Source organism: Paraburkholderia tagetis (assembly GCF_022213065.1).
Classification (GTDB): domain Bacteria; phylum Pseudomonadota; class Gammaproteobacteria; order Burkholderiales; family Burkholderiaceae; genus Paraburkholderia; species Paraburkholderia tagetis.
In genome coordinates, this window is the sequence record NZ_JAKLJA010000024.1 from 5,336 (window position 1) to 116,037 (window position 110,702).

The 110,702-nt window shown below is 63.3% G+C and carries 117 protein-coding genes, 1 tRNA gene, 2 pseudogenes and 1 riboswitch (1 of these 121 cut by a window edge); of the genes and pseudogenes, 100 read left to right on the forward strand and 20 right to left on the reverse strand.

All coding sequences use genetic code 11. The features are described from left to right. Window positions 1–71 precede the first annotated feature (71 nt). The 32 genes and pseudogenes from L5014_RS23955 to dsbD form a co-directional block, all read left to right on the forward strand. Window positions 72–752: pseudogene (locus L5014_RS23955) on the forward strand (EF-Tu C-terminal domain-related protein); the annotation flags it as partial. A 136-nt stretch (window positions 753–888) separates the two neighbouring features. Beyond that, window positions 889–1,200 (forward strand): 30S ribosomal protein S10, encoded by a 312-nt coding sequence (gene rpsJ, locus L5014_RS23960; RefSeq protein ID WP_017777154.1) that lies wholly within the window; start codon window positions 889–891, stop codon window positions 1,198–1,200. Between the two features lie 200 nt (window positions 1,201–1,400). After that, window positions 1,401–2,060 carry a 50S ribosomal protein L3 gene (rplC, locus tag L5014_RS23965; RefSeq protein WP_052406167.1) on the forward strand — a complete coding sequence of 220 codons (660 nt, stop codon included), beginning with the start codon at window positions 1,401–1,403 and terminating at the stop codon, window positions 2,058–2,060. Beyond that, window positions 2,060–2,680: a 50S ribosomal protein L4 gene (rplD, locus tag L5014_RS23970; protein WP_028213350.1), complete on the forward strand. Its 621-nt coding sequence runs from the start codon at window positions 2,060–2,062 to the stop codon at window positions 2,678–2,680. Before rplC ends, rplD begins: the two co-directional genes overlap by 1 nt. Then, window positions 2,677–2,991 carry a 50S ribosomal protein L23 gene (gene rplW, locus L5014_RS23975; RefSeq protein WP_028206513.1) on the forward strand — a complete coding sequence of 105 codons (315 nt, stop codon included), beginning with the start codon at window positions 2,677–2,679 and terminating at the stop codon, window positions 2,989–2,991. The genes rplD and rplW overlap by 4 nt, the downstream gene beginning before the upstream one ends. A 2-nt stretch (window positions 2,992–2,993) precedes the next feature. Then, on the forward strand, window positions 2,994–3,821 hold the full coding sequence (gene rplB / locus L5014_RS23980) for a 50S ribosomal protein L2 (RefSeq protein ID WP_238466284.1): 828 nt from the start codon (window positions 2,994–2,996) through the stop codon (window positions 3,819–3,821). Window positions 3,822–3,831: 10 nt separating this feature from the next. After that, window positions 3,832–4,107 carry a 30S ribosomal protein S19 gene (gene rpsS, locus L5014_RS23985; protein WP_027797286.1) on the forward strand — a complete coding sequence of 92 codons (276 nt, stop codon included), beginning with the start codon at window positions 3,832–3,834 and terminating at the stop codon, window positions 4,105–4,107. 12 nt (window positions 4,108–4,119) lie between these two features. Then, window positions 4,120–4,449: a 50S ribosomal protein L22 gene (gene rplV, locus L5014_RS23990; protein ID WP_004199272.1), complete on the forward strand. Its 330-nt coding sequence runs from the start codon at window positions 4,120–4,122 to the stop codon at window positions 4,447–4,449. An 11-nt stretch (window positions 4,450–4,460) separates the two neighbouring features. After that, on the forward strand, window positions 4,461–5,255 hold the full coding sequence (rpsC, locus tag L5014_RS23995; protein WP_028213348.1) for a 30S ribosomal protein S3: 795 nt from the start codon (window positions 4,461–4,463) through the stop codon (window positions 5,253–5,255). Window positions 5,256–5,257: 2 nt separating this feature from the next. After that, entirely contained in the window at window positions 5,258–5,674 is a 417-nt protein-coding gene (gene rplP / locus L5014_RS24000; RefSeq protein WP_103706962.1) for a 50S ribosomal protein L16, read from the forward strand. A gap of 10 nt (window positions 5,675–5,684) precedes the next feature. After that, entirely contained in the window at window positions 5,685–5,879 is a 195-nt protein-coding gene (gene rpmC, locus L5014_RS24005; RefSeq protein ID WP_027819350.1) for a 50S ribosomal protein L29, read from the forward strand. Beyond that, a complete protein-coding gene (gene rpsQ, locus L5014_RS24010; protein ID WP_238466286.1) occupies window positions 5,876–6,148 on the forward strand; it encodes a 30S ribosomal protein S17 in 273 nt (90 codons plus the stop codon). The genes rpmC and rpsQ overlap by 4 nt, the downstream gene beginning before the upstream one ends. A gap of 361 nt (window positions 6,149–6,509) precedes the next feature. Further along, the gene (gene rplN, locus L5014_RS24015) at window positions 6,510–6,878 is read left to right on the forward strand and encodes a 50S ribosomal protein L14 (protein ID WP_028213345.1); all 369 of its coding nucleotides are present in this window, start codon (window positions 6,510–6,512) and stop codon (window positions 6,876–6,878) included. Window positions 6,879–6,887: 9 nt separating this feature from the next. Further along, window positions 6,888–7,196: a 50S ribosomal protein L24 gene (gene rplX, locus L5014_RS24020; RefSeq protein WP_158951569.1), complete on the forward strand. Its 309-nt coding sequence runs from the start codon at window positions 6,888–6,890 to the stop codon at window positions 7,194–7,196. Between the two features lie 16 nt (window positions 7,197–7,212). Then, window positions 7,213–7,752 carry a 50S ribosomal protein L5 gene (gene rplE, locus L5014_RS24025; protein WP_238466287.1) on the forward strand — a complete coding sequence of 180 codons (540 nt, stop codon included), beginning with the start codon at window positions 7,213–7,215 and terminating at the stop codon, window positions 7,750–7,752. A gap of 7 nt (window positions 7,753–7,759) precedes the next feature. Next, the gene (rpsN, locus tag L5014_RS24030; RefSeq protein ID WP_035531713.1) at window positions 7,760–8,065 is read left to right on the forward strand and encodes a 30S ribosomal protein S14; all 306 of its coding nucleotides are present in this window, start codon (window positions 7,760–7,762) and stop codon (window positions 8,063–8,065) included. Between the two features lie 14 nt (window positions 8,066–8,079). Next, entirely contained in the window at window positions 8,080–8,475 is a 396-nt protein-coding gene (rpsH, locus tag L5014_RS24035) for a 30S ribosomal protein S8 (RefSeq protein ID WP_027819345.1), read from the forward strand. 18 nt (window positions 8,476–8,493) lie between these two features. Beyond that, a complete protein-coding gene (rplF, locus tag L5014_RS24040) occupies window positions 8,494–9,024 on the forward strand; it encodes a 50S ribosomal protein L6 (RefSeq protein WP_158758790.1) in 531 nt (176 codons plus the stop codon). Between the two features lie 12 nt (window positions 9,025–9,036). After that, window positions 9,037–9,402 (forward strand): 50S ribosomal protein L18, encoded by a 366-nt coding sequence (gene rplR / locus L5014_RS24045; protein ID WP_027819343.1) that lies wholly within the window; start codon window positions 9,037–9,039, stop codon window positions 9,400–9,402. A gap of 14 nt (window positions 9,403–9,416) precedes the next feature. Further along, entirely contained in the window at window positions 9,417–9,935 is a 519-nt protein-coding gene (gene rpsE / locus L5014_RS24050; RefSeq protein ID WP_028206522.1) for a 30S ribosomal protein S5, read from the forward strand. A gap of 11 nt (window positions 9,936–9,946) precedes the next feature. Next, window positions 9,947–10,129 carry a 50S ribosomal protein L30 gene (gene rpmD / locus L5014_RS24055; RefSeq protein ID WP_028199571.1) on the forward strand — a complete coding sequence of 61 codons (183 nt, stop codon included), beginning with the start codon at window positions 9,947–9,949 and terminating at the stop codon, window positions 10,127–10,129. A 30-nt stretch (window positions 10,130–10,159) separates the two neighbouring features. Further along, window positions 10,160–10,594: a 50S ribosomal protein L15 gene (gene rplO, locus L5014_RS24060; RefSeq protein WP_238466288.1), complete on the forward strand. Its 435-nt coding sequence runs from the start codon at window positions 10,160–10,162 to the stop codon at window positions 10,592–10,594. 59 nt (window positions 10,595–10,653) lie between these two features. Further along, entirely contained in the window at window positions 10,654–12,000 is a 1,347-nt protein-coding gene (gene secY / locus L5014_RS24065; protein WP_238466290.1) for a preprotein translocase subunit SecY, read from the forward strand. A gap of 6 nt (window positions 12,001–12,006) precedes the next feature. Further along, a complete protein-coding gene (gene infA / locus L5014_RS24070; RefSeq protein ID WP_004521905.1) occupies window positions 12,007–12,225 on the forward strand; it encodes a translation initiation factor IF-1 in 219 nt (72 codons plus the stop codon). 21 nt (window positions 12,226–12,246) lie between these two features. Next, window positions 12,247–12,363 (forward strand): 50S ribosomal protein L36, encoded by a 117-nt coding sequence (gene rpmJ / locus L5014_RS24075; RefSeq protein ID WP_027819338.1) that lies wholly within the window; start codon window positions 12,247–12,249, stop codon window positions 12,361–12,363. Window positions 12,364–12,398: 35 nt separating this feature from the next. Continuing rightward, window positions 12,399–12,764: a 30S ribosomal protein S13 gene (rpsM, locus tag L5014_RS24080; protein WP_027797301.1), complete on the forward strand. Its 366-nt coding sequence runs from the start codon at window positions 12,399–12,401 to the stop codon at window positions 12,762–12,764. A 28-nt stretch (window positions 12,765–12,792) separates the two neighbouring features. Next, entirely contained in the window at window positions 12,793–13,197 is a 405-nt protein-coding gene (rpsK, locus tag L5014_RS24085) for a 30S ribosomal protein S11 (protein WP_006052224.1), read from the forward strand. 153 nt (window positions 13,198–13,350) lie between these two features. Then, complete coding sequence (rpsD, locus tag L5014_RS24090) at window positions 13,351–13,974, forward strand: 30S ribosomal protein S4 (RefSeq protein WP_238466292.1); 624 nt, start codon at window positions 13,351–13,353, stop codon at window positions 13,972–13,974. Between the two features lie 125 nt (window positions 13,975–14,099). Further along, window positions 14,100–15,077 (forward strand): DNA-directed RNA polymerase subunit alpha, encoded by a 978-nt coding sequence (locus tag L5014_RS24095; RefSeq protein ID WP_028222614.1) that lies wholly within the window; start codon window positions 14,100–14,102, stop codon window positions 15,075–15,077. 151 nt (window positions 15,078–15,228) lie between these two features. Continuing rightward, window positions 15,229–15,621: a 50S ribosomal protein L17 gene (gene rplQ / locus L5014_RS24100; RefSeq protein ID WP_027797304.1), complete on the forward strand. Its 393-nt coding sequence runs from the start codon at window positions 15,229–15,231 to the stop codon at window positions 15,619–15,621. A 303-nt stretch (window positions 15,622–15,924) separates the two neighbouring features. After that, window positions 15,925–16,257 (forward strand): divalent-cation tolerance protein CutA, encoded by a 333-nt coding sequence (gene cutA / locus L5014_RS24105; RefSeq protein WP_238466294.1) that lies wholly within the window; start codon window positions 15,925–15,927, stop codon window positions 16,255–16,257. Further along, window positions 16,250–18,250: a protein-disulfide reductase DsbD gene (gene dsbD / locus L5014_RS24110; RefSeq protein ID WP_238466295.1), complete on the forward strand. Its 2,001-nt coding sequence runs from the start codon at window positions 16,250–16,252 to the stop codon at window positions 18,248–18,250. The genes cutA and dsbD overlap by 8 nt, the downstream gene beginning before the upstream one ends. Before the next feature lie 149 nt (window positions 18,251–18,399). Here the strand turns inward: dsbD and hemB are convergent, their stop codons facing one another. Together hemB and yihA are read right to left on the reverse strand one after the other, a co-directional pair. Then, window positions 18,400–19,398, reverse strand: a complete 999-nt coding sequence (hemB, locus tag L5014_RS24115) for a porphobilinogen synthase (protein WP_238466297.1) — start codon at window positions 19,396–19,398, stop codon at window positions 18,400–18,402. A gap of 407 nt (window positions 19,399–19,805) precedes the next feature. Beyond that, window positions 19,806–20,450, reverse strand: coding sequence for a ribosome biogenesis GTP-binding protein YihA/YsxC (yihA, locus tag L5014_RS24120; RefSeq protein ID WP_238466299.1), 645 nt, complete (start codon window positions 20,448–20,450; stop codon window positions 19,806–19,808). A gap of 233 nt (window positions 20,451–20,683) precedes the next feature. Here yihA and L5014_RS24125 point away from each other — a divergent pair, with 233 nt between their 5' ends. The 5 genes from L5014_RS24125 (at window position 20,684) to msrQ (ending at window position 27,033) form a co-directional block, all read left to right on the forward strand. Further along, complete coding sequence (locus L5014_RS24125) at window positions 20,684–21,355, forward strand: c-type cytochrome (protein WP_238466300.1); 672 nt, start codon at window positions 20,684–20,686, stop codon at window positions 21,353–21,355. A 162-nt stretch (window positions 21,356–21,517) separates the two neighbouring features. Then, a complete protein-coding gene (locus tag L5014_RS24130; RefSeq protein WP_238466302.1) occupies window positions 21,518–23,725 on the forward strand; it encodes a cytochrome c biogenesis protein ResB in 2,208 nt (735 codons plus the stop codon). A 72-nt stretch (window positions 23,726–23,797) separates the two neighbouring features. Further along, on the forward strand, window positions 23,798–25,033 hold the full coding sequence (gene ccsB, locus L5014_RS24135) for a c-type cytochrome biogenesis protein CcsB (protein ID WP_238466303.1): 1,236 nt from the start codon (window positions 23,798–23,800) through the stop codon (window positions 25,031–25,033). Between the two features lie 264 nt (window positions 25,034–25,297). Beyond that, window positions 25,298–26,299: a protein-methionine-sulfoxide reductase catalytic subunit MsrP gene (gene msrP, locus L5014_RS24140; protein ID WP_238466305.1), complete on the forward strand. Its 1,002-nt coding sequence runs from the start codon at window positions 25,298–25,300 to the stop codon at window positions 26,297–26,299. Window positions 26,300–26,325: 26 nt separating this feature from the next. Beyond that, window positions 26,326–27,033 carry a protein-methionine-sulfoxide reductase heme-binding subunit MsrQ gene (gene msrQ / locus L5014_RS24145; protein ID WP_420800126.1) on the forward strand — a complete coding sequence of 236 codons (708 nt, stop codon included), beginning with the start codon at window positions 26,326–26,328 and terminating at the stop codon, window positions 27,031–27,033. Window positions 27,034–27,165: 132 nt separating this feature from the next. On the opposite strand, the gene lysA is transcribed toward msrQ, so the two are convergent. Continuing rightward, window positions 27,166–28,449 (reverse strand): diaminopimelate decarboxylase, encoded by a 1,284-nt coding sequence (gene lysA, locus L5014_RS24150; RefSeq protein WP_238466309.1) that lies wholly within the window; start codon window positions 28,447–28,449, stop codon window positions 27,166–27,168. A 57-nt stretch (window positions 28,450–28,506) separates the two neighbouring features. Continuing rightward, window positions 28,507–28,896 (reverse strand): LPS translocon maturation chaperone LptM, encoded by a 390-nt coding sequence (gene lptM, locus L5014_RS24155; RefSeq protein WP_238466311.1) that lies wholly within the window; start codon window positions 28,894–28,896, stop codon window positions 28,507–28,509. A 35-nt stretch (window positions 28,897–28,931) separates the two neighbouring features. Between lptM and cyaY the strand changes: the two genes are divergently transcribed. Beyond that, entirely contained in the window at window positions 28,932–29,249 is a 318-nt protein-coding gene (gene cyaY, locus L5014_RS24160) for an iron donor protein CyaY (RefSeq protein ID WP_238466313.1), read from the forward strand. Window positions 29,250–29,366: 117 nt separating this feature from the next. Here the strand turns inward: cyaY and L5014_RS24165 are convergent, their stop codons facing one another. Then, window positions 29,367–31,799, reverse strand: coding sequence for a penicillin-binding protein 1A (locus L5014_RS24165; RefSeq protein WP_238466314.1), 2,433 nt, complete (start codon window positions 31,797–31,799; stop codon window positions 29,367–29,369). Between the two features lie 367 nt (window positions 31,800–32,166). Between L5014_RS24165 and pilM the strand changes: the two genes are divergently transcribed. The 8 genes from pilM to ugpQ all read left to right on the forward strand — a co-directional run bounded on the left by pilM (window position 32,167) and on the right by ugpQ (window position 40,808). Further along, on the forward strand, window positions 32,167–33,216 hold the full coding sequence (gene pilM, locus L5014_RS24170; RefSeq protein WP_238466315.1) for a type IV pilus biogenesis protein PilM: 1,050 nt from the start codon (window positions 32,167–32,169) through the stop codon (window positions 33,214–33,216). Next, window positions 33,213–33,926 (forward strand): hypothetical protein, encoded by a 714-nt coding sequence (locus tag L5014_RS24175; RefSeq protein ID WP_238466317.1) that lies wholly within the window; start codon window positions 33,213–33,215, stop codon window positions 33,924–33,926. The genes pilM and L5014_RS24175 overlap by 4 nt, the downstream gene beginning before the upstream one ends. Continuing rightward, on the forward strand, window positions 33,923–34,813 hold the full coding sequence (locus L5014_RS24180; RefSeq protein WP_238466319.1) for a hypothetical protein: 891 nt from the start codon (window positions 33,923–33,925) through the stop codon (window positions 34,811–34,813). The genes L5014_RS24175 and L5014_RS24180 overlap by 4 nt, the downstream gene beginning before the upstream one ends. A gap of 86 nt (window positions 34,814–34,899) precedes the next feature. Beyond that, a complete protein-coding gene (locus L5014_RS24185; RefSeq protein ID WP_238466437.1) occupies window positions 34,900–36,516 on the forward strand; it encodes a type IV pilus secretin PilQ in 1,617 nt (538 codons plus the stop codon). A 163-nt stretch (window positions 36,517–36,679) separates the two neighbouring features. Continuing rightward, window positions 36,680–37,234: a shikimate kinase gene (locus L5014_RS24190; RefSeq protein ID WP_238466439.1), complete on the forward strand. Its 555-nt coding sequence runs from the start codon at window positions 36,680–36,682 to the stop codon at window positions 37,232–37,234. Window positions 37,235–37,276: 42 nt separating this feature from the next. After that, the gene (gene aroB, locus L5014_RS24195; RefSeq protein ID WP_420800127.1) at window positions 37,277–38,359 is read left to right on the forward strand and encodes a 3-dehydroquinate synthase; all 1,083 of its coding nucleotides are present in this window, start codon (window positions 37,277–37,279) and stop codon (window positions 38,357–38,359) included. Between the two features lie 420 nt (window positions 38,360–38,779). Next, a complete protein-coding gene (locus L5014_RS24200) occupies window positions 38,780–39,919 on the forward strand; it encodes a deoxyguanosinetriphosphate triphosphohydrolase (RefSeq protein ID WP_238466440.1) in 1,140 nt (379 codons plus the stop codon). Window positions 39,920–40,049: 130 nt separating this feature from the next. Next, complete coding sequence (gene ugpQ, locus L5014_RS24205; protein ID WP_238466322.1) at window positions 40,050–40,808, forward strand: glycerophosphodiester phosphodiesterase; 759 nt, start codon at window positions 40,050–40,052, stop codon at window positions 40,806–40,808. A 134-nt stretch (window positions 40,809–40,942) separates the two neighbouring features. Here the strand turns inward: ugpQ and L5014_RS24210 are convergent, their stop codons facing one another. Next, window positions 40,943–41,320, reverse strand: coding sequence for an ElaB/YgaM/YqjD family protein (locus L5014_RS24210; protein WP_238466324.1), 378 nt, complete (start codon window positions 41,318–41,320; stop codon window positions 40,943–40,945). Window positions 41,321–41,736: 416 nt separating this feature from the next. Next, window positions 41,737–42,456, reverse strand: a complete 720-nt coding sequence (locus L5014_RS24215) for an OmpW/AlkL family protein (RefSeq protein ID WP_238466326.1) — start codon at window positions 42,454–42,456, stop codon at window positions 41,737–41,739. Window positions 42,457–42,644: 188 nt separating this feature from the next. Between L5014_RS24215 and L5014_RS24220 the strand changes: the two are divergent. From L5014_RS24220 to thpR, 4 genes and pseudogenes are all read left to right on the forward strand, one after another. Next, a pseudogene (locus tag L5014_RS24220) lies at window positions 42,645–43,334 on the forward strand (transposase); the annotation flags it as partial. A gap of 631 nt (window positions 43,335–43,965) precedes the next feature. Then, window positions 43,966–48,666 (forward strand): glutamate synthase-related protein, encoded by a 4,701-nt coding sequence (locus L5014_RS24225; RefSeq protein WP_238466328.1) that lies wholly within the window; start codon window positions 43,966–43,968, stop codon window positions 48,664–48,666. 105 nt (window positions 48,667–48,771) lie between these two features. Then, complete coding sequence (locus tag L5014_RS24230) at window positions 48,772–50,238, forward strand: glutamate synthase subunit beta (protein ID WP_238466329.1); 1,467 nt, start codon at window positions 48,772–48,774, stop codon at window positions 50,236–50,238. Between the two features lie 284 nt (window positions 50,239–50,522). Then, a complete protein-coding gene (thpR, locus tag L5014_RS24235; RefSeq protein WP_238466331.1) occupies window positions 50,523–51,068 on the forward strand; it encodes an RNA 2',3'-cyclic phosphodiesterase in 546 nt (181 codons plus the stop codon). 106 nt (window positions 51,069–51,174) lie between these two features. Here the strand turns inward: thpR and L5014_RS24240 are convergent, their stop codons facing one another. Together L5014_RS24240 and L5014_RS24245 are read right to left on the reverse strand one after the other, a co-directional pair. Further along, window positions 51,175–52,551, reverse strand: coding sequence for a D-amino acid dehydrogenase (locus L5014_RS24240; RefSeq protein ID WP_238466332.1), 1,377 nt, complete (start codon window positions 52,549–52,551; stop codon window positions 51,175–51,177). 606 nt (window positions 52,552–53,157) lie between these two features. Further along, window positions 53,158–54,915 carry an ABC transporter ATP-binding protein/permease gene (locus tag L5014_RS24245; protein ID WP_238466334.1) on the reverse strand — a complete coding sequence of 586 codons (1,758 nt, stop codon included), beginning with the start codon at window positions 54,913–54,915 and terminating at the stop codon, window positions 53,158–53,160. 313 nt (window positions 54,916–55,228) lie between these two features. Further along, window positions 55,229–55,335: riboswitch (TPP riboswitch) on the forward strand. A gap of 280 nt (window positions 55,336–55,615) precedes the next feature. Here L5014_RS24245 and L5014_RS24250 point away from each other — a divergent pair. The 28 genes from L5014_RS24250 to tatC all read left to right on the forward strand — a co-directional run bounded on the left by L5014_RS24250 (window position 55,616) and on the right by tatC (window position 77,848). Further along, window positions 55,616–56,761 (forward strand): FAD-dependent oxidoreductase, encoded by a 1,146-nt coding sequence (locus L5014_RS24250; RefSeq protein WP_238466335.1) that lies wholly within the window; start codon window positions 55,616–55,618, stop codon window positions 56,759–56,761. Between the two features lie 160 nt (window positions 56,762–56,921). After that, complete coding sequence (thiS, locus tag L5014_RS24255; RefSeq protein WP_238466337.1) at window positions 56,922–57,119, forward strand: sulfur carrier protein ThiS; 198 nt, start codon at window positions 56,922–56,924, stop codon at window positions 57,117–57,119. Window positions 57,120–57,195: 76 nt separating this feature from the next. Beyond that, window positions 57,196–58,008: a thiazole synthase gene (locus tag L5014_RS24260; RefSeq protein WP_238466339.1), complete on the forward strand. Its 813-nt coding sequence runs from the start codon at window positions 57,196–57,198 to the stop codon at window positions 58,006–58,008. Further along, window positions 58,008–59,117, forward strand: a complete 1,110-nt coding sequence (gene thiE, locus L5014_RS24265; protein WP_238466340.1) for a thiamine phosphate synthase — start codon at window positions 58,008–58,010, stop codon at window positions 59,115–59,117. The genes L5014_RS24260 and thiE overlap by 1 nt, the downstream gene beginning before the upstream one ends. Window positions 59,118–59,297: 180 nt before the next feature. Then, window positions 59,298–60,119, forward strand: a complete 822-nt coding sequence (locus tag L5014_RS24270; RefSeq protein WP_238466341.1) for an ABC transporter ATP-binding protein — start codon at window positions 59,298–59,300, stop codon at window positions 60,117–60,119. Continuing rightward, the gene (mlaE, locus tag L5014_RS24275) at window positions 60,116–60,892 is read left to right on the forward strand and encodes a lipid asymmetry maintenance ABC transporter permease subunit MlaE (protein WP_238466343.1); all 777 of its coding nucleotides are present in this window, start codon (window positions 60,116–60,118) and stop codon (window positions 60,890–60,892) included. Before L5014_RS24270 ends, mlaE begins: the two co-directional genes overlap by 4 nt. A 111-nt stretch (window positions 60,893–61,003) precedes the next feature. Then, window positions 61,004–61,582: an outer membrane lipid asymmetry maintenance protein MlaD gene (gene mlaD / locus L5014_RS24280; protein WP_238466345.1), complete on the forward strand. Its 579-nt coding sequence runs from the start codon at window positions 61,004–61,006 to the stop codon at window positions 61,580–61,582. An 11-nt stretch (window positions 61,583–61,593) separates the two neighbouring features. Then, the gene (locus L5014_RS24285; protein WP_238466347.1) at window positions 61,594–62,673 is read left to right on the forward strand and encodes an MlaA family lipoprotein; all 1,080 of its coding nucleotides are present in this window, start codon (window positions 61,594–61,596) and stop codon (window positions 62,671–62,673) included. A gap of 177 nt (window positions 62,674–62,850) precedes the next feature. Further along, a complete protein-coding gene (locus tag L5014_RS24290) occupies window positions 62,851–63,483 on the forward strand; it encodes an MlaC/ttg2D family ABC transporter substrate-binding protein (RefSeq protein WP_238466349.1) in 633 nt (210 codons plus the stop codon). Beyond that, on the forward strand, window positions 63,480–63,752 hold the full coding sequence (locus L5014_RS24295) for an STAS domain-containing protein (RefSeq protein WP_238466350.1): 273 nt from the start codon (window positions 63,480–63,482) through the stop codon (window positions 63,750–63,752). Before L5014_RS24290 ends, L5014_RS24295 begins: the two co-directional genes overlap by 4 nt. 260 nt (window positions 63,753–64,012) lie before the next feature. Further along, the gene (locus L5014_RS24300) at window positions 64,013–64,948 is read left to right on the forward strand and encodes an ABC transporter ATP-binding protein (protein WP_238466352.1); all 936 of its coding nucleotides are present in this window, start codon (window positions 64,013–64,015) and stop codon (window positions 64,946–64,948) included. Next, window positions 64,945–65,700 carry an ABC transporter permease gene (locus L5014_RS24305; protein WP_238466353.1) on the forward strand — a complete coding sequence of 252 codons (756 nt, stop codon included), beginning with the start codon at window positions 64,945–64,947 and terminating at the stop codon, window positions 65,698–65,700. Before L5014_RS24300 ends, L5014_RS24305 begins: the two co-directional genes overlap by 4 nt. A 27-nt stretch (window positions 65,701–65,727) precedes the next feature. After that, window positions 65,728–65,967 (forward strand): BolA family protein, encoded by a 240-nt coding sequence (locus L5014_RS24310; RefSeq protein WP_238466355.1) that lies wholly within the window; start codon window positions 65,728–65,730, stop codon window positions 65,965–65,967. Between the two features lie 108 nt (window positions 65,968–66,075). Further along, complete coding sequence (gene murA / locus L5014_RS24315) at window positions 66,076–67,338, forward strand: UDP-N-acetylglucosamine 1-carboxyvinyltransferase (protein WP_238466357.1); 1,263 nt, start codon at window positions 66,076–66,078, stop codon at window positions 67,336–67,338. Further along, window positions 67,335–68,036 carry an ATP phosphoribosyltransferase gene (gene hisG / locus L5014_RS24320; protein ID WP_238466358.1) on the forward strand — a complete coding sequence of 234 codons (702 nt, stop codon included), beginning with the start codon at window positions 67,335–67,337 and terminating at the stop codon, window positions 68,034–68,036. The genes murA and hisG overlap by 4 nt, the downstream gene beginning before the upstream one ends. A gap of 99 nt (window positions 68,037–68,135) precedes the next feature. Beyond that, window positions 68,136–69,455 carry a histidinol dehydrogenase gene (gene hisD / locus L5014_RS24325; protein WP_238466360.1) on the forward strand — a complete coding sequence of 440 codons (1,320 nt, stop codon included), beginning with the start codon at window positions 68,136–68,138 and terminating at the stop codon, window positions 69,453–69,455. Between the two features lie 263 nt (window positions 69,456–69,718). Continuing rightward, on the forward strand, window positions 69,719–70,795 hold the full coding sequence (hisC, locus tag L5014_RS24330) for a histidinol-phosphate transaminase (RefSeq protein ID WP_238466362.1): 1,077 nt from the start codon (window positions 69,719–69,721) through the stop codon (window positions 70,793–70,795). An 86-nt stretch (window positions 70,796–70,881) separates the two neighbouring features. Next, window positions 70,882–71,469, forward strand: coding sequence for an imidazoleglycerol-phosphate dehydratase HisB (hisB, locus tag L5014_RS24335; protein WP_213299128.1), 588 nt, complete (start codon window positions 70,882–70,884; stop codon window positions 71,467–71,469). Between the two features lie 66 nt (window positions 71,470–71,535). After that, window positions 71,536–72,177, forward strand: coding sequence for an imidazole glycerol phosphate synthase subunit HisH (gene hisH / locus L5014_RS24340; protein WP_238466363.1), 642 nt, complete (start codon window positions 71,536–71,538; stop codon window positions 72,175–72,177). A 175-nt stretch (window positions 72,178–72,352) separates the two neighbouring features. Beyond that, window positions 72,353–73,105 carry a 1-(5-phosphoribosyl)-5-[(5-phosphoribosylamino)methylideneamino]imidazole-4-carboxamide isomerase gene (gene hisA, locus L5014_RS24345; protein WP_238466365.1) on the forward strand — a complete coding sequence of 251 codons (753 nt, stop codon included), beginning with the start codon at window positions 72,353–72,355 and terminating at the stop codon, window positions 73,103–73,105. A 215-nt stretch (window positions 73,106–73,320) separates the two neighbouring features. After that, the gene (gene hisF / locus L5014_RS24350) at window positions 73,321–74,103 is read left to right on the forward strand and encodes an imidazole glycerol phosphate synthase subunit HisF (RefSeq protein WP_238466367.1); all 783 of its coding nucleotides are present in this window, start codon (window positions 73,321–73,323) and stop codon (window positions 74,101–74,103) included. Between the two features lie 4 nt (window positions 74,104–74,107). Further along, complete coding sequence (gene hisI, locus L5014_RS24355) at window positions 74,108–74,548, forward strand: phosphoribosyl-AMP cyclohydrolase (RefSeq protein WP_238466368.1); 441 nt, start codon at window positions 74,108–74,110, stop codon at window positions 74,546–74,548. Next, complete coding sequence (locus tag L5014_RS24360; RefSeq protein WP_035531634.1) at window positions 74,545–74,913, forward strand: phosphoribosyl-ATP diphosphatase; 369 nt, start codon at window positions 74,545–74,547, stop codon at window positions 74,911–74,913. The genes hisI and L5014_RS24360 overlap by 4 nt, the downstream gene beginning before the upstream one ends. Before the next feature lie 154 nt (window positions 74,914–75,067). Next, the gene (locus L5014_RS24365) at window positions 75,068–75,463 is read left to right on the forward strand and encodes a DUF4870 family protein (protein ID WP_238466370.1); all 396 of its coding nucleotides are present in this window, start codon (window positions 75,068–75,070) and stop codon (window positions 75,461–75,463) included. Window positions 75,464–75,553: 90 nt separating this feature from the next. Beyond that, on the forward strand, window positions 75,554–75,922 hold the full coding sequence (locus L5014_RS24370) for a histidine triad nucleotide-binding protein (protein ID WP_238466372.1): 369 nt from the start codon (window positions 75,554–75,556) through the stop codon (window positions 75,920–75,922). A 242-nt stretch (window positions 75,923–76,164) separates the two neighbouring features. Further along, window positions 76,165–76,407, forward strand: a complete 243-nt coding sequence (tatA, locus tag L5014_RS24375; RefSeq protein ID WP_238466374.1) for a Sec-independent protein translocase subunit TatA — start codon at window positions 76,165–76,167, stop codon at window positions 76,405–76,407. Window positions 76,408–76,456: 49 nt separating this feature from the next. After that, window positions 76,457–77,008, forward strand: a complete 552-nt coding sequence (gene tatB, locus L5014_RS24380; RefSeq protein WP_238466375.1) for a Sec-independent protein translocase protein TatB — start codon at window positions 76,457–76,459, stop codon at window positions 77,006–77,008. A gap of 57 nt (window positions 77,009–77,065) precedes the next feature. Then, complete coding sequence (tatC, locus tag L5014_RS24385; RefSeq protein WP_238466377.1) at window positions 77,066–77,848, forward strand: twin-arginine translocase subunit TatC; 783 nt, start codon at window positions 77,066–77,068, stop codon at window positions 77,846–77,848. A 189-nt stretch (window positions 77,849–78,037) separates the two neighbouring features. On the opposite strand, the gene L5014_RS24390 is transcribed toward tatC, so the two are convergent. Then, window positions 78,038–79,249 carry a Do family serine endopeptidase gene (locus L5014_RS24390; protein WP_238466378.1) on the reverse strand — a complete coding sequence of 404 codons (1,212 nt, stop codon included), beginning with the start codon at window positions 79,247–79,249 and terminating at the stop codon, window positions 78,038–78,040. 19 nt (window positions 79,250–79,268) lie between these two features. Here L5014_RS24390 and L5014_RS24395 point away from each other — a divergent pair, with 19 nt between their 5' ends. From L5014_RS24395 to L5014_RS24475, 17 genes are all read left to right on the forward strand, one after another. Next, window positions 79,269–80,015, forward strand: coding sequence for a Nif3-like dinuclear metal center hexameric protein (locus tag L5014_RS24395; protein ID WP_238466380.1), 747 nt, complete (start codon window positions 79,269–79,271; stop codon window positions 80,013–80,015). Window positions 80,016–80,295: 280 nt separating this feature from the next. Beyond that, complete coding sequence (petA, locus tag L5014_RS24400) at window positions 80,296–80,916, forward strand: ubiquinol-cytochrome c reductase iron-sulfur subunit (protein WP_238466381.1); 621 nt, start codon at window positions 80,296–80,298, stop codon at window positions 80,914–80,916. Continuing rightward, window positions 80,916–82,313, forward strand: coding sequence for a cytochrome b (locus L5014_RS24405; protein WP_238466383.1), 1,398 nt, complete (start codon window positions 80,916–80,918; stop codon window positions 82,311–82,313). Before petA ends, L5014_RS24405 begins: the two co-directional genes overlap by 1 nt. Before the next feature lie 24 nt (window positions 82,314–82,337). Beyond that, a complete protein-coding gene (locus L5014_RS24410) occupies window positions 82,338–83,120 on the forward strand; it encodes a cytochrome c1 (protein WP_238466441.1) in 783 nt (260 codons plus the stop codon). A gap of 114 nt (window positions 83,121–83,234) precedes the next feature. Next, complete coding sequence (locus tag L5014_RS24415) at window positions 83,235–83,846, forward strand: glutathione S-transferase N-terminal domain-containing protein (protein ID WP_027797364.1); 612 nt, start codon at window positions 83,235–83,237, stop codon at window positions 83,844–83,846. Between the two features lie 67 nt (window positions 83,847–83,913). Next, the gene (locus tag L5014_RS24420; RefSeq protein WP_238466384.1) at window positions 83,914–84,408 is read left to right on the forward strand and encodes a ClpXP protease specificity-enhancing factor; all 495 of its coding nucleotides are present in this window, start codon (window positions 83,914–83,916) and stop codon (window positions 84,406–84,408) included. Window positions 84,409–84,426: 18 nt separating this feature from the next. Then, a tRNA-Thr gene (locus L5014_RS24425) sits at window positions 84,427–84,502 on the forward strand. 191 nt (window positions 84,503–84,693) lie between these two features. Then, complete coding sequence (locus tag L5014_RS24430) at window positions 84,694–85,905, forward strand: tyrosine-type recombinase/integrase (RefSeq protein ID WP_238466386.1); 1,212 nt, start codon at window positions 84,694–84,696, stop codon at window positions 85,903–85,905. 95 nt (window positions 85,906–86,000) lie between these two features. Further along, entirely contained in the window at window positions 86,001–87,041 is a 1,041-nt protein-coding gene (locus L5014_RS24435) for a hypothetical protein (protein ID WP_238466387.1), read from the forward strand. A 182-nt stretch (window positions 87,042–87,223) separates the two neighbouring features. After that, window positions 87,224–87,502, forward strand: coding sequence for a helix-turn-helix transcriptional regulator (locus tag L5014_RS24440; protein WP_082759372.1), 279 nt, complete (start codon window positions 87,224–87,226; stop codon window positions 87,500–87,502). Window positions 87,503–87,512: 10 nt separating this feature from the next. Then, window positions 87,513–89,306, forward strand: a complete 1,794-nt coding sequence (locus L5014_RS24445) for a DUF3987 domain-containing protein (RefSeq protein ID WP_238466389.1) — start codon at window positions 87,513–87,515, stop codon at window positions 89,304–89,306. Between the two features lie 157 nt (window positions 89,307–89,463). Then, window positions 89,464–90,528, forward strand: coding sequence for a hypothetical protein (locus tag L5014_RS24450; protein ID WP_238466391.1), 1,065 nt, complete (start codon window positions 89,464–89,466; stop codon window positions 90,526–90,528). 11 nt (window positions 90,529–90,539) lie between these two features. Then, window positions 90,540–91,754, forward strand: a complete 1,215-nt coding sequence (locus L5014_RS24455) for a YagK/YfjJ domain-containing protein (protein ID WP_238466394.1) — start codon at window positions 90,540–90,542, stop codon at window positions 91,752–91,754. 874 nt (window positions 91,755–92,628) lie between these two features. After that, complete coding sequence (locus L5014_RS24460; protein ID WP_238466396.1) at window positions 92,629–93,813, forward strand: inovirus-type Gp2 protein; 1,185 nt, start codon at window positions 92,629–92,631, stop codon at window positions 93,811–93,813. A 231-nt stretch (window positions 93,814–94,044) separates the two neighbouring features. After that, window positions 94,045–95,331 (forward strand): SIR2 family protein, encoded by a 1,287-nt coding sequence (locus L5014_RS24465; protein ID WP_238466398.1) that lies wholly within the window; start codon window positions 94,045–94,047, stop codon window positions 95,329–95,331. A 191-nt stretch (window positions 95,332–95,522) separates the two neighbouring features. Next, window positions 95,523–97,190: an Eco57I restriction-modification methylase domain-containing protein gene (locus tag L5014_RS24470; protein ID WP_238466399.1), complete on the forward strand. Its 1,668-nt coding sequence runs from the start codon at window positions 95,523–95,525 to the stop codon at window positions 97,188–97,190. Continuing rightward, window positions 97,180–98,208, forward strand: coding sequence for a hypothetical protein (locus L5014_RS24475; RefSeq protein WP_238466401.1), 1,029 nt, complete (start codon window positions 97,180–97,182; stop codon window positions 98,206–98,208). The genes L5014_RS24470 and L5014_RS24475 overlap by 11 nt, the downstream gene beginning before the upstream one ends. 107 nt (window positions 98,209–98,315) lie before the next feature. Here L5014_RS24475 and L5014_RS24480 read toward each other — a convergent pair whose 3' ends face one another. Together L5014_RS24480 and L5014_RS24485 are read right to left on the reverse strand one after the other, a co-directional pair. Beyond that, entirely contained in the window at window positions 98,316–98,786 is a 471-nt protein-coding gene (locus L5014_RS24480; protein WP_238466403.1) for a hypothetical protein, read from the reverse strand. A 119-nt stretch (window positions 98,787–98,905) separates the two neighbouring features. Further along, window positions 98,906–99,670, reverse strand: a complete 765-nt coding sequence (locus tag L5014_RS24485) for an HNH endonuclease (protein WP_238466405.1) — start codon at window positions 99,668–99,670, stop codon at window positions 98,906–98,908. A gap of 263 nt (window positions 99,671–99,933) precedes the next feature. On the opposite strand from L5014_RS24485, the gene L5014_RS24490 reads away from it, so the two are divergent. After that, the gene (locus tag L5014_RS24490) at window positions 99,934–101,109 is read left to right on the forward strand and encodes a restriction endonuclease (RefSeq protein WP_238466406.1); all 1,176 of its coding nucleotides are present in this window, start codon (window positions 99,934–99,936) and stop codon (window positions 101,107–101,109) included. 187 nt (window positions 101,110–101,296) lie between these two features. Here the strand turns inward: L5014_RS24490 and L5014_RS24495 are convergent, their stop codons facing one another. Further along, window positions 101,297–102,391: a toxin-antitoxin system YwqK family antitoxin gene (locus tag L5014_RS24495; RefSeq protein WP_238466408.1), complete on the reverse strand. Its 1,095-nt coding sequence runs from the start codon at window positions 102,389–102,391 to the stop codon at window positions 101,297–101,299. Window positions 102,392–102,730: 339 nt separating this feature from the next. On the opposite strand from L5014_RS24495, the gene L5014_RS24500 reads away from it, so the two are divergent. Then, window positions 102,731–103,072 carry a helix-turn-helix transcriptional regulator gene (locus L5014_RS24500; RefSeq protein ID WP_238466442.1) on the forward strand — a complete coding sequence of 114 codons (342 nt, stop codon included), beginning with the start codon at window positions 102,731–102,733 and terminating at the stop codon, window positions 103,070–103,072. A 79-nt stretch (window positions 103,073–103,151) separates the two neighbouring features. Here the strand turns inward: L5014_RS24500 and L5014_RS24505 are convergent, their stop codons facing one another. The 7 genes from L5014_RS24505 to L5014_RS24535 form a co-directional block, all read right to left on the reverse strand. Continuing rightward, window positions 103,152–103,457 carry a hypothetical protein gene (locus L5014_RS24505; RefSeq protein WP_238466410.1) on the reverse strand — a complete coding sequence of 102 codons (306 nt, stop codon included), beginning with the start codon at window positions 103,455–103,457 and terminating at the stop codon, window positions 103,152–103,154. A 98-nt stretch (window positions 103,458–103,555) separates the two neighbouring features. Next, a complete protein-coding gene (locus tag L5014_RS24510; protein ID WP_238466411.1) occupies window positions 103,556–104,494 on the reverse strand; it encodes a hypothetical protein in 939 nt (312 codons plus the stop codon). Then, window positions 104,491–105,414: a recombination directionality factor gene (locus L5014_RS24515; RefSeq protein ID WP_238466413.1), complete on the reverse strand. Its 924-nt coding sequence runs from the start codon at window positions 105,412–105,414 to the stop codon at window positions 104,491–104,493. The genes L5014_RS24510 and L5014_RS24515 overlap by 4 nt, the downstream gene beginning before the upstream one ends. A 69-nt stretch (window positions 105,415–105,483) precedes the next feature. Continuing rightward, window positions 105,484–106,479 (reverse strand): YqaJ viral recombinase family nuclease, encoded by a 996-nt coding sequence (locus L5014_RS24520; RefSeq protein WP_238466415.1) that lies wholly within the window; start codon window positions 106,477–106,479, stop codon window positions 105,484–105,486. A gap of 72 nt (window positions 106,480–106,551) precedes the next feature. Continuing rightward, window positions 106,552–107,526, reverse strand: a complete 975-nt coding sequence (locus tag L5014_RS24525) for a DUF932 domain-containing protein (protein WP_238466417.1) — start codon at window positions 107,524–107,526, stop codon at window positions 106,552–106,554. A 101-nt stretch (window positions 107,527–107,627) separates the two neighbouring features. Continuing rightward, on the reverse strand, window positions 107,628–108,098 hold the full coding sequence (locus L5014_RS24530; protein ID WP_238466419.1) for a hypothetical protein: 471 nt from the start codon (window positions 108,096–108,098) through the stop codon (window positions 107,628–107,630). Beyond that, complete coding sequence (locus tag L5014_RS24535; protein ID WP_238466421.1) at window positions 108,091–108,240, reverse strand: hypothetical protein; 150 nt, start codon at window positions 108,238–108,240, stop codon at window positions 108,091–108,093. Before L5014_RS24535 ends, L5014_RS24530 begins: the two co-directional genes overlap by 8 nt. A 290-nt stretch (window positions 108,241–108,530) precedes the next feature. Here L5014_RS24535 and L5014_RS24540 point away from each other — a divergent pair, with 290 nt between their 5' ends. From L5014_RS24540 to L5014_RS24550, 3 genes are all read left to right on the forward strand, one after another. After that, window positions 108,531–109,127, forward strand: a complete 597-nt coding sequence (locus L5014_RS24540) for a hypothetical protein (RefSeq protein WP_238466423.1) — start codon at window positions 108,531–108,533, stop codon at window positions 109,125–109,127. Further along, on the forward strand, window positions 109,124–110,266 hold the full coding sequence (locus tag L5014_RS24545; RefSeq protein ID WP_238466425.1) for a helix-turn-helix domain-containing protein: 1,143 nt from the start codon (window positions 109,124–109,126) through the stop codon (window positions 110,264–110,266). Before L5014_RS24540 ends, L5014_RS24545 begins: the two co-directional genes overlap by 4 nt. Window positions 110,267–110,397: 131 nt before the next feature. Then, window positions 110,398–110,702, forward strand: the 5' portion of a protein-coding gene (locus tag L5014_RS24550) for an ATP-dependent nuclease (RefSeq protein WP_238466427.1). 1,651 nt of this gene lie beyond the right edge of the window; 305 of the gene's 1,956 nt are visible here — the first part of the coding sequence; it begins with the start codon at window positions 110,398–110,400; its stop codon lies off the right edge, out of view.

Here is a 110,702-nt window from a genome sequence, read left to right on the forward strand (position 1 = left end):
GTCCAAGTACTAGCGGTGAAGCGGGTCGAGCGGGCACAGCGGAAGGTCGCGGTCGAACCGGCTTGGGAACTGTCAAGGGTTCGGCCAAGCTGGCGCTGGAAGGCGACACGGGCGAGCTGGGCGAAGTGGCGATCATGAACCTGGCCGACGCACTCGACACGTACATCCCGACGCCGGAGCGTGCAGTTGACGGCGCGTTCCTGATGCCGGTGGAAGACGTGTTCTCGATCTCGGGTCGTGGCACGGTGGTGACGGGTCGCGTCGAGCGCGGCATCGTCAAGGTCGGCGAGGAAATCGAAATCGTCGGTATCAAGCCGACGGTGAAGACGACCTGCACGGGCGTGGAAATGTTCCGCAAGCTGCTCGACCAGGGTCAGGCTGGCGACAACGTGGGTATCCTGCTGCGCGGCACGAAGCGTGAAGACGTGGAGCGTGGCCAGGTTCTGGCGAAGCCGGGTTCGATCACGCCGCACACGCACTTCACGGCTGAAGTGTACGTGCTGAGCAAGGACGAAGGCGGCCGTCACACGCCGTTCTTCAACAACTACCGTCCGCAGTTCTACTTCCGTACGACGGACGTGACGGGCTCGATCGAGCTGCCGAAGGACAAGGAAATGGTGATGCCGGGCGACAACGTGTCGATCACGGTGAAGCTGATCGCTCCGATCGCGATGGAAGAAGGTCTGCGCTTCGCAATCCGCGAAGGTGGCCGTACCGTCGGCGCCGGTGTCGTCGCCAAGATCATCGAGTAATCGAGTAGAATACTCGGCTTGCTGTAGAAGTTGATGTACCTTGGGACCATCCCGCGACGCCCTGTCGCGGGATGGTCCTGCGCTCTTTATATCGTCTGGCGGCGCAAGTCCGCCTCGCTCTTTTCAAGGAATTGTCATGCAGAACCAAAAAATCCGTATCCGCCTGAAGGCTTTCGACTATCGCCTGATCGACCAGTCGGCTGCTGAAATCGTCGATACGGCGAAGCGCACGGGCGCCATCGTCCGCGGTCCGGTGCCGCTGCCGACGCGCATCCAGCGTTTCGACATTCTGCGTTCGCCGCACGTCAACAAGACCTCGCGCGACCAGCTCGAAATCCGCACCCACCTGCGCCTGATGGACATCGTCGACCCGACGGACAAGACCGTCGACGCACTGATGAAGCTGGACCTCCCGGCTGGCGTGGACGTCGAAATCAAGCTGCAGTAAGAGCCTCGAGCGCTGTCTGATTTGTCCGACAGCGCTAAGTCTTTGATTGCTTGCGAAAAACGAGAGAGGACGTTATACTTGACGTCTTTTCGCGCGTTTGCGCAAAAAATCGGTGTGTTCCTTTCGGGCCTTTACCCTGAAAACATGCCGGTACTTTGTAAATTAGCCCCGACCAATCGCAGTCGGGAATGGAGAAAACGATGAGCCTTGGACTCGTAGGTCGCAAGGTTGGCATGACCCGTATCTTCACGGCCGAAGGGGATTCGATTCCCGTGACCGTGCTGGACGTGTCCGACAACCGCGTGACGCAGATCAAGACTGTTGAAACCGACGGCTACACGGCCGTTCAGGTTGCGTTCGGTACGCGCCGTGCATCGCGCGTGACGAAGCCGCTCGCAGGTCATCTCGCCAAAGCTGGCGTTCAAGCCGGTGAAATCCTCAAGGAATTCCAGATCGACGCCGCCAAGGCTGCCGAACTGTCCGCTGGCGCTGTGATCGGTGTGGAACTCTTCGAAGAAGGCCAGAAAATCGACGTGCAAGGCACCTCGATCGGTAAGGGCTACGCCGGTACCATCAAGCGTTACAACTTCGCTTCGGGTCGTGCTTCGCACGGTAACTCGCGCTCGCACAATGTGCCGGGCTCGATCGGTATGGCGCAGGATCCGGGTCGCGTGTTCCCGGGTAAGCGCATGACCGGTCACATGGGTGACGAAACCGTGACGGTGCAGAACCTCGAAATCGCCCGTATCGACGCAGAGCGCAAGCTGCTGCTGGTCAAGGGTGCCGTGCCGGGTGCAAAGGGCGGCAAGGTTTTCGTGACGCCCGCCGTCAAGGCGCGCGCCAAGAAAGGAGCGCAATAATGGAACTGAAGCTCCTGAATGCTAATGGTCAGGAAGGCGCAGCAGTTAACGCGTCGGACGTCGTGTTCGGCCGTGACTACAACGAAGCGCTGATCCACCAGATCGTTGTCGCCTACCAGGCGAACGCGCGCAGCGGCAACCGCGCGCAGAAGGACCGCGAGCAGGTCAAGCACACCACCAAGAAGCCGTGGCGTCAGAAGGGTACGGGCCGCGCTCGTGCCGGTATGTCGTCGAGCCCGTTGTGGCGTGGCGGTGGTCGCATCTTCCCGAATTCGCCGGAAGAAAACTTCTCGCACAAGGTCAACAAGAAGATGCATCGCGCAGGCCTCTGCTCGATCTTCTCGCAGCTGGCCCGCGAAGGCCGCATCTCGGTCGTCGAAGAGCTCTCGCTCGAAGCGCCCAAGACGAAGCTGCTGGCCGAAAAATTCAAGGCCATGGGTCTCGAATCCGTGCTGGTCATCACCGACACGGTCGACGAGAACCTGTATCTCGCGTCGCGCAACCTGCCCCACGTGGCAGTCGTTGAGCCGCGTTTTGCCGACCCGCTCTCGCTGATCTATTTCAAGAAGATCCTGATCACGAAGGCAGCGGTCGCCCAGATCGAGGAGTTGCTGTCATGAGCGAGATTCGCAAGAACGATCATCGTTTGATGCAGGTCCTGCTCGCACCGGTGATCTCCGAAAAGGCGACGCTGGTTGCGGAGAAGAACGAACAAGTCGTCTTCGAAGTCGCGCCGGACGCGAACAAGCAGGAAGTCAAGGCTGCTGTCGAGCTGCTGTTCAAGGTGGAAGTCGAGTCCGTCAACGTGCTGGTCCAGAAGGGCAAAGCCAAGCGCTTTGGCCGCTTCAACGGCAAGCGCAAGGACGTGAAGAAGGCGTACGTCTGCCTGAAGCCCGGCCAGGAAATCAACTTTGAAGCGGAGGCCAAGTAATCATGGCAATCGTGAAAGTTAAGCCGACCTCGCCGGGTCGCCGCGCGATGGTGAAGATCGTCAACAAGGATCTGCACAAGGGCGCGCCGTACGCACCGCTGCTCGAAAAGCAATCCGTGAAGGCGGGCCGTAATAACAACGGCCACATCACCACGCGTCACCAGGGTGGCGGTCACAAGCAGCACTACCGTGTGATCGATTTCCGTCGTACGAAGGATGGCATCCCCGCGAAGGTGGAGCGTCTCGAGTATGACCCGAACCGCAGCGCGAACATCGCGCTGGTTCTGTACGCAGACGGCGAGCGCCGCTACATCATCGCGCCGAAGGGCGTGACGGTTGGCACGCAGCTGATGTCGGGTTCGGAAGCGCCGATCCGCGCGGGCAACACCCTGCCGATCCGCAACATTCCGGTCGGTACGACGATCCACTGCATCGAAATGCTGCCGGGCAAGGGCGCGCAGATCGCACGTTCGGCTGGTACGTCGGCGATGCTGCTGGCCCGTGAAGGCGTCTACGCGCAGGTTCGTCTGCGTTCGGGCGAAATCCGCCGCGTGCACGTCGAATGCCGTGCAACGATCGGTGAAGTTGGCAACGAAGAGCACAGCCTCCGTCAAATCGGTAAGGCTGGCGCGAACCGCTGGCGCGGTATCCGCCCGACGGTACGTGGCGTTGCAATGAACCCGGTCGACCACCCGCACGGTGGTGGCGAAGGCAAGACTGCGGCTGGTCGCGACCCGGTGAGCCCGTGGGGCACGCCGACGAAGGGCTATCGCACCCGCAGCAACAAGCGCACGACGAGCATGATCGTCCAGCGCCGTCACAAGCGTTAAGGAGTAGGCAATGGCACGTTCTATTAAGAAAGGTCCGTTCTGCGACGCCCATTTGCTGAAGAAGGTTGAGGCGGCTGCAGCTACGCGCGACAAGAAACCGATCAAGACCTGGTCGCGTCGTTCGACGATCCTGCCGGACTTCATCGGCCTGACGATCGCCGTTCACAACGGCCGTCAACACGTTCCGGTGTATGTCACGGAAAACATGGTCGGCCACAAGCTTGGCGAGTTCGCACTGACCCGTACGTTCAAGGGTCACGCGGCCGACAAGAAGGCCAAGAAATAAGGGGCAATCAAGATGGAAGTGAAGGCAATTCATCGCGGTGCCCGCATCTCGGCGCAGAAGACGCGTCTTGTGGCTGACCAGATCCGCGGTCTGCCGGTCGACAAGGCGCTGAACGTCCTGACGTTCTCGCCGAAGAAAGCGGCTGGCATCGTGAAAAAGGTTGTGCTCTCGGCGATCGCAAACGCGGAACACAACGAAGGTGCTGACATCGACGAGCTCAAGATCAAGAGCATCTACGTCGACAAGGCGGCTTCGCTGAAGCGTTTCACCGCACGCGCAAAGGGTCGCGGTAACCGCATCGAGAAGCAATCCTGTCACATCACTGTGACGGTCGGGAATTAAGGAGCCATACGATGGGACAGAAAATTCATCCGACTGGCTTCCGCTTGGCCGTCAGCCGCAATTGGGCTTCGCGTTGGTACGCGAACAACAACAATTTCGCGGCGATGTTGAAGGAAGACATCGGTGTTCGTGAATACCTGAAGAAGAAGCTGAAGAACGCTTCGGTGGGCCGTGTTGTGATCGAGCGTCCGGCAAAGAACGCTCGCATCACGATTTACAGCTCGCGTCCGGGTGTGGTGATCGGCAAGAAGGGCGAGGACATCGAACTCCTCAAGGCCGAACTGCAGAAGCGCATGGGCGTTCCGGTTCACGTGAACATCGAAGAAATTCGCAAGCCGGAAACCGACGCGCAGCTGATCGCCGACTCGATCACGCAGCAGCTCGAGCGCCGCATCATGTTCCGTCGCGCAATGAAGCGCGCGATGCAGAACGCAATGCGTCTGGGTGCCCAGGGCATCAAGATCATGAGCGCCGGCCGTCTGAACGGTATCGAAATCGCACGTACCGAGTGGTACCGCGAAGGTCGAGTGCCGCTTCACACGCTGCGTGCTGACATCGACTACGCAACCTCGGAAGCGAAGACGACGTACGGCATCATCGGCGTGAAGGTTTGGGTCTACAAGGGCGACACGCTCGGCCGCAACGACGCACCGGTGGTGGAAGAAGTCGCCGAAGAAAAGCGTCCGCGCCGCAACGCGCGCCCGGGCGATCGTCGTCCGCGCCGTGATGGCGAAGGCGCACCGGGCGCACGTCGTGGCGCACCGCGCCGTGGCGCTGCCGGCGGTGACGGCAAGAGTGGAGAATAACGATGCTGCAACCGAAACGCAGGAAGTATCGCAAAGAGCAGAAGGGTCGTAACACCGGCGTCGCAACGCGCGGCAACGCAGTTTCGTTCGGTGAATACGGTCTGAAGGCTATCGGTCGTGGTCGCCTGACCGCACGTCAGATTGAATCGGCGCGTCGTGCAATGACGCGTCACATCAAGCGCGGCGGCCGCATCTGGATCCGTATCTTCCCGGACAAGCCGATCTCGCAAAAGCCGGCGGAAGTGCGTATGGGTAACGGTAAGGGTAACCCTGAGTACTACGTCGCCGAGATTCAGCCGGGCAAGATGCTGTATGAAATGGATGGTGTGTCCGAAGAACTGGCCCGTGAAGCCTTCCGTCTGGCTGCAGCCAAGCTGCCGCTGAAGACGGTCTTCATGGTTCGCCAGCTCGGCGCCTAAGGAGTGATTGATGAAGGCATCTGAACTTCTTCAGAAAGACAAGGCCGCGCTCGACCAAGAGCTGTCGGACCTCTTGAAGGCGCAATTCGGCCTGCGCATGCAACTCGCGACCCAGCAGCTCACGAACACGAGCCAGCTGAAGAAGGTTCGTCGCGACATCGCGCGTGTGCGGACCGTTCTGACTCAGAAGGCGAACCAGAAATGAACGATAGCGTGAAAACCTCGCTTAAGCGGACGCTGGTCGGCAAGGTCGTCAGCAACAAGATGGACAAGACGGTCACCGTCCTGGTCGAGCGCCGCGTCAAGCACCCGATCTACGGCAAGTACGTCGTGCAGTCGAAGAAGTATCACGCGCACGACGAGTCGAACACGTACAACGAGGGTGATCTCGTTGAAATCCAGGAAACCCGTCCGATTTCGAAGACGAAGGCCTGGACCGTGTCGAAGCTGATCGAAGCAGCACGCGTCATCTAAGTTCAGATGATGCAACGCCCCGGGGCCGCAGTTCTCAAAGCCACCGGGGTGGAGAAGTTGTTGAAATCGCTGAAGATTTCGCTTGCGAGACCAAGATTATCGAGTTATAGTCTTGGTCTTCCCTCTTTATGGGTCTGCTGTTGGCAAAGCGGCAGGCGAAAGTAGGTGGGGGAAGCAAAACCCGGGCGCCAGTCCGGGTTAGCAAGATTCACCGGAATGCGATGGCCGGTTTCGTTTGCCGTCGCTGCTGTTCTTACCCAAGCAGCTGAGCGGTCGTTCTAGTGGCGGCGCGGCTGACGGGACCAAGACTGACCGGATGTGCCATGGTGGCGCGACCGGATTAAGTTGGGAAAGATAAACCATGATCCAGACCGAAACTCGGCTTGAAGTAGCCGACAACACGGGTGCGCGTGAAGTCATGTGCATCAAGGTGCTCGGCGGCTCGAAGCGTCGTTATGCCAGCATTGGCGACATCATCAAGGTGAGCGTCAAGGAAGCAACGCCGCGTGGGCGCGTGAAAAAGGGCGAAATCTACAACGCTGTTGTGGTTCGCACTGCGAAGGGCGTGCGCCGTCAAGACGGCTCGCTGATCAAGTTCGATGGCAACGCCGCCGTGCTTTTGAATACCAAGCTTGAGCCGATCGGCACCCGTATTTTCGGGCCCGTCACGCGTGAGCTGCGTAGCGAACGATTCATGAAGATCGTTTCGCTTGCGCCGGAAGTGCTGTAAGGAGTCGCGATGAACAAGATTCGCAAGGGTGACGAAGTTATCGTCGTCACGGGCAAAGACAAGGGCAAGCGCGGCGTCGTGCTGGCCGTGGGCGAAGAGCGCGTCACCGTCGAAGGCATCAACATCGCGAAGAAGCATGTGAAGCCGAACCCCATGAAGGGTACGACGGGCGGTGTGGAAGCCAAGGCAATGCCGCTGGCCATCTCGAACGTCGCACTGGTCGACGCGAACGGTAAGCCGTCGCGCGTGGGCATCAAGGTCGAAGGGGACAAGAAGGTCCGTTTCCTGAAGACGACCGGTGCTGTTCTGAGCGCCTGACGCTGCGGAGTAAAAAATGGCACGTTTGCAAGAATTTTATAAAGAGAAGGTCGTTCCTGGCCTGATCGAGAAGTTCGGTTACAAGTCGGTCATGGAAGTGCCGCGCCTCACCAAGATCACCCTGAACATGGGTGTCGGTGAAGCCGTCGCTGACAAGAAGGTCCTCGAGCACGCCGTTGGCGACCTCACGAAGATCGCCGGCCAGAAGCCCGTCGTGACGAAGTCGCGTAAGGCAATCGCCGGTTTCAAGATCCGCGAAGGTTATCCGATCGGCACGATGGTCACGCTGCGTGGCCAGGCTATGTACGAATTCCTCGACCGTTTCGTGACGGTTGCGCTGCCCCGCGTGCGCGACTTCCGCGGTGTGTCGGGCAAGGCGTTCGACGGCCGTGGTAACTACAACATCGGTGTGAAAGAGCAGATCATTTTCCCCGAAATCGACTACGACAAGATCGACGCGCTGCGTGGGCTGAACATCAGCATCACGACGACTGCGAAGACCGACGAAGAAGCCAAGGCACTGCTCGCCAGCTTCAAGTTCCCGTTCAGAAACTGAGGTTACCGTGGCTAAACTGGCACTGATCGAACGTGAAAAGAAGCGCGCTCGTCTGGCAGCGAAATTTGCGCCGAAGCGCGCAGCGCTGAAGGCGATCATCGACGACCAAAGCAAGTCGGAAGAAGAGCGTTACGCAGCTCGCCTCGAACTGCAACAACTGCCGCGCAACTCGAACCCGACCCGCAAGCGTAACCGCTGCGCGATCACGGGTCGTCCGCGTGGTACGTTCCGCAAATTCGGTCTCGCACGTAACAAGATTCGTGAAATCGCGTTCCGTGGTGAGATCCCTGGCATCACCAAGGCGAGCTGGTAATAGGAGAAACATAAATGAGCATGAGTGATCCTATCGCCGATATGCTGACTCGCATCCGCAATGCGCAGATGGTCGAGAAGGTTTCGGTTGCTATGCCCTCGTCGAAAGTGAAGATTGCGATTGCGCAGGTTCTGAAGGACGAAGGTTATATCGACGACTTCGCGGTGAAGACCGAAGGTGCGAAGTCGGAATTGAACATCGCGTTGAAGTACTACGCTGGCCGTCCCGTTATCGAGCGCATCGAACGCGTCTCGAAGCCGGGTCTGCGCGTGTACCGCGGCCGCAACGACATCCCGCAGGTCATGAATGGCCTGGGCGTTGCGATCGTGTCGACGCCGAAGGGTGTGATGACGGACCGCAAGGCGCGCGCTACTGGCGTCGGCGGCGAAGTTATCTGCTACGTCGCTTAAAGCCTAGGGAGAAGAAACATGTCTCGAGTAGGTAAGAGCCCGATCGCGCTGCAAGGCGCAGAAGCGACGCTCAGCGACGAGAAGATTACCGTCAAGGGCCCGCTGGGTACGATTTCGCAAGCTTCGAACCGCCTCGTGAAGGTGGTGAACGACAACGGTACGCTCAAGTTCGAGCCGACCGATGAAAGCCGCGAAGCCAATGCGATGTCGGGCACGATGCGCGCGATCGTCGCGAACATGGTGCAAGGCGTGACGAAGGGTTTCGAGCGCAAGCTGACGCTGGTTGGCGTCGGTTACCGTGCTCAAGCGCAAGGCGACAAGCTGAACCTGTCGCTGGGTTTCTCGCACCCCGTGGTGCACCAGATGCCCGAAGGCGTCAAGGCTGAAACCCCGTCGCAAACGGAAATCGTGATCAAGGGGATCGACAAGCAAAAAGTCGGCCAAACCGCTGCCGAAGTGCGCGGTTATCGCCCGCCTGAGCCCTATAAGGGCAAGGGTGTGCGTTACGCCGACGAGGTTGTGATCCTCAAAGAAACGAAGAAGAAGTAAGGGTGCGCAATCATGGATAAGACTCAATCTCGCCTGCGCCGCGCTCGTCAGACGCGTCTCAAGATCGCTGAGCTGCAGGTCGCGCGTCTGGCCGTGCATCGCACGAACACGCACATCTATGCGCAAGTGTTCTCGCCCTGCGGCACCAAGGTGCTGGCCAGCGCGTCGACGCTTGAAGCCGAAGTGCGTGCGCAACTGGCTGACCAGTCGGGCAAGGGCGGCAACGTCGCCGCTGCCTCGTTGATCGGCAAGCGTATTGCAGAAAAGGCTAAGGCCGCCGGCATCGAATCCGTCGCCTTTGACCGCTCGGGTTTCCGCTACCACGGTCGCGTCAAGGCGCTGGCTGATGCTGCGCGCGAAGCCGGGCTCAAGTTCTAAGGAAGGAATTCGTCATGGCAAAGATGCAAGCGAAAGTTCAGGCTGACGAGCGCGACGACGGCCTTCGCGAAAAAATGATTTCGGTCAACCGCGTGACCAAGGTCGTGAAGGGTGGCCGTATTCTCGGCTTCGCCGCACTGACCGTGGTTGGCGACGGTGATGGCCGCGTCGGTATGGGCAAGGGCAAGTCGAAGGAAGTGCCGGTTGCTGTCCAGAAGGCGATGGAACAAGCTCGCCGCAACATGTTCAAGGTGCCCCTGAAGAACGGCACCCTGCAACACGAAGTGCATGGCAAGCACGGCGCATCGGTCGTCCTCCTCGCTCCGGCGAAGGCAGGTACGGGCGTGATCGCCGGCGGCCCGATGCGCGCAGTGTTCGACGTGATGGGCGTGCAGAACGTCGTGGCAAAGAGCCACGGTTCGACGAATCCGTACAACCTCGTCCGTGCGACGCTGGACGGTCTGCGCAAGCAGTCGACCCCGGCAGACATCGCGGCGAAGCGCGGCAAGTCCGTCGAAGACATTCTGGGCTAAGGGTGGGCACCATGTCTGATAAAACTGTCAAGGTTCAGCTCGTCAAGAGCCTGATTGGGACCCGCGAAACGCACCGTGCCACCGTGCGCGGTCTCGGCCTGCGTCGCCTGAACTCGGTTTCCGAGCTGCAGGACACGCCGGCTGTGCGCGGCATGATCAACAAGGTCTCGTACCTCGTCAAGGTCATCGGCTAAGCGGTCGACCAAGGACTCCAGGAGTTTGAAATGGAATTGAATAACCTGAAGCCGGCAGAAGGCGCGAAGCACGCAAAGCGTCGCGTCGGTCGCGGCATCGGCTCCGGCCTCGGCAAGACCGCTGGCCGTGGTCACAAGGGTCAAAAATCGCGTTCGGGCGGCTTCCACAAAGTCGGCTTCGAAGGCGGTCAGATGCCTCTGCAGCGTCGTCTGCCCAAGCGTGGCTTCACCTCGCTGACGAAGGAATTCGTTGGTGAAGTGCGCCTCGCCGATATCGAGAAGCTGTCGGTCGACGAAATCGATCTGTTGGCTCTCAAGCAGGCAGGCCTCGTTGGCGAAATGACCAGGAGCGCGAAGATCATCGCCACCGGCGAAATCAAGCGCAAGGTCGTGGTCAAGGGTCTGGGTGCGACGAAGAATGCGCGTGCTGCGATCGAAGCAGCAGGCGGTTCTTTTGCCGAGTGATTGTGAGTGGTGCGTGCGGGCTTGCCCGCCGTCACTAGCATCTGCATCGGAGAAGCTACTTGGCTAATAGCCCGAGTCTCGCAAAAACCGGTCGCAGCGCTCCGAAGTTCGGCGACCTGCGCCGGCGTGCAGTGTTCCTGCTGCTGGCGCTGGTCGTTTATCGCATCGGTGCGCATATTCCGGTGCCGGGCATCGACCCGGACCAACTGGCGAAGCTCTTCCAGAGCCAGTCGGGCGGTATCCTTGGCATGTTCAACATGTTCTCGGGTGGCGCACTGTCTCGCTTCACGATCTTCGCGCTGGGTGTGATGCCGTATATCTCGGCGTCGATCATCTTGCAGCTCATGGCGATCGTCTCGCCGCAGCTCGAGGCGCTGAAGAAGGAAGGGCAGGCTGGACAACGCAAGATCACGCAGTACACGCGAATCTTCACGGTGGTGCTGGCAACCTTTCAGGCTTTCGGCATCGCGGTCGCGCTGGAAAACCAGCCCGGCCTCGTGATCGATCCGGGCATGGTGTTTCGCCTGACGACGGTCATGACGCTCGTGACCGGCACGATGTTCCTGATGTGGCTCGGTGAGCAAATCACGGAACGCGGGCTTGGCAACGGCATTTCGATCATCATCTTCGGCGGGATCGCAGCGGGTTTCCCGAATGCGATCGGCGGTCTGTTCGAACTGGTTCGCACCGGCTCGATGGGCCCCGTCTCGGCGATCATCATCGTGGTGCTGATCGCGGCCGTGACGTATCTGGTGGTGTTCATCGAACGCGGCCAGCGCAAGATCCTCGTGAACTATGCGAAGCGTCAGGTTGGCAACAAGATTTACGGTGGGCAGTCGTCGCACCTGCCGCTCAAGCTGAACATGTCGGGCGTGATTCCGCCGATCTTCGCATCGTCGATCATCCTGTTCCCGGCAACTATCCTGAACTGGTTCAGTTCGGGATCGCGATCCGGTTGGTTCGCAGACACGCTGCACAACGTGGCCGAAGCCCTCAAGCCTGGCCAGCCTGTGTACGTGTTGCTGTACGCGTTGGCGATCGTCTTCTTCTGCTTCTTCTACACCGCTCTGGTGTTCAACAGCAGGGAAACGGCTGACAACCTGAAGAAGAGTGGCGCGTTCGTACCTGGCATCCGCCCGGGCGATCAGACGGCTCGCTATATCGACCGCATCCTCACGCGTCTGACGCTGGCCGGTGCGATCTATATCGTGTTCGTCTGCCTGCTGCCCGAGTTTCTGGTGCTGCGCTGGAACGTGCCGTTTTATTTTGGTGGAACGTCGCTGCTGATCATTGTCGTCGTCACAATGGACTTCATGGCGCAGGTGCAGTCGTACGTAATGTCGCAACAATATGAATCGCTGCTCAAGAAGGCCAACTTCAAGGGCGGCGGAGTCCCGATGCGGTAAGAACCTATGGCCAAAGACGATGTAATCCAGATGCAGGGTGAGGTCATCGAAAACCTCCCCAACGCAACCTTCCGGGTGAAGCTGGAAAACGGCCATGTCGTTCTGGGACATATTTCCGGAAAAATGCGGATGCACTACATCCGCATTCTCCCGGGCGACAAGGTGACGGTAGAGTTGACGCCTTACGATCTGTCGCGTGCGCGGATCGTGTTCCGGGCGAAGTGATTTAGGAAAAAGGGTAATATCATGAAAGTGATGGCATCGGTAAAGCGCATTTGCCGCAACTGCAAAATCATCAAGCGCAACGGCGTCGTTCGCGTGATCTGCAGCTCGGACCCGCGCCACAAGCAGCGTCAAGGCTGATTAGCGCGCTTGCGCTTTTTGTTTGAGGAAAAACAATGGCTCGTATTGCAGGGGTTAACATCCCGAACCACCAGCACACTGAAATCGGCCTCACGGCAATTTTCGGTGTTGGCCGCACGCGTTCGCGCAACATCTGCGTTGCCGCGGGTGTGCCGTTTGACAAGAAGGTCAAGGACCTGAACGACGCGGATCTCGAAAAGCTGCGTGAGGAAGTGGGCAAGTTTGTCGTCGAAGGCGATCTGCGCCGTGAAGTGACGATGAACATCAAGCGCCTGATGGACCTCGGCTGCTACCGCGGCGTGCGCCATCGCAAGGGCCTGCCCCTGCGTGGCCAGCGTACGCGTACCAACGCGCGCACGCGTAAGGGTCCGCGCCGCGCAGCACAGTCGCTGAAGAAGTAAGCGGAACTGAAAGTTACAGGAAAACGTAATGGCTAAGGCTTCGAACAACTCCGCGGCGCAACGCGTTCGCAAGAAGGTTAAGAAGAACGTCGCCGAGGGCGTGGTTCACGTTCACGCGTCGTTCAACAACACCATCATCACGATCACCGATCGCCAGGGCAACGCGCTTGCCTGGGCAACGTCGGGCGGTCAGGGCTTCAAGGGTTCGCGTAAGTCGACCCCCTTCGCAGCTCAGGTCGCAGCCGAGTCGGCTGGCCGTGTCGCGATGGAATACGGCGTCAAGAACCTCGAAGTGCGTATCAAGGGCCCCGGCCCTGGCCGCGAATCGGCGGTGCGCGCGCTGCATGGTCTTGGCATCAAGATCACCGCGATCTCCGACGTGACGCCGGTCCCGCACAACGGCTGCCGTCCGCCGAAGCGCCGCCGCATCTAAGGCGTCGCGTATTGCCGATCGCCTGAGCCGCCGGTTACGGCGTCCCAGGCTCTCGGCGTTATTGAATTGACTAAGCCCACCGTTCGGTTCAAAGAGCCGGACTAGCGCGAAGGCCGCAAGCCCTCGCGTGATCAATTATCGAAGGAAAGCAACGTGGCACGTTATATCGGCCCGAAGGCCAAGCTGTCCCGCCGTGAAGGCACCGACCTCTTCCTGAAGAGCGCACGCCGCTCGCTCGCCGACAAGTGCAAGCTCGACAGCAAGCCGGGTCAGCACGGCCGCACCTCGGGCGCCCGCACCTCCGACTACGGCACGCAGCTTCGCGAAAAGCAAAAAGTGAAGCGCATCTACGGCGTGCTCGAGCGCCAGTTCCGCCGCTACTTCGCGGAAGCGGACCGTCGCAAGGGCAACACCGGCGAAAACCTGCTGCAACTGCTCGAATCGCGTCTCGACAACGTCGTGTACCGCATGGGCTTTGCATCGACCCGCGCTGAAGCGCGTCAGCTCGTGAGCCACAAGGCTCTCACGCTGAACGGCGTCGTTGCGAACGTCCCGTCGATGCAAGTGAAGGCAGGCGACGTCGTCGCGATTCGCGAAAAGGCGAAGAAGCAGGCGCGTATCGTCGAAGCGCTGTCGCTGGCTGAGCAAGGCGGCATGCCGGGTTGGGTTGCGGTCGATGCGAAGAAGTTCGAAGGCACGTTCAAGGGCATGCCGGAGCGCAGCGACATCGCTGGCGACATCAACGAAAGCCTGATCGTCGAATTGTATTCGCGTTAATCGGATTGACGGCCGGGGTAACCTCTGTGCTTCGCGCAGGAGGTGGCCTCGGCTGTTTTTTTCAGGTTGTTGCCATTCTCAGCCTTATCGGTGTAACGAGCCGAGGGTATTGAAAAGGAAAACCTATGCAAACCAGTTTGTTGAAACCCAAGATCATCGCTGTGGAATCTCTCGGCGAGAACCACGCGAAAGTGGTCATGGAGCCGTTCGAACGCGGTTATGGCCACACCTTGGGTAACGCGCTCCGGCGCGTGCTGCTGTCGTCGATGGTGGGCTATGCGCCGACCGAAGTGACGATCGCAGGCGTCGTGCACGAGTACTCGACGCTCGATGGTGTGCAAGAGGACGTGGTCAACCTGCTGCTGAACCTGAAGGGCGTGGTGTTCAAGCTGCATAACCGTGACGAAGTAACGGTTACGCTGCGCAAGGAAGGCGAAGGTGTTGTCACCGCTGGCGACATCGAACTCTCGCACGACTGCGAAGTCATCAACCCGGAACACGTGGTTGCGCATCTGACGAAGGGCGGCAAGCTCGACGTGCAGATCAAGATCGAGAAGGGCCGTGGCTATGTGCCGGGCAACGTGCGCCGCTATGGCGACGAGTCGGCCAAGATCATCGGCCGTATCGTGCTGGACGCGTCGTTCTCGCCGGTTCGCCGCGTGAGCTACGCCGTCGAAAGCGCGCGTGTCGAGCAGCGTACCGACCTCGACAAGCTCGTGATGAACATCGAAACCAACGGCGTGATCTCGCCTGAGGAAGCGATCCGCCAGTCGGCGCGCATCCTCGTGGATCAGCTGTCGGTGTTCGCTGCACTGGAAGGCACGGAAACGGCCGCGGAAGCGCCGTCGCGCGCACCGCAGATCGATCCGATCCTGCTGCGTCCGGTGGACGATCTCGAACTCACGGTTCGCTCGGCGAACTGCCTGAAGGCCGAGAACATCTACTACATCGGCGACCTCATCCAGCGCACCGAGAACGAGCTGCTCAAGACCCCGAACCTGGGTCGCAAGTCGCTCAACGAGATCAAGGAAGTGCTCGCTTCGCGCGGTCTCACGCTCGGCATGAAGCTCGAAAACTGGCCGCCGGCCGGGTTGGACAAATAAGTCGACAAGTAAGTAATGTGGCACGGACGCGGATTTTCCTTTAAAATCCGCGTCTTGCCTTTTTCACGTACCGGCCCGTGCTTCGGCGAGGTGTCAAACCTGACGAAGCGATAGAAGAGCTGGACCAAAACTTTGTTTCAAGGAAATTGAAATGCGTCACCGTCATGGTCTGCGGAAACTGAACCGCACGAGCAGCCACCGTCTGGCAATGCTCCGTAACATGTCCAACTCGCTGATCGAGCACGAAGTCATCAAGACCACGCTGCCGAAGGCGAAGGAACTCCGTAAGGTTGTCGAGCCCCTCATCACGCTGGGCAAGAAGCCGTCGCTCGCAAACCGTCGTCTGGCGTTCAACCGCCTGCGCGATCGTGACTCGGTCACGAAGCTGTTCGACGTGCTCGGCCCGCGCTTCGCGAACCGTCCGGGTGGCTACCTGCGCATCCTGAAGTTCGGTTTCCGTGTTGGCGACAACGCACCGATGGCACTGGTCGAACTGCTCGATCGTCCGGAAGTCGCGGAAGAGAACGTCCAGGAAGCGGAATAAGCTTTCAGTTGCCCGGCGCAGTGGTCATTGCGCACTGGGCGGCACGCAAAAAAGCCAGGCCTAGCCTGGCTTTTTTGTTTTCGGTGACGGATTAAACGACGCGCGTATGCGTTTGCTGTCTGTCGCCGCTGCATTGTCGTGATGGCGTCCGCGGTGTCATCGCTGTGTCGTCCGCTGTGTCGTCGTTACGCACGCCGATGGCGTATGAACGAAGTCAATCGACGCCGGTGGTACGATAACGTTCTGCCTCAGGCGCCCTCGGCTCTCGCGCCGCGGGTGCGGGGCGCCATGACGGAGTTTGTCGTGACCCTCAATGTAACCCTGATGTTGACCACGGTGCCCGACGAGGACGCCGCCGAAAAGCTGTCGTCGACTGCGCTCGAAGCGCACCTCGCGGCCTGCGTGACGCGCCTGGGTCCCGTACATTCGCAGTACCACTGGCAGGGCAGGATCGAGTCCGGCGACGAGGTCCAGCTGCTTTTCAAGACGAGTCTCGCGCGCGCGGCCGAGCTCGAACAGTTCATCCAGACCCAGCATCCCTACGATACGCCCGAGATACTCTCGTGGCAGGTCACGGCGTCGAACGCCTACGGCCAATGGGTCAATGCCGAGACACATCGCCCCATTCATGTCTAACCGCTTCGATCGGCGCCTGGGCGCCGCGCCGTACACCTCGCTCTACGCTTTCCTCGCACTGGTTTGCTGCCTGCTGCCGTTTCTGTTCGGTGCCGCACCCGCCCGTGCCGACGACGATTTTCTGCCACCCGATCAGGCTTTCACGTTCAGTGCGAGCGAAGAGCCGGGCGTCGTCGATGTTCATTTCAAGATCGCCGACGGCTATTACATGTACCGCGAGCGCTTTGCATTCGCGATGCGCAACGGTACGGCCTCGCTCGGCGATGCGCAGATTCCTCCCGGACACGTGAAGTTCGATACGACGTTCAACAAGAACGTCGAGACCTACCGCAACGAAATCACGATCCGCGTGCCGGTGAAGCAGGCCAGCGGCGCTTTCGATCTTGCCGTGACCTCGCAGGGATGCGCTGACGCAGGCATCTGCTATCCGCCGGCCGAGCATGTCTATCATGTGAGCGGCGCGGCGCTTCGGGCCGCTGCGGGCGGGCAGAGCACGGTGTCTTCCTCGGCAGGCAACGGCGCTTCGGTTGCTCCGGTTGCGTCGGTGGCGCCGTCGGTATCAACGGATAGCACGCAGCAGCCCTGGTACGAACGCGCAACGAGCGCGGACTACGCGCAATCGCTGCTGCAAGGCGGCGGCTTTTTCGGCGTCGTCGGCTTGTATTTTCTCGCGGGGATCGTGCTGAGCCTGCTGCCCTGTTCGTATCCGATGATTCCGATCCTCTCGGCCATCATCGTGGGCGAGGGCGCGCAGGTCACGCGTGGGCGCGGCTTCGCGTTATCGTTCGTCTACGTGCTCGGCATGGCGCTGGTCTATACGGTGCTCGGGATTGCCGCTGCGCTTGTCGGGCAGAGTCTGGGCGCGTGGCTGCAAAACCCGTGGGTGCTCGGCGTGTTCGCCGCGCTGCTCACTGTTTTCGCCCTGATGTTGATCGCCGGCTACGACCTCGCGCTTCCGCAGCGCTGGCAGGACGGCGCGTCTCGCGCGTCGCAGGGCCGCTCGGGCGGCAAGTTCGTGGCCGTCGCCGTGATGGGCGCGCTTTCCGCACTCGTGGTCGGCGCCTGCATGACCGCGCCGCTCTTTGCGGTGCTCGCGTTTATCGCGCACACGGGCAATGCCGTCCTCGGCGGCGGGGCACTCTTCGCGATGGGCATCGGCCTTGGTGTGCCGCTCATGATCATCGGGCTCGGCGCGGGCACGCTGCTGCCACGCGCGGGCACGTGGATGGACGGCGTGAAGGTTTTCTTCGGCGTCGTGTTGCTCGCGGCCGCGCTGTGGATCGTGTGGCCCGTGCTGGGCGCGAGCGCGCAAATGCTGCTGGCCGCGCTCTGGCTGCTGCTGGCCGCCGCCGCTCTCGGGCTCTTTACGCCGAATGCGGGCGCATCCAGCGTCTGGCGGCGTCTGGGCCGTGGCGTGGGCGCGGCGTTCGCGATCTGGGCCGCGACGCTCATTGTTGGTCTCTCGGCGGGCTCGACCGATCCGCTGCGTCCGCTCGCAGTGCTGGCCGCCCGCGCCGGCGGCGAGGTTGGCAACGGTGCGATGCGGGGCGCGGCGGCCGAAGCCGATGCGCTGAACTTCGCGCCGGTGCGCTCGTCGGCGCAACTCGACGCGGCGCTCAAGGCGGCGGGCAAGCCCGCCATGCTCGACTTCTACGCGGACTGGTGCGTGAGCTGCAAGGAGATGGAGAAGTTCACGTTCAGCGATCCGCGCGTGCAGGCGCGCCTTGCGCAGCTCGGACTCCTGCGCGCCGACGTGACGGCCAATAGCCCCGACGATCAGGCGCTGCTCAAGCGCTTTGGCTTGTTCGGGCCGCCGGGCATCATCCTCTTCGACGCGAGCGGCCAGGAAGTGCTGCGCGTGGTGGGTTACGAAAACGCCGACAAATTCCTCACTCGACTCGACCGCGTGGCGGCGCAGGCCCAATCGTCGGCACCTTCGGCGTCGGCTGCGCCCGCGCGCTCCACGCTTTCGGTGCTCAACGGGAAATCATAAGTACACCGCACGGCTTCCCACGCAGCGTGGTGTGGCCACAGAAGCGAAAAAGGCACGTCGCAATGACGTGCCTTTTTCGTATGAGAGACTGCAAAGCGCGGTGCCGCTTGCAGTGCCGCTCGCAGTGCCGCTATCAGGCGGCGCGGCTTTTACTTCTGCGCGCGCAGCAGACGGGCCGCGTCGAGTGCAAAGTACGTGAGGATGCCGTCCGCACCCGCGCGTTTGAACGCGAGCAGCGACTCCATCATCACCTTGTCGTGGTCGAGCCAGCCGTTTTGCGCGGCGGCTTTAAGCATGGCGTATTCGCCGCTCACCTGGTACACGTAGGTCGGGAAGCGGAACTCGTCCTTCACGCGGCGCACGATGTCGAGATACGGCATGCCGGGCTTGACCATCACCATGTCCGCGCCTTCCTCGATGTCGAGGCGCACTTCGCGCAGCGCTTCGTCCGAGTTCGACGGGTCCATCTGGTAGGTCATCTTGTTGCCCTTGCCCAGATTCGATGCCGAGCCCACGGCGTCGCGGAACGGTCCGTAGAACGCCGAAGCATATTTCGCCGAGTACGCCATGATGCGCGTATGGATGTGGTTCTCGCTCTCGAGCATCTCGCGGATCGCGCCAATGCGGCCGTCCATCATGTCCGAAGGCGCGACGATGTCGACGCCCGCTTCGGCCTGCGCGCGAGCCTGCGCGACGAGAATCTCGATGGTCTCGTCGTTGATGACGTAGCCGTTTTCGTCGAGCACGCCGTCCTGGCCGTGGCTCGTGTACGGGTCGAGCGCGACGTCGCAGAGTACGCCCAGTTCGGGGAAGCGCTTCTTGAGCTCGCGCACGGCGTGCGGAATCGTGCCCTCGGGGTTGGTCGCTTCGATGCCGTCGGGCGTCTTCAGCGCCGGATCGACGGCGGGGAAGAGCGAAAGCACCGGAATGCCCAACTCGACGCACTGCTCGGCCACGCCCATGAGCAGGTCGACCGAAACGCGCTCGACGCCGGGCATCGACGGCACGGCTTCGCGCACGTTGGTGCCCGCGACCACGAACACGGGGTAGATCAGGTCGTTGGTGGTAAGGAGGTTTTCGCGCATCAGGCGGCGCGAGAAGTCGTCGCGGCGCATGCGGCGAGGACGATGATGCGGATAGAAGCTCATGTCGGCAGATATCTTGAAACGGGACGCGCTCGGGCGCGAAGGAAACTTTTCAGGACAATGGTATATCATACCGATCGAGCGAGGCGCCTGGCGCCAGACTCCCCGCTTCTCCTCCCTGAGCGGGTGCCTGTCGTTTTTCGATAAGGCTGTTTAGCCCGCCGGCATTTACGGCGGGTTTTTTTATGTGCCGCCGAAATGTGCCCCGCGCACGGGCGAGAAGTGCGAGCAGTGTCGCACGTCCCGATATGTGGGCTTGCGCGCATTCGCGCTCGGAAGGTCGCAAGAGAAGCGCTGGGGTGGGCGACTCCGGAGGCGCGATTCAGGATGATGCTGGATGCGCCGGACACGCGGAATTTCCGGCAGGCGCGGGCGTTCCGGGCCGGGTCTTGCGGTCCCGGCGTGCCGGCTTAAGCGGCGGTGGATTTTTCCTCGGGCGCGATCCAGCTCTCGATGACCTCATGGGCCTCGTCGAGCCCCACGCGCTTGAGCGCCGAAAAGAGCTGCGCGCTCAGCTTCCCTTCATAGCCCTGTTTGCTGTATTCATCGAACGCCTTGTTCGCCGTGCGCAGCGCAAGGACGCTCTCCTGACGCGTCAATTTGTCGCATTTCGTCAGAAGCGCGTGGATGGGCTTTCCAGTCGGCGCGAACCACTCGATCATGCGGCGGTCCAGCTCGGTGAGCGGCCGGCGCGCGTCCATCATCAGCACGAGGCCGGCGAGTTGCGCGCGCGTTTGCAGATAGAGGGAGAGCAGTTGCTCCCAATGCGCCTTCGCGGCTTCCGGCACTTCGGCATAGCCGTAGCCCGGCAGATCGACCAGATAGCCCGCGGGTTCGTCGGCCTTGCCCACCGAGAAATAGTTGATGTGCTGCGTGCGGCCCGGTGTCTTCGACGCGAAGGCGAGGCGCTTCTGGTTGCACAGCAGGTTGATCGCCGTGGATTTGCCTGCGTTCGAGCGCCCGGCGAACGCGACCTCGGGCCGCGCCGTGGCGGGCAGGTCGCGCAGATGATTCACCGTCGTGAAGAAACGGGCTTGGTGCAGCAGGAAGGCCATCGGTAGGACCACAAGAGAAAAAAGCGAGGCGGCGGGTCCGCCAGGCCCGGAGGTGCCGGGAAGGATCTGATGATATCGGGGAGAGGCCCGACTGGCGCCGTGGCGCCTTGCGCGCTATTGTACAATGCGATGGTTTACTGAATACCGCCGAGGCCAGCGCGGGGCTTTCGAGGTAGGCGGTTGCTGTCGTATTTGCAGAACCTGATTCCCACAAGACGAAACAAGGTGCGCGAATGAATCGACTGGGCAAGTCCTTCAAGTTACTCCAATTTGCGATAGTTGCGACAACGGCAGGTCTTGCAGCAGGTGTTTCGATGATGGCGATGGCCGCCGAGCCCTCTCCGGCCAAGCCCGATCTCGCCCGGGGCCAAGCCATTGCGGGGCAAGTCTGCGCCGCCTGTCATGGCGCCGATGGCAACAGCAGCGGCGGCGCCTATCCCAAACTCGCCGGCCAGAACGCCGAATATCTCGTCAAGCAGCTCAAGGATTTCAAGCCACAGCCTGGTGGCAAGCCCCCTGCGCGTAATAATCCAATTATGGTTGGCTTTGCCAGCGCGCTTTCCGATCAGGATATGATCAACGTTGCTGCCTGGTTCTCCTCGCAGACGACCAAGCCCGGCTTTGCGCACGACGCGAAGACCGTGCCGGTTGGCCAGAAGATCTGGCGCGCCGGTATCGCGGACAAGGGTGTGCCCGCATGCGCCGCGTGTCACGGGCCAACAGGCCAGGGTATTCCAATCCAGTACCCGCGTTTGTCGGGCCAATGGTCGGAATACATCGTCGCGCAGTTGCAGGCGTTCCAGCAGCGCACGCGCAATAACAATGAGCCGATGCACGAAATCTCGCACCGTCTCTCGGACGACGAAATCAAGGCGGTTGCCGACTACGCGGCGGGTCTGCATTGATCCTGATCTAGCATCGGGCAGTCGAAGAACAAGAAAAGGGTGCGGGCGCCGTATATATGCGGCGGTCCCGCACCCTTTTTGCTGTAATGCGTTGATGTAATGCGTTGCTGTAGGGCGCTGACGAAAAGTGCAATGCGAAGCGCAATGAGAAGCGGAGTTTGAATGAGCGTCACCACGCAGGGTTTGCAGTTGAATATCCGCCAGAGAGCGGTCAGAAGCGCCGTTGAGCTGCTCAGTTCGATGCGCTTTGCGATCGCGCTGCTCGTAGTGCTTTCCATTGCGAGCATCGTCGGCACGGTGCTCACGCAGGACGACCCGTACCCCAACTACGTCAACCAGTTCGGCCCGTTCTGGGCCGACATCTTCCGTTCGCTGAGCCTCTACACGGTCTACAGCGCGTGGTGGTTCATGACCATCCTCGGCTTTCTCGTGGTGTCGATCTCGCTGTGCGTGATCCGCAACGCGCCGAAGATGATCGCGGACACGAAGAGCTGGAAGGACAAGGTCCGCGAAGGCAGCCTGCGCGCGTTCCATCACAAGGGCGAGTTCGTGCTCGAGGGCGGCTCGCGCGAACAAACGGCCGCGACGCTCGGCAAGCTGGCGCAGCGCCTCGGCTACAAGTTCGTCACGCGCGAGACCGAGGGCGCGACGCTCATCGCAGCCAAGCGCGGCGCGCTCGCGAAGATCGGCTACATCTTCGCGCACCTCGCCATCGTGGTGATCTGCATCGGCGGCCTGCTCGACAGCAATCTGCCGATCAAATTCCAGATGTGGCTCTTCAACAAGACGCCCGTCCAGAGCAATGCCGTCATCAACGACATTCCGCCCGAGCATCGCCTCTCCACAGCGAACCCGACCTTCCGCGGCTACGCGTGGGTGCCCGAGGGCCAGTACGTCTCCACGGCCATCCTGAACCAGCCCAACGGTTCGCTCATCCAGGATCTGCCGTTCTCGATCCAGCTCAACAAGTTCATCGTCGACTACTACTCGACCGGCATGCCGAAGCTCTTCGCGAGCGACATCGTCGTGATCGACCACAAGACGGGCAAGCGCGTTCCGGCGCGCGTCGAGGTGAACGAGCCGTTCGAGTACGACGGCGTGTCGATCTACCAGTCGAGCTTCCAGGATGGCGGCTCGCAGATGCACATGACCGCCTGGCCGATGGCCGGGGCGAGCGCGAAGAGCTTCCCGTTCGGCGGCACGATCGGCAATTCGGCGAAGCTTGCGCTGCCCGCGGGCGAGAGCGTGCCGGGCGTGGACGGCCAGACCATCGAGTTCGCCGACTTCCGCGCGATCAACGTGGAGAATATTTCGAACGGCAGCGGGCAGACCGACGTGCGCGGCGTCGCGCATCAGACCCTCAAGGAAGCGTTCGACGAGCGTCTCGGCTCTGGGGCGAAAAGCTCGAAGCCGCTCGATCTGCATAACGTAGGGCCCTCGGTGCAGTACAAGGTGCGCAACAAGGACGGCCAGGCGCGCGAGTACAACAACTACATGCTGCCCGTGGACGTGAACGGCCAGCGCATATTCCTCGCCGGCATGCGCGAGAACCCTGACGAGCCGTTCCGCTACCTGCGCATTCCCGCCGACAGCGGCGGCACCATGAAGGAGTGGATGCTGCTGCGTGCGGCGTTCGAAGATCCGGCGTTGCGCGCGCAGGCCGCGCATCGCTTCGCCGTGCGCTCCGTCCCCGATTCGAACCGCGAGTTGCAGCAGCATCTCGAAGACAGCGCGCTGCGCGTGCTGACCCTTTTCTCTGGGAGCGATCCCTCGACGCAAGGTGCGCCAAAGGCGCAAATGGGGGGCTTCCAGGCGGTGGCGGTGTTCATCGACAAATCGGTGCCGAAGGACCAGCAGGAAAAGGCTGCGGGGCTCCTCCTGCGCATGCTCGAAGGCGCGACGTGGGACCTCTGGCAACTTGCGCGCACGCAAGCCGGCGAGGCCGTGCTCACGCCCGATGCGCAATCGGCACGCTTCATCCAGGACTCGATCAACGCGGTTTCCGACAGCTTCCTGTATGGATCGCCTGTCTATCTACAGCTTGATTCATTCAAGCAGGTGCAAGCTTCGGTATTTCAGGTGACGCGCGCGCCGGGCAAGAAAGTCGTGTATCTTGGCAGCCTGTTGCTCGTGCTCGGGATTTTCTCGATGTTCTACGTGCGCGAGCGGCGTCTGTGGTTCTGGTTGAAGGACCGGAGCGAGGCCAATGGCAAGGGTGTCGACGTCATCATGGCGATGTCGACCGCGCGCCGCACCCTCGACTTCGAGAAAGAGTTTGCCCGTACCCGCGAAGCAGTCTCCCGAGCCTTGGGCAAGAAGCCCGAGGCCACCACCGGCGCAGGCAGCGGCGGGACGGACCGTACCCCTTGATCCACGCACCATTCACGCGATGCACGTGGTTGATGCGATCCACGGAAACTCACGATCGACACCGGTAAGCCCATGGACTTGACTCAAGTTACTTCTTCCGCGCAAACGCGCCGCGCCGACCGCGCAGCGGCGGCTGCGGCACACGACGCAGCGCTTGCGCACGATCCCCACGCGGGCGCGTTCTTCGACGAACGCCCCTTCCTGCGCCGCCTCACGGCGCTCGACTGGCTGTTCGCGCTGGCGCTGGTCGTGGGCGCGGGCTTCGCGCTCTCGCGCTATCACGCGCACATGAACTACTACGACAAGCTGGTGCTCTGCGGCACGGTGCCGGCGCTCGTCGTGCTGGGCTGGCGCTGGAAGCCGGCGCGTCTGTTGATGGCGGGCATCGCCGTGCTGTCAATCGGCGCTATACAGATCTATCAGGGCGACCTCGCGCGCGCCGACCAGGCGTTCTTCCTCAAGTACTTCCTCTCGAGCCAGTCGGCCATCCTGTGGATGAGCGCGCTGTTCGTGCTCGCGACATTCTTCTATTGGGTCGGTCTGCTTTCGCGCTCGCCTACGGGCGGCGCGATCGGCACGCGACTCACGTGGGCGGCAGTGCTGATCGGCTTCGTCGGCCTGATGGTGCGCTGGTACGAGTCCTATCTGATCGGCGCGGATGTCGGCCATATTCCCATCTCGAACCTCTACGAAGTGTTCGTGCTGTTCAGCCTCATCACGGCGCTCTTCTATCTGTATTACGAAAAGCACTACAACACGCGTGCGCTCGGCGCGTTCGTGCTGCTCGTGATCAGCGCGGCCGTGGGCTTCCTGATGTGGTACTCGATCTCGCGCGACGCGCAGCAGATCCAGCCGTTGGTGCCCGCGCTGCAAAGCTGGTGGATGAAGATCCACGTGCCGGCGAACTTCATCGGCTACGGCAGCTTCGCGCTTTCGGCGATGGTCGGCGTGGCCTACATCATGAAGGAACGGGGCGTGCTGGCGGACCGTCTGCCCGCGCTCGACGTGCTCGACGACGTCATGTACAAGTCGATCGCCGTCGGCTTCGCGTTCTTCACCATCGCGACCATTCTCGGCGCGCTGTGGGCCGCGCAGGCGTGGGGCGGCTACTGGAGTTGGGATCCGAAGGAAACCTGGGCGCTGATCGTGTGGCTTAACTACGCGGCGTGGCTCCACATGCGCCTCATGAAGGGGCTGCGCGGTGGCGTGGCCGCCTGGTGGGCGCTCACGGGCCTGCTCGTCACGACCTTCGCTTTCCTCGGTGTGAATATGTTCCTGTCGGGCCTGCATAGCTACGGCAAGCTGTAACGCGCGGTAATGCGGCGCTGTGTAACCGCAGCCGCCCGCGCAACGAACTAACCGTCGGATGCCTCGCGCTCCGACGGTTTTTTATTTGCGGTGCGGGAAGGATTGAGAGGCGCGCGCGTTTGCCCGGTATTGGGGCCTCGAACGGCGCGCGGGCGCAGCGGGTCCAAGTCAGAGTAAGCATTAAAGCGCCAACTCTGGTCGACCGCGAAGCATGGGACCAGAGTAAGCGCTAAAGCGCCAACTCTGGTCGACAGGAGCGACATCATGTGGATCAAACGCAGCAGCGGGATCATCCTCAACGGCGACGACATCGCCCCGAGCGAGATCACGCCGCAAAAGGTGTACGAACAACGCCGCCGCTTGCTTCAGGCGGCGGGGGCAGTCGCGCTCGGCGGTGTGGCGGGCGTGTTCGGCGCGCGCGATGCGTTCGCGGAATACTCGTCGCCGGATGCGAAGGCGCTCAAGCTTGGCGCGAAGACCAACACGAAGTTCGTCGCGCTCGACAAGGTCACGCCCTACAAGGACATCACGACCTATAACAACTTCTACGAGTTCGGCACCGACAAGGGCGATCCCGCCGCGAATGCGCATACGCTGCGGCCGCGCCCCTGGAAGGTGAGCGTGGAGGGCGAGGTGAAGAACGCGAAGGTCTATGACATCGACGAGATTCTCAAGCTCGCGCCGCTCGAGGAGCGCGTGTACCGGCTGCGCTGCGTGGAAGGCTGGTCGGTGGTGATTCCGTGGATCGGCGTGCCGCTCGCCGAGTTGATCCGCCGCGCGCAGCCTACCGGCAATGCGCGCTACGTGCAGTTCATCACGCTCGCCGACCAGTCGCAGATGCCTGGCCTCGGCGACCCGATCCTCGATTGGCCGTACTCCGAAGGATTACGCATGGACGAGGCGATGAACCCGCTCACGCTGCTCACTGTCGGGCTCTATGGCCAGGTGCTGCCGAACCAGAACGGCGCGCCGGTGCGCGTGGTGGTGCCGTGGAAGTACGGCTTCAAGAGCGCGAAGTCGCTCGTGAAGATCCGCTTCGTGGAAAAGCAGCCGCCCACGAGCTGGAACACCTACGCGCCCCATGAGTACGGCTTCTATTCGAACGTCAATCCGAGCGTCGATCACCCGCGCTGGAGCCAGGCGACGGAGCGGCGCATCGGCGAGGACGGCTTTTTCACGCCCAAGCGCAAGACGCTCATGTTCAACGGCTACGGGGACCTCGTGGCGTCGATGTATCAGGGCATGGATCTGCGCAAGAACTTTTGAGTCGCGAGTCAGCAATGGAGCAACCGATGGAATCGACGACCGTTTCTCCGAGCCCGGTGACGCGTACGAGCGCGGCGACCACCATTCGCACGGCTCAGGCACGGCCCGCAGTCAGCGGTCCGCGCTGGCTGCCGTGGGCGAAGGCTGCGGTGTTCGTCGCGGCGTGGTATCCGCTGGCGCGCATCGTGTTCTTCGGCGTGACGGACGGGCTCGGCGCGAACCCGATCGAGTTCATCACGCGCTCGACCGGCCTCTGGACGCTCGTGTTCCTCTGCATCACGCTGGCCGTCACGCCGCTGCGCCGCCTCACGGGCTTTAGCGCGCTGATCCGCTTTCGGCGCATGCTCGGGCTCTACGCGTTCTTCTACGCCGCGCTGCACTTCAGCACCTACATCTGGTTCGACAAATGGTTCGACGTGGCTGCGATGCTCAAGGACGTCGGCAAGCGGCCCTTCATCACGGTGGGTTTTGCGGCATTTGTGTTGCTGATTCCGCTCGCCGTCACCTCGACGCGTGCGATGACGCGCAAGCTCGGGCGCCGCTGGCAGACGCTGCACCGGCTGATCTATGCGATCGGCGTGCTCGCGATCCTGCATTTCTGGTGGATGAAGGCGGGCAAGCACGATCTCGTGCTGCCGAAGCTCTATGGCGCGATCATGATCGTGCTGCTTGGCTGGCGGATCGGCGCGTGGCTGCTCGCGCGGCGCAAGGCAAATCTGGCGATGCGTTCGTAACTGTCCGCGCGTGGCGCAGCCCGGCCGGCAAAGCGGGTAAAACACGCAGGCAACAAAAAAAGCGACGCACAGGGCGTCGCTTTTTTGTGTTCTCTTCCGCAGTCAGCGCGAGCGCATTGCACCCGTCGACGCTCAATCCGGCAGCAGATGCTCGCCGGCGAACAATTGTTGAACCGTCTCGCGCTCGCGCGCGACGTGTGCACGCGTGCCGTCGACCAGCACTTCGGCCGCGCGCGGACGCGTGTTGTAGTTCGAGCTCATCACGAAGCCATATGCACCCGCCGAGCGGATCGCGAGCACGTCGCCAGCCTCAATCGCGAGCGTGCGCTCACGGCCGAGCCAGTCGCCGCTTTCGCACACGGGGCCGACGATGTCGTAGGTGTGCGCCGCGTCCGCACGCTCGGTGACCGGCTCGATGGCGTGATACGCCTCGTACATGGCCGGACGCGCGAGATCGTTCATCGCGGCGTCGACGATTGCGAAGTTCTTCTCCGCGCCGGGTTTCAGGAACTCGACGGTCGTGAGCAGGATGCCCGCGTTGCCGACGAGCGAGCGGCCCGGCTCGAAGTACACCTCGCGGGTCTTGCCAATTTTCGCGCCATGCGCCTCGATGCGATCGAGCACGGTGCGCACGAAATCGCCGATGTCGGGCGGCGTTTCGTCGTCGTAGCGGATGCCGAGGCCGCCGCCCACGTCGATGTGATGGATATGCACGCCGTCCGACTCGATCTGGTCGACGAGCTCGAGCACCTTGTCGATGGCGTCGAGATACGGCGCGACTTCGGTGATCTGCGAGCCAATGTGGCAGTCGATGCCGACCACGTCCAGATGCGGCATGGCCGCCGCCGCGCGGTAGGTCGCGCGTGCCTCGTCGAAGGCGACGCCGAACTTGTTCGACTTCAGGCCCGTGGAGATGTACGGATGCGTCTTTGCGTCGACGTCCGGGTTCACGCGCAGCGAGACCGGCGCCTTCTTGCCTAGCTCGCCGGCCACGGCATTCAGGCGGTCGAGTTCGGGGATCGATTCGACGTTGAAGCACTTCACGCCGGCTTCGAGCGCCATGCGCATTTCATCGGGATGCTTGCCCACGCCCGAGAACACCGTGTTTTCCGCCTTGCCGCCCGCTGCCAGCACGCGCGCAAGCTCGCCGCCCGAGACGATGTCGAAGCCCGCGCCTTCGCGCGCGAACACATTGAGCACGGCGAGATTGCTGTTCGCCTTGACCGCGACATGCACCGTCGCGCGTCGGCCCGCGCAGGCGTCGGCGTAGGCGTGCCATGCGGCGGTGAGCGCCGAGCGCGAGTAGACGTAGAGCGGGGTGCCGTACTGCGCGGCGAGATCCGCGGCGGATACGCCTTCGACGAAGAGCGTGCCGTTGTCACGGTGAAAGGCGCGATTAAAAGCGGGCTGGGTCATGCGAGCGTCTGGTTGAAGTCGGGGCGGGTTGCTTCTGGATGACTGCCGGGTCCCTGCTTACTGGGCCGGGGCCGTGGCAGAAGCGGGTTGCGCGCCGTCGGCGGCCGCGGGTGCGGACTTGAGTTCGGTATCCGGGGACAGCGAAAGCGGCGTGCCCGACGTATCGGGAAGCTCTCCGTCCTGCACGCCCGATGCCGGCAATGCCGATTCGGGCGTCGGCTTTGCGTTGTCCTGGGGCTGCGTCTCGAAATTAGGCTTCTGCGGGAGCGGCGGCACCGTGGGCATGTAGAGCGGACCCTTTTGCCCGCAGCCTGCCAACGAAAGGGCGGCTACGGCGCCGATCGCGAAAGCGGCTAGAATCTTGCCGGGCGTCGAAACGCGGATCGCCTGTACGCCGGGCGTCGATACGCGGGATGCCGGAGCGCGCATCCTGAAATTGACACGCATAATTGTCCCTGAATGATTAACCGGTGGAGTTTAGCATGCCAGATAGTGACTACCTGAGCCGCGCGGAGGCCGTGCTGACGGCGGTGGAGCGCGCCGTGGACGATGCCGTTGCCGATATCGAACTCGAGCGCAGCGGCAATGTTTTGACACTCGAATTCGAGAATCGCACGAAGATCATCGTGAATCTGCAACCGCCGATGAAAGAGATCTGGATCGCGGCGAAAGCGGGCGGGTTTCACTATCGCTACATCGATGGCGAGTGGCGCGACACGCGCACGGGCACCGAATTCTTTTCGGCGCTCACCGCGTATGCGACCGAGCAGGCCGGCGAGCCGGTCACGTTCAAGCCGTGATGAACGCGACGCGATAGTACGGCGCTGTGATTGATACAGCGCTCGACGTGAAAACGGGCACCGTCGGTGCCCGTTTTTCATGGTGGCGCCTGAGCGCGGGCGCACTCAAGGGCGCACTCAATGCCCGCGGAACAGGTTCATGATGTCTTCCTTCTCCTTCGCGTTGACCTGCTCGGGCGCTGGAGCCGGCTGGCCGCTTGCGCCCGAGGCGCCGCTCGCCTGGGCCTCCAGTGCGGCCTGGCTGATGCCGACTGTCGAAACGAAGCCGCGGCCCGGCGTGGCGTCGGCGTAATAGAGTTCGTCGCCGAGCGTGACGACGCCATCGGGCATCGGCATCTTGTATTCGGGCACGCCGCTGAGCGCCTTCTGCATGTATTCGATCCACACGGGCAGCGCGAGGCCGCCGCCGGTCTCCTTGTCGCCGAGGCTGCGCGGATTGTCGTAGCCGATCCACGCAATGGCCGCGAGCGTGTGCTGATAGCCCGCGAACCAGGCGTCGCGCGAGTCGTTGGTCGTGCCGGTTTTGCCGCCGAGATCGGTGCGCTTCAGGACGTTCGATTTCGCGCCCGTGCCGCGCTGCGCGACGCTCTGCAGCAGGCTGTTCATGATGTACGCATTGCGCGGGTCGATCGCGCGCGGCGCGTTCTGGCCTGCCACGAGCGGCTGCGCCTGCGCGACCACCATGCCGCGCTGATCGGTGACTTCGGCGATCAGATACGGATTCACGCGATAGCCGCCGTTGGCGAACACGGCATAGCCGCCGGCCATTTGCAGCGGCGTGACGAGACCCGCGCCGAGCGCCATCGGCAGGTAGGCCGGATGACGGTCGGCGTCGAAGCCGAAGTGCGTGATGTATTGCTGCGCGTACTTCGTGCCGATGTGGTTGAGGATGCGGATCGACACGAGGTTCTTCGACTTCATGAGCGCGGTGCGCATGGTCATCGGCCCGTCGAAGCCGCCGCCGTAGTTCTTCGGCTCCCAGGCCTGGCCACCGGTTTCCGCGGCGCTGAAGAAGAGCGGCGCGTCGTTGATGATGGTGGCCGGCCCGAGCCCCTTGTCGAGCGAGGCCGAATAGATGAACGGCTTGAAGCTCGAGCCCGGCTGGCGCCATGCCTGCGTGACGTGGTTGAACTTGTTCTTGTTGAAGTCGAAGCCGCCCACGAGTGCGCGGATCGCGCCGTCCTGCGGAACGATGGAGACGAACGCTCCTTCGATCTGCGGCAATTGCGTGATCGACCATTCGCCGGCGTTGTTGCGCGCAAGACGGATGATCGCGCCCGGGCGGATGCGCTGGCTCGGCTGCGCGCGCGCGCTCAGGTTGTATTGCGCGAAGCGCAGGCCGTCGCCGGTAATGGTGGCCGTGTTGCCGTCCATGAAGGTCGCCTGCACCTGCCTGGGGCTCGCCGACGTGACCACGGCCGCTACGAGTTCGCCATTGTCGGGGTGCTCGAGCAGGGCGTCGTCGATGGCCTGCTCGCGGTCTTCGGCGTCGGCGGGCAAGTCGATGAACGCCTCGGGCCCGCGGTAGCCGCGCCGCCGCTCGTAGTCCAGCAAGCCCTTGCGCAGCACGCGATAGGCGGCGTCCTGGTCGGCCGAATCGATGGTCGTGACCACGCTCAGGCCGCGCGTGTATGCCTCTTCGTGATACTGGGCGTACATCATCTGGCGCACCATTTCCGCCACGTACTCGGCGTGCACGCTGAATTCCTTGCCCGCGCCCTTGACGACGAGCGGCTGCTGCGCGGCGTCGTCGTATTGCTGCTGGGTGATGTAGTGCAGCTCCAGCATGCGCTCGAGGATGTACTCCTGGCGCACCTTGGCGCGCTTCGGATTCACGACGGGGTTATACGCCGAGGGCGCCTTGGGCAGACCCGCGAGCATCGCGCATTCGGCGAGCGTGAGATCTTTCAGATCCTTTCCGAAGTACACGCGCGCGGCGCTCGCAAAGCCGTAGGCGCGCTGCCCCAGATAGATCTGATTCATGTACACCTCGAGAATCTGATCCTTGGAGAGCTTCGACTCGATCTTGTAGGCGAGCAGCATCTCGTAGATCTTGCGCGTGTAGGTCTTCTCGCTGGAAAGGAAGAAGTTGCGCGCCACCTGCATCGTGATCGTGCTCGCGCCCTGCGAGGCGTGACCGTTGGTGAGCGCGACGAAGCCCGCGCGCGCGATGCCGGTGAGATCGACGCCACCGTGCTCGTAGAAGCGCGCGTCCTCGATCGCGAGGATCGCCTTCTTGAGGTTATCGGGCACGTCCTGGATATGGACGATATCGCGCCGCTCTTCACCGAATTCGCCGATCAGCACGTGGTCGCGCGTGTAGATGCGCAGCGGCACCTTCGGGCGATAGTCGGTGAGCGCGTCGAGCGATGGCAGGTTCGGCGTGGCGACGATGAGCGCATAGCCGAGCACGAGCGCCGCGCAGGCTGCGGCGCCCGCGAACAGCACGAAAACGCCGATCAGCAGCTTGAGCCACCAGGGCCGCTTGCGTTTGTGCGGCGCGGGCGGCATGGACGGCGGAACGGACGAGGGAGGCTGAGCTTCTTGCATACGGACACCGAAAAAACAGTCCCGCGATTATAGCCGCCCACCCTGGAGCGCTTTCGGAACGCTTACGTCCGGTGCGCGGGCGAGGCCGGCAGTAGGCCGGCAGTAGGTCGGCAGTGGACGGTGCTGGCGGAACGGCCTTCAGACCTGGATGCAACTCTAGTCGTGTCTCGCCTGCGAGGAAAGGTCGCACGATGGTGGTGTCGTGGTGTCGCAGCGATGGCGCGATGGTGGCGTGATGGTCACGTGAAGGCCCGGCATGCGCGGATTGGCCGTCCGGCCGAGTGTGCGCGGCAAGCACCGCTTCGCACAATTTCCCCCTGAGCGCGTCGTGAATGGTTCGCGACGCGACGTACATGGGAGGAATGCGATGAGCTTGCTCAATCCGCTGTTGCTGGGTGCGCGCCGCTTTGCTGCGGGCGTCGACGTAGGCGCGCGCGGCGTCACGCTGGTCGTTTTGAGCCAGCGGCTGTTCGGCGGCGGGCCGTTGCGCATCGAGTGGCTGGGGCGCGTGCCGCTGGCGCGCGAAGCGCTCTCGGGCGCGGAGATCGTCAATCGCCAGGCGCTGGCAGGCGCACTGCAGGAGGTGTTCGGCGCGCTGCCGCATGCCTGCGCGCAGGCAGCGCTGCGTTGCGCGATGGCGCTGCCCGCGGGCGCGACGCTGCTTGCGTCCGTGCCGCTCGCGCGGCTGGCGCCTGCGGGCCAAGGCAGCCGGGCGGGCAAGGTGGGCCGGATAGATCAGGTGGGCCAGCCCGGCTGGGTGGACATCTCGGGCCTCTACACCGAGCTCGAGCCGCTCGTGCTGGCCGAGGCGGAGCGCGTGTCGGGCGTCGAGCGCGCCGAGTTGGCCGTGGACTGGCGCGTCGGCCCGCTTGAGCTTGAGTGCGGCATGGCGTCCGTGCATGAGACGCAGGTGACGATCGCGGCTACGGCGCGCGCTCATCTGGAGGCGCGCCTCGAATGCGCCGCAATGGCGGGCGTCGCGCTGCGCGCCGTGGACGACGAGGCGCATGCCGCGCTGCGCGCGATGCGCCATGCCGCGGCGTTCGAGTTGCCGCCGCACGAGGCATGGGTGGCGCTGTGGGTCGGGGCGGACGGCGTGCACGGCTGGTTCGTCGCCGAAGAGTCCGTCGTGCGGACCATGCGCTTTCCGGCGCTGGAGCACGCGGATCTGGTCGAAGCGCTGCGCGATCTGGCAGGTGGCGAGCAGACGGGCTGCACGTTCGTGTCCGGTGACCTCGCCCTGTTGCTCGGCGCGCGTTTTTCGCTCGCTGATATCGGCGATGTGCTGGGCAGCCCCGTGCTGCCTTTCGAATGCGCGCCGCTCGCCGACACCGACCGTCCGCTCGACGCCAATCTGCTGCACGACCCGTCGTGTGCCGTCGCGTTCGGCCTCGCCATGCGCGGGGTGAGCGAATGAGCGCGGCGGAGGGCATCGTGCACGCGGCGCCGGCAGGCGAGCGCAAGCAGAGCGCCGTGCCGGGTGCGTGGGACGGTGGATTCAACTTGCTGCCGTGGCGGCCGGGCGCGATGCGGCGCCTGCGCAGGCGCCGCGCGTTCGAATGGCTGGCGGCGCTGATCGTGGGTGGCGCATGCGGCAGCGTCGTGGCCGGATGGCAACTGCTCGAACGCAACCGTGTCGAGGCGCGCCGCGAAGTGGTGGATCGACAGCTCGCGCGCCTCGGTGCGCCCCTGGCGCTTGCGCGCAAGCTCGCACGCGAAGCCGACGCGCGGCGTGCGGCGCGTTCCGAAGCGCAGCAGCGGGCGCAGCCGCTTGCACATGTGTTTGCACTCGTCGGCGCGTTGTCGCAGGCGCGCACGGCGGGCGTCGTCCTCGAGCAGCTTGCGCAGCGTGCAGAAGAAACCGAGCTGCACGCAAGCGCGATCGACGAGGCGGCTGCGGCGGCCTGGCTCGCACGCCTGCATGCGCTTCCGGGCATCGAGGCGGTTCACGTGCGCGAATTGAAGCGTGCGCCGGAGGCCGCGCTCATGCGCGAGCGCGCGCCGCGCGGTGGGCCGCGTGGGGCGCGTGGGGCGCCGATCCAGGTGGTGGTGCGGCTGGCGTGGAAGGGCGCGGCGGCAAATGCAGCAAGCACCATGCGTAGTGTGGGCGCGAAGGGGGCGAAATGATGGCCGCGCTCGGGATGCACGCGCGCCCCTTCGGACGCCCACACGCGCACAACTTTCCGCTCGGACGCTTGCGCGGCTGGCTGCCCTTGCACGCGTGGAGCGGCCGGCGGCGCGTCGCTGTTGCTGCGGTGCTGGGCGTATTCACCGCGTGCCTGGCGGGCGGCGCGTGCGCGGTTCTCGACGTAGCCGGCGCTCAGGCAGCGCACGCGGCGCTTGCCGATGCCAAAGCGCGGCTCGCGGGCGCGCAGCAAACGCTGGCGCGTCTGCCGGCCTTGCAGCGCGATGCGCAAGACGCGCCGCAGCGGCGAGAGGGCAGCGCCGCCGGCGACATTCGCAGCGTCTCGCAGCTTGCGGCGCAGGCCGGACTCGTGCTGATCGCGCTGGAGCCAGCGGCTGCGGGCGGCACCCCGGCGCAGGCGTTCCGCACGACGAAGCTGATCGCGCTGGGCAGCTTCGGGCAACTCCGTGCTTTCCTCGAAGGACTCGCGACGTTGCCCGAGCTTGCTGTGCCTGTGGAGCTATCGGTCAAGCATAGCGGCGGTGGCCTTGCAATTTCGGCCATGCTGCAAGTGTTCGACGGACTGCCCGCCATCGCCTTCGCGCGCAAGGACGAAGAAGGCGGCGCGCCCGCCGACCCGTTCGCGAGTGGATTCGCCGGCGGTCAGGGTGCCGTGGGGATGCAGGGCGGTGCTGCGATGCGTTTGTCGGGCATGCTGGTTGAGCGCGGGCGAGCGGTTGCCCTTGTCGAAACCGCCGAAGGCACGGTGGCTGTGCAGACCGGCGCCACGCTTGCGGGCGCACAGGTGTCCAGCGTGGATCCGATGCGCGTCGTGCTTTCACTCGACGGCACGACGCACACCGTGAACTGGGCGGAGGACGCCAAATGAAATTCGGGCAACCGGTACGTCTTGGCGCGGGCCTGTCGTGGCGCTCATGTGGAGCTTCGGATCCCGCGCGTCGCACGAACTATTTGATGAGCTGTGTGCTTGCATGGATTGCGCAGGCTGCGTCGCTCGCACAAGGCGCCGTGCCGCCGCCGCTGCCGGCATGGAGCCAAGCCGCCACGCCGGTTGCGCGTTACGAGGCGCCACCACTTCCATCGCTACCGCCGGGTGGGATGGGCGGCGATGCCGATGTCCCGTCAGGCTGGGTCGCGAACCCGTTCACGCCCGAAAACGGCGCAGGCGCGGCTTCGCTACCCGGTAGTGCGGAGGGCGAGGGCACCGATCCAGCGGCGCCGCGCGCGGCAGCAGCGTCTGCGTCGGCGGTTGGCGCGGGCGCGACTTTGCCGGAAACGTCGCAGCCGCTTGAAGGGCCGCCCGTGCCGCTGCGTGCGCCCGCCCGCCTGAGTGGCGCGGCCGCTGACGATGACGGCCTGCCGCCCGACCGGCCGATCTCGCTCAATTTTCAGCGCGCGGAGCTAACGGCAGTGCTGCACGCGTTCGCCCAGTTCACAAAGCTGAACATCGTCGCAAGCGAGCGCGTGCGCGGCCAGGTCACGTTGCGCCTCGATCGCGTACCCTGGCGTGCCGCATTCGATCTGCTGCTCGTGTCCAACGGCCTCGCCATGGAGCGCACCGGCCGCGTGCTTTGGGTCGCGCCCGTGGCGGACCTTGCGGCGCGCGAGCGCCAAATGTTCGAAGCGCACGCGCGTGCCGCCGAGCTGGAGCCGCTTGCGAGCCGAACCTTCGAGCTTCAGTACGCGCGCGCGGAGGATCTGCGCCGGCTCCTCACCGGCTCCGGCACGCAGCGTGCGCTTTCGAAGCGCGGTGCCGCCGTGGCGGACGCGCGCACGAATCTGCTATTCGTCACGGATTTGCCGGCGCGCCTCGACCAGATCGCCGGGCTCATCCGTCGGCTCGACGCGCCCGCGCGCCAGGTGCTGATCGAAGCGCGCATCGTCGAAGGCGACGAAGGCCTGTCGCGCGAATTGGGCGTGCGGCTCGGGCTCTACCCGACCGATCCGGACGGCGTTGCGCGCGGGTTGCACGGCAGCGCGGTCGGCACGGTCTACGACTTGCCAGCAGGGCCGCTCTCCGGCTTCGACGCTGCGCAACTCGGCCTCACGCTGCTGGCCGCGGGCGCGACGCGCCTGCTCGACGTCGAACTGAGTGCGCTGGAAGCCGAGGGGCGCGGGCGGGTGGTGTCGAGTCCGCGTGTCGTGACCGCCGACCGCACCAAGGCCGTCGTCGAGCAAGGCACCGAGCTGCCGTATCAGGCCAAGGTCGGGCAGGGCGTTTCGGGCGTGCAATTTCGTCGCGCCACGCTGAAGCTGGAGGTCGAGCCGCAGATCACGCCAGATGGCCGCGTGATTCTCGATCTCGACGTGGCCAAGGACAGCGTGGGCGAGCAGACCGCCGCGGGGCCGGCGATTCACACCAAGCACGTGCAGACGCGGGTGGAGATCGAGGATGGCGGAACGGTCTCGATTGGGGGTATCGACGCGACCGACGACCGGGACGATGTGACGCGCGTCCCGCTCCTGGGCAAAATACCGTTTCTGGGCGCGCTTTTTTCACATCGCGCGCACCGTGACAGACGCAGCGAACTGGTGGTGCTCATCACGCCGCGCGTAGTCAGCGGGGATTGAATGAGGGCCGCAGGCGTAAGATGCAGGGTTTGGCCGCAAATTAATACAGCGCCTGATCCAGTGCCACGAGGGCTCCTGAAAGGGGCCTGACCATGGGCGCCGCAGGCTCGACAACGCCGTCGCTTTGCCAGTAAGCTGCGGCACCAACCTTTCGTAGGAAACGCTGCAAGTGCGGGACGCAAACGCCAATGTATTTTTCGTAGGGCTCATGGGCGCCGGCAAGACGACCGTGGGCCGGGCGGTCGCGCGCCGGCTTGAGCGTTCGTTTTTCGACTCCGATCACGAGATCGAGGCGCGCACGGGCGCGCGCATTCCGGTGATCTTCGAGCTGGAAGGCGAGGCGGGCTTTCGCGAGCGCGAAGCGCATATGATCGACGAGCTCAGTGCGCGCGAAGGCATCGTGCTGGCCACGGGCGGCGGCGCCGTGCTGCGGCCCGAGAACCGCGCGGTGCTCAAGGAGCGGGGTTTCGTGGTCTATCTGCGCGCGCATCCGCACGACCTCTGGCTGCGCACGCGCCGCGACAAGAACCGGCCGCTCCTGCAGACCGAAGATCCCAAGGGGCGTCTCGAAGCGCTCTACGCGCAGCGCGATCCGCTTTATCGCGAGGTCGCCGACTTCGTGATCGAGACCGGCCGGCCATCGGTGAACGGCCTCGTCAACATGGTGTTGATGCAGCTCGACATGGCCGGCGTCGCTCGAACCCCGGCGCGCGAGTAGGGCGTTCCTGCTCGCGCCACCCATCCTGAACGAATGCCTCGCATGATTACCGTCAACGTCGAACTGGGCGACCGCGCCTACCCCATCCACATCGGCACCGACCTCATCGGCCAGACGGCGCTGTTCGCGCCGCATATCGCCGGCCAGTCGGTGACCATCGTCACCAATACCGTGGTCGAGCCGCTGTACGGCGAGAAGCTGCGCGCCGCGCTCGCGCCGCTCGGCAAGGACGTGCATACAGTCGTGCTGCCCGATGGCGAGGCGTACAAGAACTGGGAAACGCTCAATCAGATCTTCGACGCGCTGCTTACCTCGCGCGCCGACCGCAAGACCACGCTGATCGCGCTGGGCGGCGGCGTGACCGGCGACATGACGGGTTTCGCGGCTGCCTGCTACATGCGCGGCGTGCCGTTCATCCAGGTGCCCACGACGCTGCTCTCGCAGGTCGATTCGTCGGTGGGCGGCAAGACCGGCATCAATCATCCGCTCGGCAAGAACATGATCGGCGCGTTCTATCAGCCGCAGGCCGTGATCGCCGATATCGGCGCGCTGCGCACGCTGCCGGCGCGCGAGCTGGCGGCAGGCGTGGCCGAGGTCATCAAGACCGGGGCGATCGCGGACGCCGAATTCTTCGAATGGATCGAGGCGAACGTCGAGGCGCTCAACCGCTGCGAGCCCGAAGCGCTCGCGCACGCGGTGAAGCGCTCGTGCGAGATCAAGGCGTCGGTGGTGGCCGCCGACGAGCGCGAAGGCGGCCTGCGCGCGATCCTCAACTTCGGCCACACGTTCGGTCACGCGATTGAAGCGGGTCTCGGCTATGGTGAATGGCTGCACGGCGAGGCCGTGGGCTGCGGCATGGTGATGGCGGCCGATCTTTCGGTGCGTCTCGGCATGCTCGACGAAGCGTCGCGGGAGCGGCTCGTGCGCGTGGTGAAGGCGGCGAAGCTGCCCATCGAGGGCCCCGCGCTCGGCGCCGGGCGCTATGTCGAACTCATGCAGGTCGACAAGAAGGCCGAGGGCGGCGCGATCAAGTTCATCCTGCTCGAGCGCTTCGGGCAGACGCATATCGGCCGTGCGCCCGACGAAGCCGTGCAGGCGACGCTCTCCGCCACTGTGAAAGGCTGAGTTTGACGGCCCGTATCAGCGGGCCTGAGCGAGTGGCTTCGAGCGGCTTCGAACGGCTTGGGCGCATGGCCTGAGCGAATGATTGGGGCGAACGGCTCGAGCGAGCGCGGCCCGCGCCCACGAGGCTGCGCGGCCGCTCACCATGTGATTCTTGCGGAGGAACCGTTGAGCGACACCCGCAGCGACATCAAAGGCGAATATCCAGGTAAGCGCGCAGTTAGCTGTGCCGGCGAGCGCGAAGACGGCCATGCCGGCACTGGCTCGGGCACCGCAACCAGCGCGAAAGCTGGCACGAAATCCGGCGCCAAAGCCATCGATGCGGCAACCCGTGCCGGCGAGCCTGGCGGTACAAACCACGGTACGAACCGGACAAATGACGCCGGATCGCAGAGCGTGGCCCACGCGCCGCATGCGCACGCGATGCTCGGCGATCTCGACGCAGGGCTCGCGCCTTATGCGGCGCATTCCTCACAATCGCGCGGCCGCCGCTTTGCCGAGCCGCCCCCGGCCGCGCGCAGCGAGTTCCAGCGCGATCGTGACCGCATCGTCCATTCCACGGCGTTCCGGCGGCTCGAATACAAGACCCAGGTGTTCGTGAACCACGAGGGCGACCTCTTTCGCACGCGGCTCACGCACAGCCTCGAAGTCGCGCAGATCGCGCGCTCGGTCGCCCGCAACCTGCGCGTGAACGAGGATCTCGTCGAGGCCATTTCGCTCGCACACGACCTCGGCCATACGCCGTTCGGCCATGCCGGCCAGGACGCGCTCAACGAATGCATGCGCGAGCACGGTGGCTTCGAGCACAACTTGCAGAGTCTCGCCGTCGTCGACGAACTCGAGGAGCACTATGGCGCATTCGATGGCCTGAATCTGTGCTTCGAGACGCGCGAAGGCATCCTCAAGCATTGCTCGCGCGAGCACGCGCGGCATCTGGGCGAATTGGGCGAACGTTTTCTGCTCGGGCGTCAGCCCTCGCTCGAGGCGCAGATCGCCAACATCGCCGACGAAATCGCCTACAACAATCACGACGTGGACGACGGGCTGCGCTCCGGCCTCCTCACCATCGAGCAGCTCGCCGAGGTCGAACTCTGGCAGGCGCATTACGAAGCCGCGCGCGCAGAGTATCCGCAGATAGAAGGGCGGCGCCTCGTGCACGAGACCGTGCGGCGCATCATCAACACGCTGATCGTCGACTTGATCGACGAGACGAGCCGCAATCTCGCGAGGTTCGCGCCGCAATCGCTCGATGACGTGCGTGCCGCACCGGCCATCGTCGCGCACAGCGAGCGCGTTGCGGTCCAGGCAGCCGCGCTCAAGCGGTTTCTGTACCGCAACCTGTACCGGCATTACCAGGTGATGCGCATGGCGAACAAGGCGCGACGCGTGGTGAAGGGGCTTTTCGAGGCGTTTTCCGACGATCCGCGTCTGTTGCCGCCCGCGTATCAAACGCACGACGAAGCGTCGCAGCCGCGCCAGATCGCGCATTACATCGCGGGCATGACCGACCGCTACGCGCTCAAGGAGTACCGGCGCCTTTTCGTCGTGTCCGACGACGTTTGAGCCGACCGCGTTCAGGTCGACTGCGTCCGAGCCGGCCGCACCTATGCAGGCCGCACCTGAGCCGGCCGCACCTGAATCCCTCGCGGGCGGCACGCCGCGAACCCTCGGTCTGGAATCTGGAGTCCAAACAATGAAAAACTGGCCGTATCCGCGCGTTGCCGCGCATCGCGGCGGCGGGACGCTCGCGCCCGAGAACACGCTGGCGGGCTTCTGTGTAGGCGCCGGCTTTGGGCACACGATGGTGGAGTTCGACGCCAAGCTCTCGGCCGACAACATCGCGTTTCTGCTTCACGACGACACGGTCGAGCGCACCTCGAACGGGCGCGGCGCGGCGGCGCAACTGCGTTATGCGCAGATCGCGGCGTTCGATGCGGGTAGCTGGTGCGATCCGCGCTTCGAAGGCGAGCACATGCCCACGCTGGCCGAGGCGGCGCAGTGTTGCCGCGAGGAAGGGCTGGCGGCGAACGTGGAAATCAAGCCGTGTCCGGGCCGGGAGGTGGAGACGGGCCGTATCGTCGGAGGAGAGACGGCGCGGCTATGGCGCACGCCGGGGCGGGGTGAGGCGGCGCAGCCGCTGCTTTCCTCGTTCTCGTTCGAGGCGCTCGCGGCGGCGCGCGACGCTGCGCCGGATCTGCCGCGCGGCTTGCTGGTCGAGCGCGTGCCCGACGACTGGCGCGAGCAGACGGCGGCGCTCGGCTGTGTTTCGTTGCATGCGAGCGACCGGTATCTGGACGAGGCGCTCGTTCGCCGCATCAAGGACGCCGGCCTTTTCATTCTCGCCTACACGGTGAACGACCTCGAACGCGCGCGCCTGCTCGTGAGCTGGGGCGTGGACACCGTCTGTACCGACCGGATCGACCTGATCGGGCCGCACGCGCTCGACGGATAGCGCGGCTTCAGGCCCGCCTCACCAAGGGGCGATCGGGGCGCGCAGGGGCGTCTTGCCAAACCGCCGCGCGCAGCAGCCGGGGCCGCAAGCCTGTCGACACAGACTGTCGGGGGCTTGCGGCGCACGATGCGGCCTTAGCGCAGGCGCGAGAGAAGCGCGCCTGTCACCAGCGCGATGCCGCCTACGATGGCAATCGCTTGCCACGGGTTGGCGTGCACGTAGTCATCGGCCTGGGTCATGGCTGCGTCGGTGCGCTCGCGTGCCGAGGCGCGCGCGACTTCGAGGCGCTCGCGCGCGGAGTCCAGACGCTTGCGGATGTCGGCGCGCAGCGCTGCGGCATCGGCTTGGGTGCCTTCGCCCAGCGTGGTTTCCAGTTCGGCGAGCAAATCCCGCAGTTCTTCGGCGATGTCGGCGGCTGCGCCGCGACCGCGGCGTGCAATGCGCCGCGCGTGGCGGCCCGTGCGCGTCCAGGATTCTCCGATGGCGTCTCGCGTATTCGGGAATGCGCTCATGAATGGCTCCGTCATTGAAAACACAGGGTAGAGGGCTCGCGGCGCCCACGAAAAGGGGGGGCGGCGAGGACAGGAGTTCGAGTATTGCGCATTTCGGGTGCCCGGCGCGCCAGGGTGTACAGGCGGCATGGCACGCAAGCCGGCCCGGCGAGCTCGGTCTGGCGGGGCCTCGCCGTCTGCGTGGACGTTCCGGGACGGCAATTCGGCGCGTCTTGTTTGCGACAATTGATTACGGGGACAGCACGGTTTTTCCGAGAGGCATAGAATCAAGAAAAGCCGATCCGAATGTCAGAAGTGTTCGCTGTTGATGTAAGGGACGGGGCGGCGGGAACTGCCGCCCTCCGTCGGTCGCCACGAGGGTGGACGGAGAGCAGGGCAGGCGGAAGCTGAGGCGGTGTTCGGAAGCGCGAGGGCGCTCAGAAGTTGTAGCCGACTTTCAGGAAGGTGACGAGCGGGTTCAGATGGATCTTGGCTTCGGAACGGCGCTCGGTGTGCAGCTGGTTGTTGACGGTGGTGTCGAACGAAGCAATCACGCTGATCGGAATGTACGAGAGCGAGAAACCGGCAAACCAGTGCTTGGTGAAGTTGTAGTTGAAGCCCACATTAAATACGGGTGCCCAGGAACGATCCGTCGAAACACTGGTCGGACCCCCAAGTACGCCTTGCTCGAATCTGGAGTTCGTGATGTGCGCATCGGTGAACCAGGTGTAGGTGAAACCGAGGCCGGCATAGGGACGGAATTTTGCGTCAGGCTTGTTGAAGTAGTACTTGAGCAACAGTGCCGGGCTCCACAGGCGTGCTTCGCCCACCTTGCCGAACTGGCTGAAGCTGCCGCCGCCGGAAAGATCGAACTTCGGCGGGATGCCCAGTTCGGCTTCGGTTGCGATGTTATCGGTAATGAAGTAGCCGATGGAAAGACCCAGGGTGTCGGCAGTGCTGATGCTGGCGCCCGTATTCGGAATAGCCATGTTGACGGGCGTGCCGCCTACGCTATCGATTTTGAGCGGGTCGCTGCTGTCTTGCGGCGCGAAATGGAACCACCCCGTTGTAACGTAGAAGGTGTTGGCCGATTGTGCGTAAGCCCCCGACACGCAGGCGAGTGCGGCGGTCGCTGCCAGCGCCTGTTTTAATTTCATATATGTGCTCCTCCATGAAAGGCCCGCTCATTATGAACACAACGTTTGCAACAAACCATACAAGACCGCTAGAGCTTTCTCCCTAAGCGCCGCGAGCGTTCCGCTCGAGCCGCAAAGCCCGCGAGAATGAGCGCTGGCGCGGTTTGGCGGGCATGCGGGTATTCACTAACGTACCAGGAAAATCGAGCATGGCACGGCTTGCACGTCTTTATGTTCCCGACCAGCCGCAGCATGTGATTCTGCGCGGACTGGACCAGCAGCCCGCTTTCGTCGACGACCAGGATTACGAACTGTTCATCGATTGCCTGAAGGCAGCGGCGCGCGATCATCATCTGGCGGTTCATGCGTGGGTCTTGATGCCCGGCGCGGTGCAACTGCTCGTCACGCCCTCTGACGAATCGAGCCTTCCCAAGGCGATGCAGGCGGTCGGCAGACGCTACGTGGCGCACTTCAACCGCCGCTACGCGCGGCGCGGCACGCTCTGGGAGGGGCGTTATCGCGCCACGGTCATCGAGGGCGAGCGCTTCTTCCTGTTGGCGAGCCGCGTCGTCGAGCTTGCGCCGCTGCGCAATCACCTCGTGACGGCGGCCGAAGACTATCGATGGTCGAGCTACCGGCATCACATCGGCCTCACCGTCGACAGCCTCATCACCGACCATCCGCTCTACTGGGCGCTCGGCAATACGCCGTTCGAGCGTCAGCGCGCCTATCGCGACCTCTGCGAGCAGCCGTTCGACGAGCGCGAGACCACGCAGCTAATGCAGGCCACCCTCAAGGGCTGGGTGCTCGGCAGCGACACCTATCGCGAGTGGGCCTCGCGCACGGCGAACCGGCGCGTCTCGCCGCTGCCGCGCGGGCGGCCGCGCAAGGTGCGGGAGGCACCTGCGGCAGGGGCACCGGCCGCAGGCGCGATCGGCACAGCAGCAACCGCTGCCGCTGGCGGCAGCCCGGCTGCACAGGGCGCTCCTCATGCCGGCGGTCAATCGAGCCCTAATTATGCGCCCCCCGCCGGGGCACAACCCGATACGCATTCGGGGAGCCATGGCGGCACGCACTCGGGAAGTGGTTCTGGCGCAACGCCAGGGACAACTCCGGGTAGCACAGGGGGGCATTCGTCGGGCTCGACATCGTCTGGCTCCGGCAGCGGCACCGGTTCATCGCCGGTGCATCACGAACACAAGCCCGGCACCGGGACGCATTAATCTGCTTCAAGATCAACGGGTTATGAATAAAACGGCGGCTGCGGACGCCGTTTTATTTCGCCTCATTTTGGTGCGACCCCAATAAATTGAATGTGCGATGCACCATCCTGGTAATCGGGGTTCGATCATGCTGATTTATTTGCATGTGCTTGATTCGTCGCGTATATTCGCCTTTCGGCTCTCCTGGACGCACAACGCGGGAAGCCAGCATCGCCCGCGCAACGCCGTACAGCGGTCGCGCAAGCGGCGGGAAATTAAAAAAGTACGGAATCAACGGCCAGCCTGGCCTTTCTTGGACGGTGTCCCCATGAACGATCACCCGCAGCGCGCGGCAGTGCCCGCCGCGCAAGGTCTGTATGACCCGCAAAACGAACACGACGCCTGTGGCGTCGGCTTCGTCGCCCATATCAAGGGCAAAAAGAGCCACGAAATCATTCAGCAAGGCCTGAAGATTCTCGAAAACCTCGACCACCGGGGCGCCGTCGGCGCCGATCCGCTAATGGGCGACGGCGCGGGTATCCTGATCCAGATTCCGGACGCCTTCTATCGCGAAGAGATGGCGCGTCAAGGCGTGACGCTGCCGCCGAACGGCGAATACGGCGTCGGCATGATCTTCCTGCCGAAGGAACATGCCTCGCGTCTCGCGTGCGAGCAGGAGCTCGAGCGCACGGTGCGTGCAGAGGGCCAGGTCGTGCTGGGCTGGCGCGACGTGCCGGTCGACCACGCCATGCCGATTTCGCCCACCGTGAAGGCGAGCGAGCCGCTGATCCGCCAGATCTTCATCGGCCGCGGCAAGGACGTGATGGTCACGGACGCACTCGAGCGCAAGCTCTACGTGATCCGCAAGACCGCGAGCCACCGCATCCAGGCGCTCAAGCTCAAGCACGGCAAGGAATACTTCGTGCCGTCGTGCTCGGCGCGCACGATCGTCTACAAGGGCCTGCTGCTCGCCGGCCAAGTGGGCGTGTACTACCGCGACCTGCAGGACGAGCGCGTCGTCTCGGCGCTCGCGCTCGTGCACCAGCGCTTCTCCACGAACACCTTCCCGGCGTGGGAGCTGGCTCACCCGTACCGCATGATCGCCCACAACGGTGAAATCAACACCGTGAAGGGCAACGTGAACTGGCTGAACGCCCGTACCGGCGCGATCGCCTCGCACGTGCTCGGCGACGACCTGCCCAAGCTCTGGCCGCTGATCTACCCGGGCCAGTCGGACACCGCTTCGTTCGACAACTGCCTCGAACTGCTGGTGATGGCGGGCTACCCGCTCGTCCACGCGATGATGATGATGATCCCGGAAGCCTGGGAACAGCACACGCTGATGGACGAGAACCGCAAGGCGTTCTACGAATACCACGCCGCGATGATGGAGCCGTGGGACGGCCCCGCCGCCATCGCGTTCACCGACGGCCGCCAGATTGGCGCGACGCTCGACCGTAATGGCCTGCGTCCGGCGCGCTACATCGTCACCGATGATGATCTCGTCATCATGGCTTCGGAAGCCGGCACGCTGCCGATCCCCGAGTCGAAGATCGTCAAGAAGTGGCGCCTGCAGCCGGGCAAGATGTTCCTGATCGACATGGAGCACGGCCGCATCATCGACGACAAGGAACTCAAGGACAACCTCGCCAACGCGAAGCCCTACAAGAGCTGGATCGACGCCGTGCGCATCAAGCTCGACGAGATCGAGCCGAAGGCCGAAGACGTCGCGACCGCGCGCGCCGAAGCCGCCGCGCTGCTCGACCGTCAGCAGGCGTTCGGCTACACGCAGGAAGACCTCAAGTTCCTGATGGCGCCGATGGCGATGTCGGGCGAAGAAGCCGTCGGCTCGATGGGCAACGACTCGCCGCTGGCGGTCATGTCCAACAAGAACAAGACGCTCTTCAACTACTTCAAGCAGCTGTTCGCGCAGGTCACGAACCCGCCGATCGACCCGATCCGCGAGAACATGGTGATGTCGCTCGTGTCGTTCATCGGCCCGAAGCCGAACCTGCTCGACACCAACAACATCAACCCGCCGATGCGTCTCGAAGTGTCGCAGCCGGTGCTCGACTTCAAGGACATCGCGAAGATCCGCGCGATCGAGCAGTACACGGGCGGCAAGTTCAGCAGCTACGAGCTGAACATCTGCTATCCGGTGGCCTGGGGCAAGGAAGGCATCGAGGCGCGTCTCGCATCGCTGTGCGCGGAAGCCGTCGATGCGGTTAAGTCGGGCTACAACATCCTGATCGTCTCGGACCGCCGGGCGGACCGCGACAACGTCGCGATTCCGGTGCTGCTCGCCACCTCGGCCATCCATTCGCACCTCGTGCAGCACGGCCTGCGCACGAGCACGGGTCTCGTCGTGGAAACGGGTGCGGCGCGTGAAACGCACCACTTCGCGCTGCTCGCCGGTTTCGGCGCGGAAGCCGTGCACCCGTACCTCGCGATGGAAACGCTCGCGCAGATGGCGCAGGGCCTGAAGGGCGATCTGTCGGGCGAGAAGGCCGTCTACAACTTCACCAAGGCAGTGGGCAAGGGCCTGCTCAAGGTGATGTCGAAGATGGGCATCTCCACGTACATGTCGTACACGGGCGCGCAGATTTTCGAAGCGGTCGGCCTCGCCGACGAGCTCGTGCAGAAGTACTTCAAGGGCACGGCATCGAAGGTGGGCGGCATTGGCCTGTTCGATGTGGCCGAAGAAGCGATTCGCATGCACCGCGATGCGTTCGGCGACAACCCGGTGCTCGCGAACATGCTGGACGCGGGCGGCGAGTACGCCTACCGCGTGCGCGGCGAAGACCACATGTGGACGCCAGACGCGATCGCCAAGCTCCAGCACTCGGCGCGCAGCAACTCGTACCAGACGTACAAGGAATACGCGCACCTCATCAACGACCAGACGAAGCGTCACATGACGTTCCGTGGTCTGTTCGAGTTCCGCCTCGACCCGATGCGCGCGATCTCGATCGACGACGTCGAGCCGGCCAAGGAAATCGTCAAGCGCTTCGCCACGGGCGCGATGTCGCTCGGCTCGATCAGCACGGAAGCGCACGCCACGCTCGCCGTCGCGATGAACCGCATCGGCGGCAAGTCGAACACGGGCGAAGGCGGCGAAGACGACAAGCGCTACCGCAACGAACTGCGCGGCATTCCGATCAAGAACGGCGACACGATGCGCTCGATCATCGGCCCCGAAGTCGTGACGGACATCGCGCTGAAGGATGGCGACTCGCTGCGCTCGAAGATCAAGCAGGTGGCGTCGGGCCGCTTCGGCGTCTCGGCGGAATATCTGTCGTCGGCGGACCAGATCCAGATCAAGATGGCGCAGGGCGCGAAGCCGGGCGAAGGCGGTCAGCTGCCGGGCCACAAGGTTTCGGAGTACATCGGCAAGCTGCGTTACTCGGTGCCGGGCGTGGGCCTCATCTCGCCGCCGCCGCACCACGACATCTACTCGATCGAAGACCTGGCGCAGCTCATTCACGACCTGAAGAACGTGAACCCGGTTTCGTCGATCTCGGTGAAGCTGGTGTCGGAAGTGGGCGTGGGCACGGTGGCCGCGGGCGTCGCCAAGGCGAAGGCCGATCACGTCGTGATCGCCGGCCATGACGGCGGCACGGGCGCCTCGCCGCTCTCATCGCTCAAGCACGCCGGCACGCCGTGGGAACTTGGCCTCGCTGAAACCCAGCAGACGCTGGTGCTGAACCAGCTGCGCGGCCGCATTCGCGTGCAGGCCGACGGCCAGATGAAGACGGGCCGCGACGTGGTGATCGGCGCGCTGCTCGGCGCCGATGAATTCGGCTTCGCGACGGCACCGCTCGTCGTCGAGGGCTGCATCATGATGCGCAAGTGTCACCTGAATACCTGCCCGGTCGGCGTCGCGACGCAAGATCCGGTGCTGCGCGCGAAGTTCTCGGGCCAGCCCGAGCACGTCGTCAACTTCTTCTTCTTCATCGCTGAAGAAGTGCGCGAAATCATGGCGCAACTGGGTATTCGCAAGTTCGACGATCTGGTCGGCCGCGCCGATCTGCTCGATACCCGCAAGGGCGTGGAGCACTGGAAGGCGAAGGGTCTCGACTTCTCGCGCGTGTTCTATCAGCCGCAAGTGGGCGCGGAAGTCGCGACGAAGCACGTCGACACGCAAGACCACGGCCTGGACCGCGCGCTCGATCACACGCTGATCGAGAAGGCGAAGGCCGCGATCGAAAGCGGCGAGCACGTCTCGTTCATCCAGCCGGTGCGCAACGTGAACCGCACGGTGGGCGCGATGCTCTCGGGCATGGTCGCGAAGAAGTACGGTCACGACGGTCTGCCCGACGACTCGATCCATATCCAGTTGAAGGGTACGGCGGGCCAGAGCTTCGGCGCGTTCCTCGCACGCGGCATCACGCTGGATCTGGTCGGTGACGGTAACGACTACGTGGGCAAAGGCCTCTCGGGCGGTCGCATCATCATTCGTCCGACTAACGATTTCCGTGGCAAGTCCGAAGAAAACATCATCTGCGGCAACACGGTGCTGTACGGCGCACTCGAAGGCGAAGCCTTCCTGCGCGGCGTGGCGGGCGAGCGTTTCGCGGTGCGTAACTCGGGCGCGACGGCGGTCGTGGAAGGCACGGGCGACCACGGTTGCGAGTACATGACGGGCGGCACGGTGGTCGTGCTCGGCGAAACGGGCCGTAACTTCGCGGCCGGCATGTCGGGCGGCATCGCCTACGTGTACGACCCGGACGGCTCTTTTGCTAACAAGTGCAACAAGTCGATGGTCGCGCTCGACCCGGTCCTGCAACAGGCCGAGCAGGAGCGCACCGTGGACCGCGCACTGTGGCACACGGGCCAGACCGACGAAGTGCTGCTCAAGGGACTCGTCGAGCGTCACTTCCAGTTCACCGGCTCGCCGCGTGCGAAGGCGTTGCTGGAAAACTGGGATGCGGCGCGCCGCCAGTTCGTGAAGGTGTTCCCGACGGAATACAAGCGCGCACTGAGCGAGCTCGGTGCGAAGAAGGCGAACCAGGAAGAACTGGCCGCCTGATTCACGCGACGACGACTGAACGACGAAGCGCCCGCTGCGCACCTTGAAGATGCAGCGGCGGGCGCGGTCCCCTCACTGAATTAGATAGAGATAGACGAGAACCAAATGGGTAAGGCAACCGGTTTTCTCGAGTTCGAGCGCCAGCATGAGGCGTACGAAGCACCGCTCACGCGCGTGAAGCACTACAAGGAATTCGTCGCGGCGCTCTCCGACGCCGACGCGAAGGTCCAGGGCGCGCGCTGCATGGACTGCGGCATCCCGTTCTGCAACAACGGCTGCCCGGTCAACAACATCATTCCGGACTTCAACGACCTCGTGTTCCGCCAGGACTGGAAGAGCGCGATCGAAGTCCTGCACTCGACCAACAACTTCCCCGAGTTCACGGGCCGCATCTGCCCGGCGCCGTGCGAATCGGCGTGCACGCTCGGCATCAACAACGACCCGGTCGGCATCAAGTCGATCGAGCACGCGATCATCGACAAGGCCTGGGCCGAGGGCTGGGTCGCGCCGCAAGTCGCGAAGCACAAGACGGGCAAGAAGGTTGCCGTGGTCGGTTCGGGCCCCGCGGGCCTCGCCGCCGCGCAGCAACTCGCGCGCGCCGGCCATGACGTGACGGTGTTCGAGAAGAACGACCGCATTGGCGGCCTGCTGCGCTACGGCATCCCCGACTTCAAGCTGGAGAAGTGGCTGATCGACCGCCGCATGCGCCAGATGGAAGCCGAAGGCGCGACCTTCCGCACCAACGTGTTCATCGGCAAGGGCGAGCTGCCCGCGTATATCGGCAACACGGCCAAGCAGACCATCACGCCCGCCGAACTGAAGGAACAGTTCGACGCCGTGGTGATCGCGGGCGGTTCGGAAACGCCGCGCGACCTGCCGGTGCCGGGCCGCGAGATGCAGGGCATCTACTACGCGATGGAGTTCCTGCCGCAGCAGAACAAGGTCAACGCCGGCGACAAACTGCCCGATCAACTGCTGGCCAAGGGCAAGCACGTGGTCGTGATCGGCGGCGGCGATACGGGCTCCGACTGCGTGGGCACGTCGAACCGTCACGGCGCGAAGAGCGTCACGCAGTTCGAACTGCTGCCGCAGCCGCCCGAGGAAGAGAACAAGCCGCTCGTGTGGCCGTACTGGCCGATCAAGCTGCGCACGTCGTCGTCGCATGAGGAAGGCTGCTCGCGCGACTGGGCGGTCGCCACGAAGCGCCTCGAAGGCAAGAACGGCAAGGTCGAGAAGCTGATTGCCGCGCGTGTCGAGTGGAAGGACGGCAAGATGGTCGAAGTGCCGGGTTCGGAGTTCGAAATGAAGGCCGATCTCGTGCTGCTCGCCATGGGCTTCACGCAGCCGGTTTCGCCGGTGCTCGAAGCGTTCGGCGTCGAGAAGGATGCGCGCGGCAACGTGCGCGCTTCGACCGAGGGCGAGAAGGCGTACTACACGTCGGTCGACAAGGTCTTCACCGCCGGCGACATGCGCCGCGGCCAGTCGCTCGTGGTGTGGGCGATCCGCGAAGGCCGTCAGTGCGCGCGCTCCGTCGACGCGTTCCTGATGGGCAGCTCGGAGTTGCCGCGCTAAGGGTGGTTAAGGTTGGTTAAGGCCGGCGAGGGTTCCTCGCTGGCTGCAACAGAGCAACACGCAGTAGTAGCAAGCTGTGCATGGGACCAGAGTAAGTGCTGAAGCACTCACTCTGGTCGACACGTCAAGCCGGGCGCCCGTGAGGGTGGCCCGGTTTTTTTTCGTCGATTTTTCATCGATATTTCACGTGTTCGCGCGTCCCGCTGCGGGTTGTCACGGGCGCACCGCGTGGCGCCGACACGCTACCATGAGGCGGTTGCTCCTCATCCCGAGGCTTGCCGATCATGTCCGAAGCCCGCGAGATCGATCAATGGCGGCGTTGCTTCGTCGCCCTCGCACCCGACGCGCCCTCGCGCGATGCGCTCGCCGCGCTCGACGTGCCGGTCAATGCGCGCCGCGTGCCTTATGCGCAGCTCCATCTGACCGTGGCGTTCATCGGCGCCATGTCGTTCGTGCAGGGCGAAGCGCTTGCGCAGGGTCTTGCCGCGCACGCGGCGCCTCTGCCGCCCGCGCCCGTCACCAGGATCGAGTGCTGGCCGGGGTGTGCGCAACCGCGCCTGATGGTGGCCGTGCTGGCGATGTCGGAGGCGTTCACGGCGCTCGACTGGCGAGTGCGCTCCTTGATGGGCGAGGTGGGTTTGCCGCTCGATGCACGGGCTTTTCGTCCGCACATCACCTTGGCGCGCTTCGCACGCGACGCGCGCGAAGCGCCGCCGGATGGGGGCGCTCAGGCGCTGCCGCCGCTGCGGTTTACTTCGCTCGTGCTGTATTCGAGCACGCTGGCGCGACAGGGCGCGCGTTATGAGGCGCTGGCGAGCGTGCCGGTCTAGCCCGTCGCCGGCTCGCTTGCCCGGCACCGCAAGCAGCACTTGAGCCGAACCCGAACCCGAGCCGGACCCAGGCACCGCTAACCGCTGGTTCGCGCCGCGGTCGCAACTAGCGTCGATACCGTTCCAGCGTCAACCCGTCGAGATCGATCTCGGGCGCGCCCCCGGCGATCAGGTCAGCGACCACGCGTCCCGAGCCCATCGACATCGCCCAGCCGGTCGAGCCGTGGCCGACGTTGAGCCAGAGCCCCTGGACGCCCGAGTGGCCGAGCAGCGGCGCGCCGTCGGGCATCATCGGCCGGCGCCCGACCCAGAACTGCGCGGAAGAGGGCGTGGCGGCATGCGGGAACCAGTCATCGAGCACTTTCATGAGCGTGTGCAGCGCCTGCTCGCGCAGTGTCGTGCGGTGGTCGCCGATCTCGGCCGTGCCGGCCACACGCAGATAAGGCCCGAAGCGCGTGATGGCCGTCTTGAGCGACTCGTCCATGAGCGCGGCGCGCGGCGCCTTTTGCTCGTCGACCACGGGCAGCGTGGCCGAATAGCCCTTCACCGGATAAAGCGGCACCCGCACGCCAAGTGGCGCGACGAGCGCCGCGCTCTCCACGCCGAGCGCGACCACGACGGCGTCCGCGGCGAGCGTCTGCGGCTCGGCATCGGCTACCTCGTTCAAGTCGGCGGGGCGCAGCACTTCGGCGGGCGCGCGGCGTTGTTCGCGCCGCTGCTCGCGCAGCTCGCGGCGGTTGTTCGCCGTGCGCCGCCCGGGCACGGGCCGCACGCGCACCCCGCTCACCGTGCCGCCGGTGGCTTCGAGCGCGAGCACTTCGGTGTCGAAGACGAACTTCACGCCGCGCCGCTCGCACACGGCGCGCAACTCGCGCGTGAAGCGCGCGCAGTCGCCGGCTTCGTCGTCGGGCAGATAGACGCCGGCCACGGGTTTCGTGCGCGACCACGCGAGGCCCGGCTCGACTTGCGCGCAGCCCGCGGCGTCCAGCTCGCGATAGACGATGCCCGCGTCGCGCAGCACGCCCAGCGCCGGTTGGGCGAGCTCGAGGTCGTAGTCGCTGCGAAAGAGCTGGAGGTAGCCCTGGCTGCGTCCGTACTCGAACGCGTGCTGCGCGCGAAACGCGTGCAGGCAGGTGCGGCTGTAGTAGGCGATGCGCTGCATGCGCTGCTTGTTCACGCGAAAGCGTTCGAGGTCGCATTCGCGCAGCCAGCGCGCGATCCAGCGCCATTGCGCGGCGTCGAGCGTAGGCCGGAAGATGAGCGGCGAGGTGGGCTTGAGCAGGTACTTGACGAGCTTGGCCGGCATGCCCGGCGCGGCCCAGGGCGTGACGTACCCTGGCGCGATCACGCCGGCGTTGCCGAAGCTCGTACCGAGCGCGACGCCCGGCTCGCGCTCGATAACCGTGACGTCGCAGCCCCGTTCGCTCAGGTAATACGCGGTAGCGACGCCGATCACGCCGGCGCCGAGGACGATCGTTTTCATGCCGGTCGCAGTGAGTGAGACGGGGACGAAGGGTATTGCAGCACGTTCGGGTTCATTGTGCAGTGGGGCGTGCGCCGTTCGCGCTCGTTCGGCTCCCTGAACCACTGAAAAGATCCCATCGCGTTGTCCCCAATATTTGTTGTTCGCGCAACGACTCGCGAGGCCATCGGGCCATGAAGCGGCGAGTTGCGCATGCGGTGTCCGGCACATCGGGCAGCGGGGATGGGTAATGCGCAGCGTGCATAAGACACGTCGGGCACGTCAGGCGCATCGAATGCACTTGGTGCACCAAGGTGCATCAGGTACGTTTGGGCCCGCCCGGGCCTGTCCCGGCCCGCGTCGGGTGCCGCTGCAGGCGCTCGAACGGCGCTATTTTACGGTGCGACAGGCTGTCGCGGTCAGGGGAGATGAAAGCTGGGTGTTTGGTGAAGCGGGAGAGGCCCGGCTGGGCGCGCTCAACCTGGCGCCAGGCCGCCGTCGCCGCGCGCATGCAGCATCAGCGCGACGCCGGGGCGGCCAGGCACCGCGCGAGCGCAGCGCCAATGCCGGAGCCCGCGCCCGTGATCAGGACGACGCGCCCGGCGCGCGTATCTACGCCGGCCCTACTCACGCCGCGACCCGCTCTTCGGGCATGCGCTCGATATCGAGCGTCTCGTGGTGGTAAGCCGCGAGCGACTCGCGGTGCGCCACGCTCACGATCGCCGACTTCGGCAGGCGCTCCATGAAGAGCTTGTAGAGGCGGCTTTCGTTGTCGGGGTCGAGCGCGCTCGTTGCTTCGTCGAGGAACAGGTAGTCGGGCTTGTGCAGCAGCACGCGTGCGCCCGCAAGCCTCTGCTGCTCGCCCGGCGAGAGCACGCGAGTCCAGTGCGCCGACTCGTGCAGGCGCTCCAGGTAGTCTTCCAGGCGGCATGCGCGCAGCGCCTCGCGGCAGTCTTCGTCGCTGTAGTCGTCGGCGGGCGAGGGGTAGGTGAGCGCGGCCTTGAGCGTGCCGATCGGCAGGTAGCTCTGCTGCGGGATGAACATCATGCGCGCGTCGACGGGCGCGTCGATCGAGCCTTCGCCGAACGGCCAGAGGCCCGCGAGCGCGCGGATCAGCGTGCTCTTGCCCGCGCCCGACGGGCCGCGCACGAGCCAGCGCGAGCCTGGCTTGATAGCGATGTCGCGCACCTCGGAGAGCGGCGTGCCGTTGGGCAGCGCGAGCCTGAGATGCTCGGTGCAGAGCGTGTCGTTGTCGATGTAGTGCAGGTTGATGCCGCCGTGCTCGGTGGCGGGCGAGACGCTTTCCTTCAGGCGCGGCGAGTGCACCACACGTCCGAATTCGCGCAGACGATTCACCGTGGCGCGCCATTCGACAAGGGTGGAGTAACTGTTGATGAACCAGGAGAACGAATCGCTCACGGTGCCGAACGCCTGCGAAATCTGCATCAGCACGCCGAAGGTGAAGGCGCCCGCGAAGTAGCGCGGCGCGGCCACGACAATCGGAAAGATGATGGCGATCTGACCGTAGAAGCTCAGCACGAAGGTGAGGCGCTTCGTGTACTTCATCACGCGCCACCAGTTGTCGCGGATGTGCTGGAAGAGGCCTTGCGCATTGTTGCGCTCGGTGTCCATGCCGTCGTAGAGCGCGATCTGCTCGGCGTTTTCGCGCAGGCGGATCAGGCCGAAGCGGAAGTCCGCCTCCACTTTCTGCTGCTGGTAGTTGATCGACACGAGCGGATGGCCGACCTTCTGGATCACGAGCGAGCCGAACACGGCGTAGAGCGCGGCGGCCCAGACCATGTAGCCCGGAATCGTGATGGGCGTGCCGCCCAGCGCGAAGGTGAGCGCGCCCGCGAGCGACCACAGGATCATGATGAAGGAGACCAGCGTGACGACCGTCGAAAGCAGATCGAGCGTGAGCGAGAGCGTGGTGGTGGCGAACGATTGCAGGTCGTCGCTGATACGCTGGTCGGGGTTGTCGGCGAGGCGGTCGCGCTCGATGCGGTAGAACGCGCCCTGGCCGAGCCATTCGTTCAGGAAGCGGGTGGTGAGCCACTGGCGCCAGCGAAAGCCGAGCATCTGGCGCAGATACCGTCCGTACACCGCGAGGATGATGAACCCGAAGGCGAGCCCGGTGAAGATCATCAGCAGATGCGGGAACTGTTTCGCATCCTTGTTTTGCAGCGCGTTGTAGAAGTCGCGGTTCCAGTCGTTGAGCCGCACGTTGATCCACACGACGGTGAGATTCATCGCGATGATCGCCACCAGCAGGCCCCAGGCGATCCAGCGTTCCTCGGACACCCAGTAGGGCTTGATCAGACTCCACGCCGTGATCTTGTGATGCTCGTTCTGATCCGGCGTGGCGCGGGGAGTGAGGTTGGTCATGTGCGTCCTGATGTTGTGCCGGCCCGCGGCCGGAATAGACGATACCCGCCGCACGCAGCGCCGTGGCGTCGCGATTGTGTCCCGAGGCGCTTAAGCGAGGCTTAATGGCACGCGCGTGGCGTCCGGGCGCTTTGTGCGGGTTGCACGGCGTTTCACGAGCGACTGCGTATCGCGTGCTGCCGGGGGTGCGACATTGTCTCACCGCCCGCGCACGCTGGGCGGCTCGCGGCGGTTTGGGCATTGTGCCAGAGCAGAAACAGCCTGCCGTCCCCTGCGGTTTGCGGCGGGCGCGTCTTTTGTGGTCTAATGACCGCTGACGAAACAGGGGTGCTTCACCGGCATTTGCCGGAGTGAGGCTGAGAGAGACCCTTCGCACCCGATCCGGGTAATACCGGCGCGGGAAGTTTCCGGAAAGTCTTGCTGGCGCCGTTGTTGGCGATTGAGTTGGTCGATTCTGTTGGACGATTCGATCAGCCGTTCGACCAGGTTTATTCAGGCGTCCAGATTCCCGCCGGGCAGCACGTGCCGCGCATGTCGGGTTTGCGCTTCACGTCGTTTGCACGGCCGGCCTTGCCAGCCGGTTTCGTCCTTGGGTACGCATGCTTGTTTGCCGTACGGAAAGGATACGATGACCGCCTCTTCTGCACCTTATTCTGATCATTCCCCGGTTTCGACCGGCGCTCAGGCGTCCGCGCGCGCGGTGTCTGCCATACCTGATTTCGCCGTGCTTGGCGGCGGGCTATGCGGGCGTCTTGTCGCGTGGCGCCTCGCCGGCGCGGGGCATCGCGTGGCGCTCTATGAGCGCGGCGGGCCCGAGGGCGAGGAGTCGGCCGCCTGGATCGCGGCCGCCATGCTCGCGCCGCTGGCCGAGGCAGCCGTCGCCGAACTGTTGATCACCGAGCTAGGCGTCGCCTCGCTCGAAACATGGCCGCACATTCTCGCCGAGCTGCCCGAGCCCGTGTTTTTCCAGCGCAACGGCACGCTCGTGGTCTGGCATCACGCCGACCGCACCGAGGCGCCGCTGTTCGAGCGCCGCGTGCGCGCGAACGCGCCGCGCGAGCTCGCCGACGCCAACTTCACCACGCTGCAAGGCGCGCAGCTCGAAGCCGCCGAGCCGGCGCTCGCCGGGCGCTTTGCGCGCGGCTGGCTGCTTGCAGGCGAAGGCCAGCTCGACAACCGTCAGGCGCTGGCGGCGCTGGCCGCGGGCCTCGCGCAGCGCGGCGTGCAAACGCACTGGCATACGAGCGTGGACGATGCGAACCTGCCGCGCGCACGCGTGACGATCGACTGCCGGGGGCTCGGCGCCAAGCCCGCGCTGCCGGCGCTGCGCGGCATTCGCGGGGAAGTGGCGCGCGTGCACGCGCCGGGCATCGGCCTCACGCGGCCCGTGCGCCTGCTGCATCCGCGCTATCCGCTCTATATCGCTCCGAAGCAGGACGATCTCTATGTGATCGGAGCGACCGAGATCGAGGGCGAGGACCGCTCGCCCGTGAGCGTGCGCTCGGCGCTGGAGTTGCTGAGCGCCGCGTTCGCCGTGCATCCGGCATTTGGCGAGGCGCGCATTCTCGAATTGAACTCGCAGTGCCGGCCGACGCTGCCCGACCATCGTCCCGCGCTGATCTGGGACGGCGGGCGGGGTGGCGGCGACACGCTACGCGTGAACGGCCTCTATCGGCACGGCTTCATGATCGCGCCCGCCGTGGCCGACGAAGCGGCGCGGGTGGCGCAGGCACTACTGGCGGGCCAGCTAGCCGATGCCGACGCCTTCGAGGCGCTGCGGCGCGAATCGCACTGGGCGTCGATGCTGCACGCTCGCCATGCGCAGGGCGAGCACGAGCCCGCTTGACCGCTTGAGCTGCTCGAGGCCGCTCGAGTCCGCTCGAGGCCGCTTGATTGAGTGCGCTTGCGGGCCGGACATATCGACGGACGCCAGCGCGACACCGCAAACAGGAGACGAGGCGCACGACCCGCGCCTTGATGGAAACAACGTAGTCAGACGAATCGCCATGGATATTCAGATCAACCAGAAGCCGCTCTCGCTGCCCGAGGGCGCGACCGTCGCCGATGCGCTTACCGCGTTCGGCGCGCGTCCGCCGTTTGCCGTTGCCTTGAACGGCGATTTCGTCACGCGCACCCAGCATGGTGCACGCACGCTTTCGGCGGGTGACCGCCTCGACGTCGTCAGCCCGGTGGCCGGCGGCTGATCGCACGCGCGATCCCGCTGCCTGACTCGCCACCGCGCGCTACCCGTTCGCTGCCACCTGCCCCAGGATTTACGCCATGACCACCACCCAGACCGCCGACGCACTCACGCTGTACGGCGAAACGTTCGCGAGCCGCGTGCTGCTCGGCACCTCGCGCTATCCGTCGCTGCAAGCACTCTCCGATTCGATGGAGGCCGCGCGCCCCGGCATGATCACCGTCGCGCTGCGCCGCCAGATGAACGACGGCACCGCCGAAGCCGGTTTCTTCGATCTGCTCAAGCGCCACGGCGTGCCGTTCCTGCCGAACACGGCGGGCTGCCTCACTGTCAACGAGGCGGTGACGACGGCGCACATGGCGCGCGAAGTCTTCGAGACCGACTGGATCAAGCTCGAACTGATCGGCGACGACTACACGCTGCAGCCGGACCCGGTCGGCCTGATCGAAGCCGCCTCGCGTCTCGTGAAGGACGGCTTCAAGGTGCTGCCGTACTGCACGGAGGACCTCGTGATCGGCCGGCGTCTGCTCGACGCGGGCTGCGAGGCGCTGATGCCGTGGGGCGCGCCCATCGGCACGGGCAAGGGGGTCATCAATCCGTACGGTCTGCGTGTGCTGCGCGAGCGGCTGCCCGACGTGCCGCTCATCGTCGACGCGGGCCTGGGTCTCCCGTCGCATGCGGCGCAAGTGATGGAGTGGGGCTTCGACGGCGTGCTGCTGAACACGGCCGTGGCGCAGGCCACGCACCCCGAAGCGATGGCGCGTGCATTCGCGTTGGGCGTCGAGGCGGGCCGCGCCGCGTTTCTCGCCGGGCCGATGGCCGAGCGCGAGGCGGCGGTGGCGAGCACGCCGGTAGTCGGCATGCCGTTCTGGCATCAGGACGGAGGCAAGTAATGACCCAAACGCTGCGACTCAAGGACCGCGAGCTGTTCTGGCCGCCCGCTGACGAGCTCACCGAAACGGCGGAGCGCATTCGCGCGCGCCTCGGCGACTGGCAGCCTACCCATGCGCCGTGGCGCATCTGCTTGACGCCGCCCGATACGCCCAATGGCGGCGACCTGATCGTCGTGACCGACGCCGGACCGCATCTCGCCAACATCGCGCGCTGGATGACCGATGGCGCGGGCGTGATCGAGGCCGCTGGCACGACTGCGGCGGGACGCGCGACGCTGCATCTGGGCGGCGAGCGCTACGCCCTCGAAGGCGCACTCGCGGAAGACTGGATTGCGGCGCTGGCGGCGTTTCTCGATTGCGGCTTCGACCCGCACGACGCGCTCGTGCTGGCGCTCGCCTGGCGCGACGGCGACGAGCAGCAGGCCGACGCATGGCCCGTCGATATCGCCCGATTCCCGCGCGTGCTCGGCCTGCCGGCGGCACCTGCACAGCCGTTCGCGCCGTGCCCGGCGAAGCTCGGCCTCTATCCCGTGCTGCCCACCGCCGACTGGGTCGAGCGCGTGCTCGACTACGGCGTGAAGACCACGCAGCTGCGCAGCAAGCAGCCGAAGTCCGCAGCGCTTACGCAAGAGATCGAGCGCTGCGTGGCGGCGGGTCGCAAGCATGACGCGCAGTTGTTCATCAACGACCACTGGCAGGCGGCGATGGCCGCGGGCGCCTACGGCGTGCACCTGGGCCAGGAGGATCTGCGCGAAGCGGATCTGAATGCGCTCGCCGCCTCGGGCATCCGCCTGGGCCTTTCGACGCACGGCTATTACGAGATGCTCACGGCGCTGCATTTCCGGCCGAGCTATATCGCGTGCGGCGCCGTGTTCGCCACCACGACCAAGGCCATGCCGACCGCGCCGCAAGGGCTCGCGCGCCTCGCGCGCTATGTGAAGTTGCTCGACGGCGTGGTGCCGATGGTCGCGATCGGCGGTATCGACTTCGCTGCGTTGCCCGCAGTGCTCGCGACCGGCGCACCCAGCGCGGCGGTCGTGCGCGCTGTCACCGAGGCCGCCGACCCGGCTGCGGCCGTTGCTGCGCTGCGTAACGCGTTTACGCAATAATTGGCCCGCCTCGCCGCCGGCCGCGCTCCCGATTCGCTCGGGGCCGGCCGGTCGGCGGCGAGGCGCGAGCCGTGGAGCCCCGAGGTTACCCGACTTGCGTCAAGGGGCTGGGGCGTGTCACGGCAGCATTCGTACGATGGCCCTATAATCCCGCCTTCGTGTAAATGGACTGCCTGCTACGTGCCCTCAAACTCTGAGACCCTTCTGGAGCTGCGCGACGTCGACTTCGGCTATAGCGACCGGCTCGTCCTGTCCGGCCTGAACATGCGCTTTCCGCGCGGTCGGGTGGTCGCGGTCATGGGCGGCTCGGGCGGCGGCAAAACCACGGTGCTGCGCCTGATCGGCGGCCTCGTGCGCGCCCAGCGCGGCCAGGTGCTGTTCCACGGTCAGGATATCGGCGCGCAATCGCGCGAAGGCCTGTACGCGCTGCGCCGAAAGATGGGCATGCTGTTCCAGTTCGGCGCGCTGTTCACCGACATGTCGGTATTCGAGAACGTCGCTTTCGCGCTGCGCGAACACACCGACCTTCCCGAAGATCTGATCCGCGACCTGGTGCTCATGAAGCTCAACGCCGTGGGCCTGCGCGGCGCGCGCGACCTCGCGCCCTCGGAAATTTCGGGCGGCATGGCGCGGCGCGTGGCGCTGGCGCGCGCGATCGCGCTCGACCCCGAGCTCATGATGTACGACGAGCCGTTTGCCGGTCTCGACCCCATTTCTCTCGGCATCACCGCGAACCTGATCCGCACGCTGAACGATGCGCTCGGCGCCACGTCGATCCTCGTCACGCACGACGTGCCCGAATCGTTCGCAATTGCCGACTACGTGTACTTCCTCGCGAACGGCCGCGTGCAGGTGGAAGGCACGCCTGCCGAGCTGCGCGCCTCGACCGACCCGATCGTGCGCCAGTTCATTGACGGCGCGCCGGACGGCCCGTTTCGCTTTCATTACCCAACGAACGTGCCGCTCGACGCGGACTTCGGCATCGGCGGAGGCCGCTCATGACCGGCGCCATCAGTTCGCTCGGCCGCGCGGTCCTCGACTCGATCGCGCGCGCGGGCCATGCCACGCGCTTCTTCGTGCGCCTCGTGCTGGAGTTTTTCCCGCTGCTGCGCCGCCCGCGTCTTGTCACGAAGCAAGTCCACTTCGTCGGCAATTATTCGCTGCTGATCATCGCGGTGTCGGGCCTCTTCGTCGGCTTCGTGCTGGGCCTGCAGGGCTACTACACGCTCAACCGCTACGGCTCCGAGCAGGCGCTCGGTTTGCTCGTCGCGCTCTCGCTCGTGCGCGAGCTCGGCCCCGTCGTCACGGCGCTCCTGTTCGCGGGCCGCGCGGGCACCTCGCTCACGGCCGAAATCGGCCTCATGAAGGCGGGCGAGCAGCTCACGGCCATGGAAATGATGGCGGTCGACCCGGTGCGCATCGTCGTGGCGCCGCGCATGTGGGCGGGCGTGATCGCCATGCCCATTCTGGCGGCCATCTTTAGCGCGGTCGGCATTCTGGGCGGCTACGTGGTGGGTGTGCTGCTGATCGGGGTGGACGCGGGCGCGTTCTGGTCGCAGATGCAAGGCGGCGTGGACGTCTGGGCCGACGTGGGCAATGGCGTGATCAAGAGCATCGTGTTCGGCTTCGCAGTCACGTTCACCGCGCTGTATCAGGGCTACGAGGCCAAGCCCACGCCAGAAGGCGTGTCGCGCGCGACCACCAGGACCGTCGTGTACGCGTCGCTCGCGGTGCTGGGCCTCGACTTCCTGCTCACCGCGCTGATGTTCAGCTAAGCGCTGATGTTCATAAGGCGCGGGTGCCCGCCGTCGTAACGAACGGCGAGGCGCCCGGGCTGTGCGGCAGGCGCCTCGTGCGTGGCGCCGCCGCAACGGATTCTCATTGGGATGACGATGAAAAAGACTGCTCTCGACTTCTGGGTCGGCCTGTTCGTGGTGCTGGGCTTCATTGCGCTGCTGTTTCTCGCGCTGAAGGCCGGCAACATGAGCTCGCTTTCGTTCCAGCCGACCTACCCGGTCAAGCTCAAATTCGACAACATTGGCGGACTCAAGCCGCGCGCGCCCGTGAAGAGCGCGGGCGTGACCGTGGGCCGGGTGGCGTCTATCGGCTTCGATTCGAACACCTATCAGGCGCTCGTTACGATCAACCTCGACCAGCAATATCAGTTTCCGAAGGACTCGTCGGCGAAAATCCTGACCTCGGGCCTGCTCGGCGAGCAGTACATCGGGCTGGAGCCGGGCGGCGATACCGAAATGCTCAAGGCCGGCGACACTATCTCGATGACGCAATCGGCGATCGTGCTCGAAAATTTGATCGGTCAGTTCCTCTATAGCAAGGCCGCCGATTCGGGGGCTTCGAAGTCTGGCAATGGCGCAAGCAACGCCGCTGCAAGCGGGGCTGGCGGCGAGAGCGCCGCGCCGGCACCGACACTCGCACCGGCCGGCTCGGGCGCGGCGCCGCAATAAGGAGAAAAAAGATGATGACCACTCGCATGCGCGCGATCACCGTCGGGGTTACGGCGCTCGCATTAACGGCATGTTCGACGGTGCAGACGCCGTCGAAGGACGATCCCTGGGAAGGCTTCAACCGCACGGTCTATACCTTTAACGACAAGGTCGACCAGTACGCGCTCAAGCCAGTTGCGAAGGGCTACGTGAAAGTCACGCCGCAGCCGGTGCGTGACAGCGTGACGAACTTCTTCGCGAACATCGGCGACGTCTACAACGCAGCCAACAACCTGCTGCAACTGAAGATCGCCGACGGTGTCGAGGACATCATGCGGATCGTGATCAACACGGTCTTCGGCGTGGGCGGCCTGTTCGACGTGGCGTCGCTCGCCAAGCTGCCCAAGCACAACCAGGACTTCGGTCTCACGCTTGGCCATTACGGCGTGCCGGCCGGCCCGTATCTCGTGCTGCCGCTGTTCGGCCCGAGCACCGTGCGCGACGGCGCGGGGATGCTCGGCAACTACTTCATCAATCCGCTCACGTATGTGAATCCGCCGGCGCTCTCGTGGGGCCTTTACGGCCTGAACGTGGTTAGCGCGCGTGCGAACCTGCTGGGCGCGAGCGACCTGCTGGAAGGTGCCGCGATCGACAAATATTCGTTCGTGCGCAATGCCTATCTGCAGCGCCGCCACTCCCTGCTCTCGGACGGCCACACGTCGAACAACGTGCCTGATTACGGCGACGGCGCGCCGCTGCCGAACTACGGTGAGCCCGACGAAGGTGCGGCAGCGGCGGGGGCAGCCGGCGCGGCGGCGGGCGCTGCGGCGGGTGCTGCGGGTACATCAGGTACGGCCGCTCCTGCGGTTCCGGCATCGGGCACCGCGCGTGCTGCCGTGCCAACGGCGGCCAGCATGGCGCCGGCCAACCCCGAAAGCGGCACGGTCACGCCGGGAGGCCCGGCAGGCGTCGCAACGCCGGCCTCGGCACCCGCGCCGGCTTCGGGCACCGAGGCGCCGACAGGCGCGTCCGATACCGCTGTGCCGGGCGAACAGTTCGTTCCGCCGGCGCGCATTGGCATCGGCGCCCCGGGGCTGCTGCGTTTGCATTGATCGCGATATCCGGCACGGCGCGTGGCGCCGGGCCGCTGCTTCGTAGCGCTTAAGTCTGACGTAACAAGCTGAAACGCTTGTCGCAGTTTCCTGGCACTCTTTGACTCGGTGTCCCGGAACGCGCGTGATATCGTTGACCTCCAACGGGGTGTCGTTCCCCAACTTGCAGGATTCGCTATGAAAAAATTCTTTCTGTACCCGATTTTCGCCATGTTTTTTGCGTTTGCCGGCGCAGCGTCCGCGCAAACCGTCGATACCAACAATCCTGACGCGATGATCAAGACGGTCACGCAGCAGGTGATGGACCAGATCAGGGGCGACAAGTCGATCCAGTCCGGCGACATCAACAAGATCACGGCGCTCGTCAACGAGAAGATCCTGCCGTACACGGATTTCCGCCGCACGACGCAGCTCGCCATGGGCCGCAACTGGCGCACGGCGACGCCCGAGCAGCAGCAACAGGTCACCGAGCAGTTCAAGACGCTCCTGATCCGCACGTACTCGGGCGCGCTCGCCCAGGTGCGCGACCAGCAGATCGAGTACAAGCCGTTCCGCGCGAATCCGGACGACACCGACGTGGTGGTCCGTTCGACCGTCATGAACAACGGCCAGCCGATCGAGCTCGACTACCGTCTGTACAAGACGGCGCAAGGCTGGCGCGTGTATGACATCAACGTGCTCGGCGCGTGGCTGATCCAGGCGTACCAGCAGCAGTTCCAGGAAAAGATCCAGCAGGGCGGCGTGCAGGGACTCATCACCTTCCTCACGCAACGTAACCAGCAACTCGCCTCGGGTAAGGCCGCTTCGTGAGCGAGCGCTTCGCCACTGGCGCCACGCTGACCCACGAGAGCGCGAAGGCCGCGCTCTCCGCGGGTCTCGCGCAGATCTCGGCAGGCGCCAGCGCTGTCGATTGCGCGCCGCTTACGCAGTTCGACTCCTCCGCGCTTGCCGTGCTCATCGCATGGCAGCGCGCCGCGCACGAGCGCGGCGTCACGCTCAGCGTACTCAATCTTCCTGCCGCGCTCGCGTCCCTCGCACGCGCTTACGGCGTCGACTCGCTCCTCCACGAGCGACATTGACGCGCGGCGGCCTCGCGGTCACGTCGCTCGAGCGCCAATGCGCTGCTCGAAGCCGATAGCCGCCCGCCGCCGCTTCCGTATTCAAGTCCAGTCCGGGCCCAGGTCGGGCTCACCGACTTGGCCTATAATCAAACGTTTTTTGGGCGTTGCTCCGGTTTTCGGGGCTTCGAAGGCGGTATCAGCCGTCCCCAATTCTGGTCTTCCCCGCAGCAGTAATGCACTTATTAGCCGCGCCGTTCACGACGGGTGGCGCCTGAGTCATGCCAGCCATAGAAATCCGCAACGTCAAAAAGCGCTACAAAGAGCTCCAGGCGCTCAAAGGCGTCAGCTTCACGGTCGAAGAGGGCGAGTTCTTCGGGCTGCTCGGCCCGAACGGCGCGGGCAAGACGACGCTCATCAGCTGCCTCGCAGGCCTCGCGCGCGCCGACGAGGGCACGATCGAAGTGCGCGGCCACGATGTCGTCGGCGATTACCGCAACGCCCGCCGCAATCTCGGCGTGGTTCCGCAGGAACTGGTGTTCGATCCGTTTTTCACGGTGCGCGAGACGCTGCGCCTCCAGTCCGGCTACTTCGGCTTGCGCAACAACGACGCGTGGATCGACGAGATCATGGCCAATCTCGACCTCACCGAAAAAGCCGACGTGAACATGCGCGCGCTTTCCGGCGGCATGAAGCGCCGCGTGCTGGTCGCGCAGGCGCTGGTGCACCGGCCGCCCGTGATCGTGCTCGACGAGCCCACCGCCGGCGTGGACGTCGAATTGCGCCAGACGCTCTGGAAGTTCATCGCGCGCCTGAACCGCGAAGGCCACACCATCGTGCTCACCACGCACTATCTCGAGGAAGCGCAAGAGCTGTGCGACCGCATCGCCATGCTCCGGCGCGGCGAGGTGGTGGCGCTCGAGCGCACCAGCGCGCTGCTGCAACGCTTCGCGGGCACGCAGCTGTTCGTGCGCTTTTCCGAAGGCGCGCTGCCCACCGAATTGCGCGCGCTCGAAGTGGATACCTCGGATCTTCCGAATGGCGGCGAGCGCCGGCACCTGCTGCGCCTCTCAAGCTACGACGACGTCGAGCGCATCCTGGCGCTGTGCCGCGCGAACGGTTGCAAACTGGAAGAGGTGGAAGTGCGCAAGGCCGATCTGGAGGATGTCTTCGTGCAGGTAATGAACGGTCCTGAAGTGATCGAGGGGCTTGCATGAGCGGCTTTCGTACCCTGTTCTACAAGGAAGTGCTGCGTTTCTGGAAGGTCGCCTTCCAGACCGTGCTCGCGCCGGTCATTACCGCGCTGCTCTATCTGACGATCTTCGGCCACGCGCTGCGCGGCCACGTGGAGGTGTACCCGGGCGTCGAGTACACGAGCTTCCTGATTCCCGGTCTCGTGATGATGAGCGTGCTGCAAAACGCCTTCGCGAACTCGTCTTCGTCGCTCATCCAGTCGAAGATCACGGGCAATCTCGTATTCGTACTATTGCCGCCGCTGGCCGCCTGGGAGATGTTTGGAGCCTACGTGCTCGCCTCGATCGTGCGCGGCCTTGCCGTTGGCGCGGGCGTGTTCGTCGTGACGATCTGGTTCATTCCGATGAGCTTTTCCGCCCCCCTCTACATCATCGCGTTCGCGGTGCTCGGCTCGGCGATCCTCGGCACGCTCGGCCTGATCGCCGGGATCTGGGCCGAAAAATTCGACCAGCTCGCGGCGTTTCAGAACTTTCTTATCATGCCGCTCACGTTCCTTTCGGGCGTGTTCTATTCGACGCATACGCTGCCGCCGGTCTGGCGCGAGGTGTCACGGCTAAATCCGTTCTTCTACATGATCGACGGCTTCCGGTATGGTTTTTTCGGCTTGTCCGACATTAACCCGCTCGCAAGTCTCGCGATCGTTTTCGTCTTTTTCGTGGTGCTGGCTTTTCTCGCGATGCGTCTGCTCGCGAGCGGCTACAAGCTGCGCCACTAAGTGCAATTCAGGCAGGAGCCCCACACCATGTTGCCGACTCCGGAACAGATCAAGCAGTACATCTCGGCAGGACTCGCGTGCGAGCATCTCGAAGTCGAGGGCGATGGTCAGCACTTCTTCGCGACGATCGTCTCGTCGGCGTTCGAAGGCAAGCGACTGATCCAGCGCCATCAACTCGTCTATGCGGCGCTCGGCGAGCGCATGCGCGAGGAAATCCACGCGCTCAGCATGAAGACGCTCACGCCCGCCGAATGGCAGAACGCATAATCTGGAATCTCAGTGCGAATCACCCAGGACAATGGCGCCGCCGCGAGCGGCGCCGCACAACATGACGCGACGCCGCAAGCCGGCCGCACCGATCAGGAAACCTCAGGCATGGATAAACTCGTCATCGTTGGCGGGCAGAAGCTCGCAGGGGAAGTGGCCATTTCCGGTGCGAAGAACGCGGCGCTGCCCATTCTCTGCGCGGGTCTCTTGAGCGCGGAACCCGTCCATCTGGACAACGTGCCCGACCTCAAGGACGTGCGCACCACGCTCAAGCTGCTCAACCAGATGGGCGTGCGCGCCGAGCAGGATGGCAATCGCGTGCAGCTCGACGCCTCGAAGGTCGACAACCTCGTCGCGCCGTACGAACTCGTGAAGACCATGCGCGCGTCGATCCTCGTGCTCGGGCCACTCGTCGCGCGCTTTGGCGAGGCGAAGGTGTCGCTGCCCGGCGGCTGCGCGATTGGCGCGCGCCCCGTGGACCAGCACATCAAGGGCCTGCAGGCGATGGGCGCCGAGATCAGCATCGAGCACGGCTTCATCGAGGCGCGCGCGAAGCGGCTGAAGGGCGCACGTATCGTCACCGACATGATCACGGTTACCGGCACGGAAAACCTGCTGATGGCCGCCGTGCTGGCCGACGGCGAAACGGTGATCGAGAACGCCGCGCGCGAGCCCGAAGTGGGCGACCTTGCGCATCTGCTCGTCGCGATGGGCGCGCAGATCGAGGGCATCGGCACCGACCGCCTCGTGATCCAGGGCGTGGACAAGCTCCACGGCGCGCAGCACACCGTGATTCCCGACCGCATCGAAGCCGGCACGTTCCTGTGCGCGGTCGCGGCGGCGGGCGGCGACGTCACGCTGCGCCACGTGCGTCCGGGCATTCTCGATGCCGTCACGGACAAGCTCCGCGAAGCGGGCGTGACGATCGAAGAGGGCGACGACTGGATGCGCGTGCGCATGCACGAGCGCGCGCGCGCCGTGAACCTGCGCACCGCGGAATATCCGGCGTTCCCGACCGACATGCAGGCGCAGTTCATGGCGCTCAATACCATCGCGGACGGCACCTCGCAGGTGGTCGAAACGATCTTCGAGAACCGCTTCATGCACGTGCAGGAATTGAACCGCCTTGGCGCGAGCATCACGATCGACGGCAAGACGGCGCTGGTTGCCGGTGTCGAGAAGCTCTCGGGCGCGAAGGTGATGGCGACCGATCTGCGCGCTTCGGCGAGCCTCGTGATCGCCGGCCTGTGCGCCGACGGCGAGACGCTCATCGACCGCATCTATCACCTCGACCGCGGCTACGACCGCATGGAAGAGAAGCTGAACAAGATTGGCGCCAACGTGAAGCGCATCAAGGGGAACGCGGCATGAGTACGGTCGAGTCCAAGCCCACGCCGGCGGCGGCTGCCGGCGCACCGCTCACGCTGGCGCTCTCGAAGGGCCGCATCTTCGAAGAGACGATGCCGCTGCTGGCCGCTGCGGGTGTCGAGGTGACCGAGGACCCGGAAACCTCGCGCAAGCTCATCCTGCCGACGACCGATCCGAACCTGCGTGTCATCATCGTGCGCGCGACCGACGTGCCCACCTACGTGGAGTACGGCGCGGCCGATTTCGGCGTGGCGGGCAAGGACGTGCTGCTCGAACACGGCGGCGGCGGGCTGTATCAGCCGATCGACCTCGATATCGCGCGCTGCCGCCTCTCGGTGGCCGTGAAGTCGGGCTTCGACTACGCGAACGCCGTGCGCCAGGGCGCACGCCTGCGCGTGGCGACCAAGTACACGGAATCCGCACGCCAGCACTTCGCGGCCAAGGGCGTGCACGTCGACCTCATCAAGCTCTATGGCTCGATGGAGCTTGCGCCGCTCGTCGGCCTCGCCGATGCGATCGTCGACCTCGTCAGCACGGGCGGCACGCTGCGCGCGAACAATCTGGTCGAGGTCGAGCAGATCATGGAAATCTCCTCGCGCCTCGTCGTGAATCAGGCGGCGCTCAAGCTCAAGCGCGCGGCGCTGCGGCCGTTCCTCGACGCGTTCGAACGCGCGTCGCGCGGTGCCCAGGCTGCTGCCTGACGAGGCAGCCCGAAGAGACTCGCGCGAGCGAGCCGGGCGACGCCCGCGCGCGGTGCACCAGGTGCGTCGCGCACACAACCGTTACGGATGGATACCAGCATGGCTATCACGATGCGCAAACTCGATTCCAGCGCCGAAGGCTTCAAAGCGGCGCTGCATGCAGTGCTCGCCTTCGAGGCGAGCGAGGACGAGGCCATTGAGCGCTCGGTCGCGCAAATTCTCGCCGATGTCAAAACGCGCGGCGACGCCGCCGTGCTCGAGTACACGAACCGCTTCGACCGCCTGAACGCCACGAGCGTCGAGGCGCTGGAGCTGCCGATCAGCGAGCTCGAGGCCGCGCTGGAAAGTCTCGAGCCCAAGCAGCGCGCGGCGCTCGAAGCGGCGGCGGCGCGCGTGCGCGGCTACCACGAGAAGCAGCGCATCGAGTGCGGCTCGCATAGCTGGCAGTACACGGAAGCCGACGGCACCGTGCTCGGCCAGAAGGTCACGCCGCTCGACCGCGTGGGCCTCTATGTGCCGGGCGGCAAGGCCGCGTATCCGTCTTCCGTGCTGATGAACGCGATTCCCGCGCGTGTCGCGGGCGTGCGCGAGATCGTCATGGTCGTGCCCACGCCGGATGGCGTGAAGAACCCGCTCGTGCTGGCCGCGGCGCTGCTCGGCGGCGTCGACCGCGTGTTCACCATCGGCGGCGCACAGGCCGTGGGCGCGCTCGCTTACGGCACCCGCGCCATCCCGCCCGTCGACAAGATCTGCGGTCCGGGCAACGCCTACGTGGCTTCGGCCAAGCGCCGCGTGTTCGGCACGGTCGGCATCGACATGATCGCCGGTCCCTCCGAGATCCTCGTGCTGTGCGACGGCACGACCGATCCGCGCTGGGTCGCGATGGATCTGTTCTCGCAGGCCGAGCACGACGAGCTCGCGCAATCGATCCTGCTGTGCCCGGACGAGGCCTTCATCAAGCGCGTGGAAGACGCCATCGACGATCTGCTGCCCACCATGCCGCGCGCCGAAGTCATCGCCACCTCGCTCACGAATCGTGGCGCGCTCGTGAAGGTGCGCGATATGGCCGAAGCCTGCGCGATCGCCAACGACATCGCGCCCGAGCACCTCGAAATCTCGGCGCTGGAGCCGCAGAAGTGGGGCGCCGAAATTCGCCACGCAGGCGCGATCTTCCTCGGCCGCTATACGAGCGAGAGCCTCGGCGATTACTGCGCGGGGCCGAATCACGTGCTGCCTACGTCTCGTACCGCACGTTTCTCGTCGCCGCTCGGCGTCTATGATTTCATCAAGCGCTCGAGCCTGATCGAGGTGAGCGCGGAGGGCGCGCAGACGCTTGGCGAGATCGCCGCGGAACTCGCCTACGGCGAAGGCCTCCAGGCCCATGCGCGCAGCGCCGAGTACCGCATGAAGCAGGGCTGACGCAGCACCTAAGCAGATCAAGCCGAGTTCAGACACCGCGGCGCGCATGGGTTTCATGCGCGCCGCGCACCCCTGAGGAGACGTTTGCAAGCATCGGCGCGCAAGGCGAGCGCTCGCCTGAGCCGGATGCCTGGAACACCGAAATAACCGTGCGCCCCAAAGGGCGCCAACGAGGACGGTTGCGCAGCCCTATGGCCCCCTTGGGCGCCGTAGTCCGGCTGACCGTCCGTGCCGGCTCGTGCCTCGCGCGCGAGCCAATCGACATGACAACACCACAAGACATCATTCGCTCCGACGTGCTCGCAATGACGAGCTATCCGGTTCCCGACGCCGCCGGCTTCGTGAAGCTCGACGCCATGGAGAACCCGTACACGTTGCCCGCCGCTCTCGCGGCGCAACTGGGCGAGCATCTCGCGGGCGTGGCGCTCAACCGCTATCCGGCGCCGCGCCCCGAGGCGCTCATGGCGAAGCTCAAGGCCGCGATGCATGTGCCGTCCGGATGCGACGTGCTGCTCGGCAACGGCTCGGACGAGATCATCAGCATGATCACGATGGCGTGCGCGAAGCCGGGTGCGAAGGTGCTCGCGCCGGTGCCGGGCTTCGTGATGTACGCGATGTCGGCGAAATTTGCGCAGGTGGAGTTCGTCGGCGTGCCGCTCAAGGCCGACTTCACGCTCGATTGCGAAGCCATGCTGGCCGCCGTTGCCGAGCACAAGCCCGCCGTGATCTGGCTGGCGTACCCGAACAACCCCACCGGCACGCTGTTCGCCGACGCCGACATCGAGCGCATCATCGAAGCCGCCGGCGCCGCAGGCGGCCTCGTCGTGATCGACGAGGCCTATCAGCCGTTCGCGCAGGCGAGCTGGATGCCGCGCGCGGGCGCGTTCGACAACGTGGTCGTGATGCGCACGATGTCCAAGCTCGGGCTCGCGGGCATTCGTCTGGGCTATCTCGCGGGCCGCACCGCATGGCTCAACGAATTCGACAAGGTGCGCCCGCCCTATAACGTGAATGTGCTGACCCAGGCCGTTGCCGATTTCCTGCTCGACCATATCGACGTGCTCGACGCGCAGGCCGCCCAGCTACGCGCGGACCGGGCGCAACTGGCAGCAGATGTGGCGAAATTGCCGGGCGCCGAAGTGTTCGAAAGCGCGGGCAATTTCCTGCTGGTGCGCGTGCCCGATGCCTCCGCCGTGTTCGATACCCTGCTGACGGCGCGGGTTTTGGTCAAAAACGTGAGTAAAATGCACCTATTGCTGGCGAATTGCGTGCGCCTGACCGTCGGAACCCCCGACGAAAATGCGCGCTTGCTCGCCGCCCTGAAGCTCGTGCTCAAGTAAATCCGTCCTCACCGGTTCGCAGCGCATCGCGCTTTGGGCTTCGTTCCATAAACCCTCCTGTTACAGGCTGTTTGAAGGAAATTGCCATGCGCGTCGCGCAAGTCGTTCGCAACACCAGCGAAACGCAAATCAGCGTGAAACTCAATCTGGACGGCACCGGCGAGCAGAAGCTCGCGACCGGCGTGCCGTTTCTCGACCACATGCTCGACCAGATCGCGCGACACGGTCTGATCGATCTGGAAATCGAGGCGCATGGCGACACCCATATCGACGACCACCATACGGTGGAAGACGTCGGCATCACGCTGGGTCAGGCGGTTGCGCAGGCCATCGGCGACAAGAAGGGCATCCGCCGCTATGGCCATGCCTACGTGCCGCTCGACGAGGCGCTCTCGCGTGTGGTGATCGACTTCTCGGGCCGTCCGGGCCTCGAGTTCCACGTGCCGTTCACGCGCGCGCGCATCGGCACGTTCGATGTCGATCTGTCGATCGAATTCTTTCGCGGCTTCGTCAATCATGCAGGCGTGACGCTCCACATCGACAACCTGCGCGGTCTGAACGCGCATCACCAGATGGAAACCGTGTTCAAGGCCTTCGGTCGCGCGTTGCGCCAGGCCGCCGAGCTGGACGAGCGTCAGGCAGGCAAGATTCCGTCGACGAAGGGCAGCCTGTAAGCGGCGCCCGAGAGCAAGGCCAAATCGGCCTGAACAGCACGGCCTGAAAAGCAGGCCTGAATCGAGATGAAAACTTCAATTGCGATTGTGGATTATGGGATGGGCAACCTGCGTTCGGTGGCCCAGGCGCTGAGGCAGGCTGCGCCGGAAGCCGACGTGCAGATCGTCGAGCGTCCGGAGGCGATCCGCACGGCCGACCGTGTCGTGCTGCCGGGCCAGGGCGCGATGCCCGACTGCATGCGCAGCCTCGCGGAATCGGGCCTGCAGGACGCCGTGCTCGAAGCCTCGCGCACCAAGCCGCTGATGGGCGTGTGCGTGGGCGAGCAGATGCTGTTCGACTGGAGCGCGGAAGGCGACACGAAGGGCCTCGGCCTCCTGCCGGGCAAGGTCGTGCGCTTCGAGCTGGAAGGCCGGTTGCAGGACGACGGCTCGCGCTTCAAGGTGCCGCAGATGGGCTGGAACCGCGTGCGCCAGTCGCGCGAGCACGCGCTGTGGGAAGGCGTGGCCGACGAAAGCTTCTTTTACTTCGTGCACAGCTACTACGTGGTGCCGGCGGACGCGGCCCATACCGTGGGCGAAACGCCTTACGGCGCGGCCTTTACCTCGGCGGTGGCGCGGGATAACATCTTCGCCACCCAATTCCACCCGGAAAAGAGCGCTGCGGCGGGTTTGCGCGTCTATCGCAACTTTGTCCACTGGAACCCGTAATTCACGCGCGGCGTTGCTGGCCGGGCCTGCGCACGTGTGCAAGCCCGAAGCCGACTTACATTAGCAAGGCCGCCGAAAGAGTTGTACTAAACTAGCGAAACGGCGTCGGATCGGGGGCTTTTCCTGACCGTTGCCGGCTGATCTCAACCCCATTCCCAGACATTACCCGATTGCTATGCTGCTGATTCCGGCCATCGATCTCAAAGACGGTCACTGCGTACGCCTTAAACAAGGCGATATGGACCAGGCGACGATTTTCTCCGAGGAACCGGCGGCCATGGCTCGACATTGGGTCGAGCGCGGCGCGCGGCGTCTTCACCTTGTCGACCTGAACGGCGCGTTCGCAGGCAAGCCGAAGAACGAAGACGCGATTCGCGAGATCATCCGCGAAGTCGGCGACCAGATCCCCGTGCAATTGGGCGGCGGTATCCGCGATCTCGACACCATTGAGCGCTACCTGGACGACGGCCTCTCGTACGTGATCATCGGTACGGCGGCGGTCAAGAACCCGGGCTTCCTCCAGGAAGCCTGCACGGCGTTCGGGGGGCATATCATCGTCGGGCTCGACGCCAAGGACGGCAAGGTCGCCACCGACGGCTGGAGCAAGCTCACGGGCCACGAAGTCGTGGACCTCGCGCGCAAGTTCGAGGACTACGGCGCCGAGTCGATCATCTACACCGACATCGGCCGCGACGGCATGATGCAAGGCATCAATATCGAAGCGACGGTGCGCCTCGCGCGCGCGGTGAAGATTCCGGTCATCGCGAGCGGCGGCCTTTCGAATCTCGCCGATATCGACGCGCTGTGCGAAGTCGAGGACGAAGGCGTCGAAGGCGTGATCTGCGGTCGCGCGATCTACTCGGGCGACCTCGATTTCGCCCAGGCGCAAACGCACGCAGACAGCCTGCGCGAATCGGACGACGCCTGAGCGTCGCGTCGAAGGCCTCCGGAGCGGAGGTTTCGAGGCCTTTGGGATTCACTTGAGTCCTGCGGTTCTTTTCGGCCCTCGGTGCGGCCGGCGAGGGGGAGCGGCGAGCCGCGCCCCCGGCGGTGCGCCGCCGGCTAATTTCGCGATAACCGCTATCGCGCGACAATGGGCGTAGCTGCTGCGGTTTCGGCACGCCTGGCAACATCGGCAAGATCATGGCACTACCCAAACGCATCATTCCCTGTCTCGACGTGACGGCCGGACGGGTCGTCAAGGGCGTCAACTTCGTCGAACTGCGCGACGCGGGCGACCCTGTCGAAATCGCGCGCCGCTACGACGACCAGGGCGCCGACGAGCTCACCTTTCTCGACATCACGGCCACCTCGGACCAGCGCGACCTGATCCTGCCGATCATCGAAGCGGTGGCCTCGCAGGTCTTCATTCCGCTGACGGTGGGCGGCGGCGTGCGCGCCGTCGCGGACGTGCGGCGCCTGCTCAACGCCGGCGCCGACAAGATCGGCATGAACTCGTCGGCGGTCGCCAATCCGCAGCTCGTGCGCGATTCCGCCGACAAATACGGCTCGCAGTGCATCGTCGTCGCCATCGACGCCAAACGGGTATCCGGTACTTCGGCGCCGGGCGAACCCGCGCGCTGGGAAGTCTTCACGCACGGCGGGCGCAAGGCCACGGGCATCGACGCAGTGGAGTGGGCGCGCAAGATGGCCGAGTTCGGCGCCGGCGAAATCCTGCTCACGAGCATGGACCGCGACGGCACCAAGAGCGGCTTCGACCTCGCGCTCACGAGCGCGGTGTCCGATGCCGTGCCGATTCCCGTGATCGCCTCGGGTGGCGTGGGCGGCCTGCAGGATCTCGCGGATGGCATCGTCAAGGGCCATGCCGACGCGGTGCTGGCGGCGAGCATTTTCCACTACGGCGAGCACACCGTGGGCGAGGCCAAGCGCTTCATGGCCGACCAGGGTATTTCGGTGAGGATGTGACGCCATGAGCAACGCTGATACCAGTAACAAACCAGCCAGCGACATCGCGAAGGCCGACTGGCTCGACAAGGTGAACTGGGACGCCAACGGCCTCGTGCCCGTGATCGCCCAGGAAGCCACGACCGGCGACGTGCTGATGTTCGCGTGGATGAACCGCGAAGCGCTCGCCAAGACGGTCGAGCTGCGCCGCGCCGTGTATTTTTCGCGCTCGCGCCAGCGCCTGTGGTTCAAAGGCGAGGAGTCGGGCCACGTGCAGCAGGTGCACGACATCCGCCTCGACTGCGATGAAGACGTCGTGCTGCTCAAGGTCGAACAGGTGTCGGGCATCGCGTGCCACACGGGCCGTCACTCGTGCTTTTTCCAGCAATTCGAAGGCACCGTCGACGAAGGCCGCTGGGTCGCCGTCGATCCCGTGCTGAAAGACCCAGAACACATCTACAAATGACGCAACTGAACACCAACGACACCCTGCTGCGCCTTGCGGCGGTGATCGACAGCCGCAAGGGCGGCGACCCGGACGCCTCCTACGTCGCGCGCCTCTTCCATAAGGGCGACGATGCCGTGCTCAAGAAAGTGGGCGAAGAGGCGACCGAAGTCGTGCTGGCCGCGAAGGACGTGCGGCAGGGCGGCGCGCCGAAGGCGCTGGTCGGCGAAATGGCCGATCTGTGGTTCCATTGCCTCGTCACGCTCTCGCATTTCGAACTGAGCCCGGCCGACGTGCTGGCGGAGCTGGAGCGTCGCGAAGGGCTTTCGGGTCTCGAAGAGAAGGCACTGCGCAAGAGCCGCGAGCGCGAGGAAAACGGCGACTGATGCCGCCGGACTGAATTCGAGTCCCGGATTCGAGTCGAAATTTGGGTCGGGCCTTGGGTTGAGCCCTGGGTTGAGCCATAACCCTGCCCGACAGCCAAAGTGCCAACTTCGCGCCAACTTTGCGCCAACTTCGACCGACAGGGAGATGCCCGACATGTCCACGCCCGGCGGTTATCCGCCTCCTGCCTATCGCGCCCCGGAACTCGACGCGGATCGTCTGCGCAGCCTTCGCACCCTCACGCATGTCCTCTACGGGCTTTATGCGTTCTACTGGCTCACGGGCGGCGTGACGGTGCTCGTGGCGATCATCATCAATTACATCAAGCGCGACGAAGCGGCAGGCACGCCCTACGAACAGCATTTCACGTGGCAGATCCGCACGTTCTGGCTCGCGCTCGCGGGCACCTTGATCGGCGGTGCGCTTTTCTTCGTATTGATTGGCATCCCGATTTTGTGGGCTGTCGGAATCTGGACGTTGTACCGTATCATCAAAGGCTGGCTGTATCTGCACGACAACAAGCCGCTGGCCGATCCGCGCGCATGGTTCTGACGCTGCGGCGGGGCGGGGGGCCGTTGGCGGTGCGTTGGTGATTGGCGGTAACTGGCAGGCTTTCCCCCTGTACGGCTGTTCAGGAGCACTATGAGTCACGACCGCAGCACCTGTCTCTTTTGCAAGATCGCCGACGGCTTGATCCCAAGCACGCGCGTCTACGAAGACGACGAGTTCGTCGCATTCCGCGACATCCGGCCCGCAGCACAAACTCACGTGCTGGTTATTCCGCGCGTGCATATATCCACCCTTGCGGACTGCGGTGAAAACGAGGCTCCGCTGCTTGGTAGAATGTTTGTATTGGTCGCGCGGCTGGCGAAGGAGCTGGGCGTGTCCTACACGGGCGGCGAGACCGGCTATCGCACCGTGGTGAACACGGGCCCCGGCGGTGGTCAGGAGGTTTATCACCTGCACGCGCATTTGCTGGCCGGACCGCGTCCGTGGCAGCGCATGGGGTAGCGGGCGTGCGCGGCAAGTCGGCGGAATTCGAAGGTGCGGCGGAAAAAGGGGCGCATTGCCACGCAGCCGAAACACCTTACAGGTAGCATACCGGCCACATTGCCCGGCAATCCGCCCGGCACCAGACGCACAACGCCGCGCCCGACCGGTCGATGGACGCGGGCATCATGAAGCGCACTTGCGCGCCAATGTTTATTCGCTGCGCATGAGGCGTGGCAACGGGGTTAAGGAGATTTTTGATCATGGGTTCGTTGAGCATTTGGCACTGGCTGATCGTGTTGTTGATCGTGGCGCTCGTCTTCGGTACGAAGAAGCTGCGCAATATCGGCAGTGATCTGGGCGGCGCGGTGAAGGGTTTCAAGGAAGGCATGCGTGACGGCGAAGAGTCCGGCGCAGACGCGCAAAAGCGCGAACTGCCGCAGAACGGCGGCACGGTCGATGTCGACGCCAAGGACAAGACCCCGCGTTCGAACGACTTCCGCTAAGCGCGGTAGCCGTTATTTCCCGCCCCAAGGCTGACGGAAAGCTTCACTCATGCTCGATCTGGGTCTAACCAAGATGGCGCTGATTGGCGTCGTCGCGCTGGTCGTTCTCGGGCCGGAGCGTCTGCCGCGCGTTGCGCGCACGGCAGGCGCCTTGTTCGGGCGCGCGCAGCGCTATGTCAACGACGTCAAGGCGGAAGTCACGCGCGAGATCGAACTGGACGAGTTGCGCCGCATGAAGGGTGAATTCGAACAGGCCGCGCACAACGTCGAGAAGACCGTTCACGATAATCTGCGCAAGCACGAGTCCGACCTGAACGAGGCCTGGAACGTGGGCACGGGCGGGGCGCCCGGCATCGCAGGCGAGGCGGGTTCGGACGCGGCGCAAAACAGTGCGGCGGACGCGTCCGGCACGGGCGCCTCATGGCGCTCGGGCACCGCTGGTGCCGCAGGCGTCAAACGCAAGAACTGGCGCGTGAAGCAAGCAGCCACGCCCGTGTGGTACAAACGCGCGACGCTGCGACGCACGCGCGTGCAATCGGGTGCAGCGCGCGTCGCGCAGCATACGCCGGCCAGCCTGCGCCGGCCCACGCGCTTCCTCTGATGCCCCGATACAGCAGTCGAGTCTGAACTTGTCCATCTCCAACCCCCGAGGGCCGGTGTGAGCGACCCCCAACAAAGACAGGACGAGGGCAATGAAGAGACCTTCATCTCGCACCTCGTCGAACTGCGCGACCGCATCATTCGCGCGGGCATTTCCGTGATCGTCGTATTCGTCGGGCTCGTGTACTGGGCGCCGGATATCTTCAGGCTGCTCGCCCGCCCATTGATGCAGAACCTGCCGCGCGACGGCAAGATGATCGTCACCGACGTGACCGGCTCGTTCTTCGTGCCGATGAAAGTGACGATGCTGGTCGCCTTCGTGATCGCGCTGCCGTTCGTGCTCTACCAGATCTGGGCATTCGTGGCGCCGGGCCTCTATCAGCACGAAAAGAAGCTGGTCGCACCGCTGGTGGGGAGCAGCTACACGCTCTTCCTGTGCGGCATGGCGTTCGCGTATTTCGTCGTGTTTCCCACCATCTTCCGCGTGATGGCGCATTACAACGCGCCGCTCGGCGCGGAGATGACGACCGATATCGACAACTATCTGAGCTTCGTGCTCACGATGTTCATTGCCTTTGGTGTGACCTTCGAGGTGCCGATCATCGTCGTGCTGCTCGTGCGCATGGGCGTGCTGACGGTGAAGAAGCTCAAGGAAATTCGTCCTTACGTGATCGTTGGCGCGTTCATCGTTGCCGCAGTCGTCACGCCGCCGGACGTGTTCTCGCAGCTCATTCTGGCGGTGCCGCTGATCGTGCTGTACGAGGCGGGGATTATCGCGGCGCGCCTTTTCGTCGGAACCGGCGAGAAGAAGGCGACCGACGAGAGCGAGGCCACGAGCTGACGGAGCGCCCATTCGGGCGAGTCCGAAGCCGGTATTAAGCAAAAAAGGCCGCGAACGGTGACGTTCGCGGCCTTTTTTGCGTTTCTCTGCCCGTGCTTCGGTGTGCTTCGGTGCGGACGATGCCGACGGTGTTGGGCAACGCGCCCGGACGGCAACGCGCGTTGCGGCCCGCGTCGCGCCCGTGTTCCATCAGCCTCCGTCGTCGCTTTCGTCGTCCTGATTCTGCTGCTTGGGCGGCGGCGGGCGCTTGCCGATCGTCACTTCGAGGTCCATATCCTTGTTCTTGCGCACGAGGTGGACCTTGGCGGCGGTGCCGGGTTTGATCTGCGCGATGACGTTCAACAGGCGCGTGGTGTCGGTGATCTCGTCACCGTTCACCGCGGTCAGGACGTCGCCGGGCTTGATGCCGGCCTTGTCGGCGGGGCCGCCCTGGAGCACGCCCGCAACGATCGCGCCCGACTTCTGGTTCAGCCCGAACGACTCGGCGATCTCGGGCGTCACGTCCTGCGGCTCCACGCCGATCCAGCCGCGCGTGACCGAGCCCGTCGTGATGATGCTTTCCAGCACGCTGCGCGCCGTGGAGACGGGAATGGCGAAGCCGATGCCAAGCGAGCCGCCCGAGCGCGAGTAGATGGCCGTATTGATGCCGAGCAGATTGCCATTGACGTCGACGAGCGCGCCGCCCGAGTTGCCCGGGTTGATGGGCGCATCGGTCTGAATGAAGTTTTCGAACGTATTGATGCCGAGGTGATTGCGCCCGAGCGCGCTGATGATCCCCATCGTGACCGTCTGGCCCACGCCGAACGGGTTGCCGATGGCGAGCACGACGTCGCCCACGCGCGTCTGGTCCATGCGCCCGAGCGTGATGGTGGGCAGGTTCGGCAGATTGATCTTGAGCACGGCGAGGTCGGTCTCCGGATCGATGCCGATTACCTTCGCGTTGGTGGTGCGGCCGTCGGAGAGCGCGATTTCGATCTGATCCGCGCCGTCGATCACGTGCTGGTTCGTTAGAATGTAACCGTCCGGGCTGACAATCACGCCCGAGCCCAGGTTCGCGGCAGGCTGCTCCTGTTGCTTGCGGTTGTTATTGGGTTTGCCGAAAAAGTAGCGGAATAGCGGGTCGTTCTGGCGCGGATCGGGCGGCAGCGACCCATCCTTGCTCGAGAAAACGTTGACGACCGCAGGCATCGCTTTCTGGGCCGCATCCGCATAGGACCCTTGTGCGGAGCCGCCGCCGATGCCGGGCGCCACCTCACGCAATGCAACGATCGGCTCCGCGAGCTGCTTGCCGAACTGACCCTGATGCTGGAGCCATTGCGGCTTGAGCGTCGCGATAATGAACATCAACGCCAGCAGGACCGTCACCGCCTGGGCGAAGAACAGCCAAAAGCGTCTAAGCATCTGAAGATTAGAGGATTATATGGATCGGATCGAATTGGAATTGTATCTGAACAATCTTCTGGAATCCGCGCGGTTCAAGGACTACTGCCCGAATGGCCTGCAGGTGGAAGGGCGGCGCCGCGTGGAGAAGATCGCGACCGGCGTGACCGCCTCGCTCTCGTTCCTCGAAGCCGCGTTGGAGTGGGGTGCCGACGCCGTGCTGGTCCACCACGGCTACTTCTGGCGCAACGAGCCAGCCCAGATCACGGGGCGCAAATACCGCCGCCTGAAAGCGCTGCTGGCGAACGACCTCAACCTTTTTGCTTACCACCTGCCGCTCGACAGCCATCCTGAATTGGGCAATAACGCGCAGTTGGGCGCGAAACTCGGCTGGATCGGCGAAAAACGCTTCGGCGACCAGGATCTCGGGTGGATGACGACGCTACCCATGCCCATCACGCTCGCGCACTTCTCGGCGCAGGTCGAGCAGACGCTGGGCCGCGTGCCGCTCGTGCTCGGCGACCCCGACTGGGAGTTGCGCCACGTGGCCTGGTGCACCGGCGCGGCGCAAGGCTTCTTCGACGCGGCGATCGAAGCGGGCGCCGATGTCTTCCTGACCGGCGAGATCTCTGAGCCGACCACGCACACCGCGGCCGAGAGCGGCGTGGCGTTCCTCGCTGCGGGCCACCATGCGACCGAGCGCTTTGGCGTTCAGGCGGTGGGCGCGCACCTCGCCGAGGCCTTCGACATCGAGCATCTTTTCATCGACATCCACAATCCTGTTTGAGCGGCCCGATCAAGGCCCCGGACGCGTTTCGCTTCAACCGAATTTCGCCCGAACGGCTCGCGGCGAAGCGTATCTCTTTGTCTTATTCATTGGGCATTTACAAAATGAAAAGAAAATGTCCCCTTTTCCTGGGGGAAAACCCCGAGTTATCAAGGACTTCGCACGCTTTTTGGCGCACGCCCCTTGTAAATGCCAACTCCATTCGCGCAAACTAGCGTTCGGCAGCACCGCGGGTAAGCTGGCGTGACGGAAAAATCCAACTTAGAAGTGGGGCGATGTGATGCGAGACAATGAGAACGACCGCGTCGATGGCAGCCGCCGTAACTGGCTGATTGCGACGTCCGTAGCAAGTGGCATAGGAGGCGTAGCCACTGTCGTACCCTTCGTAGCTTCGTTTGCACCATCCGAAAAAGCCCGCGCCGCCGGCGCGCCTGTCCAGGTCGACATCACCGGACTCGAACCCGGTTCGATGATGACCGTGGCGTGGCGCGGCAAGCCCGTGTGGATCCTGAACCGCACCGCGCGCATGCTGGCCGACTGCAAGAAGGCCGACCCAGAGCTGGCGGACCCGCACTCCGAACATTCGTTCTCGTTGCCACTGCCGGATTACTGCAACAACGAATACCGCTCGCGCGCCGAGCACCAGAACATTCTCGTGGCCGTTGCCGTGTGCACCCATCTGGGCTGCACGCCCACGCCGCGCTTCCAGGAGGGCCCGCAGGCCAATCTGCCCGACGACTGGCCCGGCGGCTTCCTGTGCCCGTGCCACGGCTCGACCTACGATCTCGCCGGCCGCGTGTTCAAGAACAAGCCCGCGCCGCAGAACCTCGATATTCCCCGGTACATGTTCACGTCCCCGACGCAGCTCGTGATCGGCAAGGACGAGAAAGGAGAAGCGTAATGGCCACGGGACACGAAAAAGAGGTCACGACGACGGGTGCTTCTTCGGGATTCGTCGAGTGGATCGACAAGCGCTTCCCGATGACCGCGACCTGGAAAGCGCACGTCTCCGAGTACTACGCGCCGAAGAATTTCAACTTCTGGTATTTCTTCGGCTCGCTCGCGCTGCTGGTGTTGGTGAACCAGATCGTCACCGGCATCTTCCTCACCATGAATTACAAGCCCGACTCGACGCTCGCGTTCGCGTCGGTCGAGTACATCATGCGCGAGGTGCCGTGGGGTTGGCTGATCCGCTACATGCACTCTACGGGCGCGTCGATGTTCTTCGTGGTCGTGTATTTGCATATGTTCCGCGGGCTGCTGTACGGCTCTTACCGCAAGCCGCGCGAACTCGTCTGGATCTTCGGCTGCGCGATCTTCCTGTGCCTGATGGCCGAAGCCTTCTTTGGCTATCTGCTGCCGTGGGGCCAGATGTCGTTCTGGGGCGCACAGGTGATCGTCAACCTGTTCTCGGCGATTCCCTTCATCGGCCCGGACCTGTCGCTCTGGATTCGCGGCGACTACGTGGTCTCGGACGTCACGCTCAACCGCTTCTTCGCGTTCCACGTGATCGCGATCCCGCTCGTGCTGATTGGGCTCGTGGTCGCGCATATCGTGGCGCTGCACGAAGTGGGCTCGAACAATCCCGATGGCATCGAGATCAAGGGGAAAAAGGACGCGAACGGTATTCCGCTCGACGGCATCCCGTTCCATCCGTATTACTCCGTGCACGACTTCATGGGCGTGTGCATCTTCTTGATGATTTTCGCGGCAATCGTGTTCTTCGGGCCGGAAATGGGCGGCTACTTCCTCGAAGCCAATAACTTCGTTCCGGCCAACCCGCTGCAAACGCCGCCCGAGATCGCGCCAGTCTGGTACTTCACGGCGTTCTACGCGATGCTGCGCGCCACGACCGACCCGTTCAAGATCGTGCTGATGATCGTGATCGCGCTGCTCGGCCTGCTCGCGCTCGTGCGGGCGCGCGGCAAATGGCGCGGCGGCCTGCCGGTGCTGGCGATTCTCGTGATCCTCGCGATGTACTTCACCGAGTCGAAGTTCTGGGGCGTCGTGGTGATGGGCACGGCGGTCGTTTCGCTCTTCTTCCTGCCGTGGCTCGACCGCGCGCCGGTGAAGTCGATCCGCTACCGGCCGCTATTCCACAAAGTGTTTCTCGCGATCTTCGTGCTCGCGTTCCTGACGCTCGGCTTCCTCGGGACCCGGCCGCCATCGCCAGCGGCCACATTGATCGCTCAGATCTGCGCGCTCGTCTACCTCGCGTTCTTCCTTGGCATGCCGTTCTGGACGCGGCTTGGCACCTTCAAGCAGCCGCCCGAGCGCGTGCGGTTCAAGCCCCATTAATCAGCGAGCGAGGAAGACATGATGATGAAATCTCTCTTTTCGACGCTCGCACGGGCAACGGGCGCGAGTCTCGCCGGGGTGGCGCTGGCTTGTGCGCTGGGATTCGGGGCGGGATCGGTGGCGGCGCAGGAAAACATTCCGCTCGACCACGCACCCGATAACGGGGAAAATCTTGCTTCGCTGCAACATGGCGCGCAATTGTTTGTAAACTATTGCCTGAATTGCCATAGCGCGAACTTGATGCGCTACAGCCGGCTGGAAGTTATCGGCATCCCGCAGAAGCAGATCGAAGATAATCTCCTGTTCACGACGGACAAGGTTGGCAACACGATGTCCATCGCGATGCGCCCGGACGACGCCAAAGCGTGGTTCGGCGTGCCGCCGCCGGACCTCTCCGTGGAGGCGCGTGCGAAGGGGCGCGACTGGCTGTACACGTATCTGCGCAGCTTCTACCGCGACGACACGCGTCCGACCGGCTGGAACAACATGGCGTTCGAGAACGTAAGCATGCCCAATGTGCTCTGGCAACTGCAGGGCGTGCGCACGGCGAAGTTCGAAGATATGGTGGACGAGGAAACAGGGGAAAAGGTCCACCGTTTTGTGGGGTACCAACAGGTCTCGCCAGGGAAGCTTTCACCGGTGGATTATGATTCTGCCGTGGCCGATCTCGTTGCATACCTCGGCTGGATGGCCGAGCCGGAGCAGAAAACCCGCAAGCAGCTCGGGGTCTGGGTGCTCTTGTTCCTCGGCATTCTGAGCTTTTTTGCGTGGCGACTGAACGCTGCGTACTGGAAAGATATCAAATAATCACGTCCTGACCGACGTGGGGCCGGTGCGACGAGACACCGTCTGACGGTCCAGCGACCGTCAGACGGTGTTTTTGCCTGCCGGCCTTTTGGGTTTATTGAGGAAATGTAAATCATGATGGTTCTGTACTCCGGCACTACCTGCCCGTTCTCCCAGCGCTGCCGGCTGGTGTTGTTCGAAAAGGGCATGGACTTCGAAATCCGCGACGTTGACCTGTTCAACAAACCGGAAGACATCGCCGTGATGAATCCGTATGGTCAGGTGCCGATTCTGGTCGAGCGCGACCTGATTCTGTACGAATCGAACATCATCAACGAGTACATCGACGAGCGCTTCCCGCACCCGCAGCTGATGCCGGCCGATCCGGTCCAGCGCGCCCGCGCACGCCTGTTCCTGCTCAACTTCGAGAAGGAACTGTTCGTGCACGTGAGCACGCTCGAAAACGAGAAGGGCAAGGCTGCCGAGAAGAACCACGAGAAGGCGCGCCTCGCGATCCGCGACCGCCTCACGCAGCTCGCGCCGATCTTCCTGAAGAACAAGTACATGCTGGGCGAAGAGTTCTCGATGCTCGACGTCGCGATCGCGCCGCTCCTGTGGCGTCTGGATCACTACGGCATCGAACTCTCGAAGAACGCTGCGCCGCTCATGAAGTACGCCGAGCGTATCTTCAGCCGTCCGGCCTATATCGAAGCGCTGACGCCTTCGGAAAAGGTGATGCGCCGCTAAGCCGGTGTTGTAACAGGAGGCGGCGGGCGTTGGCTGTCGGGCGCGCCGCCTCGTCAGAGGATTGTTGATGCAAGAGATTTCCACCAAGCCGTACCTGCTGCGCGCGTTGTACGAGTGGTGCACCGACAACGGCTTCACGCCGCACATCGCGGTGCGGGTCGACAACCGTACGCGCGTGCCGCGCCAGTTTGTGCGCGACGGCGAGATCGTGCTGAACATCAGCTTCGAGGCCACGAGCCAGTTGCAGATGGGCAACGAGATGATCGAGTTCCACGCCCGTTTTTCCGGCAAGTCGCACAAGATCGAGGTGCCCGTGTCGAATGTGCTCGCGATCTACGCGCGCGAGAACGGCCAGGGCATGGCGTTTCCGGTCGACGCGCCGCCGGGCGATGCCGATGACGTGTTGCCGTCCGCGCAGGAAGGGCAGGACGAAGATGCGGCCTCTGTGGCTGCCGATGTGGCGCATGAGGCAGCGGTGCCCGAGCCGACAGTCTCCGAGAAGGACAAAGGCGACGACGGCGCCGCAAAGGGCGGAAAGGGTCACCTCAAGATCGTGAAATGAGGTAGAATCGCGGGCTACGCCGGCTTAGCTCATCTGGTAGAGCAGTTGATTTGTAATCATCAGGTGGCGGGTTCGAGTCCTGCAGCCGGCACCAAATACCCATCCGAGGGAATCCTCGGAAATCCAGAAACCCGTGATAGCATAAGGCTTCACGGGTTTTTTTATTCCAGCGTTGTCCAGCGATGCCCGTCTGAATCCGGGGGCATGTGGGGGCACCTCCGGGGGAATCTGGGCTTCTGGCAAGTGCCCCCGAGAAAAATGCCCCCTCGGGTTGTAAGGTGCCCCATGCCATTGACCGACATCGCCGTCCGTAAAGCGACGCCTCGTGAAAAGCCGTACCGCCTTGCTGATGGTGGCGGCATGTACCTGGAGGTCGCGCCCTCGGGCGGGAAATACTGGCGGCTCAAGTATCGCTTCGCCGGCAAGGAGAAGCGGCTCGCGCTGGGCGTCTATCCGGATGTTTCGTTGGCCGCTGCGCGCGAGAAGCGCGATGACGCGCGGAAGAAGCTCGCGGCCGACATTGACCCAGGCGAAGCGAAGAAAGCCGATAAGCGGGCGGTACGTCTGGCAGCGACCAATTCCTTCGAGGCAGTTGCGCTTGGCTGGATGGATGAACTCAAGCCGTATGTTACGGCTGGGTCGATGGCGAAGACCAAGGCTCGCTTCGAGAAGGATGTTTTCCCTTGGATCGGCAAGCGACCGGTAGCGGAAATCGATGCCCCTGAAGTTCTGACGGTTCTTAAGCGTATCGACAGCCGTGGTGCTCGTTTCACGGCTCACAAGGTCCGCGGTGAGATCAGTCGCGCATTCCGCTATGGAATCAAGGAAGGCTATTGTAAATTTGACCCGGCTCGTGATTTGGTCAATGCCATCCCACCGGCGCAGACGACGCACTTCGCTTCGATTACCGAGCCCGCGAAGGTTGGCGCCATGCTTCGGGCATTCGACGGGTTTTCCGGTACGTTTCCTGTCCTGTGCGCGCTCAAGCTTGCGCCCATGTTGTTTACTCGACCCGGCGAGCTGCGCAAGGCTGAGTGGGCTCAGTTCGATCTTGATAAGGGCGAGTGGCGATACCTTGTCACCAAGACGAAGACCGAGCATCTGGTTCCGCTCGCAACGCAAGCCGTGCAGATTCTGCGAGAGCTTCAGGCGCTGACCGGCAACGGTCGTTACGTCTTTCCGGGAGCGCGTTCGGCTCAGCGCCCGATGAGCGATGCCGCAGTCAATGCAGCTCTGCGTCGTTTGGGCTACGACACGCGGACCGAAATCACCGGCCACGGCTTTCGGGCGATGGCACGTACGATTCTTCACGAGGAACTGGAGCAAAAGCCCGAAGTCATCGAGCATCAGCTTGCTCATGCGGTGCCCGATACGCTCGGCAAAGCCTATAACCGCACGAAGTTCATCAAGGAGCGGAGGGCGATGATGCAGAAGTGGGCGGACTATTTGGACAAACTCAAGGCAGGGGCAGAAATCGTCCCGATGGGCGCTGCATAGTGCCGATGGCTTACCACCGAATCCCTGCGAATAGATGAACGAAAAGTAATGTACTGGCGCCGCGCTCAACGTGGCCTGATCAAAATGAGGGCAATATGACTTTGCAAGTGGACTTGCCTGATGGCGAGCTCATCGAATGCACCCGCTTGGCACGTGCGATCGCGTTGGCGAGATTGACGAAACAAGGACTGACCGGGATCGCTTGTGTTGTCGGCAAAGTCATGAAAATCCAATTGTCGCCCAGGGCGGTGGTTGGGCAGACAGGAGCGATCACCGTCGATAGCGAGGCAGACTCTGTCTCGGTTCGGTTCCGGCAGAGGTATACGCCAGCAGGCCACCCGGGCGTTGATCCTCGCCTGATTCAATCTGGTAGACCGTCTGGTTTACTAATTATCGATGAGCAGTCCAATGCCGTTGATTTGTTCGCGGAGGCTAGGGCCGACCAAGGGCCGATGTCGTTACCCTACAAGCTGACGGACGAAGATCGGGCACTTCTCGTCCGGCTGTTGCCGGATCTGCCGCAATTGCAGGCTCCCGTGACGCTCGAAGCTCGTGAGGCATTTTTGGACGCCTATCGTGCTCATCCAGATCGAGCCGGCTGGGAGCCGGAATTACTCTCTTTATTCGATCCTGACGTGGAGCGGGGGCGGCTTGATGATTTGTCGCTGAAGTGCCAGCAGGAACTGCGCGACGATTTCATCGAGCAGCGTTTCGCTGCGTTCAATTCGGACCATAGTCGTGCAAAGCTGCTGGTCGCGGGGGCCTTCATCCCGCGTCAGATGGTGCTCGACTATTTAAAGCAGCGGCACGACATGGTGCCGGTTCCGAGGCGACCAGACGAAGGTGTTTCAACGCAGACAGCAGTTCTCGCTAGCACCCAATCAGATGTGCGGAGCGCCGTTCCCGAAAAGGTGCCGTCGCAAGATGGCAGATCCTCGAAGGATAAGATGAGGGAGGAGGGCCTTGATCCTACGGATGTGTATGAATACCACAAGCAGCTCGTCGGCAAGGCGCGCACCAAGCGGACGGCCGAGTACTTCGAAGTGAGCGGCAGTCTCGTCCGCAGGAAAATTCGTCAATACAAGGAAAGGAGCCAGCCTGCGAGCCCGTTTCCTGTTCCGGTCAACAAAAAGTAGTTCCGCTTCGGACGTTGCTGTTCCGCTTTGGACTCCGGCAGACGTTGCCGGACAAGGCTCTGCTGCAGACCGTTGACCGGAACAGGTGTTCCGGCCGTGAAATCTCCGTCACCGCGGCGCAAGCCGTAATTCGGTGGGTGACGACCAGTGCGTCGTTCGCCACCTCTCGACGGAGATTTTTCATGCAGTTCAAGACCCAGATCGGCAGTTTGCCGCAGCCGCTTTCGGCGTATCGCAGTACGTGTGCCGAAACGGTCGATTCGACTCGCTCGCCGGACACGGTGCGTCGGATCATCCGTGTGAAGGAACTGGTCGAGCGCATCGGCCTCTCGCGCTCGACCGTGTATATGCTCATCGCAACCGACCCGAGCTTCCCCAAGAAAATCAAGCTGACCGAGCGTACGACGGGCTTCGATTCGGTGGCCGTCGATGCCTGGATCGCATCGCGCGCGTGCAATTAAGGGGGCGGTCATGCTGCATTTCCCTAACTCGGACATGTCCGCCCAGCCCGTCATGTTGGCTCAGGCTTGGTTGAGCGACACGACGGTGCTCAACGATCTCGGCCCGGAGCTGAGCGACGTTGTGCTCGCGCAGTGCAACAAGTACCAGCTGACCGTGGCTCAGGCCATTGCGCTGATGTTCTTCAAGCTCGGCGTCGCGAGCCAGGGCACGCGCCATATCGAAGACGAGGGCGGTAACCGCATTCCGCTTACGCTGAACTGCCTGCTGATCGGGCCGACCGCCACCGGGCTGATCCTGACGCAGGCCCTGGCTGCGGATCTGACGGCGATCGAGTTCGAAACCGCTCCCGCCGCAATCGAAAAGCAGGCGATGGTTACCGCGGCAGTTCAGTTGCGTCTCGAGCAGCGCAGGCAGATCGGCGCCGCCATCAAGGTCGCGGCGCGCAAGATGGTTCGTCTGCACGCGCTGCTCGCGCAACGCCGCGAACTCGAAGCCCGCGAGCCGAAAGCGGACGACTACCCGGATCACCAGACCGAATTGATCGCGTGGAACCAGCGCAAGGAGTCGCTGCAAATCTCAGTCGCGCAGGCCGAGCTGGAAGATGATCGCGAAACGGCAAAGGCCTTGTGCAAAGCGCTGAACGCGCTGCTGGCGACGCCGCCGTCGAGCTTCGAGGCCGATTACCGTGTCTGGTCGCTCAAGGTCGCGGCAGTCGAAAGCCAGATCGTGCTGCTTCAGGGAGTCGACGATGAAGTGGCGCACCTGAGCGCTGAAAGCCAGGCACTTCTGGAAGAGGACGCTCGCGCGGTGCAACCTGCCAAGCCGAAGCTCGCTTTCCTGAACGTCGCCGTGTCCGCAGTGCATAAGGCGATCACGACGCAGTGGCCGGTCGCCAGCGCGCTTTACTCCGGTGCGTCGGTGATCAAGGCGCTGATCAGGCATGGGGAGGCGATAACCGCGGCAGGCAGCGGCCGGTTGCTGTCACCGCATGCGCCCTGCCGGGTGCAGCTAGGCATCTTCGCCGCGACGACGCCCGAAGTGTTTGTATGCGACGTGGCCGCAGCGGGCGCTGATGGTGCGGCGGCGCTGGGCAATTTCCTGATCCTGGGCGATCTGCCGCAGCATGATCGCGGCGTGCAGCAGAAGCCGTCCAACCCGGACTGCCTGGCGGCGTTCGACGCGCAGGTTCGGGCGATCGGTGCCGCATCGGTGCGCGAACTGTTGGCCGGCGATTTCGTGCCGCCGCCGATCAGGGTGTCGCCGGAGGCTGCCGCAATCGTCGAGGCCGAGTGCACCGAATGGCGCAACCAGCGCATCGCCCGGCGTCAGCTTCTGGTCATGGATGCGTTCCTGATGATGCGAGTGCGTCAGACTTTCTACGTGATTGCAGGCCTGCTGCACCTGTGGCGCGGTGAGGTGTGGTCGCTGTCGGTCCGCACCATGCAGGATGCGATCACGGTCGGCAGGTTCCTGATCGACGAGATGGGGCGCACTGTGGCGATGGCGCGCGAGGTGCCCGCTGAAGAGATTGATGCCAAAGCATTGGTCTACGCGCTGTGCGGCCATGTTGACCAGCAGATGGAGAAGAGCAAGGACCTGGATCTGGACAAGGACAAACCCTTCGAAATCAAGCTCAGCACGCTGCATTCCAGGGCGAAGAATTTCGGCCTGACCCGAGCACGCGTCAACGGCGCCCTGAATGTGCTGGTGGCGTGGGGCTGGATCAAGGTTCGTCAGGATGGCCTTGATACGGTGCTCGATCTCGACCCGCGCCGCTTCAGCCCGATGAACCGTCCCGTCTGAATCACCGGAACGCCCACGGGGTCGCCCGTGGGCAATATGCCCCGGTTCTCCTCTTGGTTCGCACACCTGCCGCGCATGCCGATCTTTGGCATGCGTCAGGCGTGGTGCGCCGTGAATCTTCCGTGGTCGTGCGGTTTGCGCACGAAAGGATCGAAAAATGAATTTTCAGTTCTTCAATTCTCCGGCCTGCATGCCGGACTTCATCTCTGCCAGGGGCACGGTTGCCACCAACCCGTCGCCCGTGCAGCGCTACCTCGTGTTGGCACTCGCCATCGGCTTGACACTCCTGGGCGAGTTCACCGCGGCATGCGCGGGCTGGGAAAGCGGCGGCAGCCTGCGCGATCGGCTTGTGATCGCGGCGATGGGCTTCCTGATCGTCTCGAGCTCGAGCGTGTTGCCGGCGCTCGCTGGTCGTTTCGACGGAATGCTCCGGGTCGTGATCCTTGCGGCGTGGACCGGATGCGTGTCGTACGCGCTGCTCGGGCAATCGACGTTTTTTGCGTTGGCGCGGCAAGACGCCAGTGATGCTCGCGCGATGGCGGTCAACGTGCCGGGTACACCGGAGCGCGTCGACGTTTCGCCGGGACGCAGTCTGACGGTCATTGCACAGGACGAAGCCACCGTGGTTGCAAAACTTGGACGTGCGAAGGTCGCACGCTGTCTCGGCAGTGAATGTCGGTGGCGCGATGCCCGTGAACATGCGCTGGCGGCCCAGCTCGCGGCACTCAAGATTGAGGCCAATGAAGCTACGCGCCGCGAGGCCCAGGAAGATCGTGCGGCAAAGCTGGTGGACGAGGCGCGGGCGCTGCGCGAGTCGCGTCGTGCTGATCCGATCGCGTCGCAGCTTGCGATCCTGTTCGGTTGGAGGCCGGCGAGCGTCGGAATGCTCAGGACGTATCTTCCGGCGGTGATGCTCGAACTGTTGCCCGGGCTATTCTGGGCGATGGTGTTCGCGGGCGAGAGGCGTGTGGTTCTCGGCGCGGCTGAGACATGCGGTAATCAACCCGAGACGGTCGCGCCTGCCGTTGCGGCCGAGGCACACAAGTTGGACGAAGCGCAGGCCGACGCAAACACGGCGGCGAAGCCTCGGCATGTGGTACCCGTCGATGAGGATCTGGCCATAGTCCTGGGTGCGGTTGCGCGCGTTTGGGAGTCCAGCCGGTCTGCCGTGATCCGCATGGGCCGTCTTTACATGGCCCGGCTCAGCGCTAACAGCAAGTGATGGGAGCCGACATGGACTACAGGTTCGAGACGTCGCCCCTGGCGCTGTCGTCCCCGAACATCGCTCCGAACGCGACGTATGTGCGGCACGCGAATACCAAGTTCCGCCTTCCACGCAAGGCGTTCATGGTTTGCAGCGGTGTGCGTACCTATCTGCAGCGCATCGTTCGTGACGATCACCTTGTTGCGGGCGATGCAGAGGAAGATCTGTTGCTCAAGTCGAAACGCGTGTTCCGTCTGACCGAGATCGAAAAGATCGTGACGGAGATTCTGCTGATCGACGAGCCAGGCTTTGCGAGCAAGCTCGACGCCTTCGGCCGCATCGCCGAGCTCACCGAATACGGCGTTGGACGCTTCTACCACGATGAAAACTTCTTGATGGGCCAGGTAACCGACGAGGATCATGAGGATACTCTCGGTCGCTACCGGGTCCGCCCGAAGGCCCAGCTCTTCTTCGATGTGTGCGCGCGACATCCCATCGGCCATTACGGGGCGCAGTATTTCGCTGCGCATCCCGCCAGCCGGACGCCCGACGGCACGCAGTTCCTGTGGGAGTCGTACAACAAGCTGATCACGATGATCCGGGCCGAGGCCGATGCGCGCGAGCTCGATAAGCTGGACATCGCGAACGCCTTCCGGTCGAAACGGGCGTTCGACGGCATGATGGCGGTTGTGAAACGCTGCTTTACGAAGCGCCGCCGTATCTTCGTCGTCGGCATGGACGTGTGCTATCGCGCCGAATGGGCGAATGACGTGACAGCTGATTTGGCGAGAGATCATCACGCCACGTTCGTGAATCGCCTCCGAGGGAGAGCGGCAATCAAGAAGAATTTGATTGGCGCGATTTGGAAGTTCGATTGGAGCGAGGCCAAGGGGCATTTTTTCCGCTGGGTGTTTATGTTCGATGGCGAGCGCGTGCACGGGACGTGGGAATACGAGGAACTCATTTCCGATCTGTGGAAATCGATCGTGCCCGAGAAGGCGGGACGCACGAATTTGCTCAACGAAGTTGGCGATTTCAAGGCCGGCACGGGCATGATTGACCTGAACGAGAACCCTAAGAAACTTGGGATCTTCGTCGACTCCGTCATTCGCTACCTCGCGCACAAAGACCAATTCCTGTGCATCAGGCGAAAACCGAGGACGCGGACGTGGGATTGGCTTATGCCCGAGGACAAGGGCGCAGTCATGGTTGACACGGCCGAGGTTGACGATTCGAAATCGTAGCGCTCGATATCGGCCTTGAAGTCGACGGGCTCAGGCGGGACACGATGCTCAGGCGACGTGTCCCGCTTTTCGTTTGTGGCCTTCGTTCGGATGCTCGATCGCCCGCGCTCAGTACATACGCGCTCCGCGTAAATATTCCCCGCGTCACGTTCTCCGTTTGCCTGCATCGCGAACAATACGTGCTGATGTGCATCCGTCACACCGCGCAAATCAGCTCGATTTTCCGGTCCGTTCGGGGCAATTTCAAGACGAACCGGCGTTTCCTGAAGACCCTTGTCCCGCAAGGAGATCGCACATTTCGTAGGGCGTGTTTTTCGCCCTTTGTACGCTCGCACGCGGGGCCGCATTCGTGCGTGTTCGGCTGATCGGTAGCATCTATGCGTAAGCTGCCCGCGTGTGCGATCGCACGGGACCCGGGCATGCCGAAGGCTTCGGTTCACGGTATCAAGGTTGGAGGGATCGACTGAGCTGTGCGTGGTGAAGAAGAGGGGAAGCGGCGACGCCCTTGTTTTCCTCGAGGTCGGGGCACGTACGCCGAGCTGGCGCGGCACTCGATTAAAGGCAGTCGGTTGTCACTTCGGTGTAGTTTGACTGAGGTCAGATGTGTCCGTAGATGCCGATCTTGGTGGGATAACTCCGTAAAGATCTGTCTGCTCGATTTCCCCGTTATAGCGGAAATGTTGCGCTCATTTCCCCGTGTAGCCGTGGCGACCGCTGACACTTGTCTACCTTGCTCCTAATATACGATTGTCTTTCAATCGATGCTCTACTTTTAATAATCATAGATAGGGGATGATCATACGAAGAGATCATCCGGTAGGTAAATTAATACCTACCACCCGAATGACTTGCACCGACAACAACGGAGAATGTCATGGTCGAGAAGTTCGGGATGGTCGAAGGAATTAGCGGTCTTTTGTTTGAAGAGCAGGTTGATGCTTCCTCTCTGGAGAGGGAAAGCAACATGCGAGGGTGGGAGGTTGGCGAATACCAGGAACGGTACAACGAGTTGGTCGAATTCATGGAAAGTGTACTGACCACTGACCATGATCCGTTTGAGATCCGATACAACCGTGGAATAAAATACGCAGTAGCGAGAAGACCCACGCTGACTCGTCATCTGCGGTGGTGTCATGCCTTCATGGACCTGTATTGGCCGGGTTACTACTACAGCGCTGATCTGAAGTTGTTCTTCGACTGCTACCGAACGACACCGCTTTGGAATGGCAAAGCAGAAGCATCCTTCCACGACCCGAATCAGCGCTTCCCTGATGGATCGATTCTGGCTGAACGATTCAACGCCTTCGTCGCGTACGTGCGTGAACAGGCACGAGCGAGAGGCGTCGCGAAGAAGCTTTCGGATTGGAGACGTGGTCTGAGAGACCAGGAAGAGTCGATCGGCGAGTATCTGGATGCGCTCGTTGCTGACTATCCCGACATCGTTGGTCAACGTGCTGACCTCGGCTTCGTAAAGACTGTCGCCGTTGAGAGCGACGCATTACCGCGGGTGAACTGCCAGGTGGATGCGTCGGGGCAATGGAGCCAAGTGCCGTCCACGGAGCGGTCGTCGGGTGCAGGATGGGAGACAAGAGCCCGCATTGATCCGGCCGTCGCTATGCGGTTTCGCGAACTGTTCTTCGAGAACCGTCGGGGAGCGGATCGCGAACTGTTCGAACACATAGTGGGCTACATCGCGAAGGTCGAGCAGGGGGAGAAGCACGGCGCATATCACATTCATGTCCTGTTCCTGTTCAATGCGAGGCAGGTGAAGAGCCTAGAGCGGATGAGGCTTCTCGCGCAGCAGCGGTGGGAGCGAGTGACGAAAGGGCTCGGCATCGTTTTCGACTGCCATGACCCGGACTACGAAGCAGGGTTGAGACGTGAGGGTCGCTGGTCGCTTGATCCAGTTCTGGACGGTAACGGTGAGCAATTTGAGAAGCTGAGGGCGTACGTGCTCTGGTACTTCGCGAAGGATGCCGGGCAGATGGTGCGCGTCAAGCCAACGGCAAAGTCACGGATGTTGACGATGGGGCAGTATGCGGACGAACGGCTTGAGTAATTCGGCAGCACTGTGTACCGAGGTAGTAGCATGCCACGGCTCATGCACGGTGGCGGCAATTCAGTTGCGTTTCAGACCGGCCGGAGATCGCACGCCGAGCCCCTTGGGGCGCGTCGGATATGCCGACAGTGGGTGTTCGACGCAAGTGGCGGGCCGCGCTGGTAGCATTCAACGCACGAGGCCAACGGCGATACCGTAGAAATTGCCAGGCACGACAACGATTTGCTTTAGATGGACGACGCGCGGCGGCTTGTACAGGGTGTGCTCTTATCTTGCACGACCGATTCCAGCAACAACTTGAACATGATGACACCTAGCACGAAGCGACGTGCCGTGGTTATTGTCGGCGCCGGAGCATCGGTGGAGTACGGCATTCCGGTCACGGCCAAGTTTGGCGAATTGATCGACCAGGCGATTCAGGCAGACGCGTACTGCGTTAGCGTGGGTGGCGCGGCCGCTTACTTCGACGTGAAACAAAGGCTTACCGCGTACTACGGTAGCCAGGACGAAGCACATTTCGAGCGCATCTATCACGTGATGCACGAATTGTCGGAGCTTCGCACTACGCCAGGCGCAGTGCCGAAATTCCTGCCGGTGATGTATCCGTTTGTGGGGGGCTCGGCGCCGTATGAGACCACAGCGCTCAATGTGGCATGCCGAACCATGCTGACGTTTATATACGAGCATGTATCGGCCGTCTGCGCGAAGCCGGCTTGCTCGCTTGCCCCACTCGGCGATTTCTTCGAGTGCATGTTGCAGCGGTATGTGCCGAGGGTGTATACGACCAACTATGACGATTTCGTTGGGCAGGCGACCGGCGATACTTTTTTCACGGGGTTCACCAAAGCACACGGCGATCACCTCGACTTCGATCCCGCATCGTACTGGTCGAGGTGGGATGAACCGGGGCTGTTTCATGTGCACGGGTCGATCCACATGGGATTTCCCCGGGGCGAGCCACACGACATTGGTGACATTGCCTGGTATCCGTCCAAAGCAGAGGCTGCGAAACACGCTACGTTCAATGGATCGGGAGTGTCCAGGATGGACGGCACGATGTTGGCTCGGAGCGCCATCATCACCGGCCTCGACAAGCTTGGGCGGCTCCAGCAGTCGCCGTACGCGCCCTTCTATGCAGGCCTGAATCGGGACTTGATTGAGGCTGATGTCATTTTTGTGTTGGGCAGCGGGTTAACGGACCTTCATCTGAACACGTACCTGAAGGAGGCCCGTCGGGCGCGGCCGGACTTGCCCATCCTGTTTGTGGGCTATTGGGGCAGCGACCCTGATGCGTTTCCCCTAGCGATTCACGGCGCGCCTCAGGACCGCGAAATCTCCCTGTTTCATGATCTTCGGATCGACTTGTTCAATGCCAGGGAAGTCCAATTTCGGGCGGCAGATGGCTGGACGGTGGATGCCCATGGCACGGCGGCGGTTTGGGCCGACGGGTTCCAGTCGTTTCTCAATACACCGGCCGCGCTACAACAGGTCATGCGGGCATTGGGAGCACCGTGGTAGTTGGGCGTATGAACAGCTAGAAGGGCGGAGCGCGCAGCGTTGCCTGCAGTGCCCGCGGCGCCCCGGTCCAACGGCCGAGATTGGCGCGACATTGGGCGCTATCATCTCGACGGCGGCTTTACAACCGGGCTAAAATTCGGCGGCAAGTACGCACAGGGTCCCCGAGGGTCCGCCGCTCCCAGGATTTAAAAGTGACTCTTCTCCGCTCCATCGATCCCGACGACACGCCCGCTCTCCGCAAAGAGCGAGGCGCCTTTTTCACGCCCGACGAAATCACCCAGTTCGTATCCAACTGGGCTATTCGTGCAGCCGGTGACTTAGTGTTGGAGCCGTCGGCGGGCGATGCTGCTTTCCTCGTCGCTGCGGTAGACCGCCTTCGCGAGTTGGTGCCGGACATGGAGGTTCGCCCGATCGTCGACGGTGTCGAGATTCATGCCCACAGCGCACGCGTCGCCCAACAACGCGTGCGGGAGGCTGGCGGTAAAGCCCGGATTCGGCATAGCGACTTTTTTGCGGTCGAACCCGAACCGGTCTACGACACTGTTATTGGCAACCCGCCCTACATCCGTTATCAGGGTTTTTCGGGCGAGTCCCGCGCTCGAGCACGCGAGGCCGCTCTTCGAGGTGGCGTATCGCTGACAGGCCTCGCCTCCAGTTGGGCCGCATTCACCGTCCACTCAGCGATGTTCTTGAAGCAGGGGGGGCGGCTCGGGCTTGTTCTTCCTGCCGAATTGCTTTCGGTGAACTATGCGGCTCCAGTGCGCCGATTTCTCTTCAACCGCTTCCGCGACGTCCAACTCGTGCTCTTTGACGAGCAGGTGTTTCCCGAAGCCGAGGCCGACGTTGTGCTGCTACTAGCCGACGGTTATCTTGAAGGCCCTGCGCATCATGCGACCATCCGGCAATCGAAGAACGCCGCTGAGCTTGCGTCGCTTGGTGCAGGGCTGATTTGGACGCCGACTGACCCGGCGGCCAAGTGGACCAGTAGCCTTATCGACCCGAATGCTATCCAGCCGCTGCACGAGCTACTGCAGCGAGGGGTGTTTACTAGCTTGGAGACTTGGGGGGACACCACCCTCGGCATCGTCACGGGCAACAACAAATACTTCACGCTCTCGCCTCATCGCGTGAAGGAGCTTGGTCTGCGTCGCAAAGAGCTGCTGAGTCTTTCGCCGCCAGGAAGTTCGCACTTGCGTGGCCTCTCGCTCTCGAAGGCTATGCTCACCAAGCTGGGCCGCGAAGGTCACGCCACTTACCTCTTTTACCCGAGCGATCCGCCTTCGCCTGAGGCAGCGGCGTATATCGAAGACGGCCACCGCACCGGTGTCGATACTGCATACAAGTGTCGTGTCCGTAAGACGTGGTACCAAGTACCGCTTGTTCCCGCTGCGGACTTGTTGCTGACCTGCATGAACGCAGACACGCCCAGGATTACATCAAACGACGCAGGGGCTCGTCACCTCAACTCGGTGCATGGCATCTACCTTAATGAAGGTTGTCGTGAACTTGGTTGCGAGCTTTTACCCCTTGCAAGCCTTAACTCGGTCACGCTGTTGCACGCAGAGATGGTTGGTCGGGCGTATGGCGGGGGGATTTTGAAGATCGAGCCGAAGGAAGCCGACGTTTGGGCAATGCCCTCGCTCGCGTTGGTATTGGCCCGTGCTGATGAGCTTCGCTCAGTCAAGCAGCAAGTCGCTGAGCTTCTCGACGAAGGCAGGCTGCTCGACGCCGTAGAAATCGTGGACCAGGTCGTCCTGAGGGGATGCGGCGACTTGTCTGCCAAACAGATCAAGCAGATCCGGCGGGCGCGAGCAGAGCTTGCCAACCGCCGCACAATGAGGGCAGCCAGTGGCCGCTAAACCAAACGCGAAAGCAAAAGCCTGGGTCGTTTTTGATCGAATCGTCGCCCTCGCCGCTCCTGACGGTGCGCACAGCAATCCTTGGGTCAAGAGCCCCGACGGAAAGCTGCGCTTCGAGCCTGACTACAACACGCTTGTCCAACTGCTGGGCGTTCCCCTTTTCTTAAAGGCCGGGACCCAATCCGGAGTGCCGGCGCTCGCCCTCGATGTATGGCTGAGCTACGAGCTGCGACGAGCAGGCTTCGGCTCAGACCAGGTTTGGCCGCGACCGGTTCACCCGCGCATCCTCCCGGCGTCTGTTACGTCCCTGCTGGAGGACCTGCCGATCAAGATGCAACAGACTTTGGCGGAGCGCGTGAAAAAGCGAGCTTCGATTCCTGGCGTTACCTCGTCGAGCGCATCCATTCTTGGGAAGAACTACCTCAAGCAGGTTGACGTCATCATCACTGACTGGGCCACTGGACCCGAGTTGCTGATTTCGACGAAGCGCATGGACTCCTCCTACGGCAAAAACGCTCCGAATCGAGTTGAGGAGTCATACGGCGACGCCAAGAACCTGCGATTGCGGCACCCCCTCGCTGCTCTCGGCTTCATGTTTGGGCTTCGCTCCGACATCCTCCAGAAGGAACCGGGTACTGCCGCATGGTTGTTCGACCTGCTCGCAAAGCTTGGGCGTGAGGACGACGCATACCACGCTACTTGCCTCGTCTTGATGGAATATTCAGACGAGGCGGCAATACCGGACACTGGGGAAGACGCTCCTGCTGACGGAGTGCTGGAGCCCGGGCCCGGACCCGAATTGGGCGAGGCGGAGGAACTGCCGGAGCCCGAGGCTGAGTCAGACGTCGACCGTGACATTGCGCAGCTTCCAAAGGTAAGGATTCTCGAAGAAGAGACTCCGGAGGAACTCGCACCCGGCCGCTTTCTCGCGGCCATGGTCACCCGTGTCCTTGACGCCACGCCGGTCAATATGCATGAGGAAGCGCGCCGACGTCGTGCTTCGCCTGAGTTCCGATAACGACTAGCGCTGTAGGGCTCTATTGCGTTGCACGTGCGGCTGAATAGCACGAAGTCTGCAGATCGCGTGGGTCGAGGCCGACTGCATAGGCGCTCATTTGCAATCGGTCAATTTGCTTGCGGACTCCAATGCAGCGCGGTTTCGATGCGGCGACGGTATGGGGTATCAATCTGGCGAGGTGCGTTGCGTACATATTGTTCGGCGAGGTCACGTGCACGGCCTTCGAGACCGGTAAGGTACGCAGTGACTTCGTCCGCGGACGCGCGATACCCATTCGGTCGTCCGTCCAACTTCGGCGGCAGCGCCGTCCACACTACGCTGTCGACGCCGCATGACTGCGCCCATTGGTCGAGCGTCGGCATTGCGGTTGGCGGCGCGTGGTCCTGGCGCTGCCACGCGCCTACATACTTCAACCAGTTTTTTTCTGGTATCCCTTCGCGCATGCCAAGCGCACGGCGTGCGTCTTCGACGTTCGTCGCCTCCATCAGCGCCCAAAGCACGCGCAGCGGCGGGCCACCTTCGTCAATTACTAGCGTCATCCGCCCGTCCTTCGATTGGCGAAGGAATTCGACCGGCACGGACGGACCATCGTTAAACCATCCCTTTCGGATGGGGAGTTCCCGCGCATCCCAAACGAGAGAACCCCAGCCAAGGCACGCTATCGTCTGCATCCTTTTCCCTTGCGCTGCTTTCGCCGTTACTGTTGCGTGTCACGATATTTTGCACCGTAGTGCCTTTCCCGATGGCAGTTCGGACACAACGCGATCGCGTTTTCAACTGTATCCACGCCGCCTTCCGCAAGCGGTTGGCGATGGTGCACTTCCAAATATGGACGGCCGTCCGAGCGCAGGAAGGGTGCGGGCTCTACGCACCCCTCGCAGACGCCGTTTGCTCGCGATAGGACTTCGGCTATGACGTCAGGATTGCGCAGGAAGATACGGGTGAGCACCACGTGTTGCTCTGGCATTGACGGGGCTTGCTGAAGTCGCCGCGCTCGCGCTTCGGGCGTGTCTGACAGCGCCTTGATTACCTGTTCGTCAAGCGAGGAAGACATTTCAGCGAACGCGGCCATCTCGCGAAGCCTGCCCACGAATTCTGCGTGAACGCGGCGCAGTCCCGCATGACCTTCGCGTCGTCCCAGTTCGCCGCCCGCAATTTTCTGCAGGTATGTGATGTGACTCATGACTGATCGAAGCGCGATCATCAGATCGCTAGGACTTCCTTCGGCAATCCGATCGAGCATGAACCGAAGGCCGTCTGCGCTCACGATGGTTTTGAACGTCCTGCCTCGGCGCATGGCGAGGAAGCAGCCAATGTATCCACTCGCGGTGCGTTCGCCAATGCCGCATTGCGTTGCAAGAGCCCTTTGCGCGTCGGTCAGCCGTGCCTTTCCTTCGAGTACCTGTTGCGCAGCTTCATACGCTACGGCGAACACCTCCGGAGCGACCCTAGCCCGTGCCATATCTGCCGATCTCATTGTTCGATTGTCGACTAGCAATCGTAAGCTGTCCATCGGTGAGCACAGCAAATTGCGTCACCACTAGACGGTTTATGCGCGCGTTCGCTGTAGCGCGAAGCGGTTCCAGCTGATCAGAAGCAGCCATAGACCATGTCGCATGTTCAACATTAACGGTATTATTTACGCAATGGTTAGTTTTGCGTGATGGCTGATATAGCCACACTTCTTAAGATGACGCTCCTCAGCCTAGAGAAGGGATCGACCAGTTGAGTCTTCACGTACACGCCGACTATGCTCCGCCACGCTCCTGGGAACAGTTTGAGGAGCTGTGCGCAGATGTATTCCAGTCAGCTTGGCGCGATCCTGCGCTCGTTCGCCACGGTCGGGCCGGTCAGCGCCAAAATGGGGTGGATATTGTTGGTCGAAACGGCGCTATATACCCAATAGGCATACAGTGCAAAAGGCGCTCAAAGTGGCCTGTCAGCAAACTGACCATCAAGGAGGTCGACGCGGAAATAAAGGATGCGTTGAACTTCAAACCATCCCTCAAGGTTTTCTACATCCTGACTACCGCACCAGACGATGTGTTGTTGCTCGACCACGTGAGAAGGATAAACGAGCAGCACGAGAAGCAAAAACTTTTCGAGGTTGTATTACTCGGTTGGGGCGAGATCGTTCGTCGTGCCACGATCGATCCTCAGGTGGCCAACAAGCATTTTGGGCCTTCAGGCGGTGGCGCCCCCCACTCTCCACTCCTAGCGACATGGATGATGTCGAAAGGAAAATTAGAGAAGACAGGTACCGAATTCGAACTAAGCGTCATAGAGCTGATTCAGGATCTTCACGATTGGCCCAACGGTCATATCGTGATACGTCAGCGTGAAAGCGATGCTCTGCTTGAGCAACTCCGATCCTTTGAGGGCAAGAAGCTTTCCATTAAGGAACGTAAAGACCGGATTAAGCTCCGTGACGACTTCCGTGTCTTGACGGACGCTGAAAAATTCGCGGAACGTGGCATCCTGCTAATGTTGACCGACCCGGACGTATCGGTGTGGCTACTAACGATCTGGGAGCAAGACGCACCGCTTGCCATTGAGGCCTTCGTTAACAACCATCTCCGCCCGTGGAATAGGGCCTCTGCTGCCAGCGATGTGTATCTTCGCATGTCGCCACCAGGCGACCCAGAACGAAGATGCTCGACTCCCCTGTCTCAAGAGGATGTGTCCTTGATCTGGGGCATCCAGACGGAGCGTCAGGCTCGCTTCGGAAATCCGTTGACCGATACCGTTGACGAATTGCCCCCCGAAGTGCGGGCTCGCGTGGCGATCCCTAGGCTTGTCCGGGGGATTCTTGAATTCATCAGCGAGGAGCGTCTCTCCTGGGATCAGGTTCGCCAGATGAAAGCGCTAGATTTCGGACGGTGGACGATCTCCATTGCTTAGCCGCACAATGCGGGGCAAGGAATCTTCCTGGCCTGCTCAGGTGCCGAGCCCCGTTCTTCTGCAATGAACGAAATAGGTCGGTGCTTGCCGGTCACGTTTCTGCAAAAAAAAGAGGCTCCATGTATTTAGGAACCTCCCGCACTGGCAGGATGCCAGCGCGGTTGCTTTGCCGGGTACTAGGGATCGACTATTGGACAACTGATGTTGGGGTCGGTTGCGAGGGTGCCGGCTGGGGCGAGACGTTCGCCTTGACATCCGCGATGGCGGCGTCGAGCTCGCGCTTACACTCATCGCGCCAAGTCATTTCTGCTGCGGGCGGCGCAAAGCCGCCGTTCCTCTGCGTGACTTCCTCGCGCCTCTTGCTTACACAGGCTTCGATATCCTGAGGCTCGCGCTGAAGTTTCGCCTCGGCAGCTGCGGCAGCTTCTGAGGCCGCCTTCGCGGCAGCGACATCAACACCATTCTCGTAAGTTTTCTCGTCGAGTGGCGAGCCGTCGGCATTCCAGTGTCGCACGACACCATCCAGCTTTCCGTTCGTGTAGTGAGCTTGCCCCGTCATCTTTCCGGTTTGTGGATCGAACGTTTCTTCGTCGCCTTCGTGCTGACCTTGTGCGAAATCCGCCTTATAGATGACCTGCTTTCCGTCCGGCGCGTATCGGGTGAGTTCGCCGTCGTATTTCCCGTTCACTACCGTTGCGTGAAGGACGCGGTTGCCAGTCGTTTCGTCAAAGCCTTCTTCCTCGCCGTTGATCACGCCAGCGTTCCACATTGCCGTGTGAGCCAGTTTTCCGGTGGCTGGGCTGAAGATTTTCATTTTACCGTCAGGCATGCCCTGCTTGAAGGAAAGCTCGACGAACGTATTGTTGCCGGTCTTGTCGTGTACGGTGAATGATCCGTCGAGTACGCCGTCCGTGAAGTTCGCCTCGATGCGGGTCGTGTCCGATTGCGGCGTCTTGCAGACGGCCTTGCCACTCAGCAAGCCGTCACGTGCTTGCGCGTCGCACATCGAGGACATGCCCATGTCGCCGAGCGTCGTGCTGGGGCGCGCGGCGTTCACGGTGTTGAGCAATTTCCCGTAACCCTGCTGGGAACCCAAAATGGTTCCCGCCGGTACATTGGTGACTTTCCCCGAGAATGGTGTATTCGAGTCGCCCGCATATACCTTGCCGTTGTTGAGCTGAGCGTTGCGGAAGTCGAGCACCTTGTCGCCGCAGCCGGACAGCAGCACGGAAGCGAAGGCCAGCGGCAGGAGTGTCAGACGTATGGATTTTCGTTGTTTCATGGTTATGCAAGAGGTGGTTGAAACGGGAGATCAGGCGTTGGGGGGGGCAATGAGTCGCCAACCCGAACCTGTCCGAACGGATACGGCTTTTTGTCCGGCGAGAATGGTTTCCCCTGGTCGGGAAATGCCGGAAATCGATGGCATGGAACAAAGCGTTCTCGGGTATGGCCTCTTCCGGGAACAGGTTTTGTCGTGTTTACTCGACATCTCGGTGCGCAAAAAAAGCCTGCTTCATGCTGGCGGGTCATCACGTATATCGGCGGCTCCCAGATTTTATGAAGAGTAAACACTACTACTATTGACGAGTTTATAGCGTCGTTAATTAGTCGTCGCACGGGCATCCTGCCTGACATGACTGCCCGACGCCCTGAATCTGCTACCCGCTCCCCGGCGCCAATCACGGCGGCGCTTGGTCGGCGCATCAAGCAACGCCGGCACGAAGTTGATAAGTCGCAGGAAACGCTCGCTTTCGAGGCACTTGTCGATCGGACATACATCTCGGCCATCGAGCGAGGCATTGCCAATCCATCGATCGAGACGCTGGCAAACATCTGCCACGCGCTAGACATCACCCTCGCGGGGCTGTTCGAGCCGCTGAACGGGGTATCGCTCGCGCCGACCGGCGAGCGCCGGGCAAATGCGGCGACGCCGCCCGAAATCAAGCGCAGCCGGCTCCGATAGTGTGGGCTTCCAGCGGGCGGATTGACACCACGCCGCCCACGACAGCTTGCACGGTAACTTCGGCTGTGAGGTACGAGGCTTATGAGCATCGGTAGTCCTGCCCGAGCAGTTCGATTGTGGTGCTGGAGCGGTCCCATCCTGTGACCACGATCAGGCGAGAGTCATCGGGCAGGCGATAGATCGACAACAGGCGCAGGCCGACGGCGATCGACAGGTCGTTCTGGCGTTTGTCGTCGTCGGAGACGATGCCCCAGTCACCGGCGATGTGACGCAGCACGACGCTGATGACTGGTACGCCGTTCAGACGCAGGGTTTGGTGTGCCTCAGGCGTGATGAGAAGTCGCCCCGGACGGAACAGCGGTTTGAGACGCGTGGCGTGATCCATGGAATCTCCGGAAATAGGACGAGCACAGGCCTCCGGCGGAACCGGATGCGTGATCGCGGGATTTGAGAGAGGGGAACCGGGCGCGGGATGCGCCCGGCTTATGCCGTCGAGTCGATGACTAGCTTGCGCAGTGCGGCGGCCTTGGCCTGCGAGCAGCCGAGGTGTCGACGGATGCCTGAGACGGTTGGTTTCACGATGCCGGCCTCGATGTCGCGGCGTAATTTCGTGACTTCGGTTTCGGTTTCGGTTTCGGGTTCGGTGACGGTGGGTGTCGTGCCAGCCGTGCAGATCGTGATGGCAGGTGTATAGGCCGTGACCGCCGTTTCGGCTTTGTGACGATCCGTGACAGGCGAAGGGCCTTGCGGCAGCAGCGCAATCCACCAGAGCAGGCACGCCGTGCCTTCGAGCACAGCCGCGAACGCGAGACCAGCGAACAGGTCGAACCTCGCGTTCGCGACGCCACGGAGCACGGCAAGCCGCGCCGTGACTGGATCGTCACGGACGGAGTCACGGTGCGCGGCGTTACCGTCTTCGATGACCTGATACCGCCGCACATCGACCGCTTCGGCATCCAGCGCATCGAGCCGGGCAGTCAGCGAGGTTCGCCGTATCCGTAGCGCCGGACATCCACGGATGCAGTGCCGCGAATCAGCTACAGCCAGGTCGGCCGCAACCGATGCTCGATCCGCCATCACGGCAGTCAGTGCCCGGTGAGACGGAACGCTGACGACCGGCACGGCCGATACCCGGACTTCGCCCGCATGTGACTGCGACAGCAGGAAGAACGTCGCGTGCCCCCACGATGTTGCAGCCATGCAGCCGAGCCACAGCACGACGCCGATGCCGCGTACCGCGAGCGGCGCGGACCGGCATAGCGCGAGCAGCAGGTGAGCGCCGCTGACCAGCACGACACCGACCGCGACCCACACGAGCCGTTCCGACAACCACCCGCCGCGCTGCCAATCGGCCAGCACCGACATGCAGACTGCCGTGCCGGTTGCCGCGACGGCCAAAGCGAGTGCCGGGCGACGGATCATGCGGCCTTCCCGCCGAGCAGCGCGGCACGCTGATCCAGCCGGGCCTTCAAGCTGGGTGTGGCAGTTGCACGGGTGTCGTCGTGACCGGCACCGTGACCCTTGCCGTCACCGGACTGCGCTGGATAGAACTCGTCCGTGACTGCCGCGCCGTCCTCGATACTGTCCTCGAATGCGCCGTTAGCGAACCCGGCCCGTGCGGCGGCGTCGAGCGCAGCCTGATCGAACCCGGCCGCCCGGCGCCGCGCATCCAGCTCGCGTGCCTCGGTGATCGCCGCTTCGAGCGTGCTGCCCGGGCGCATACCGAGATCGACGTAGTAAATCGCCGAGCGATAGCTCTGTGTGGTGGACTTTCCGCGCAGCTTCAGTTCCTGCGGCAGACAGGCGAGCAGATTGCCCGATACCGCAGCGAAGTAGTGCAGTCGCGCGGCGAGCGTGCGGATCGAGTTGTACGACGTGGTGCGGAAGATGAACGAGCCCAGCTCGTCCCCATCTTCGCCCCCGATCAGCACGTTCAGCCGGCCGTAGGGCTTGCAGGCGCCGCTCCGGCCGAACGCGCAGCCGTCCGGCGACGGGCATGGCAGTTCCTCGATGCCGGCATCGCTCGCGCGGCGACAGGTCTCTCCGTTACCGACGCAGACAGGCCGCCCGGTCTCGCGGTCGAAGCACGAATACTCGGCGCGCAGGTTCAGGTCGGGGTCATTGAACAGGAACCGGACAGGGATCGAGCGCAGCTTGCCGGTAGTGGCCTTGCGCAGTGACTCGTTGAGCGGATGCAGCAGCCAGCCGTCGCGGTTCTGGATTTGGGTCGTGAGAGTGAACTGGTCGTCCTTCTCGGGCAGTCGTTTGCCGTTCTTCTCGACAACTCTCCCAATACTGATGCGCCCTATGACGGGCGGAGTGATGCTCAAGCCTTTCAACATGGAGTTCTCCTGTATACGTAAACAGAGGGGAAGTGAAGCAGGGGAGGGGGCAGCAGGAACAGTGGGGGCTCAGGTGTTCACCAGAAACCGGCGCGAGCCGAGTTTCGTAATGGCGTATCGCACGGCAAGCTCGGGGTGATCGGCCTGCAGTCGTTTCAGATCGATGCCGATGCCGTCCTTGCTGCGCTTGTACGAAACGGAACCCGTATCGAACTGCGCCTGACCGGCTTCGCCCATTGCCTGCTGGATCGTCTGCTTCAGCTTCGCTTCGATGGCTAGGCGGCCCTCAATTTCAGCGCGCACGGCGACCAGATCGGAGAACACGGACGACAGGTGGCGGTCGCCCGTGAAATCGACCGTGCCACCTCCGCCCGGATACAGGCAGCGCAACGCGCGATCGGCCGATTCCGAGCCGTCAGCGGCCGGCGGCGTATCGGTCTCGACGTGCCGCCAGAACGCGGCTTCGAGTTCGATCAAGCGGGCAATGAGTCCGTCGTCACGCTCGATTCGATGCACCTCGAGCTTCTGGCCGCAGATCAGCACGGCCACGTCGGCAGACGACTTGCCCGTGACCGCGAGCTGGTGCTGAACTTGCAACTGCGCGTACTCGGGCACACCGTCGCGCCACTGCCGTGCACCGAACTCGCCCGCCGTCTTGCATTCGAGCAGTTGCACATCGCGGTTGCCGACGACTTCCCGATCTACGTTAGCCAGCATGAACGGCACCGTTGGATGCTGGAGTACGGCATTGACCCGTCGCACGCGGTTGCCGGTCTGTTTCGTGTACGACGCGGCAACGATGGGTTCGAGCAGCGTGCCCCAGTACACCGGCTCTGTCGTATCAGCCGGATCGGGCTTTGGCAGGTTCGCATCGCGGCCGGTCTTGATCAGCCACAGTTCGAGCGGGCTCATGTACGGAGACAGACCCACGGCAGCCGCCGCGTCGGAGCCGCCGATCCCATGTTTCCTTACCGATAACCAGTCTTCGCGCGAGAGGGACTTCGTCTCGACAAGCCGTAGTGCAGGCTGATGCCGACTGCGCCCGGCCGATTCAGGCAAAACCATTTGCAACCTCCAGAAACAGGACGGCCCGGCGGGTAAGATCCCGGCGGGCCGTATGACGTCATGGACATGGATTCAGGCAACCAGCTTCATCGCCTCGTCCCACGCGCGCTGCTTGATCGCGGCACCGGCACCGAACCACGCGGCGTCGCGCCGGTGATCGTCACTGCGTGACCGACGCTGGTGATCCACGTACTCGGTGATCGAATTCACCAGACCCCATGCCGTGCTGGATGCGGAAGCCAGCGTGGCGCCCTTACCGCGACCGGCATACAGCGACTGCACTGCCCTGATCGCGCTGTCGTTGGTGGCCGGCATCGGTACGCCTGAACTGGCGGGGTACGTCAGCACGCGGCGGAAGAACGCCGCGGCAGCCGTGTCGTTTACCTTGCGGTCGGCCAGCGCCTTCATGCGCACCATGAACCCGTCCCACGACGAAATCGCGATGCCGAGTTGTCGCTTAACAGCCTGAGCGTCGAACTGTGAGCGGTGCGGCACCTTCACTGCGCCGGCCGAATCGCCAAGGGCGATCTGGAGTGTGTTATTGCACACGACGCGAACGGACGTGAACTGGGCGGTGGTCGCGAGCGTGCCGTCGCAGGCGGTGGCGAGCAGCAGGTAACCGTTCACCTCGTCGTGCCCCTTGAGCGAGACGGACTGGCCGGTACGGGCGAGCGCCCACAGCTTCCTGCCGTCCTTCAGCACTCCGGCCGTCTCCAGCTCGAAGCCGCCGACTTCGGTGAGGTCGCGATAGAACTCCAGGATTTCGCGCGGCTGCACGACCTGATAGCGCGACGACACGACGGACAGCGGAGCCTTCGTATCTGAGCGGTACAGTACGCGCTGTTCAGGAAACGCATGGATCGAGCCGATGTTGTTGGAAGATCCGCTGGTGCTGCCGGCGACAAATCGTACATCGGCGGATTCGATCGTCCAGTCCATGCCGGCCTGACGAGCCCAGACCTCGATGGGCTGCTTCGGGGAAAGCTGATTGCCGAGACCATGCCAGGGGGGGGCTCCTACGTACGCCATCGAATTAATCAAATGCACTTTGAACTCCTTGTGAGAAAGAAGGCATAAAGCCCGGCAAAGGCCGGGCTCTACAAAAGAAGATGAAAAGGAACAGATACGGAACAGAGGAGCCGTGTCGATCAGCTCGGGCGGACGGTGAAGGTGCGTCCGCAGGCGAGACACCGCCAGTTATTTAAGACCTTGTGATCGAGGGCTTCGCCGAAGGCCGCGCCGGTCGCGCACCCTGCGGCGCCGGCCATGAGGCCAGCGAGGACCGCACCCGCGATCCCTCCGCACACCGTGCCGATCGGACCGCCAAGCGTGCCGATGGCTGCACCGGTCTCGACGCCAGATAACACCGCCGCGGCGCCACTCGTTGCACCTGCGGCAGCACCGACGGTGCTACAAATGCGCCGAGCGACGTGGCGTTGCTCGGTGCGAAACGACTCGCATGACGGACAGGGCCAAATCAGATCGTCTTTGCCTGGGCGAAAGCGCGGCGATTCGCGGTCCTCCGCATGGTGAGGTGGTGGCAGACCGCGCAGATTGGGCGGCGATTCGTCGCCTTCCTCCTCCTCGTCGTACGGGAAAAGCAGGGGACGCTCACGCATGGATGGAGACCTCGCGCGTACGGGGATAGGCTTCACGCTGGACCTTGCCCACGTATTTGCAATGGCAAGCGGCAAGCAATGCGCCGCCGAGGAACGCGAGCGCGAAGGCGGCGAGAAATTCGAGAGGAGAGATGGGTAGCATCACCGGGCTCCTAGAAAGGATAGCGTCGGCACACCACTGTGCTGACGGAGCGGCAGCCATTGCCAGCTCACGGCGGTGATATAGGTTCGAAAAAAAATGGATTCGAGATAAAACTAGCCTAGGCCTGCAGATGAGGTCGAATGTCCGAAGAAGTACATTCCCAGACCTTTAGCGAACGAGACCGGCGACAAACACCAGCGCGACGTATTTCAGTTGACGAATTCCCGATTTTGCACAAAAATGCAGGTTGACGTTTTTCCGAATTTGCACAGTTATAAGGTGTCACACTAATGAATCTGCCGCATCCGGAAGTCTTTCATCCTGGTCTTCGTTCCGATCGTCTCGAAGTCGTCGCAGACATTCTGATCGCCGAACATTTCACGACGCTAACCGATCTGCAAAGCGAGTACGACGATGGGTATTCGCGTGGTACCACGCGATTCGCCCGTCAGAAAAATCGGCTTAAGTCCGTCGCGTTGTCGGGCCAACATGAGTGGCTTCAGTTGCGTCACGCAGGGAATGACCTCGTCTTTACGATTGACGGCATACCGTGCCGCTTCGCTGCTGATGATCCGGAAAAGCCGACCAAGCCAGCGGTGCTCGAAGCGACGCCAGTCCAGCAGTCGTTCTTTGACGAAGTCGAGGACGGTGTACCTTGCAAATTCTGCTTCATCCTTGATGGTGGATACGCTGACGCCGATGATCCCCGCGTGGTGCTTGTCGGTGAGGACGTAACGGGTACCGTGAAATGCAAGTGGGTGTCTGGCGGCATAAAGGCGCTTCACATGGTTTCCGCCCATACCCCACCGGCGAAAGATGTTGGGAAAGCTCCTGTTGGTCCCAAGCGGACTGAATCTGATGATGTTGCAAATCCTGAATCCCAATGATTTTTATCGGTTCAAACCTGCGGACTGCGCGGTTGTTTCACGGCCTTTCCCAGCAGGATTTAGGCGACCAAATCGGTTGCTCGAAGCAGTTTCTTAGTCGCATCGAGTCTGGTGTCGACGTCCCGACTTCCGCGCTCGTTTCTAGGCTTTGCGACACGCTTGCGGTTTTGCCGGAGTACTTTGTCGAGCCGGACCCGATGCCGATCGCAGATGAGCAATGCCACTTCAGAAAGCAACTAACGACCAAAGCCGTGCTTCACCAGATTGCGCGCGCGCGGGGAGAATTCTTGAAGCGCATGGTCAACGTCATGGACGAGCACTTGGATCTGCCCAGATATGGCTTTGAGGAGGGGGATGTCAGCACTGCCGAAGCTATCGAGCAAGCGGCGGAGCGCGCTCGGGAGCACTGGGAGCTGGGCCTCGGCCCCATTCAGAACATGGCGCGCATCGCGGAAAATGCAGGCGCCGTCGTGATGCCGATAAATGGCTTGGCCCCTGAAATTGATGCGATATCGTTTGCGACGCGACGCCCGGTCATCGCGATGAACGCGGATAGTCATTCGGCATGTCGTGCGCGCTTTGGCATCGCGCACGAGATAGGCCACTTCTGCTTGCATATCGGCGTGCAGACTGGGGACAAGGTTACGGAATCTCAGGCAAATCGGTTTGCGAGTTCCTTCCTGATGCCGCGTCGATATTTCGCTGCAGAGTGCAGAGCGGCATTGCGCGGAACACGACTAAATTGGTCGGCACTGGTAGAAATCAAGCGACGTTGGGGCGTGTCAAAGGCTGCTACTCTCTATCGCGGGCGTCAGTTGGGCGTTTTTTCAGAGGAGCAGTACCGCAGTGGCGTGATTGGCCTGACTCGGCGTGGCGAGGCGCGGGGAGAGGTTGAGGACGACGAGATTCCATTCGAAGTACCTGAACTGATCGCAGACAGTATGCAGGTGCTGCGCGAAGCATTTGGCATTTCCCGTGCCTCCTTGGCCGCGGAGATGAGGGTGAAAACTTCGCTGCTGGACGAGTTGCTCGCCGCACACTTTGGTCGCGGTGCTCTCTCTAGCAAGCCCGATAACGTTTACTCAATGTCCACGGGGCGGCGCGCACGAAGCAGTGGCATTGGCTCGAACGGCAAGTAAGATTAATAACGGCGCCGCATTTTTCTTCCGGGAGAATGCGGGCGCATTGTTGCGACCGCGGTGGTCGCTGAAGGTCGATCCATCGTGCTAATCGAACCATAAGGCGCTCCATCGGGCGAGGGTGCAGAGTCATGTTTATTGAACGGCTCATTCTCACTAACTTCCGTTGCTTTGGCCCAGCGCCGACAACTATTGACCTATTGCCAGGGCTCACAGCGTTCGTCGGCGCGAATGGCTCGGGCAAAACTGCGGTGATGCAAGCGCTACAGCGTCTGTTCGGTATCACAGCCGAACAACGCCGCATTCGCCGTCAGGACTTTCATGTGTCCGCGGCGGAGGACGTCACGCCGCAACAGCGTCGCTTTGTGCTTGAGGTAATTCTCGCGTTTCCAGAGCTGGATACGCCGGTTGCGGGTGGAATCGCCATCCCTGAATT

What these genes read in the sequence shown, in the direction of transcription:
- L5014_RS24520 (WP_238466415.1), bottom strand. Translation starts at nt 106,479, where the DNA reads ATGGTTTTGCCTGAATCGGCCGGGCGCAGTCGGCATCAGCCTGCACTA.
- L5014_RS24370 (WP_238466372.1), top strand. Translation starts at nt 75,554, where the DNA reads ATGAGTCACGACCGCAGCACCTGTCTCTTTTGCAAGATCGCCGACGGC.
- L5014_RS24515 (WP_238466413.1), bottom strand. Translation starts at nt 105,414, where the DNA reads ATGTTGAAAGGCTTGAGCATCACTCCGCCCGTCATAGGGCGCATCAGT.
- L5014_RS24175 (WP_238466317.1), top strand. Translation starts at nt 33,213, where the DNA reads ATGAGCGCGGCGGAGGGCATCGTGCACGCGGCGCCGGCAGGCGAGCGC.
- hisB (WP_213299128.1), top strand. Translation starts at nt 70,882, where the DNA reads ATGCGCGTCGCGCAAGTCGTTCGCAACACCAGCGAAACGCAAATCAGC.
- rpsH (WP_027819345.1), top strand. Translation starts at nt 8,080, where the DNA reads ATGAGCATGAGTGATCCTATCGCCGATATGCTGACTCGCATCCGCAAT.
- L5014_RS24310 (WP_238466355.1), top strand. Translation starts at nt 65,728, where the DNA reads ATGTTGCCGACTCCGGAACAGATCAAGCAGTACATCTCGGCAGGACTC.
- L5014_RS24420 (WP_238466384.1), top strand. Translation starts at nt 83,914, where the DNA reads ATGCAAGAGATTTCCACCAAGCCGTACCTGCTGCGCGCGTTGTACGAG.
- L5014_RS24365 (WP_238466370.1), top strand. Translation starts at nt 75,068, where the DNA reads ATGTCCACGCCCGGCGGTTATCCGCCTCCTGCCTATCGCGCCCCGGAA.
- yihA (WP_238466299.1), bottom strand. Translation starts at nt 20,450, where the DNA reads ATGGCCTTCCTGCTGCACCAAGCCCGTTTCTTCACGACGGTGAATCAT.
- L5014_RS24225 (WP_238466328.1), top strand. Translation starts at nt 43,966, where the DNA reads ATGAACGATCACCCGCAGCGCGCGGCAGTGCCCGCCGCGCAAGGTCTG.
- hisC (WP_238466362.1), top strand. Translation starts at nt 69,719, where the DNA reads ATGACAACACCACAAGACATCATTCGCTCCGACGTGCTCGCAATGACG.
- thiE (WP_238466340.1), top strand. Translation starts at nt 58,008, where the DNA reads ATGACCCAAACGCTGCGACTCAAGGACCGCGAGCTGTTCTGGCCGCCC.
- rplP (WP_103706962.1), top strand. Translation starts at nt 5,258, where the DNA reads ATGCTGCAACCGAAACGCAGGAAGTATCGCAAAGAGCAGAAGGGTCGT.
- mlaD (WP_238466345.1), top strand. Translation starts at nt 61,004, where the DNA reads ATGACGATGAAAAAGACTGCTCTCGACTTCTGGGTCGGCCTGTTCGTG.
- rplX (WP_158951569.1), top strand. Translation starts at nt 6,888, where the DNA reads ATGAACAAGATTCGCAAGGGTGACGAAGTTATCGTCGTCACGGGCAAA.
- rpsE (WP_028206522.1), top strand. Translation starts at nt 9,417, where the DNA reads ATGGCAAAGATGCAAGCGAAAGTTCAGGCTGACGAGCGCGACGACGGC.
- rpsJ (WP_017777154.1), top strand. Translation starts at nt 889, where the DNA reads ATGCAGAACCAAAAAATCCGTATCCGCCTGAAGGCTTTCGACTATCGC.
- L5014_RS24440 (WP_082759372.1), top strand. Translation starts at nt 87,224, where the DNA reads ATGCAGTTCAAGACCCAGATCGGCAGTTTGCCGCAGCCGCTTTCGGCG.
- thpR (WP_238466331.1), top strand. Translation starts at nt 50,523, where the DNA reads ATGTCCGAAGCCCGCGAGATCGATCAATGGCGGCGTTGCTTCGTCGCC.
- L5014_RS24410 (WP_238466441.1), top strand. Translation starts at nt 82,338, where the DNA reads ATGAAATCTCTCTTTTCGACGCTCGCACGGGCAACGGGCGCGAGTCTC.
- L5014_RS24505 (WP_238466410.1), bottom strand. Translation starts at nt 103,457, where the DNA reads ATGGATCACGCCACGCGTCTCAAACCGCTGTTCCGTCCGGGGCGACTT.
- mlaE (WP_238466343.1), top strand. Translation starts at nt 60,116, where the DNA reads ATGACCGGCGCCATCAGTTCGCTCGGCCGCGCGGTCCTCGACTCGATC.
- tatB (WP_238466375.1), top strand. Translation starts at nt 76,457, where the DNA reads ATGCTCGATCTGGGTCTAACCAAGATGGCGCTGATTGGCGTCGTCGCG.
- cyaY (WP_238466313.1), top strand. Translation starts at nt 28,932, where the DNA reads ATGCCAGATAGTGACTACCTGAGCCGCGCGGAGGCCGTGCTGACGGCG.
- rpsK (WP_006052224.1), top strand. Translation starts at nt 12,793, where the DNA reads ATGGCTAAGGCTTCGAACAACTCCGCGGCGCAACGCGTTCGCAAGAAG.
- L5014_RS24095 (WP_028222614.1), top strand. Translation starts at nt 14,100, where the DNA reads ATGCAAACCAGTTTGTTGAAACCCAAGATCATCGCTGTGGAATCTCTC.
- tatA (WP_238466374.1), top strand. Translation starts at nt 76,165, where the DNA reads ATGGGTTCGTTGAGCATTTGGCACTGGCTGATCGTGTTGTTGATCGTG.
- L5014_RS24290 (WP_238466349.1), top strand. Translation starts at nt 62,851, where the DNA reads ATGAAAAAATTCTTTCTGTACCCGATTTTCGCCATGTTTTTTGCGTTT.
- L5014_RS24210 (WP_238466324.1), bottom strand. Translation starts at nt 41,320, where the DNA reads ATGAGCGCATTCCCGAATACGCGAGACGCCATCGGAGAATCCTGGACG.
- L5014_RS24260 (WP_238466339.1), top strand. Translation starts at nt 57,196, where the DNA reads ATGACCACCACCCAGACCGCCGACGCACTCACGCTGTACGGCGAAACG.
- rpmC (WP_027819350.1), top strand. Translation starts at nt 5,685, where the DNA reads ATGAAGGCATCTGAACTTCTTCAGAAAGACAAGGCCGCGCTCGACCAA.
- hisA (WP_238466365.1), top strand. Translation starts at nt 72,353, where the DNA reads ATGCTGCTGATTCCGGCCATCGATCTCAAAGACGGTCACTGCGTACGC.
- L5014_RS24460 (WP_238466396.1), top strand. Translation starts at nt 92,629, where the DNA reads ATGGTCGAGAAGTTCGGGATGGTCGAAGGAATTAGCGGTCTTTTGTTT.
- hemB (WP_238466297.1), bottom strand. Translation starts at nt 19,398, where the DNA reads ATGAGCTTCTATCCGCATCATCGTCCTCGCCGCATGCGCCGCGACGAC.
- petA (WP_238466381.1), top strand. Translation starts at nt 80,296, where the DNA reads ATGCGAGACAATGAGAACGACCGCGTCGATGGCAGCCGCCGTAACTGG.
- L5014_RS24300 (WP_238466352.1), top strand. Translation starts at nt 64,013, where the DNA reads ATGCCAGCCATAGAAATCCGCAACGTCAAAAAGCGCTACAAAGAGCTC.
- pilM (WP_238466315.1), top strand. Translation starts at nt 32,167, where the DNA reads ATGAGCTTGCTCAATCCGCTGTTGCTGGGTGCGCGCCGCTTTGCTGCG.
- L5014_RS24455 (WP_238466394.1), top strand. Translation starts at nt 90,540, where the DNA reads ATGGACTACAGGTTCGAGACGTCGCCCCTGGCGCTGTCGTCCCCGAAC.
- L5014_RS24415 (WP_027797364.1), top strand. Translation starts at nt 83,235, where the DNA reads ATGATGGTTCTGTACTCCGGCACTACCTGCCCGTTCTCCCAGCGCTGC.
- ugpQ (WP_238466322.1), top strand. Translation starts at nt 40,050, where the DNA reads ATGAAAAACTGGCCGTATCCGCGCGTTGCCGCGCATCGCGGCGGCGGG.
- L5014_RS24245 (WP_238466334.1), bottom strand. Translation starts at nt 54,915, where the DNA reads ATGACCAACCTCACTCCCCGCGCCACGCCGGATCAGAACGAGCATCAC.
- rpsC (WP_028213348.1), top strand. Translation starts at nt 4,461, where the DNA reads ATGGGACAGAAAATTCATCCGACTGGCTTCCGCTTGGCCGTCAGCCGC.
- rplQ (WP_027797304.1), top strand. Translation starts at nt 15,229, where the DNA reads ATGCGTCACCGTCATGGTCTGCGGAAACTGAACCGCACGAGCAGCCAC.
- L5014_RS24530 (WP_238466419.1), bottom strand. Translation starts at nt 108,098, where the DNA reads ATGCGTGAGCGTCCCCTGCTTTTCCCGTACGACGAGGAGGAGGAAGGC.
- L5014_RS24545 (WP_238466425.1), top strand. Translation starts at nt 109,124, where the DNA reads ATGATTTTTATCGGTTCAAACCTGCGGACTGCGCGGTTGTTTCACGGC.
- rplC (WP_052406167.1), top strand. Translation starts at nt 1,401, where the DNA reads ATGAGCCTTGGACTCGTAGGTCGCAAGGTTGGCATGACCCGTATCTTC.
- rpsM (WP_027797301.1), top strand. Translation starts at nt 12,399, where the DNA reads ATGGCTCGTATTGCAGGGGTTAACATCCCGAACCACCAGCACACTGAA.
- aroB (WP_420800127.1), top strand. Translation starts at nt 37,277, where the DNA reads ATGATTACCGTCAACGTCGAACTGGGCGACCGCGCCTACCCCATCCAC.
- rplN (WP_028213345.1), top strand. Translation starts at nt 6,510, where the DNA reads ATGATCCAGACCGAAACTCGGCTTGAAGTAGCCGACAACACGGGTGCG.
- rplE (WP_238466287.1), top strand. Translation starts at nt 7,213, where the DNA reads ATGGCACGTTTGCAAGAATTTTATAAAGAGAAGGTCGTTCCTGGCCTG.
- L5014_RS24540 (WP_238466423.1), top strand. Translation starts at nt 108,531, where the DNA reads ATGAATCTGCCGCATCCGGAAGTCTTTCATCCTGGTCTTCGTTCCGAT.
- rpsQ (WP_238466286.1), top strand. Translation starts at nt 5,876, where the DNA reads ATGAACGATAGCGTGAAAACCTCGCTTAAGCGGACGCTGGTCGGCAAG.
- hisG (WP_238466358.1), top strand. Translation starts at nt 67,335, where the DNA reads ATGAGTACGGTCGAGTCCAAGCCCACGCCGGCGGCGGCTGCCGGCGCA.
- L5014_RS24180 (WP_238466319.1), top strand. Translation starts at nt 33,923, where the DNA reads ATGATGGCCGCGCTCGGGATGCACGCGCGCCCCTTCGGACGCCCACAC.
- rplW (WP_028206513.1), top strand. Translation starts at nt 2,677, where the DNA reads ATGAGCGAGATTCGCAAGAACGATCATCGTTTGATGCAGGTCCTGCTC.
- hisH (WP_238466363.1), top strand. Translation starts at nt 71,536, where the DNA reads ATGAAAACTTCAATTGCGATTGTGGATTATGGGATGGGCAACCTGCGT.
- ccsB (WP_238466303.1), top strand. Translation starts at nt 23,798, where the DNA reads ATGGACTTGACTCAAGTTACTTCTTCCGCGCAAACGCGCCGCGCCGAC.
- L5014_RS24130 (WP_238466302.1), top strand. Translation starts at nt 21,518, where the DNA reads ATGAGCGTCACCACGCAGGGTTTGCAGTTGAATATCCGCCAGAGAGCG.
- lysA (WP_238466309.1), bottom strand. Translation starts at nt 28,449, where the DNA reads ATGACCCAGCCCGCTTTTAATCGCGCCTTTCACCGTGACAACGGCACG.
- L5014_RS24445 (WP_238466389.1), top strand. Translation starts at nt 87,513, where the DNA reads ATGCTGCATTTCCCTAACTCGGACATGTCCGCCCAGCCCGTCATGTTG.
- L5014_RS24125 (WP_238466300.1), top strand. Translation starts at nt 20,684, where the DNA reads ATGAATCGACTGGGCAAGTCCTTCAAGTTACTCCAATTTGCGATAGTT.
- msrP (WP_238466305.1), top strand. Translation starts at nt 25,298, where the DNA reads ATGTGGATCAAACGCAGCAGCGGGATCATCCTCAACGGCGACGACATC.
- L5014_RS24535 (WP_238466421.1), bottom strand. Translation starts at nt 108,240, where the DNA reads ATGCTACCCATCTCTCCTCTCGAATTTCTCGCCGCCTTCGCGCTCGCG.
- hisF (WP_238466367.1), top strand. Translation starts at nt 73,321, where the DNA reads ATGGCACTACCCAAACGCATCATTCCCTGTCTCGACGTGACGGCCGGA.
- rplV (WP_004199272.1), top strand. Translation starts at nt 4,120, where the DNA reads ATGGAAGTGAAGGCAATTCATCGCGGTGCCCGCATCTCGGCGCAGAAG.
- L5014_RS24285 (WP_238466347.1), top strand. Translation starts at nt 61,594, where the DNA reads ATGATGACCACTCGCATGCGCGCGATCACCGTCGGGGTTACGGCGCTC.
- infA (WP_004521905.1), top strand. Translation starts at nt 12,007, where the DNA reads ATGGCCAAAGACGATGTAATCCAGATGCAGGGTGAGGTCATCGAAAAC.
- hisD (WP_238466360.1), top strand. Translation starts at nt 68,136, where the DNA reads ATGGCTATCACGATGCGCAAACTCGATTCCAGCGCCGAAGGCTTCAAA.
- L5014_RS24405 (WP_238466383.1), top strand. Translation starts at nt 80,916, where the DNA reads ATGGCCACGGGACACGAAAAAGAGGTCACGACGACGGGTGCTTCTTCG.
- L5014_RS24485 (WP_238466405.1), bottom strand. Translation starts at nt 99,670, where the DNA reads ATGGCACGGGCTAGGGTCGCTCCGGAGGTGTTCGCCGTAGCGTATGAA.
- lptM (WP_238466311.1), bottom strand. Translation starts at nt 28,896, where the DNA reads ATGCGTGTCAATTTCAGGATGCGCGCTCCGGCATCCCGCGTATCGACG.
- L5014_RS24450 (WP_238466391.1), top strand. Translation starts at nt 89,464, where the DNA reads ATGAATTTTCAGTTCTTCAATTCTCCGGCCTGCATGCCGGACTTCATC.
- L5014_RS24165 (WP_238466314.1), bottom strand. Translation starts at nt 31,799, where the DNA reads ATGCAAGAAGCTCAGCCTCCCTCGTCCGTTCCGCCGTCCATGCCGCCC.
- L5014_RS24430 (WP_238466386.1), top strand. Translation starts at nt 84,694, where the DNA reads ATGCCATTGACCGACATCGCCGTCCGTAAAGCGACGCCTCGTGAAAAG.
- L5014_RS24185 (WP_238466437.1), top strand. Translation starts at nt 34,900, where the DNA reads ATGAGCTGTGTGCTTGCATGGATTGCGCAGGCTGCGTCGCTCGCACAA.
- L5014_RS24465 (WP_238466398.1), top strand. Translation starts at nt 94,045, where the DNA reads ATGGACGACGCGCGGCGGCTTGTACAGGGTGTGCTCTTATCTTGCACG.
- rpsS (WP_027797286.1), top strand. Translation starts at nt 3,832, where the DNA reads ATGGCACGTTCTATTAAGAAAGGTCCGTTCTGCGACGCCCATTTGCTG.
- rpmD (WP_028199571.1), top strand. Translation starts at nt 9,947, where the DNA reads ATGTCTGATAAAACTGTCAAGGTTCAGCTCGTCAAGAGCCTGATTGGG.
- rpmJ (WP_027819338.1), top strand. Translation starts at nt 12,247, where the DNA reads ATGAAAGTGATGGCATCGGTAAAGCGCATTTGCCGCAACTGCAAAATC.
- L5014_RS24435 (WP_238466387.1), top strand. Translation starts at nt 86,001, where the DNA reads ATGACTTTGCAAGTGGACTTGCCTGATGGCGAGCTCATCGAATGCACC.
- murA (WP_238466357.1), top strand. Translation starts at nt 66,076, where the DNA reads ATGGATAAACTCGTCATCGTTGGCGGGCAGAAGCTCGCAGGGGAAGTG.
- msrQ (WP_420800126.1), top strand. Translation starts at nt 26,326, where the DNA reads ATGGAATCGACGACCGTTTCTCCGAGCCCGGTGACGCGTACGAGCGCG.
- rplD (WP_028213350.1), top strand. Translation starts at nt 2,060, where the DNA reads ATGGAACTGAAGCTCCTGAATGCTAATGGTCAGGAAGGCGCAGCAGTT.
- L5014_RS24360 (WP_035531634.1), top strand. Translation starts at nt 74,545, where the DNA reads ATGACGCAACTGAACACCAACGACACCCTGCTGCGCCTTGCGGCGGTG.
- dsbD (WP_238466295.1), top strand. Translation starts at nt 16,250, where the DNA reads ATGTCTAACCGCTTCGATCGGCGCCTGGGCGCCGCGCCGTACACCTCG.
- L5014_RS24230 (WP_238466329.1), top strand. Translation starts at nt 48,772, where the DNA reads ATGGGTAAGGCAACCGGTTTTCTCGAGTTCGAGCGCCAGCATGAGGCG.
- thiS (WP_238466337.1), top strand. Translation starts at nt 56,922, where the DNA reads ATGGATATTCAGATCAACCAGAAGCCGCTCTCGCTGCCCGAGGGCGCG.
- L5014_RS24390 (WP_238466378.1), bottom strand. Translation starts at nt 79,249, where the DNA reads ATGCTTAGACGCTTTTGGCTGTTCTTCGCCCAGGCGGTGACGGTCCTG.
- rplF (WP_158758790.1), top strand. Translation starts at nt 8,494, where the DNA reads ATGTCTCGAGTAGGTAAGAGCCCGATCGCGCTGCAAGGCGCAGAAGCG.
- L5014_RS24240 (WP_238466332.1), bottom strand. Translation starts at nt 52,551, where the DNA reads ATGAAAACGATCGTCCTCGGCGCCGGCGTGATCGGCGTCGCTACCGCG.
- rplO (WP_238466288.1), top strand. Translation starts at nt 10,160, where the DNA reads ATGGAATTGAATAACCTGAAGCCGGCAGAAGGCGCGAAGCACGCAAAG.
- rplR (WP_027819343.1), top strand. Translation starts at nt 9,037, where the DNA reads ATGGATAAGACTCAATCTCGCCTGCGCCGCGCTCGTCAGACGCGTCTC.
- L5014_RS24200 (WP_238466440.1), top strand. Translation starts at nt 38,780, where the DNA reads ATGCTCGGCGATCTCGACGCAGGGCTCGCGCCTTATGCGGCGCATTCC.
- rplB (WP_238466284.1), top strand. Translation starts at nt 2,994, where the DNA reads ATGGCAATCGTGAAAGTTAAGCCGACCTCGCCGGGTCGCCGCGCGATG.
- L5014_RS24395 (WP_238466380.1), top strand. Translation starts at nt 79,269, where the DNA reads ATGGATCGGATCGAATTGGAATTGTATCTGAACAATCTTCTGGAATCC.
- L5014_RS24495 (WP_238466408.1), bottom strand. Translation starts at nt 102,391, where the DNA reads ATGAAACAACGAAAATCCATACGTCTGACACTCCTGCCGCTGGCCTTC.
- L5014_RS24215 (WP_238466326.1), bottom strand. Translation starts at nt 42,456, where the DNA reads ATGAAATTAAAACAGGCGCTGGCAGCGACCGCCGCACTCGCCTGCGTG.
- hisI (WP_238466368.1), top strand. Translation starts at nt 74,108, where the DNA reads ATGAGCAACGCTGATACCAGTAACAAACCAGCCAGCGACATCGCGAAG.
- L5014_RS24510 (WP_238466411.1), bottom strand. Translation starts at nt 104,494, where the DNA reads ATGATCCGTCGCCCGGCACTCGCTTTGGCCGTCGCGGCAACCGGCACG.
- L5014_RS24305 (WP_238466353.1), top strand. Translation starts at nt 64,945, where the DNA reads ATGAGCGGCTTTCGTACCCTGTTCTACAAGGAAGTGCTGCGTTTCTGG.